This is a genomic window from Streptococcus minor DSM 17118 (assembly GCF_000377005.1).
GTDB lineage: Bacteria > Bacillota > Bacilli > Lactobacillales > Streptococcaceae > Streptococcus > Streptococcus minor.
In genome coordinates this window covers 346029-461371 of sequence record NZ_AQYB01000033.1, presented here as the reverse complement: position 1 = coordinate 461371, position 115343 = coordinate 346029, and the positions used below count along the sequence as shown (strand labels likewise).

Genomic DNA, 115343 nt, shown 5'->3' with positions numbered 1-115343 from the left:
ATGTTATCGGTGTTCTCTTGACAGTGCCTCTCTTTATCCTCACTCTCTACTATCTGTATAATCTATCTTTCCAGAATGCCTTTTATCGTGGGATGGTTCTTTTGACAGTAGCTAGCCCGTGTGCCTTGGTAGCTTCTGTTACGCCAGCTACTCTTAGTGCCATTAGCAAGGGTGCTCGTATGGGTGTACTAATTAAGGGCGGGACTGCTCTTGAGAACTTGTCTGCTACCAATCTGATTTACTCTGATAAGACTGGCACTCTGACCTACGGTCATTTTGATGTCTTGGATTTTAGCATCCCTGAGGATATTTTGCCACAGGTGATTGCGATGGAACAAAGTTCACATCATCCGATTGCTCAGGCGCTTGTCAAACACTTTTCTCATATGGATTTGTCTCGCATTCCAGCGAATCGAAAGGTTCAGGAAGAGTCTGGTGTGGGCTTGATTTGTGGGGATATAAGAGTTGGAAAACCAGCTGCCTTTTCGACCTATAAGGATCCAAATAATTATAGTCGCAAGTTATCCGCGAATCAAACGACTGTCTTTGTGGCTAAAGGTGATACGGTTATTGGTTACTTTGTTCTGGCTGATAAAGTTCGCACAGAATCAGCTCAAGCTGTTCATGATTTTCAAAAAGAGGGTATAGAAGTCATCATGTTAACAGGGGATGGGGAAGTAGTAGCAGAGCAGATTGCCAAAGAAGTGAATGTTACTGCCTTCCGAGCTAACTGCCTACCTCAGGATAAAATCAAGGATGTTTTGGATAGCCAGGCTGATGGTAAGGTAGTGGCCATGATTGGTGACGGCATCAATGATGCACCAGCCCTAGCCAATGCCAATATTGGTATCGCCATGGGCTCTGGTTCAGCCATTGCCATGGAGTCAGCAGAGTTAGTGATGGTACAAAATAATTTTGCCAAACTCTTTCAGGTCTATAAGCTCAGCCGGAAACTCAATAAAATCATTTGGCAAAATCTCTTCTTCTCAGTTGGTGTCATTATGGTATTGATTGCTCTTAACTTATTTGGAGTACTAGATCTAACGCGTGGCGTTATCTTTCATGAACTATCGACGATCTTGGTTATTCTCAATGGTTTACGCTTACTCACATAATTTTTTAAAATTATTAAAAAATTCAAAAAATAGGCTTGCATTTTTCAAAAAATAGGGTATAATAAAACAAACCAAAACAGAGAGGAAGATGAAGATGGCATACACTCAACCACTTACAAACTGGCAAAACTGGCATAGGTAAAGTTGTGTTTATGTTTGTGCATAGATACGACTTTTAGAGTACTTCTAAAAAGTATCTATGCGCTAGTCTTCATGGACCATATAGATAGGAGCGCGTAGCAGGATACCTTGCTATGTGCTTTTTCTTTTTAGTTGACTCTTGAACCACTATAGAATATGTAATAGAAAATGGCCTTGAGCCTCTGTATTGTATAAAAAGGAGAATCACATGAAAAATAAACCTCTTATTGGAACCCTTATCGCTCTAGTTGTATTAGTCCTTGCTGCACTTTTTTTCAGCAGCCGCAAAGAATCCATTGCTCAAAATGAAAAAGAAGTGGTAAAAATTGGTATCCTCCAATTTGTAACCCATGACGCTCTTGATGAAATTGAGCGCGGTATTGAGGATGGATTGGCTGATGCTGGTTATGAGGGGAGTAATGTCAAACTAACGCTTCTGAATGCAGAAGCTGATCAGAGTAAGATTCAAACGATGAGTAAGAAATTGGTCAATGATGGCAATGATATCGTGATTGGAATTGCCACACCAGCGGCTCAAGGTTTGGCTTCGGCCACTGCTGATATCCCTGTTGTCATGGGGGCTATCTCAGACCCTGTTGGTGCAAAGTTGGTGAAAAATCTAGATCAGCCTGAAGGCAATGTGACAGGACTCTCCAATCATGTACCACTTGCCCAAACGGTTGAACTAATCGAGATGGTCACACCTGATGCCAAAATCATTGGTGTACTTTATGCAAGTAGCGAGGATAACTCCGTTTCCCAAGTTAAAGAATTTACTCAATATGCTGAAAAATCAGGCTTGAAAGTGGTAGAATACGCTGTTCCATCTACTAATGAAATTACCACAACCATGTCTGTCATGACTGGTAAAGTGGACGCTATCTTTGTACCACAGGACAACACTATTGCTTCTGCCTTTCCTACGGTGGTTACGGCAGCAAATGCAGCTAAGATTCCAATTTATTCTAGTGTGGATACCATGGTCAAACAAGGGTCTATTGCTTCTGTGGCACAAAGTCAATATGATTTGGGCCTTGAAACAGCTAAAATTGCTGTGAAAATACTAGCTGGTAAAAAAGTTTCCGAAGTACCTGTAAAGGTAGTGGATACGGGAACACCAACTCTTAACTTGAAAGCAGCTAAAGAACTAGGTATCACCATTCCAGACAGCCTGCTTGAAGAAGCGGATATCGCTGTCAAAGTAGACGAATAGAAAGTATAGACAATATGATTATCTCATCTGTATCACAAGGTCTTTTGTGGGGAATCCTCGGTTTGGGGATTTACCTGACCTTCCGGATTCTCAACTTTCCTGATATGACAACAGAAGGCTCGTTTCCACTAGGTGGAGCAGTTGCTGTCACCTTGATGAATATGGGAATTCATCCCTTAGTGTCAACTCTAGCTGGAGCCCTGTCGGGCTGCCTAGCTGGTTTGGTCACGGGTCTTCTTTATACCAAGGGCAAAATTCCGACCCTTTTAGCAGGTATCTTGGTCATGACATCCTGCAACTCTCTGATGCTTATGATTATGGGACGTGCAAATTTAGGTTTGCTAGATATTCAAACCTTGCAGGACCTATTACCCTTTAGCAAGGCTACCAATTTGTTGCTAGTTGGATTGTTGGCTGTGCTTTTGGTGATAGTTTGTCTCATCTATTTCCTCTATACCAAGCTAGGTCAGGCCTATATCGCTACAGGTGACAATCGTGATATGGCAAAGAGTTTTGGTATCCATACTGATCGAATGGAGGTCATGGGGTTGGTCGTTTCAAATGGTCTGATTGCCTTGGCTGGAGCCTTAGTCAGTCAACAGGATGGTTACGCGGATGTATCCAAGGGGATAGGTGTCATCGTGATTGGTTTAGCTTCTATCATCATCGGTGAAGTTCTCTTTTCGACAGGATTGACCTTGTTGGAACGCTTGATTGCCATTGTTGTCGGCTCCATTCTGTATCAGTTTCTAATTGCAGGTGTCATCACTCTTGGTTTTAATACCAACTATCTCAAGCTTTTCAGTGCGATTGTACTGGCTCTATGTCTTATGGTACCTGTTTTGAAAAAGAAAGTCTTCAAGGGGGTGTCTTTATCACGATGAAAAAAATAGTTGAATTAAAAAATGCCACGGTGCAAGTCAACAACGGCTTTGATGAGGTCAAGACGATCTTGGACAATGTCAGTTTGGATATCTACGAGCATGATTTTTTGACAATCTTAGGCGGAAATGGGGCTGGGAAATCTACCCTCTTCAATGTCATCGCAGGTACCCTGATGCTGACTAGCGGCAGTATTTCGATTTTGGGAGAGGATGTGACCTTGCTCCCAGCTGAAAAAAGAGCTAAGTACTTGGCGCGCGTCTTTCAGGATCCAAAAATGGGAACAGCCCCGCGAATGACAGTGGGTGAAAATCTCTTGATCGCCAAAGACCGAGGAGAAAAACGCCCCTTTTCTCCTAGAAAAATCCATACCTATAAAGAGGAGTTTTCCCAACTTTTGACCAGAACTGGTAATGGTTTGGATAAACATTTGGAAACACCGACAGGACTCTTGTCTGGTGGTCAACGTCAGGCACTGAGTCTCCTCATGGCGACCCTGAAACGACCAGAACTGTTACTTCTTGATGAACATACGGCAGCCCTAGATCCTAAGACCAGTGTCTCTCTCATGCAGTTGACTGACGAATTTGTTAGGGATGGTCGCTTGACTGCTCTTATGATTACTCATCATATGGAAGATGCCCTAACGTATGGCAATCGTCTTATCGTTATGAAAGATGGGAAAATCGTCAAGGATGTCAGTCATGATGAAAAAGTACAAATGCAGATTGCAGATTATTATCAGTTTTTTGAGTAGAAATGAAGCCCATTTAAATGGGCTTTTCATTTGTCGCATTTGGGAAGAAAAAATGGTATAATACTTGTGATATGCAGGAAACTGCAGAACTGTAATTCGACTTGTCAACCTATTAAGAAGCAGGAAACAAGGACCGTTTGTATGAAAATTAACGAATAAAGAGGACTTATATCATGAGTGATATTAAAATCATGGCCTTGGGTGGTGTCCGAGAGAATGGAAAAAATCTCTACATCGCTGAGGTTAAGGACAGCATTTTTGTGCTGGATGCTGGGCTCAAATACCCAGAAAATGAGCAACTCGGAGTGGATGTGATTGTTCCCAACTTTGACTACCTAGTAGAAAATAAGGAGCGCGTTGCTGGTATCTTCTTGAGTCATGGTCATGCGGATGCTATTGGTGCCCTTCCTTATCTTTTGGAAAAAGTAAAAGTGCCTGTTTTTGGTTCCCATTTGACCATTGAATTGGCAAAACTAGTGGTTAAAAAATACTCCGCTACAAAGAAATTCAATGACTTCCATGTTATCAATGCCAAATCAGAGATTGACTTTGGTGATTCTGTGATTTCTTTCTTTAAAACGACTCACTCTATTCCTGAGAGTTTGGGAATTGTGGTCAAGACAGATGAAGGAAATATTGTCTATACGGGTGATTTCAAATTTGACCAAGCTGCCGCGCCTTACTATCGAACAGACTTTGCCCGTTTAGCGGAAATTGGCCGGGAAGGTGTCTTGGCTCTCTTGTCTGATTCTGCCAATGCTGATAGTCATGTTCAGGTTGCTAGCATGCATGAGGAGAGAGAAGAGATACTCAATACCATTGCAGACTGGGATGGACGAGTGATTGTGGCTGCTGTTGCCAGCAACATCATCCGTATTCAGCAGATTTTTGATGCAGCAGAGGCGACTGGTCGCCGCGTTGTCCTGACAGGACACGATGTAGAAAACATCGTTCGGACAGCCATTCACTTGAAAAAATTGCGTCTAGCTAGTGAGCGTCTCCTCATCAAGCCCAAGGACATGGGCAAGTTTGAAGACCATGAGCTGATTGTCTTGGAGACAGGTCGTATGGGTGAACCACTCAACGGCTTACGAAAAATGTCCATCGGTCGCCATCGTTATGTAGAGATAAAAGAGGGAGATTTGGTGTACATTGTCACCACTCCAACAGTTTCTAAAGAAGCAGTTGTGGCTAGAGTTGAGAACATGATTTACCAAGCAGGTGGTGTGGTGAAGTCGATCACTAAAAACTTGCGTGTATCTGGTCATGGAAATGCGCGTGACTTGCAACTCATGCTCAATATCTTACGTCCCAAGTTCCTCTTCCCAATCCAAGGAGAATATCGCCAACTAGATGCTCATGCCAAGGCGGCATTGGAAATTGGATTTTATCCAGAAAACATCTTTATTGTTAAACGTGGGGATATCATGAGTTATGAGCAGGGCGAATTTGTTCATGATGGAGCGGTGTCTGCTGGTGATGTCATGATAGATGGGAATGCTATCGGAGATGTGGGTAATATTGTGCTTCGTGACCGGAAACTCTTATCCGAGGATGGAATTTTCATTGTGGCCATTACTGTTAACCGCAAGGAAAAGAAAATCATCTCCAAGGCCAAGGTGAATACTCGAGGATTTATTTATGTTAAGAAAAGCAGGGATATCCTGCGCGAATCAGCCGAGTTGGTCAATACCTGTGTGGAGAAATACTTCACCAAGGATAGCTTTGACTGGAGCGAGCTCAAGAGTGCAGTTCGAGATGATTTGTCCAAATATCTTTTTGAACAAACCAAGCGCCGCCCATCTATTCTTCCAGTCATTATGGAAGTGAAATAAGGATTTGATGAGAGCTAGGTAACTAGCTCTTTTCTCAAAAAGAAAAAGAGGAAGTAATATGGCAACCTTTGAGATTGAATATTTTTCTGAAACATTGGATATGGCACGCCATGTCAGTGTCATTTATCCTGATGCAGCAGACCTTTCGGAAGAACAGATAGACAGTCAGGATATTCCGGTACTGTACTTGCTCCACGGTATGAGTGGCAATGAGAACTCTTGGCGTAAGCGGACAGCTATTGAGCGTCTGATTCGCCATACCAATCTGATTGTCATCATGCCCAATGTAGACTTGGGCTGGTATACCAATACAACTTACGGTCTCAACTATTTTGATGCTATCGCCACTGAATTACCCAAAATCATGCGACGATTTTTTCCAAATATGACTCGAAAAAGAGAGAAGACATTTATTGCTGGCTTATCTATGGGGGGATATGGTGCATTTAAAATTGGACTTTCTACTAACGATTATGCTTACGTCGGTGCCTTTTCTGGTGCTTTGGGTGTCGGACTTGATTTAGATGAATTGACAGCCAATGTCAATGCTAAGCCAGCTTACTGGCAGGGAATATTTGGAGAGTTAACCAAGGAAAATCTGGAACAGCATCTTCTGACAACCTTTGTCAAAAAACATGATATGAAATCAAAGTTTTACACCTGGTGTGGTCGGGAGGATTTTCTTTTTACAAGCAATCAAAAGGCTGTCAAGCTCTTGCAAGAAATGGGTTTGGACATAGAGAGTCAAACTGGTCATGGGACTCACGACTGGTACTACTGGGAGCAGCAACTCCAAGTTTTCTTAAAAAAACTGCCCATTGATTACAAAGAAGAAGAACGATTGAGTTAGGTATTTTTTAATCACAGAAGTAGGGAAATTTCCCTGCTTTTTTGTTACAATAGAAGTATGATTATACTTAGTGGACACAAGATTGAGCGATCCTTTTCAGGGGATGTGCTCTTTGATAACATCAATATTCAGGTGGATGAACGAGACCGAATTGCCTTAGTGGGTCGCAACGGAGCTGGTAAGTCTACTCTTTTAAAAATCTTAGTTGGAGAAGAAGCACCCACATCTGGCGAGGTTAATACTAAGAGGGATTTGACCCTCTCATACTTGGCCCAAGATTCGCGTTTCGAATCCGACCGAACGATTTTTGAGGAGATGCTCCATGTCTTTGAGGACTTGAGGACAGTAGAAAAAACACTTCGTACTATGGAGATGCAGATGGCTGACTGGACGGGTGCTACTGCTGACAAACTCATGGCAGATTATGACCGCCTATCAGAGGATTTTCGGGTTCGCGGAGGTTTCACCTACGAATCGGACATCAAAGCCATTCTCAATGGTTTCAAATTTGATCAGTCCATGTGGAACATGAAGATAGAGGAGTTATCCGGTGGGCAAAATACTCGTCTGGCGCTGGCCAAGATGTTGTTGGAAAAACCAGAACTCTTGGTCTTGGATGAGCCAACTAACCACCTGGACATTGACAGCATCGCTTGGTTGGAGAATTATCTGGCTAACTACCAGGGGGCCCTCATGATTGTTAGTCACGACCGTTATTTCTTGGACAAGGTAGCAACTGTGACCTTGGATTTGACTCCCCATTCTCTCGACCGCTATGTGGGGAATTACTCCAAATTTATGGACCTCAAGGCTGAAAAACTAGCCACTGAAGAAAAGAATTTTGAAAAACAGCAAAAGGAAATTGCCAAGCTAGAAGACTTTGTCCAGCGTAATATCGTCCGAGCCTCAACCACCAAACGAGCTCAAGCTAGACGTAAGCAATTAGAAAAAATGGAGCGCTTGGATAAACCTCAGACAGCAAGCAAGTTAGCCAACATGACCTTCCAAGCTGAAAAAGTATCGGGAAATATCGTTTTAACAGTCATAGATGCTGCTGTCGGGTATGATGGTCAGATTTTGTCACGCCCTATTTCATTGGATGTCAAAAAATTCGATGCCATAGCCATCGTTGGACCAAATGGAATCGGCAAGACTACTTTTCTTAAGTCACTTATCGGTCAGATTCCGTTTATACAAGGAACTTCGACCTATGGTGCGAATGTGGAAACAGGTTATTATGATCAAACCCAGGCGAATCTGACTAGGACCAATACTGTCTTGGATGAGTTGTGGAATGAATTTCCTGCGACTCCCGAGGTGGAAATTCGCAATCGCCTAGGAGCTTTCCTTTTTTCAGGTGATGATGTGAAAAAGTCTGTATCCATGTTGTCTGGCGGGGAGCGAGCTCGCCTGCTTCTAGCAAAATTATCGATGCAAAGAAATAACTTCTTGATCTTGGATGAGCCAACTAACCACCTGGATATTGACAGTAAGGAAGTGTTAGAAAATGCTCTTATTGACTTTGATGGAACTCTGCTCTTTGTGAGCCACGATCGCTATTTTATCAACCGTGTGGCAACCAAGGTTCTGGAAATTTCTGAGAAAGGTTCTACCCTTTATCTAGGTGACTATGATTATTACTTGGAGAAAAAAGCAGAGCTAGAAGAGTTAGAGCGACAAAGGCAGGCGAAAGTGGACCTGACCAGCTCGAAGGCAGCTGAGCCAGTGACCACCGATTACCAGCAGCAGAAGGAAAGTCAAAAGGAAATCCGCAAAGTCACACGCCGTATTCAGCAGATTGAAGAGGAATTGGAAAACATCGAAGAAAGAGAATCAGAAATCACTCAGGCTATGACTGCAACGAATGATGCCATTCAGCTAATGGACTTGCAAGAAGCATTGGACAAACTCAATAAGGAGCAAGACATGCTGATGCAAGAGTGGGAAAGCTTAAACGAAGCACTAGAATAGGTCATTCCTCCATATTTTTGCTATAATAACAAGAGGAGGAAGTTGCTATGCCAACTAGTTCAAATAAACAAATGATGAAGAAAAAGGCTGGAAAAATCGGCAAGCTTTTCGGAGCAGCAAATATGGTGTTTCGCGTAATTCCAGATACGGTTGAAATAGTCGGTCAGATTACGGATAAGGCAGCACCTATTGTCGATAAGCATTTGGAACGTCAGCACCAGTATAAGCAAAGTTTGGTGACCATTCCCAATCTTTTGGATGTGGATGTTCAGCAGGCTAGCGAATATTTGGAAGGTCTAGGTTTAGAAGTTATGACCATTTTGGCCAAACCGCAGAAGAAGTACGCCAAGGCACATATAGGTGAGGTAGTTGCGATGATGCCTCGATCTGGCAGAGTTCAGCCTGGATCTTTGGTAAAACTCTACTATGTGGATGATGTTGTCATCGAAGCTAGTAAGAAAGAAATCCCCTTACCAGATGTTACAGGAAGCCTCATATCAGAAGCTCAGGAGCTTCTGGAACATTTAGGTTATCAAGTGGAGATTTTTCCAATCAAGCCTCGGCCTCAATATGCCAATGTCACGGTCAATCAAGTGATTTCCATGTCCCCTAATCCCCATCTCAGCTGGGCTCCGATTAAAAAAGGACAGATCATAAAACTTTTTTATCTGGATATGGCTAGCAAAGAGGCCAGTTGCCATTTACAAAAGGCTAAGCAGGCTAAAAAAGCAACTAATGCTCAAGTTATCAAACAGAATGTGGATAAAATTCGACAGATGTTACCCATAAGAAAGAGATAGTTGAGAAAGCAGAAGAGATATAGCCCCAGTAAGGGAAAATAAATAGAATGAGGAGAATAAGATGTCTATATTAAAACAAATTGCTCAAGAAAACGGATATATGTTTGATAGCCAAGGCCCTATCATGTATGGTCAGAAAAATAACTATATTTTTCTTGCTTCTGAGGTGGGAAATGGCGTGATAACGCTTCTGTTTTCTGTTAAAAATGATTCAGCTGTACAAAGTTTAGATGCCAAAGTAGTTAAGAAGGAAAATCCGACTATTACACATGCTTCTTTTAAAAACCATAAACTAACTGTAACTGTTAAAGGCGGACTAACTAAATCTAAGCGCAAGGCTAAGGTTTTGGAAGCACTGGAGTCAGTGACAGCTTATTTGTCGACACATAGTTATGTACAAGTATGTGAAATGACGGGAGAAACGAAGGATGTTCATCTCTATCAGGTTGGGAATCAGTATTCTTTCTTGACAACAGAAGCCTTTGGAAAGGTGAGTCGAGAAATGGATCGATCTGAGCAAGAAAGTTTTCAGGCAAGTGAAAATGTTTTTTTAGGTTTCATCGGTGCTGTTCTAGGATCTTTGATTGGGGTTGCGGCCATTGTATTTGTAGGGCAGCTAGGCTATATTTCTTACATATCAGGTCTAGTGATGGGGGTATGTGTTGTCAAGGGTTATGAACTTCTGGCGAAACGTTTTTCCACAAAGGGAGCAATCATCTCTATCATAGTCAGTCTGGTCATGACCTTTTTTGCCAACCAACTGGACTGGGCTGTATCTTTCCAAAGATATTACGGACTGAGCATTTTTGATACTCTTCCCTACATCCATGAATTTTTAGCTGAAGGCTATATCGATAGTTACACCTATTACTTTAATCTAGCTTTTGTCTTTATTTTTAATGCGATTGGAGCAGCGGTTACCATTAATTCTCTTTTGAAACTGAACAGAACAAAATTTGAAGTTCGAAAGCTCTTCTAGGAAAATCAGTCTAAAGACGGATGCGAATTTGTTCATCTAGGACTATACTAATATTACTCCTAAATATTTTTCATAATCTCCTAAATACCAGTCCTAGTGACTGGTATTTTTGCTTTGAGAATAGAAAAACTCCAACAGATGAAGAACTGTTGGAGAGATGATGAGGTACGTCTGATTATGATGGTTTGTCAGCCTTGTTTTTGATGTCTGCGTATTCTTCTGGTTTTTCTTTGCTGAGGATGTCTTCATAGGCTGGGAGTTGGATATCAGAACCATACTTTTTACGTAGGGCAGTTGTAACGAGACGATAGGCTAGGTTAGCATTGCGAGAGAGGATAGGGCCATGGAAGTAACTAGCAAAGACATTCTTGTAATGTAGTCCCTCACCACCATCCTCTTTGTTGTTTCCTTTGCCATAGACCACTTTTCCAAGTGGTTTTTGATTTTCTGCTAAGAAAGTCCGACCCTGATGATTTTCAAAACCATAGTAGGTTTCGTCAAATTCCTCGTTGTAAATCTTGATGTCGCCGATGTAGCGATTGTCCGACTGATTGAGGGTGTAGTGTCCTAGAATGCCTAAACCATCAATTTTCCGACCACCTGCTTCGATATAGTACTGTCCTAATAGCTGAAAACCACCGCAGATAGCTAGTACAATCCCATCATTTTCGATGAAATCTGCCAAGGCTTCTTTTTTGGTTGGTAAATCTTGTGCCAAAATAGCTTGTTCAAAATCTTGTCCACCACCAAAGAAGGCGATGTCGTAGAAATCCTTGTCAAAATGATCGGTTAGAGAGACGATATCTACCTGCACACGAGCATTCAACTTTTCGGCTACATATTTGAGCATGAGGATATTACCATTATCACCATAGGTATTCATCAAGTCACCATAAAGATGAGCAATATTGAGATCGTAGGAGTAGTCTTTTTCAGGGCTTTTTAATGAAGTGTAGACCATTATTTCATCTCCTTTCCGACTGCGTGGCGTTGGGCCAGTAACTCACGTAATTCCAACATGGCTGTGTAGGTAGAGAGGATATAGGCGTGCTGAGCATCTTGGTTTTCGATAGCAGATAGTAATTTTTCTAGGCTATCAAATTCTGAAATCTTATCTTCATCATAACCTGTAACCCGAAGACGACGAGCAATTTCAGAAGAGCGAACGCCACCAGCAAAAATCTCGGTGATATTCATTTCTTGGATTTGCTCAAAATCTGCATCCCAAATCCAGCTAGTGTCGATCCCATCTGCATAGTTGGCATTGAGGAGGACAGATAGACTAAAATCAAATGGAGCTAGCTTTATCATTTCGATAGCCTGAGTGGCCCCAACTGGATTTTTAATGAGAATGAGGGTACAGTCCTTATCACCGAGCTTAAAAGTTTCTTGGCGACCAAAGACAGCCTTACTCTTGTCAAAACCAGCCTTGATCATTTCAGGAGCAATACCGAAAAATTCTGCAACGCTGACTGCGGCTAAGGCGTTGTAGATATTATAGAGACCACCGATGTTGATTTTGTAGGTTTGACCATCAATGACAAAAGTAGAAGATGTATGAGTAATCTCTTTGAGCTCTGTCACTTGATAGTCCAACTCAGGTCTACTAAAGCCACAATGAAGGCAAATGTAACTACCAAGGTTGGCATAGGTGTTCATCTTATAGCGTAAAATCTGATGGCAATGTGGGCACAGAATCCCTTCAGTATTGTAATGAGCCAGTTCAGGTTGGCCTTCTTCAGTTGCAAAACCATAGTATTTCACGGGATTGATGATGGTAGAAGAATTGAAAAGCGGGCTATCTCCATTGGCTAAGATAGTCGCTTCAGGTACCTTGGCAGCTCCCTCTAAAATCATCTGGTAGGTGGTATAAATCTCACCGTAACGATCCATCTGGTCGCGGAAAATATTGGTAAAGACAATAAGACTAGGTTTGATAAAATCGGTTACCCTGCTCAGGCTAGCTTCATCAATTTCCAAGACTGCCACCTTTTTGCCATCTTTATTTTTCTTAGCGGAAAGAAAGGTAGCTGTAATACCAGTTATCATATTGGCGCCGCTCGTGTTGGTCGTGACTTTTCCATAGGCCTCTTGGAGAATTCCTACTGTCAGCGCTGTTGTCAGAGTTTTTCCATTGGTTCCAGTGATGACAACAATCTCGTAATCCTTAGCCAAACTATCCAAAATCTGTTTATCAAATTGAAGGGCTATTTTTCCAGGCAGGGTCGTTCCTCGTCCTACTTTGTTGAGAACAAATTGACTAACTTTTCCTGCCATCATTCCTAATAGTGTATTTAGTTTCATGGAAATATTTTAACACAAAGAAGTCCGATTTTCTAGGATTGAAACTAGCTCTATTGTGAAAAAATCGGTTTAAGTATGGTATAATGATAGAATACTAAGTAAGAACAGGAAATGAAGAGTTTATATGCTAAGTCTGAATCAGTTACTTGATCCGCAATACTGGGAAAGTTTGCTGGCTAGTCCTTGGACTGCCCTTGTTCACTTGATTGATATTGCGCTAGTCATTTATATTATCTACCATCTCAGCAAATCCTTAGCCGGTACAAAGATTATGACCTTAATCAAGGGAGTATTTCTATTTGTCCTAGCCCAGATTGTGGCGGGCTTACTAGGTTTGCAAACTATTTTTTGGCTTATGAATCTCGTCATGTCCTATGCAGTTATTGCTGCTGTGGTGATTTTCGCTCCAGAATTTCGGGCGATGTTGGAAAAATTAGGCCGAACAACCCATATTTTTTCTGGTCCTGCTATGACCTCTGAAGAAATGGTTGTCCAATCCATCGTGAAATCTGTCAAGTACATGAGCCCTCGTAAAATTGGTGCCTTGGTGGCTATTGAAGGGGCGCGAACGCTGCAGGAATATCGTTCAACAGGAATTGAATTAGATGCCGTTGTTTCAGGTGAATTACTCATCAATATCTTTATCCCCAATACACCTCTCCATGATGGTGCGGTGGTGATTAAGGACAATAAAGTAGCGGTGGCCAGTGCCTATTTCCCACTGTCAGAGAGTCCGGGAATTTCCAAAGAGTTTGGTACCCGCCATCGGGCTGCTATAGGTCTTTCAGAAGTTTCAGATGCCTTTGTTTTTGTGGTTTCAGAGGAGACAGGTGGTCTTTCAATTGCAGTGAACGGCAACTTCCGCCACGATTTGACGATGAAAGAATTTGAGGCTAGTCTTCGCTCGCATTTAATTTCTGAAAATGCAACTCCAATATCATGGTGGAAACGGTTGGGAGGTCAAGATTAATGAATGATAAATTTAGAATGATTGGTCAACTTGGCGCTTCCATCTTGATTGCTTTCTTGTTATTCTTTTATGCGACAACGACCAACTATAAAAATTCAACAAACATCAATCAGTCACAGCCTAAAGAAACGTATACTAACACAGTCAACAATGTTCCGATTAATATCGAATATGACAGTGAAAAATATTTTATTTCTGGCTTTTCATCGACAGTTACAGTTGACTTGATTGGGTCCAATCGTTTAATTTTACAAAGAGAGACAGATGAAGCTACGCGTAGCTTTCAAGTCAAAGCCAATTTGAGAGATTTGGATACAGGTACTCACTTAGTAAAACTTCAGGTTTTGGATTTACCGACTGGCGTTAATGCCAACCTAACACCGGTCAACCTATCCGTTAAAATTGGCAAACGTGCTAGTAAAAACTTTACTGTAGTCGGCAACATATATGACACACAATTGGCTGTAGGATACTCAGTATCTAAAATCACAGTAGAGACTGAAACTGTCAAGGTCACCAGCGATGAAGAAACTCTAGCCCGTGTAGACCGAGTGGAAGCAGTTATTACAGATGTGAGTGACTTGTCTCAAAATTACACAGGTACGGCAACCTTACAGGCAGTTGATGCCCAAGGTCAGATTTTACCAGTTGTCTTCTCACAGGAAGTGACAAGTATGCAGGCAACGATTATAAAAAATAAGAATTAAAAAGGATTAGAAAAAATGGGTAAATATTTTGGTACGGACGGTGTCCGAGGAGAAGCTAATGTTGAACTGACTCCTGAGTTAGCCTTTAAACTGGGCCGCTATGGTGGCTATGTCCTGAGTCAGCACGAGACAGAAGTACCACGTGTTTTTGTGGCTCGCGATACCAGGATTTCGGGACAAATGTTGGAATCTGCCTTAGTTGCCGGTTTATTGTCTGTCGGTATCCATGTCTACAAATTGGGAGTTTTGGCAACGCCAGGTGTGGCTCATTTGGTTAAAACTGAAAAAGCCAGCGCTGGGGTAATGATTTCTGCCAGCCACAATCCTGCTCAAGACAATGGTATCAAGTTCTTTGCAGGTGATGGCTTTAAGCTAGATGATAATTTAGAAGCTGAAATTGAGGCTCTCTTAGATGCAGCTGAAGACAGTCTGCCACGTCCCTCTGCTTACGGTTTAGGAGATGTGGTTGATTATCCAGAAGGTTTGCGAAAATATCAGCAATTCTTGGTTTCAACTGGTCTCGAGTTGGATGGGCTTAAAGTAGCACTCGATACAGCAAATGGTGCTGCTGCGACATCTGCTCGCCAAGTCTTCGTGGATTTGGGGGCTGAACTGACCGTGATGGCGGAGCAGCCAGATGGCCTCAATATCAATGAAGGAGTTGGATCCACCCATCCTGAAAAACTTCAGGAATTGGTGAGAGAAACCAATAGTCAAATTGGACTAGCTTTTGATGGCGATAGTGATCGTCTGATTGCAGTAGATGAAAATGGTGACTTAGTTGACGGTGACCGCATCATGTATATCATCGGCAAATACTTATCTGATAAAGGACTTTTGGCTCAAAATACCATCGTGACAACTGTCATGTCTAATCTTGGCTTCCATAAGGCTTTAGATCGTGAAGGCATTGATAAAGTCGTCACTGCAGTGGGTGACCGTTATGTAGTTGAAGAAATGCGTCAGTCAGGCTTTAATCTTGGAGGTGAGCAATCAGGCCATGTCATCCTGATGGATTACAACACTACAGGAGATGGCCAACTGACTGCAGTGCAGTTAACTAAAATTATGAAAGAAACAGGCAAAACTTTGTCTGAGCTAGCTGCTGAAGTGACCATTTATCCGCAAAAATTGGTCAATATCCGAGTAGAAAACGCTATGAAAGATAAGGCCATAGAAGTGCCAGCTATCGCTGCCATTATTGAGAAAATGGAGTCTGAAATGGCTGGAAACGGCCGTATCTTGGTTCGAGCTTCTGGAACAGAGCCACTTCTGCGCGTGATGGCAGAAGCACCTACCGATGAAGAAGTAGACTACTATGTTGATACGATTGCAGATGTGGTCCGTTCAGAAATTGGTCTAGCTTAAATAAATAATAAATAGAGACTGGAAAGCATTCCAGCCTCTTTTGTGAGGAAAATATATGAGTATTTTAGAGGTTAAAAATCTTAGTCACGGATTTGGTGATCGTGCCATTTTTGACAATGTATCCTTCCGACTACTTAAAGGAGAACATATCGGATTGATTGGAGCCAATGGTGAGGGAAAATCAACCTTTATGTCCATCGTGACAGGACAGCTGCAACCGGATGAGGGTAAGGTTGAATGGTCTCGCTATGTGACCGCAGGTTACTTAGACCAGCACGCTAAGCTGGAAAAAGGTCAGTCAGTACGTGACGTGTTGCGAACAGCCTTTGATGAGCTTTTCAAGACAGAAGCTCGTATTAATGAAATTTATATGTCCATGGCAGAAGAAGGGGTCGATATGGATGCCCTTATGGAAGAAGTGGGAGAGCTTCAGGATCGCTTAGAGAGTCGAGATTTCTATACCCTTGATGCTAAGATTGATGAGGTCGCACGTGCTCTTGGTGTTATGGACTATGGTATGGACAAGGATGTGACGGAGTTATCCGGGGGTCAGCGCACCAAGATTCTCTTGGCCAAGCTCTTGCTGGAAAAACCGGATATCCTACTTTTAGATGAACCAACCAACTATCTTGATGCAGAGCACATTGACTGGCTCAAACGGTATTTGCAAAATTATGAAAATGCCTTTGTTCTTATTTCTCATGATATTCCGTTTCTTAATGATGTCATTAACATTGTCTACCATGTTGAAAATCAAGAACTGACTCGCTATACAGGTGATTATTATCAATTCCAAGAAGTCCATGCTATGAAACGGGCTCAACTGGAGGCAGCTTATGAGCGCCAACAGAAGGAAATTGCGGATTTGCAGGACTTTGTCAACCGAAATAAGGCCCGTGTCGCAACGAGAAATATGGCCATGTCCCGCCAGAAGAAGTTGGATAAGATGGAGATTATCGAGCTCCAAGCTGAAAAACCAAAACCATCTTTTGATTTCAAGATGGCCCGCACCCCTAGTCGTTTTATTTTCCAAACCAATGATTTGGAAATTGGCTACGACCGTGTACTGACTCGCACACCGCTCAATCTGACTTTTGAGCGCAACCAAAAGATTGCCATTGTCGGTGCAAACGGTATCGGGAAATCCACCTTGCTCAAGAGCCTCTTAGGTGTGATTGAGCCATTGAGTGGTTCTGTAGAACGGGGTGAGTACCTGGAAGTAGGTTATTTTGAACAGGAAGTAGCGGGTGGTAATCGTCAGACTCCACTGGAAGCAGTGTGGGATGCTTTTCCAGCTCTCAATCAGGCAGAAGTGCGTGCAGCCCTAGCAAGATGTGGTCTAACTGCCAAGCATATCGAAAGTCAGATTCAGGTCCTATCAGGTGGCGAGCAAGCCAAGGTGCGCTTTTGTCTTCTTATGAACCGTGAGAATAATGTTTTAGTGTTAGATGAGCCTACTAACCATCTAGATGTTGATGCTAAAGATGAGCTCAAACGTGCTCTCCAAGCTTACAAAGGATCTATTCTCATGGTCTGTCATGAGCCTGACTTCTATGAGGGATGGGTAGATCATGTTTGGGATTTTAATGAATTAACTTAAGCAGAAAGCCACCGCAAGGTGGCTTTTTTGGCCCATCCATGTTATGATACATTCAGCATAGTAAAGGAGGTAAAATAAATGAATAATATCAAGACACGAGGTTACATTTGCACCTGACCTCGATGGGGTAACTATGAACGATTATTTACATTACAATAAGAATAGATGGAATCAGGTGTCTAGCAAGCAAGGAAATGCCTATACAATTCTCATTAGCCATGAAGAGTTCGTCCAAGCTAAAAATAACTCTCTTCAGGTAGCTTTGACCGTGGGGAAAAGTGTGCCACTAGACTGGTTTGAAAAGGCCAAGGGAACGAAACTTCTTGGTCTCGCCTGTGGTGGTGGCCAGCAAGGGCCAATCTTTGCGGCCCATGGTTATGAGACCACCATCATGGATTTTTCAAAAGAGCAGTTAGCCAAGGACACCCTGGTTGCAGATCGGGAAGGACTAAATATCCGGACAGTTGAGGCAGATATGACCAAGCGCTTTCCTTTTGAAGATGAGAGTTTTGACATCATTTTTTGTCCAGTGTCTAATGCCTATGTTGAAAATTTGACCACTATGTGGCAAGAGTCCTATCGTGTGTTGAAAAAGGGTGGCTTACTGATGGTGGGCTATATGAATCCCTGGGTTTACAGCTATGATAGCGATGATGTTTGGGATTATCCTGATAAAATTCTGGAGTTGAAGTATCCTCTTCCCTTCAATTCTCGGAAACTGGAGGAGGCTGGGAAAATTACCATCAATCCCGAGTTTGGTTACGAATTTAGCCATACACTGGAAGACCAAATTGGTGGTCAGCTCAAAGCTGGCTTTGTCATGATTGACTTTTATGAGTCAAAAGATGAGAGAAATTGCCTGAGTCGATTTGGCAGTGACTATCTAGCAAATCTTTCCATTAAATTGTAGGGCTTAAACCACCGTGAGGTGGTTTTTTTCTCCAAAATATCTGAAAAGTAGTTGTCTTTGTGGTAAAATAGGGGAAGAAAAAAGAGAATCGAGGAATGATATGTCAATTGATTTTAAAGCAGAAGTAGACAAACGAAGAGAAGCGATGATGGCTGATTTATTTAGCCTTTTGGAAATCAACTCGGAGCGTGATGATAGTTTGGCAGATGCCCAACATCCTTTTGGACCTGGTCCTGTTCAAGCCTTGGAAAAATTCTTGGAAATGGCAGAGCGTGATGGTTACGAAACAAAGAACGTGGATAACTATGCAGGTCATTTTACTTTCGGTCAGGGAGAAGAAGAACTAGGTATCTTTGCTCACTTGGATGTAGTGCCTGCTGGCTCTGGATGGCATACGGATCCCTATAAACCAGAGATTATTGATGGAAAACTTTACGCCCGTGGCTCTTCAGATGATAAAGGACCGACAGTGGCTTGTTATTATGGTTTGAAGATTATCAAGGATTTGGGACTGCCTGTCTCCAAACGTGTCCGCTTTGTTGTTGGTACCGATGAGGAGTCTGGCTGGGCGGATATGGACTATTATTTCGCACATGTGGGCTTGCCAAAACCTGATTTTGGATTTTCTCCAGATGCCGAGTTTCCAATCATCAATGGCGAAAAAGGAAATATTACTGAGTACCTGCATTTTGAGGGTGCCAACGATGGCGATTTTATCCTTCATAGCCTATCTGGCGGTCTCCGTGAAAACATGGTTCCTGAGTCAGGAACAGCGGTCTTTTCTAGTGGTCTGAGCCTGGTAGATTTGCAGGAAAAATTGCTGAGCTTTACAGCTGAAAATCCTGTCACAGCGAGCTTGACAGAAGCAGATGGTCTTTTCCACTTGCAAGTCATTGGTAAATCAGCTCACGGTGCTAGTCCAGCATCTGGTATCAATGGTGTGACTTACCTAGCTCACTTCCTCAGCCAGTTTGATTTTGCTGGCCCTGCCAAGGATTATCTAAATATTGCAGGTAACATCCTTCACAAAGACCACTTTGGGGAGGCGACAGGTGTAGCTTATGAAGATGAAAAAATGGGCAAGTTGACCATGAATGCTGGTGTTTTCAAGTTTGATAGAGAGTCATCTGACAATACAATCGCCCTTAATTTCCGCTTCCCTCAAGGAACAGACGAGCATCAGATTCAGTCTATTTTACAGGGGTTAGAAGGAGTTAGTGCGGTTACCCTCAGCCAACACATGCACACGCCACACTACACACCAATGGAAGATGAGTTAGTGTCCACTCTTTTAGCAGTTTATGAAAAGCAAACTGGCCTTAAAGGGTATGAACAAATCATTGGAGGTGGTACTTTTGGACGTCTCCTCAAGCGTGGCGTAGCCTTCGGAGCTATGTTCCCAGGCTACACTGATACCATGCACCAGGCCAATGAATTTGCAGATGTGGAAGATCTTTTCCGAGCAGCAGCCATCTATGCAGAAAGTATTTATGAATTGATTAAATAAGTTTGGATGCAACCGTTGGTTTGGGTGATATAAGAGCAAGACATGTGCTCTCTGCTCTTTTGGTTCTACCCTATCGTATTCGATTTCTGACAAGAGAATCAAGATATGAAACCATTAATATATGTTTAATAAAGGAGTTCATTTGATTTGGAAAAATTTGATTTAGTTGTGATTGGTTTTGGGAAGGCTGGGAAAACCTTGGCTGCTAAGTTTGCCATGATGGGTAAGCATGTGGCTTTAGTCGAAAAAGACACCAGCATGTATGGTGGTACATGTATTAATATCGGCTGTATTCCCACTAAGACTCTCTTAGTGGCTGCAGAAAATGGACTGGATTTTTCTACTGCCCTTTCTCAAAAGGATACCGTAGTGACTCGCCTACGGAACAAGAACCAGTTAGTCTTGGAAAACGCAGGTGTGACATTAGTAACTGGAGTTGCTCGTTTTGTAGCTGATAAGGAAGTGGAAGTGACTGCAGGAAAAGACAAATTATTCTTGACTTCTGATGTGATTGTCATCAATACAGGTGCTATACCAGCTATGCTTCCGATTCCAGGATTGAGTGAGAGCCAATATGTCTATGATAGTACAGGTATTCAAGCTTTAGAGGACCAGCCACAGCATTTAGGTATTATCGGTGGTGGAAATATTGGTCTGGAGTTTGCTAGCTTTTATGCGAAAATGGGCACCAAGGTGACAGTTTTTGAATCTTCTACCCACATTTTAAGTCGATACGAGCCAGAAGTAGCACAATTAGCACAAACCTACTTGGAAGAAGATGGTATTAGCTTTAGCTTCTCTGCCAAGATTGACCAAGTATTTAACAAAGAAAATAAAGTTGTTGTTTCCGTGGCTGGTGAAGAGCATTCATTTGATGCTTTGCTGTATGCAACGGGTCGCAAGCCAAATACTGCTGATTTGGGATTGGAACATACAGGCATCGAGCTGACTGATCGTGGAGCCATAAAAGTAGATGATTATTGTGAAACAACAGTTTCAGGTGTCTATGCTGTGGGAGATGTGAATGGTGGACCGCAGTTTACCTATACTTCCTTAGATGATTTTAGAATTGTCTTTGGCAAACTGACAGGAAGTGGTGACTATAATTTGCAAAAACGGACTAGTCTTGCAACAACCAGTTTCATAGAACCACCTCTATCACAAGTAGGTCTGACCGAAGCTCAAGCTAAAGAAATGGGCTACAATTATCAAGCCAACAGTCTACCTGTGGCTAACATGCCTCGTGCCCATGTCAACAATGATCTAAGAGGTATCTACAAAGTTATAGTTGATCAGGATAGTCAGCTTATCCTAGGAGCCACTCTTTTTGCTGCTGACTCTCAGGAAACGATTAATCTTATCAAGATGGCTATGGATAATCATATTCCATATACCTACATCAAAAATCAAATCTTCACCCACCCAACGATGGCTGAAAATTTGAACGATGTCTTTAACTTTTAAAACATTGAGTAAACTTCTTGGCGAGTTTTATAGGAGTATAACAGTATTGAAATTCAATCAAATAGATACAATTTACATCTATTTGATTGAATTTTTGTCTATATGAGCAACGATACACTGATGTTTCAATTCGACAACTGGATAAGTCAATATTTTTCTCTGAGAAGTAGTTAAATAGAAAGGTGGAGATATGAGAGAAAGATATGAATCATGGACCTACTATGTAGTAGGATTTGCTCTTGCTATTTTGGGGATTTTCTTTCTGTACCTACAAGAAAAATTTTCCAATTTTCTATTTGCTCTAGGTGGGGTCTTTTTACTGATACAAACAGTCTTATCTACTATTCATCTTTTGAAAAGTAAAGAAAAAATTATTTTATTCAGATTACTTTTTAGACTAGTTATTGGTCTTTTGTTAGTGACTTCCCCTTGGCTATCAACGGCACTCTTTGCTAATTTGATTGCCATTTATCAGATGATGGTTGGTATTTTCTTGCTGATTCATAGCTGGATAGCCTTTAGTAATCGTCTATCTGGTCGTTGGGTATCTCTGGTAGATGGTTCTTTGCATATTTTATTTGGTATTTCAGTTCTAGGGAATGAAGAGACCTTTCTGCCAAGTCTTTACAGTCTTGTAGGTCTCTATCTGATTTTTTTAGGATTGTCTAGCTTTCGGGATGGTTTGGAATTTGACTGGGGCAAGCAAATGACCAAATTTCGAAGAAAACGAATCAATCTACCAATCATTGTCACAGCTCTAGTACCTATGTTTGCTTTGGATAAGGTTAATCAGTATCTCAATCCCGATACGAGTCAGTCCTTCTTTTTAGGGGACAAGGAAAGACCTGTTGATTTGGAAATCTGGGTTCATACAGCTCGTAAGGGGTTTGAGAGAATGGGCCATGTGGACTTTGCACTAGATGGAAAAATCTATTCTTATGGAAACCACGATGTGGAAAGCCATCGTTTGTTTGAAGCCATTGGTGATGGTATCCTGATGACGATGCCGGTTGAAAATTACAAACAGAGCTTGATGGCGGACTCTTGGCGAGCTGTTTTTGGTTATGGACTCGTCTTATCTGCAGAAGAAAAAGGAGCAGTTCAGGCCAGACTGGACAAGATTTTAAGTGATGCAAGAGACTTTCCTTTAAAGACAGAAAAGCAAAAAAATTCTTATCTAGGTGGAATGATTAAAAAATATGGAGCTCAGGCCTATAAGTTTCAAACTGGACGCTATAAGACTTACTTTGTCATGACCACTAACTGCGTACAGTTGGTAGATGATGTAGTAGCAGGCACTGGTATGGATATTTTGGATAATCATGGTATTCTAACACCGGGTGCTTACCAGACTTATCTGGAGAAAGAGTTTCGAAATCCCAATAGTCGTGTGGTGAGCCAGATGGTCATTGGAAAACAAGAAAATTAAAGTAGAATGAAAAAAATCACCTTGACAGGTGATTTTTCTAGTCTTGTAAATACCCTTGCTTTGTATGTCTAATCTTCTTATAACTAGAAAGGAGTAGATATCCTTGAAAGGATTTAGGGTTTTGCTGGTTCCTTATTTCCCCAAGCAAAACTGACTAAAGAGCTGGGTAATGAGTTCATCTGGGGCAGCATCACCTGTGATTTCGCCTAGGATTTGCCATGTGCGGGTCATATCCACCTGAAGGAGATCTACTGGCATACCCATCTCAAGGCCATCATTAACCGCTTGTAGGGATTGGACAGCTTGTTCTATCAAGGAGATATGGCGGGCATTGGAGAGATAGGTAGCATCTTGCTCAGCGATACCAGCATTATCAAAAAAGAGTTGGTTAATGCGCTCTTCTATCAAATCAATGTTTTGGTTTTCAAGAACGGAGATGCGGATAACATCTTCTGGTAATTCTTGAGCTTCAATTTGCTCTGGTAAGTCAGTCTTGTTCAGAAGGATGATGCGGCGTGTCATCTCAGATAACGCTAGTAATGCGCGGTCTTGCTCTGTTAGTTTTTCAGAGGCATTGAGAACTAGAAGAATGAGGTCAGCCTCAGACAAGGCCTGCTTGGAACGCTCAACTCCAATTTTTTCCACAATATCATCTGTTTCTCGAATCCCAGCTGTGTCTACCAACTTGAGAGGAACTCCCTTAATATTGACATATTCCTCAATGACATCACGGGTGGTACCAGCAATATCAGTGACAATAGCTTTTTCCTCACGAAGTAGGTTATTGAGCAGGCTGGATTTTCCTACATTTGGACGTCCAATAATAGCTGTTGATAGTCCTTCTCGTAGGATTTTTCCCCGACGGGCAGTCCGAAGCAAATTTTCCAAAAGAGCCTGGAATTCAATCGTTTTTTCTCGTATGAGATGAGTGGTCATCTCCTCCACATCATCATACTCAGGATAGTCAATATTGACTTCAACTTGGGCTAGAGTGTTGAGGATTTCCTGACGCGTCTTTTCAATCAATGTTTTAAGAGAGCCATCCAATTGTTTAACTGCGATATTCATAGCCTTATCAGTCTTGGCACGGATAATGTCCATAACAGCCTCTGCCTGAGTCAAATCTACTCTTCCGTTGAGAAAGGCTCGCTTGGTAAACTCGCCAGGCTCTGCCATCCGTGCCCCCTGCCTTAGAATCAGTTGCAGGATTTCGTTGGTGACAGCAATCCCACCGTGGGTATTGATTTCAATCACATCTTCTCTTGTAAATGTTCTTGGAGCCCGCATGACACCAACCATAACTTCATCTAAAATTTCATCCTTGTCCGGATCTATGACATGGCCGTAAGTGAGGGTATGAGATGAGACTGTTGCTAGATTTTTTCCTTTAAAAATATTTTGTGCAATAAGAATGGCATTTGTCCCTGAAATACGGACAATACCGATAGCTCCTTCACCTAATGGTGTTGCAATGGCAGTAATGGTATCAAATTCTTTTGTAATCATTTTAGTCCTCTTTTTTGCCTATATATCAAACAAATTTCTTCTAAAAAATATTATACCATGTTTGAGCTAGATAAGCTGAGGATTCGCATGGGGAAAGTCAGATTAGCATGGGGGCTAAAATCATCAGAAATAGGAAAATATGGTATAATGGGAGAGTCGGTTTAGGACGATAAAAGAATAATAAAAAAGGAATGGTAGTCTATTATGAAATTATTGCACCAGCGTTTGCTAACGGATTATGGTATCGATTTTGCTGACTTAGATCTCTTACGAACTGCCTTTACTCATACTTCTTATGCCAATGAGCACCGCCTTCTAAAAATTTCACACAATGAGCGCTTGGAATTTTTAGGAGACGCTGTTCTTCAGCTCATTATCTCCAAATATCTTTACCAGAAATACCCTCATTTTCCAGAAGGAGAGATGTCCAAACTTCGTTCTAGTTTTGTCCGCGAGGAGAGTTTAGCTGGTTTTGCACGGAGTTGTGGTTTTGACCAACACTTGCTCCTAGGTAAAGGTGAGGAAAAATCTGGAGGGCGCAACCGCGATACTATTTTAGGTGATGCTTTTGAAGCTTTTTTAGGGGCATTACTCTTGGATAAGGGTGAGGAAACTGTCGAGCAGTTTCTTCATCAGGTCATGATTCCCCAGCTGGAAATTGGTAATTATGAGCGCGTGACAGACTACAAGACAAGCCTTCAGGAAACATTACAGGTGAATGGTGATATTGACATTGCTTACCTTGTGATAGATGAAGTGGGCCCCGCTCACGATAAGACTTTTACGGTTCAGGTGATGGCCAATCAACAAGTCATTGGTCAAGGAAAAGGGCGTTCCAAAAAATTAGCAGAACAAGCTGCTGCGAGAAATGCTTTGGAGGCCGAAGGATAAGCATGTATTTAAAATCAATTGAAATGCAAGGATTCAAGTCCTTTGCTGACAAAACAAAAGTAGTTTTTGATCAGGGGGTGACTGCTGTCGTTGGGCCCAATGGCTCTGGCAAGTCCAATATTACGGAGAGTCTCCGCTGGGCCTTGGGTGAATCATCAGCCAAGAGTTTGCGTGGTGGCAAGATGCCTGACGTTATTTTTGCTGGTACGGAAAAGCGCAAGCCTCTCAATTTTGCTTCTGTAGTGGTTACGCTTGATAATAGCAATGGTTTTATTGCGGATCGGGCCAAGGAGATTACGGTAGCGCGGCATATTTACCGCTCAGGAGATAGTGAGTATCTGATTGATGGTAAGAAAGTTCGTTTACGAGATGTCCATGAACTCTTTATGGATACTGGATTGGGGAGAGATTCTTTCTCTATTATTTCTCAGGGGCGAGTCGAAGAAATTTTCAACTCAAAACCAGAAGAACGTCGTAGCATTTTCGAGGAAGCAGCGGGTGTTCTCAAGTATAAGAATCGTAAAAAGGAAACGGAAAGTAAACTCTCGCAAACCCAAGATAATCTGGACCGCTTGGAGGATATTATCTACGAGCTGGATAATCAGATAAAACCACTTGAAAAACAATCTCAAGTGGCCAAGCAATTTCTAGAATTGGATGAGAAGCGTCAACAACTTTATCTGGAAGTGTTGGTGGCTCAAATTGAAAAGGGGCGTAGCCTGCTGACAGAAAAAGAGGAGGCGCTGACTCAGGTCAAAGCTGATTTGACTAGCTACTACGAACAACGTGACAACTTAGAGCTAGAAAATCAAACCCTCAAGCAAGAACGGCATAAATTATCTGAGTCACTGGAGAAAGAGCAGGCACTTCTTCTGGACTTAACTCGTCTTATTAGTGATTTGGAGCGCAAGCAGGCCCTATATGAGCTAGAATCCAGCCAAAATGAATCTAGCAAGCAGGAAGCTCAAGAACGTTTGCTTGGTCAAGAAAGAAGTTTAGCAGAAACTCAGAAAAACTTGACAAGCAGCCAGAAAACATTGGCAAATCTACAATCACGCCTATCTGAGTTGACACCAAGCATTGCAGAAGTTCAAAAGGAAATTGCTCATTTTTCTGAAAATCCGGATCAAATCATTGAACATTTACGGGAAAACTATGTCCGTCTCATGCAGGCAGAAGCAGATACCTCCAACCAATTGGCTAAGCTAGAGCAAGAGCTGGATAATCATATCCGACTTTCTGAGAATAAGGCTCAGGAATTAGCGAAGTTACAAGTAGATAAGGCAGAGGCGGAAAAAGATTTGGCGAGCAGTCAGAAGATGCTGACTCAGGCCGAGCTAGAACTTCGTCACCTTCTTGATACTTACAAGTCCAGCGAAGCTAAATTTTCTCAAGCACAGGCTAGGTACCAGGAACAACAAAGTAAGATGTTTGACCTTTTGGATCTCCTTAAGGAAAAAAAGGCCCGACAAACTAGCTTAGAAGCTATTCTAAAAAATCATTCCAATTTCTATGCTGGCGTGAAGGCTGTTTTGCAAAATGCCAGAGAAATTGGGGGGATTATAGGTGCTGTCAGTGAACATATCACCTTTGAGCCTCAGTATCAAACAGCTATGGAAATTGCCCTTGGAGCAGCGAGTCAGAACATTATTGTGGAGAAGGAAAGTCATGCCAAAGCGGCCATCGCCTTCCTCAAGAAAAGTCGACAAGGACGAGCGACTTTCCTGCCTTTAACGACTATCAAGCCCCGCCAATTATCCAGTCATCATTTAGCTCAATTAGAAGCCAGTGCTGGATTCCTAGGAACTGCTGATCAGCTGGTAACTTATGATAGTTCTCTGGCAGGCATTTTCCAAAATCTGCTAGGAGCAACAGCTATTTTTGATGACCTTGATCATGCCAATCAAGCTGCTCGAACAACACGCTTTCAAGTCCGAATCGTGACCTTGGACGGATCTGAAATTCGACCAGGCGGCTCCTTTGCCGGTGGTGCTCTCCGCAATAATAACAGTCTTTTTATCAAGCCGGAGTTGGATGCATTGGTAGCAGAAATCAAGGTATTGTCAGCAAAATTGCAAGCAGAAGAAGCTGAGATTGCAAGAAGGAAAGAGTCTCTGGAAACAGATCGTGCAGAACTAGAGGCTATTAAGCTTGAAGGAGAGACTGCCCGACTTGAGGAACAAAAGATTCGCCTACAAACGCAACAGCTAGAGGAACGCTTAGTCGATTTGCAACAACTCTATGATTTGCAAGTGAGTCAGGTTTCACCTGATACATTGACAGACTTACAGGTAACTATTTCCAGTCTCCAATTAGAGTTGGCTGGCTTCGAAGACAAGAAGTCTGAAATCAATCAGCAGATTGAAGAAGTAAAAACGAACCGCAATGCCATTCAAGAGAAGCTGCAGGTTCTACAAGACAACTTATCTGCCCTGACATTGGAGCAAACTCAGGTAATGAGTGAAATCCGCTTTGAAGAGACAACGATAAAACGTTTGGAAGAAGATATCGCTCGTTTGACCAAGGAAATAGAGCTTCTCCAAGAAATTATCGATGAGAAGAATGTTGCCTTGGATGATACTACACTGGATGTCTTAGTGGAACAACTCCAAGCAGCTCAGAGTAAAAAAGCAAAAACCGATCAGGCTATCGTTCGATTTAAGTTTGAGCTAGAAGATATCGAAGGTCAATTTGAAGACTTGGAGGGAAGATTAGAGAAAGCTCGTTTGAAAAATGATGACCTCATCCGTCGTCAGGCCAAGTTAGAGGCTGATTGTGAGCAGGCTGCTCATAAACTACGTAATCTGTTACTTAGTCTGACAGAGAATTTTAAAGTCAGCTTTGAAGAAGCTCAGAAACAAGCTCGGAAATTGGAAGATTTGGCTCAAGCTGAGAAGAATTTAAAAGATTTGGAACGATCCATTCGTGACCTTGGTCCTGTTAACCTAGATGCCATTGAACAGTATCAAGAAGTTCATGAACGCTTGATTTTTCTAAACAGCCAGCGAGATGATGTGCTTTCAGCCCGTGATTTGCTTCTAGCCACTATCCACGAAATGGATGATGAGGTGAAAGAACGCTTTAAAGCAACTTTTGATGCTATAAGATCCTCTTTTCAGATGACCTTTAAGCAGATGTTTGGTGGTGGGGCTGCAGACTTGATATTGACCGGTCCAGACTTATTGACAGCTGGTGTCGAGATTTCTGTTCAGCCACCGGGCAAGAAGATCCAGTCCCTCAACCTTATGTCAGGTGGAGAAAAAGCCCTGTCTGCCTTAGCTTTACTGTTCTCTATTATCCGCGTTAAAACCATTCCTTTTGTCATTCTGGATGAGGTTGAAGCAGCCTTGGATGAGGCCAATGTCAAGCGTTTTGGAGACTACCTCAATCGCTTTGACAAATCCAGCCAGTTTATCGTAGTGACTCACCGTAAGGGGACTATGTCGGCTGCTGACGCTATCTATGGTGTAACTATGCAGGAATCTGGTGTTTCAAAAATCGTTTCTGTCAAGCTCAAAGATATAGAAAGGATGTAGTAATGAAAATAACTAAGCTCTTTGTAACAGATCTTGATGGAACCTTTCTACGATCAGATCATAGCTATGATCGGCAAGGATTACGAAATATTCTAAACCAATTCAAGGAAAAAGGCTACCTGTTTGTGGCTGCTAGCGGTCGTCCCTTACTCAGCTTAAAGGAAGTTTTTCAAGGATTTGAGAATGATATGGTGTTTTTGGCAGAAAATGGTAGTCTCCTTTCCTATCAAGGGCAGATGCTATTTCAGGATAAGCTCCTCACAGCAGAGGAATATCAGCCTATTGTGGCTGCTATCAAGAACAGTCCCTATGGACCAACTGACCGGATTCTGTTATCTGGCATAGAGCAAGCCTATATCTCTGAAGCAGTGGATGATGCTTATTACAAGAATTGTGCCAGATATTATCCTAAGTTACAAAAGGTAGCAAACTTATCAGAGGTTACTGACGAAATAGTCAAGATAGCAGCATATTTTTCAGAGGAAACATTTTCTGAGGTCTACAAATGGCTCAATAATAGTTTTCATGGTATTTCTGCTGTCACTACAGGTTTTAACTCAGTTGATATCATTTTATCAGATATCAATAAAGCAGTGTCTCTTGCTCGACTTTGTGATTACTTTGACTTAACTAATCAAGATGTGATCGCCTTTGGTGACAACCAAAATGACCTTGAGATGTTGGAGTTTGCTGGTACAGCGATTGCTACTAAAAATGCCCGAGATTCCATCAAGGCAGTAGCTAATCAGGTCATCGGCTTTTGTGATGATGATGCGGTACTTGGCTACATACAGCATCACTTATCACTTACCTAGTACAATAGTAGTAGGAACAGTGGACGAGATTCGTCCACTGTTTTATTTTTTAGAAGATAAATAGTCACCAATCGAAAGAACTCTTGTCCATATGTGTGTGATTTCTAGACAAGTTGTCGAACTGACTGTTCTCCCTCAACTCCACTAGATTTTGAATGGTCCTGATTTTTTGAGCAAGCTTTTTAGAACATTATAAAACACTCTTGTTTCTAGCTTACTAGCTAGGTTGAACAAGAGCGTTTTTCTGGTGTCTTGTTTGGGATGCTTCTTCCGACTATCAGCATGTTTTGTGATTCTAAAAAGAATAAGTTTACCAATAGATATTATTAGACAACGGTGATAGGATTTGTATTATTCTTATCTAGAAAATCATGGTAGATACAGAGGCTGACAGCAGCCCGGGCAACATTGATGGGCGAAAATGGGATGATGCAGATTTCGGTTTGCTTTTGTTCGGGAAATAACTGGATTTCTTCCTGTAAATGGTTGAGTATATTGTCTGTGATAATAGACGATGAAAAAAGTTCACCATCTAAGTATATTCTTTCGGTATCAATCAGTTGACATAGGTTAGAAATCGAAATGGCAAGATAATGACAAGCAGTATCAATCAATTGAATAGCTCCTAAATCTCCTAATTGATAGGCAGTAAGGAGTGTATTGATTGTAATCTGACTTTCATCTTTTACAAGAGTTTTTAAGAGTGATAGAGGGCTATGGTAGAGAATGGTAGCCTTGTGGATTAGATCGGCTTCGCTAGCATACACTTGTAAACAACCGTGTTTACCACAAGAGCACCGTTCGCCTTGAGGATTGATGACGGTATGCCCGATTTCTCCAATTAAAAAATTTTTATGACTATAAATTTCCCCATTATACATATATGAATAATGGATTCCTCTTGCCACATGGTAAACGATGAAATTACTATCATCTGAATGGTAGGAAAATAAACGTTCAGCAAGTGTGAGGCAGTGAGATTTATTATCTAAATACACAGGAACAGAGAACGATTGGATAATATGATGAAGATTAACGTCTGTCCAGTAAGAACTCTTGGAGATGATAGTGGGTGATTCTTGCACCTTGGCATATCCAGGAAGACCGATTCCTATGCCAGTTATAGGATAATCAGGATACTGGTCTAGAAAACTTTTCATTAGTTTGATAATAAACTTATCTGTAGGTTTTTCTTTTTCAAGAGATAACTCTATCTGCCTACTGGCTTGTATCTCTCCAACATTATCTGCAATGACTAGAGCCAAATACTTCTCAGATAGTTCTAATCCTAGATAGTAATATTGTCCAGGAACAATATCCAGTAAGAGCTTTTTTCGACCAGCTCGATCGTTGCTGACCTCTCCTAACTCTTTGACAAAGTTTAATCGGATGAACTCATTGATAAAACTTCCAGTAGTAGCAGGAGTAATATGGGTTTCTTTAGAAATATCAATACGGGAGATTGGTCTTTTGGCATAAAGTTGGTCGAGAATGGTGGCGCGTATTTCAGCTTGTTTGCGTGTTAGTTCCATTTCTTATCCTCCTGTCATAATAATACCAAAAAATAATCAATTTTTCAAATGTAAGCGTTGACATAAGGTGTTTTTTAGGTTATAATGTTTATAGAATGTTAATAATAAATGATTTTATAGAAAAAAACAGCTTTTTTATTTACATATTACAAATAATTTAAAACAATTTATTAAAAACATTCTAGTGTTGAACGAAACAATAAGGAGAGAGCAAATGGACAAAAAGGAAATTATGCTAGTTTGCGCAGCTGGAATGAGTACCAGTTTACTGGTGAACAAAATGAATAAAGCAGCAGAAGAAAAAGGACTTTATGCAAAAATTTTTGCAGTACCTGTTCATGAAGCCACTGAATACCTCAAAGATCATACAGTTGATGTTGTCTTGTTAGGTCCGCAAGTGCGTTATTTATTGGATGAGTTTCAAGAAACACTCGCTTCGCACTCCATTCCTGTAGAGGTCATTCCAATGACAGATTACGGCATGATGCGAGGGGACAAAGTGCTGGCGTTAGCAGAGTCTCTGATGGGGTAGATTGTATATGGCTGAAGAACAAACAGTAGAAGTTGTATGCAACTGATTATGTATGGTGGTGAGGCTAAATCAAATGCTATGGAAGCGATTCAGGCTGCAAAAAAGCAATTATTTGAAGTAGCCGATGTAAAACTCCAAGCTGCTCATGAAGCACTATTAGTTGTACACCATTCCCAAACTGAGCTACTTTCAAAAGAGGCACAGGGAGAAAAAAATAAACTAAACTTGTTTCTGATACACGGACAAGATCACCTGATGACCAGTATCGCCTTTGTGGATTTGGCAAAGGAAATCGTTGACCTATATAAACAACTAAACTGATTTAAAGGAGGCTTTTATGGAAAGTTTTGTATATAAATGGCAAGATCGTTTGATGCCTATCGCTAATAAAATTGGTAACCAAAAATTCTTGGTAGCCTTAAGAGATTCTTTTATTGGAACAATGCCGGTTATTATGACAGGCTCTTTTGCTTTAATGATCAATGCCTTTTTGTCTGATTTGCCTAGTCAATTTGGTTGGGAAAGTTTTACCTCAACTTTTCAATGGCTTGTTGATTTAAATTGGATTATTTTTAAAGGAAGCATACCGATTGTTGCCCTGCTTTTCCTATTTACCTTTGGTGTGAATATCGCAAAAATTTATAAAACGGATACAACTTCAGCCGGTTTAGTGGCTATCGCTTCTTACGTCATCACGATTGGAAATTCTATTTCCAAAACTTTTATGCTAGAGGATACAATCAGCTCGAGTCTAGGAAAGATGCTGGAGAGTGTTGATGGACTTACAGTAAACGGTAATGAGCTAGGAGTGACAATCAGTGGCGCCATACCAATTGAACAAATTGGTGCTAAAGGTTACTTTACTGCCATTATTATCGGTGTTTTAGCAGTGATGATTTTCTGTAAAGCAATGAGTCAAAACTGGACGATCAAACTTCCAGATTCTGTACCACCAGCTATTATGAAACCTTTTCTTTCCATCATCCCAACTGCAATTGCTATGTATGTAGTCGGTATTATCACATTCCTGTTTCAATCTTTAACTGGTGAATTGATGATTAATTGGGTTTATAAGGTATTGCAAAGTCCCTTGCTCAATATGTCGCAAAGTTTCTGGGCGATTCTGTTACTTGTATTCCTGAATAAATTCTTCTGGTTCTTTGGGCTACACGGAGGAAACGTACTAGCTCCTGTTATGGCTAGTTTGTTCGGTGTTACAATGTTAGCAAATCTGGAAGCCTATCAGGCAGGTGCTGCCATTCCATATATGTGGACAGATAATTCTTTTGGAGCCTTTGTTTGGTTTGATGCGATTGGGTTAGTGATTGCTACATTCTGGCAATCCAAAAACCAACATTATAAAGAAGTGGCAAAATTAGGTATCTTGCCAATGACCTTTAATATCGGAGAACCTGTTATGTACGGTATTCCAATTGTACTGAATCCACTCATCATGATTCCGTATATTCTTACTCCACTTGTTATGGTAACAGTTGCATACTTTGCAACCTACTTTGGATTGGTAGCTCCTGTTACTCAAAACGTGACATGGGTAATGCCTCCTGTCCTATATGGCTTCTTTGCTACCGCATTTGACTGGCGAGCAATCGTTCTATCTTTGGTAAACATTGGTATTTCGACACTTATCTACCTACCTTTCGTCAAAATGGCAGACAAACAGCAGGAGGTATAACAGAACAATGGCACAATTCGAAATAAAAGAAGAATTCTATTTAGACGGAAAGCCTTTTAAAATACTATCAGGTTCTATCCAATATTTTCGCCTTCATCCAAATCAATGGGCGGAAACTCTTCATAATTTAAAAGCTCTTGGCTACAATACCGTTGAAACATACATTCCATGGAGCTTACATGAACCACATGAAGGTCAATTTGTAACAGATGGACTGCTGGATTTTGAAGCATATTTTAAGCTGGTTCAGGAGATGGGACTTCATTTGATAGTCCGTCCGACACCTTATATTTGTGCAGAATTTGATTTTGGTGGCATGCCAGCATGGTTGTTAAACTATCCTAATATGCGTTTTAGAGTAAACAACCCTGATTTCTTAGAAAAAGTTGGAAACTTTTACGATTGGTTATTTCCTAAACTCCTTCCTTATCAATCAACAGAAGGCGGACCAATTCTCATGATGCAGGTTGAAAATGAATATGGTTCTTACGCAGAGGATAAGGAGTATCTTCGAAGTATTGCCAAGATGATGAAAGATAGAGGAGTGACAGTACCTTTATTTACATCTGATGGCACTTGGATTGAGGCTTTGGAGTCAGGGACACTGATTGAAGATGACATATTTGTAACAGGAAATTTTGGTTCTCAGCCTAAAGAAAATACCGAGGCTTTGGCGAACTTCATGGAAAAATATGGCAAAAAATGGCCACTCATGTGTACGGAATTTTGGGATGGCTGGTTTAACCGTTGGGGAGAACCAATTGTCCGCCGAGAAGCTGAAGATTTAGCAAAAGATGTAAAAGACCTGATGGCCATAGGAAATTTGAATCTCTTCTTGCTGAGAGGTGGAACCAATTTTGGATTTATCAGTGGTTGCTCAGCAAGAAAACATACAGATCTTCCGCAAGTAACTTCCTATGATTTTGATGCTCCCATCACAGAATGGGGAGTTCCAACTGAAAAGTATTACGCAGTTCAACGTGTAACGCGTGAACTTTTCCCAGATATCCAACAAGCAGAACCAATCATTCGTCAAGCTAAAGGATATGGGAAGTTTCCAGTTGTAGGAACTGCAAACCTTTTGGAGGTTGCACCAGTTATTACCGAAGAAATTCTATTGGATTATCCTCAAGCAATGGAAAAAATCCATCAAAACCATGGCTATATCCTCTATCGTTCGATGATCAAAAATCAATTCCACGAAGAGCGACTCAAGGCCATTGATGCCCATGATCGCTGCCAGTTCTATATCAATCAAAAGCATTTGGCGACTCAGTATCGCGATGAAATAGGCGATGAGATGCTCTTTAGTGCAGATACAGAGCAAATCCAAGTGGATGTATTGGTTGAAAATCTTGGTCGTGTCAATTACGGCTATAAATTAGGTGCACCAAGTCAGTCCAAAGGCGTCAAAGGCGGTATTATGATTAACCATCAATTTAGAAAAGGTTGGCAGCACTATGCCTTGCCATTTGATTCTAAAATGTTGGAAAAGTTAGAGTGCAACCGTCCAAGTCCTGATAAGGTCGAAGCACCAACATTCTATCGATTTGAAGTTGAAATGGATGATATTCAAGATACCTTTATTGATTGTTCAGCTTATGGAAAAGGATGCATCAGTGTGAACGGATTTAACCTAGGTCGTTACTGGAATATTGGCCCGATTCAATACCTCTATGTTCCATCAGGTTTTCTAAAAGAAAAAAATGAGTTTATTGTTTTTGAAACAGAGAATGTTCGGGTTGATTGCTTACAGTTAGTTGACCAACCTGTTTTTAAGGATGAGGTTTGAAATGAAATATATAGAAATAGGAAAAAAGCTAACAGGGGTTAGTCAGCTAGCCTTGGGTTGTATGCGAATGAGGAGGTATTCGCTAGAAGAAGTTACGAGGGTCCTATCTAGTGCTCAGGATATTGGTATCAATTTCTTTGATCACGCAGATGTTTACGGCCATGGTGAGTCCGAGGTCCGGTTTGCTCAAGGAATTAGGGCAGCAAACATCTCTCGCGATAAGATCCTTATCCAAAGTAAGTGTGGTATCCAGAGAGGAAATGGAGATTACTACTTTGATTTTTCGAAAGATCATATTCTACAAGCAGTTGAAGGGAGCTTGAAACGCTTAGAGACCGATTATTTAGATGTTCTTTTACTACATCGTCCAGATGCCTTGGTTGAACCAGAAGAAGTAGCGGAGGCATTTGAACAACTGTACAGAGAAGGTAAAGTTCTCAATTTTGGCGTCAGCAACCATAATACTAATCAGATTGAATTGTTACAAAAATTCTGTCAGCAACCTCTGGTCATCAATCAACTTGAATTTGGGCCAGCTCATACTCCGATGTTAGATGCTGGTTTGAATGTCAATGCACAAAATGAGAGAGGAATTGTTCGTGATGGTGGCGTACTAGATTATTGTCGACTTCATGAGATAACAGTGCAGCCGTGGTCTCCTTTTCAAGTTGATCTTGTGGAAGGTCTATTTATGACTCATCCCAAGTATCAGGAGTTAACAGCTACTATTACACGTTTAGCAGAAGAGTATCATGTCCCATTTGAGGCTCTGGTGATTGCCTGGATTATCCGCCATCCTGCCAATATGCAGCCTATTATTGGGAGTATGAATCCAAAGAGAATAGAAGCTATGGCAGCTGCTTTTGATATTGAACTATCCCGTCAGGAATGGTATCAAGTTTATAAGAGTGCCGGAAATCCTTTACCATGATGAATAAATCAGGGGTTAAAAAGTTGATTCTTGGGATTCAACATACTTCTTCCATAGCAGAATAGAGCTTCCAATCATAGAAAAGGAATTAGTTTTATGGACTAATTCCTTTTTGATAGCTATCGTTCTTTTTAGCATCCAGATATTTTTAACATTTTTAGTAAATAGAATTCTTATTTGTATACATAGGTATGGATGCAACTTTTTATCTCATTTGATAAAAAATTAAAAAAGTTTTGACAGTTCAAGAGGAATATGATAAACTTAATTAGTAATAAAAAGTAAATAAAAAATCTGTTTTTAATCATTTTCAATAAATTATTTTAATATTTTATAAAAGAAAAGAGATAATTTTATGGTTAAAAGATTTATTAGTGCCAATGCATCTGACATTTTAAACATGACACCGGCAGAGCTCAAGCAGAGTATAAAAGCGAGTGAAGGTAGGGTTATTCTTTCTGAAAATGTCGCTTTTAAAGAATCCTATATTGGGGATGTAACAAATTCAGAAATTGCATGTGCTTTTGGAGCAGATTTAATTTTGTTGAATGGAATTGATATGCTTGATCCAGTGGTATTAGGTTTAAACAATCCAAAGGAATTTGTCAAGGAATTGCATCACTTGGTTGGAAGACCCATTGGTGTTAACTTAGAGCCTGTAGATCCAAATGCACCAATGACAGAAGAACGTCTCTTTATTGATAGGGGACGCCAAACCAATATTGAAACAATAAAAGAAGCCCAACGTCAAGGAGTTGATTTTATTTGCTTGACGGGTAATCCTGGAACTGGTGTGACCAACCAAGCTATTATCGAAGCGATTCACCTTGTAAAACAGCATTTCTCTGGTTTGTTGTTTGCTGGAAAAATGCATGGCTCAGGAGTTGCTGAATCAGTTGTCGATTTAGAAGCGATTAATCAATTTATCGAAGCTGGAGTTGATGTGATTTTAGCTCCTGCAGTTGGAAGTGTACCAGGTTTTGACGAGAATGACTTAAAGGAAGTTGTCCGCTTGGCTCATAAAAAAGGAGCATTAGTCATGAGTACCATTGGGACTAGTCAAGAAAGTGCAGATACAGATACCATTAAACAGATGGCTATTCGTAGCAAAATCTGTGGAGTAGATATTCAACATATTGGTGATGCGGGATATGGTTGCCTAGCTCCAGTTGAAAACATTTTTGCAATGAGCAAGGCTATCAGAGGACAACGGCATACTGTTTCGATGATTGCTCGTTCCATCAATCGATAGGATCTATACGAAAACAGTAGTTACCATCATTCGTAGAGCAGTAGAATAAGGGTTAAGTACTTGCTTAGATTATCTTGAAAAGGTTGGAGAATGCTTTTATATTCTCTAACCTTTTTGATATTTTTTATCAGAAATCTGCTTGTGTACTTTTAATACTTGTGAAACCTTTCAAAGACTAGAGTGAAATGTTCTTTCTATGGTATAATAAACATTAGTATGGATTCTGAGAATGAAATCCTAAAAGGAGCAAGTTGAATGACTATCAAACTAATTGCAACAGACATGGACGGTACGTTTTTGGACAAAAATAGCCAATTTGATGCTGAACGTTTAAGAAAATTACTGGTTCAGACTCGGGAAAAGGGTATTTATTTTGCAGTGGCTAGTGGCCGATCAGTCCAGTCCCTCAAGGAAGTTTTTAAGGACTTTCAAAATGAAGTCATCTTTCTTGGTGAAAATGGCACGGTGGTAGAATACCAGGGAAAGACCCTTTATGAAGAGATGATGCCTCGTGATGTATATCTGGATATTGTTGATAAGATACAGTCCAGTCACTTTCAAAATCGGGATATGATTCATTTATCGGGTAAAAAGGGGGCTTACACCCTATCCAGCATTGGTGATGATTACCGTACTTTTTTGAAGCATTATTATCCTACCCTTTTTACTGTGGATGATTTTGAGTCCGTTCAAGATGAAATTTTTAAAATTGGAGCTAACTTCGCAGCGAACGAGGTCTACGATGCGAGTCAATGGTTGACTCAGGAAGTTGATGGTGTTGTCTCACTGACTAGCGGCTACGAATGTTTAGATGTAATATTGGAGCATGTTGATAAGGGAAATGGTCTGGAACATCTTTGCCAAATCCTTGGTATTGCTGCATCAGAAGTCGTGGCATTTGGAGATAATTACAATGATGAACAGATGCTTCGTTTTGCAGGGACAGCTATTGCTCCTGAAAATGCTGTTTCTGAAATCAAGAAAATTGCTGATAAGGTCATTGACAACCACGATACGGGCTCTGTTATGGCTTATATGGAGGAACTTGTATGCAGATCAAACTAATTGCTCTTGACCTTGATGGTACTCTTTTAAATGCAAAAAAAGAAATTTCAGTTGCGAATCGGGAAGCACTGATAGCGGCTCGCCAGCAAGGTGTGAAGGTCGTCATCACAACGGGTCGTCCTCTTGCAGCAGTTGAGAATTTCCTCAAAGAATTGGACCTCATGCATCCAGATGACTATTCCATTACCTTTAATGGCGGTCTAGTCCAAACCAATGATGGTGGTATTTTGGATGAGACAGGATTTGGTATCGAAGCAGTCGAAACGATTTATCAGACAACTCAGAAACTAGGCCTGCCCTTAGACGTCATCCATGGTGGGGATGTTTATATCCTACCTGCACCAGTGGAAACGCTTTATCCCACTTGTAATAGCCTACTCAACTTCGTACCGACTAGGCTAGAAGACCTACCAAGAGATATAGAGTTCAACAAGGCCATCACAGCTTATGAAGCAGAGGTTATAGATGGTCTAATTCCCGAGATTCCAGTTGAATTGAATGACCAGTTTGAAATCTTCAAATCGCGTGAAATTCTTCTGGAATGGAGTCCTAAAGGGGTTCACAAGGCTGAAGGATTAGCAAAGCTGATTGGCCACTTGGGGATTGGGCAAGCACAGGTCATGGCCTGTGGCGATGAAGAAAACGACTTGTCCATGATTGCTTGGGCAGGTCTAGGGATCTGTATGGCCAATGGTGCTAATGCAGTGAAGAAAGTGGCTGATGTTGTAACCCCCATGACTAATGAAGAAGATGCGGTTGCATGGGCAATCCGTAAATATATACTAGGTGAGGAATAAGATGGCATTATTTGAACGATTATTTGGAAAAAATCCTGAGGAGAAACTCGAAGAACCAGTCTTGGCTACTGATGTGGTGCAAGAAGATGATGAAGTAGTAGAACCCCTTGCTACACCGGAAGCGACACAGGTTGATGAGCTTTCCGCAGAAGTAGAATCCGTCATGACATCTGATCAAGAAGATCCAAAACAGCAAACTTTAAATGTCATGGAGCGTTATTATGCACAAAAAGCAGCCTTAGCAGCTCGAGTAAAAGAAGCTCAGGAAACAGGCGAGAATGTAGCTATTCAGACCAAGGAAGAGAGAGTAGTTCTAGCGGATCCGATACCACTAACTGAAACAGATCAGGAAAAGTATGAGCGCAGCCTGGAGAAGACACGAAAAGGATTTGGTACTCGGCTGAATGAGTTTTTTGCTAATTTCCGAACCGTTGACGAGGAATTCTTTGAAGAGTTAGAAGAACTCCTGATTTTATCGGATGTTGGAGTTCAAGTGGCATCGACTCTTGCAGAAGATTTGCGCTACGAAGCCAAGCTTCAAAAAGCTAAAAAATCTGCTGACTTGCAGCGTGTCATTTTGGAAAAATTGGTCACTATCTATGAAAAAGATGGACGATTCGACGAAGTCATCAACATGCAATCAGGCTTAACTGTCATGCTCTTTGTTGGTGTCAATGGGGTTGGTAAGACAACCTCTATCGGGAAATTGGCCTATAAGTACAAACAGCTTGGAAAAAAGGTGATGCTGGTTGCAGCGGATACTTTCCGCGCAGGAGCAGTAGCCCAGCTAGTTGAATGGGGCCGTCGTGTTGATGTGCCTGTCGTAACAGGACCTGAAAAGTCTGATCCAGCTAGCGTTGTCTTTGATGGCATGGAAAGAGCTCTGGCCGAAGAAGTTGACATCCTCATGATTGATACAGCCGGTCGTTTGCAAAACAAGGACAATCTCATGGCTGAGTTAGAAAAAATTGGTCGAATTGTCAAGCGTGTCCTTCCAGATGCACCTCATGAAACACTATTGGCTGTTGATGCTTCAACAGGCCAAAATGCCCTAGTCCAAGCCAAGGAATTTTCAAAAATTACTCCGCTGACAGGTCTTGTCCTAACAAAAATTGACGGAACAGCTAGAGGTGGTGTTGTTTTAGCTATCCGCCAGGAGCTGGATATTCCTGTTAAGTTCATTGGTTTTGGCGAAAAAATCGATGATATTGGAGAGTTTTCATCCGAGGACTTTATGCGTGGTCTACTAGAAGGTCTCGTATAAAAGTTATTGGAATCAATAAAAAACAGAAGTTTTCCTAGTTGGATAACTTCTGTTTTTATTACTTGAGGATGGTGAATTTTACTTATTCCAACAGTCCTCGTTCGCGGTACCAGTTATCTGGTTTCCAGTGCCAGTCTGTACCATAGCTTTTCAGGAGATCAAAGATGGCTTGTGGCCCCATGCTACCTGCTGGATAGGTGTAAAGTGGTGATTCGTTATTAGCCCAGACGCGTACAATCTGGTCAATCAACGTCCAACTAGCTTTTACCTCTTCCCAATGGCTAAAGTTGGTAGAATCACCATTGAGGACATCAAAGAAGAGTTTCTCATAAGCTTCAGGTGAATTACCGAGGGCTGCAGCACTGTGGCGCCAGCTCAACTTAGCAGGTGTCAACGAGAAGGTTGAACCAACTTCCTTGCCATTGATAGAAAGAGAAAATCCTTCTGTTGGCTGGATGTATATGGTGAGAATATTTTGCTCTGAATGCTGACCAAAGATATCTTCTGCCTTCTTAAAAGTGATGGTGATTCGAGTCCCTTTTTCGGTCAGGCGCTTACCAGTGCGGAAGAAGAAAGGGACGTCACGGAATCGATCTGTATCAACAAAGAAAACACCCCCCGCAAAGGTCTCCGTTTGCGAATGACTCGCAATATTAGGCTCATCCAAGTAGCCTACATAGTGGTGGCCGTCAATGCGCCCAGATGTATATTGGCCACGGACAAAATGACGCTTGATTTCCTCATCTGTTTGCTGTTTGAGGTTTTGGAAAACCTTGATTTTTTCTGCCCGAACATCTGACTCCCGAAAGCTTGCTGGTTTATCCATAGCCAAAATGGATAGAACTTGAAGAGCATGGTTTTGAATCATATCTTTGAGGGCACCGGAGTGGTCATAATAGCCACCGCGGTCCTCAACTCCAATAGATTCGGCAAAACTAATTTGAATATTGTCAATAAAATCACGATTCCAGATATGTTCAAAGATGATATTTGCAAAGCGAACAGCGAAGATATTTTGGACCATTTCCTTACCGAGGTAGTGGTCGATACGATAGATTTGATCCTCTTCAAAGGTTTGAGACAATTCTTCATTGAGCTTCTCAGCTGTCTCTAAGCTGGTGCCGAATGGTTTTTCAATAATCAAGCGTTCAAAGCCAGTTCCATCAACAATTCCTTCAGATTTGAGGTGCTTGGCAATTGTTCCGAAAAATTCCGGTGCCATAGATAAAAAGAACACCTTATTATTCTCAGTTTGATATTGCTGACTAAGCTTTTTCTGGAGATTACGAAGAGAAATGTAGTGTTCTGTGTCATTGACATCATGACTCTGGTAATAGAAATGGCTAGCAAACTCATGAGCCTGACGCGCGTTATCTGGTAGACTGCCCAGAGATTCAATGACAGTTGACTCAAAGAATTCTTTAGTCCAAGGACGGCGAGCAGTACCGATAACAGCGAAGTTTTCGGCTAAATGACCAGCTTTGTAGAGTCTAAAAAGAGAAGGATACAATTTGCGTTTTGCAAGGTCGCCACTGGCACCAAAAATAGTAAATAAGACAGGTGATGACATCGTTTCGTTTCCAATCTGTTCTAATGTTTCTTGTATTATAGCATAAATTTTCAGAAAATTCACCTTTCAGATGTTGGCTAAAATACTCTGTAAACATAGGGATTTTTAGGCTGTTGAATCTGAACTAAATCAGTCAATTCTACGATTGGCAAAGACTGTTTTAGGGAATTGTGGTATGTAATATTGATTGTTCCCCGGGCCTTAACCCAAGTATCGTTTGGGAAGTGCTGGGTTTGTCCAGTAGACAATAAACCGTAAACACCCGAGTCAGCAATACAGTGAATAATACCGAATCGAAAGAGAAATTGCTGGTTGGGATTATCAGGGTCATTATAGATAAAGCCAGTCATTTCAATGGTTTTTCCGATAAATTCATTCGGATAATCATAGATGACTTCCATGACTGCCATGTAATTATCGCTGTTAATCTGAATGATGTCCTGATTGAGGTATTGGTCCGCTACTTTTCGCATCTCTTCCTTGTAAGCAGATTTTGTAAAGTAGGTTGAAGTATCTGGTTTGAGGTACTGAACGCTAGTACCTTCTTGTTGTTGTGTTTTTCCATCCACACCGGCTGCCAGTGGGAAGTGATAGCCCTTGGCAGCCACTGTTGTTGCGTCCAGGCTGACAGTGGGGAAAAACCAGGCCACACCGAGTGGAATCAAAAGTAACATCAGGCTAGAGAATTGAGCTACTCTTGTACGCAAATGACTATGTATTTTTAGTTCTTTCATCCAGACTATGAGTTGTACAACAGCTAGTACAAATGTCAAAAACATAGAGAGGAAAGCTAGATAGGAATAGTGAAGATTGATATATTGGTCTAATTTTCCAGTCACATAAAGGTACATGGTCATTTCAAAATAGCCAACTAAAATCAAAAATCGAATCATCTAAAAGCCTCCAATCATCAAGCTGTAGCCTAGAATCATTAGTGTAATCAGTGCAATAAATTGCAGAATGAATTTGTTGGTAAAGTGATTTTTCATCATCAGTAGATTTTTAATATCAATCATTGGACCAATAATGAGAAAAGCCATGACAGGAGCAAAACCAAAACTAGACAACAATGAAGCTCCAATAAAGGCATCGGCTTCTGAGCAAAGTGAAAGAAGGAAAGCCAAGACCATCATGAGCAGAATAGCCGTCAAGGAGTTGTGTCCGATACGGGTCAGGATATAGGTTGGGATATAGACCTGTACAAAACTGGCAAAAAGACAGCCAAAGACCAAATAGCGTCCCATATCAAAAAATTCGTCAATGGCCTGAATGAGGGCATATCCAACCTTAGACCAACCTTGTTTATCTGAGAAGTCGTGAGTGTGACTATTTTTCCCACCCTCTTTTAGAATAGGTTCGCTACTCATGAACCCCCAGAAAAGGCCCAGAACGAAAGCTACCAGAATTGAACCCAGCGCCCGGAAAAGGGCAAAACGCAAGGAATTACCAAAGGCGGTATAGGTTGCAAAAAGTACGATAGGGTTGATGACAGGAGCTGTTGCCAAGAAGGGAATAGCCGTGTAAGTAGGAACTTTTTTTTCCAAAAATCGGTTGACAATGGGGACAATCCCGCACTCACACGATGGAAAGATAAAACCGATAAAAGTTCCAAATAGAATCCGTAAGACCTTGTTTTTAGGTAGAAAGGCATGGACACGGTCCGGGGTAATATAGACATCAATAAAACCGGAAATAATCGACCCAATGAGAACAAAGGGGAGGGCTTCAATGATGATGGATAGGAAAATGGCTCCCATCTGAAGAACAGAAGTAGGCAAGTTTTGAAACAGAGCTGTCATTTTACTTCACATCTTTTTCAGAAGTCTTTTCTGCTGATTTAGGATCCGGAAACTCAATCTCCTCGAGTTTGTCAAACGCAGCAAATTCTTCCAGCATCTTCTCCAAATCATCTTGTTTTTTAAAAGTGATTGCCATATAGACCTCCAAAATACTTATTTTATCTATTATACCCTTTCTAGACAAAAAATTCTCCTATTTGCTTGGTATTTTTTCGTCAAAATCTAGTTCCTTCTTTTCATAAAAGTTTAAGAAATCATGATATAATGAGACTATGAAGACAAGAATGAATGAACTCGTAGAAATGCTTAATCGCTATGCTGATGAATATTATCGTCTGGATAATCCAAGTGTGTCTGACTCAGACTATGACAAACTCTATCGGGAGCTAGTTGAGTTAGAAACGGCTCATCCGGAGCTCATCCTACCCAATAGCCCGACTCACCGTATTGGTGGAAAGATTTTGGACGGTTTTGAGAAATATACTCATACCTACCCTCTTTATAGTTTACAGGATGCCTTTTCTTTTGAAGAGTTGCAAGCATTTGATGAGCGCATTCGTAAGGAATTTCCTCAAGTAACCTATATTTGTGAACTCAAAATAGACGGTCTTTCGATTTCCTTGACCTATGAAGCAGGGCATTTGACCATTGGGGCAACTCGAGGAGACGGCAGTGTCGGTGAAAATATCACGGAAAATCTCAAGCGGGTTAAAGACATACCTCTTAGCTTAACTGAGCCTTTAAATGTGACTGTCCGTGGAGAGTGTTATATGCCCAAAGCTTCTTTTGAACGTGTCAATCTAGAGCGTCAGGAGAAGGGTGAGGCTGAGTTTGCCAATCCGCGTAATGCAGCAGCAGGGACACTCCGTCAGCTTGATACAGCTATTGTTGCTTCTCGCGGTTTAGCTAGTTTTCTATATCAAGAAGCTAGCCCGACAGATGCAGCTAGTCAAGCACAAATTTTGGTTGAACTCAATAGACTGGGTTTTTGCACCAATCATGATTATGTTCTAGCTTCGTCTATTGTAGAAGTTTGGGAATTTATCGAGCAAATTGCTGCTAAGCGCAATGACCTACCCTATGAGATTGACGGCATCGTTATCAAAGTCAATGACCTTGCCATCCAAGAGGAACTAGGTTTTACCGTCAAGGCTCCTCGTTGGGCCATTGCCTACAAATTTCCCGCTGAGGAAAAAGAAGCTGAAATCTTGTCTGTTGATTGGACTGTAGGACGAACAGGAGTGGTTACCCCAACAGCCAATCTGACCCCTGTCCAACTAGCCGGAACGACTGTTAGTCGGGCGACCCTTCACAATGTGGATTATATAGCAGAAAAAGACATTCGTATAGGTGATACGGTCATCGTCTACAAAGCAGGGGATATCATTCCAGCTGTCTTGCGCGTGGTGGAAGAGAAACGAGAACACCAAGAGAAAATGCCTATCCCAACCCAGTGCCCATCTTGCGATAGCTCCTTGATACATTATGAGGATGAAGTAGCCCTACGCTGTATCAACCCACACTGTCCATCCCAAATGATGAACCGCCTAGAACATTTTGCCAGCCGTGATGCCATGAATATCGCTGGTTTAGGAACCTCCATCGTGGAGAAGTTGTTTCAGGCTAACCTGGTCAAGGATGTGGCTGATATCTACCGTCTTTCTGTTGAGGATATTTTACAGCTAGAAGGTTTCAAGGAAAAATCGGCTGATAAGCTTTACCAAGCCATCCAAGCTTCCAAGGAAAATTCTGCTGAAAAGCTACTTTTTGGCCTAGGTATTCGTCATGTAGGGAGCAAGGCCAGCAAAATTTTGTTAGAAAAATTTGGCAATGTGGAAAAAGTAGCCAAAGCCAATGCAGAAGAAATAGCACAAATAGAAGGTCTGGGACAGGTAATTGCTAAGTCCTTGGCGACCTACTTTGGCAGTCAGGACACACAAGAACTTTTGCTAGAATTGAAAGCTGCAGGTGTCAATTTAGCTTATACAGGCCAAGTGGCGGTTGAAAACGGTAAGCTCTCCGGCATGACGGTTGTTTTAACAGGGAAACTAGAAAGATTAAAGCGTAGCGAAGCCAAAGAAAAACTAGAAAGTCTTGGAGCTAAAGTTGTGGGTTCAGTCTCTAAGAAAACCAATTTAGTGATAGCTGGAAGTGATGCTGGCAGTAAATTGGCTAAAGCTCAAGAGCTTGGTATTGAAGTCAAAGATGAGGTTTGGTTAGAAAGTCTGTAAAGAATGATGATGGAAAAAAGAAAACGTGCGCGATTGATTTACAATCCTACTTCTGGTCAGGAAATCATGAAAAAAAATGTGGCAGAAGTTCTTAACATCCTGGAAGGATATGGTTATGAAACCTCTGCCTTCCAAACTACTCCTGCCAAGGATTCTGCAAAAAATGAAGCGACCCGAGCTGCGAAAGCTGGTTTTGATTTGGTGATTGCAGCAGGTGGTGATGGTACCATCAATGAGGTTGTTAACGGTATCGCTCCATTGGAACACCGGCCCAAAATGGCTATCATACCAACAGGAACCACCAATGATTATGCTAGGGCTCTTAAGGTTCCGCGTGGTAATCCAGTAGAAGCGGCAAAATTAATTGGTAAGAATCAGACGATTCTTATGGATATTGGCTTAGCTAAAACCGAGCAAGATGGAAAAGAAGATTATAATTACTTTATCAATATCGCAGCAGCAGGGACTTTAACAGAGCTGACATATAGTGTGCCGAGCCAACTTAAAACCACCTTTGGCTATCTGGCTTATGTCGTTAAGGGAGCTGAGCTATTGCCTCAAGTCAAATTTCGACCCGTCCGAGTCGAGCATGATAAGGGAGTATTTGAAGGTAAGGTCTCTATGATTTTTGTCGCCTTGACAAACTCTATCGGAGGTTTTGAGCAAATTGTGCCAGATGCTAAGCTTGATGATGGTCGCTTTACCCTTATTATGGTAAAAACAGGCAATCTCTTTGAAATTCTCCACTTACTCCGCCTAGTTCTAGATGGAGGTAAGCATATCGAACACAGGCATGTAGAGTACATCAAAACCCAAAAAATCAAGATAGAGCCTATGGAAGATAACTCGGATCGACTCTTGCTTAACCTAGATGGTGAATACGGTGGCGATGCACCAGTCGAGCTAGTTAATTTAGCGAATCATATCGAATTTTTTGCAGATACCGATAAAATTGCTAGTCATGCCATCACTATCGATACGGAAGCTTTACGTCTCGAAAAGATGGCAAAATTATTTGCAGAAGAAGTGACTCATTTGGAAGATAATATTTAAAATATTAAATAGGAAGAAAGGGCAGAATAGTCTCTTTTTTCTTTGTTCGGGTTCATCATCTGAAAATGTTTACATCCTTTTATTTCCTTGACAAAAGCCTTTTTTAGGAGTATGCTTACAAAGTATAAAATTTTTAAAGGAGAATCATTATGGATTTGTCAGCATTGGGACTAGGACTCGCAACTATGGGTGTCAGTATCGGTGAAGGAATCTTAGTAGCTGCCTACCTGAAAGGGACAGCCCGTCAGCCTGAATTGCAGAGCAAATTGATGTCTGGTGTATTTTTGGGTGTTGCGTTTATTGAAGGTACCTTCTTTGTAACCTTGGCCATGACCTTCTTGTTCCGTGGTTAACCACCATAGGTAAAATATAGAAAAGGGGGAAACTTCTTTGGAAGAAAGTGTAAATCCAACCCTAAACCTTGGTCCGGTTAATTTTGATTTGACCATGGTATTGGTCTCTGCTATAACGGTTTTCATTATTTTTTCTCTGGTTTTTTGGGCCAGTCGCAGGATGGAGATCAAACCTACTGGAAAACAAAATGTATTGGAATATGTCTATGAGATGACGATGAGTTTCACCAAAGGAAACTTGGGTGATGAGGAGTCTAAGCGCTATAGTCTATTCTTTTTTGTAGCTTTTACATTTTTGGTAGTAGCAAATAATTTGGGGCTTATGACTAAGATTGAAACAACAGAAGGTTACAATCTCTGGACATCTCCGACAGCAAATATGGCTTATGACCTCGGTTTGGCAACTATTGCAACGATTTTTGTCCATATTGAGGGGATTCGTCGTCGAGGATTTGGAGCTTATCTGAAGGCTTTTGTAACGCCGCTTGCCATGACTCCTATGAACATCCTTGAGGAAATAACCAACTTGGCATCACTGGGTTTGCGTCTGTATGGTAATATCTATGCAGGTGAAGTACTGGTTGGCCTTTTGTTAAAATTGGCTCATGCGAGTGCTTTTGCTTATCCAATAGCCTTCTTGCTAAATGTTGTATGGACTGCCTTCTCAGTCTTTATTTCGTGCTTGCAAGGTTATGTATTTGTCATGCTGGTTTCCATGTATTTGAATAAGAAAATCAGTGGCGGACACTAAAAGAGGAAAGGAAAAGATTATTCATGATTACAGTATTGAGTACAAATGCTATCATACTTGGAAATTTCATTCTGGTTACAGCATCTTTTTTGACCTTAATTATCCTCATCCGCGTTTTTGCTTGGAAGAATCTGACAGGAATTTTTGAAAAACGTGCAGAAAAAATTGCTGGAGATATTGATGCTGCAGAAGAGAAAAATGAAGCAGCAGCAGCCTTGGTCAAACAACGTCAAGTTGAATTAGAACAAGGTCGTATTGAAGCTAAGAAGATTGTCCAAGATGCTGTTGCGAGAGCTAAGGTTGAGAAAAAACATCTTGTTGATCAAGCAGCAGTGGAAGCTCGAGCACTAAAGGATAAGGCCAAGTTAGAAATTGCCGCCGAGAGACTCGAAGCACATGAACAGTTGAAGGTTCAGGTTGCCAATCTCGCTGTTGATTTGGCTGGGAAAATTATTTTAGAGGATTTGGATCAAGCGGCTCATAGTGCCTTAATCGATCGGTATATTGATAGATTAGGAGAGAAATAATGGGTGTAAATGAAGCAACCATTGTGCACCAATATGCTTACCAATTCGTAGAAAACATTGCTTACCGTGATGATATCTGGGCTATTTACGATGAAATTCAGCGTATGATTTCGATTATTCATGAAACCAAGCTGAATCGAATCCTCAGTTCACCAACCATTTCGAGTGAGGATAAAGCGGGTTTTGTTTGCAACCTACGTCAATCAACTTACCGCTTTATCAATGATTTGGTTGAAACACTGATTCAGGATGAGAACTACGACGTACTTTTGCCAACTTTGGAAGATATTTTACTAAAAATTAGCAAGAGTAAAAACGAGTATGACATGGTGGTGACCTCTTTTCAGGCTTTGACAGAAGAGCAAAAACAGCGCTTGACTGCCATTGTTGAGGAAAAATTCTCGGTCAAGGTGCACAATGTTATTGAAGAAATTGATAAAGAATTGCTAGGTGGTTTTATTGTGAATGTGAATCATCGAGTGATTGATACTAGTGTCCGTGCGCAATTAGGAGACATTAGAAAAAAGCTATAAAATAGAAAGTGGTGTTCTTTTGGTCATCAATACACAAGAAATTAGCGCTTTACTAAAACAACAGATTGACGACTTTCAACCAGATTTTGACTATACAGAAACTGGGGTTGTGACGTATATCGGAGATGGAATTGCGCGTGCGCAAGGTTTGGAGAATGCTATGAGTGGTGAACTCCTTATCTTCGAAAATGGAACAATTGGTATGGCTCAAAACTTGGAAACCACTGATGTCGGCATTATCATTCTGGGACCATTCTCAGATATTCGCGAAGGTTCAGTGGTTCGTCGGACAGGAAAGATTATGGAAGTGCCAGTTGGTTCTGCCTTGATTGGTCGTGTCATCAATCCGCTTGGACAACCAGTCGATGGACTGGGAGAGATTCATACCAACAAAACGCGTCCTATCGAATACCCAGCTCCTGGAGTAATGGAACGTAAGTCTGTTAATCAGCCATTACAAACCGGTCTAAAGGCTATTGATGCCTTGGTACCTATCGGTCGTGGTCAGCGTGAGTTGATTATCGGGGACCGTCAGACGGGAAAGACCTCTGTAGCCATTGATGCAATTCTCAACCAAAAAGGTCAAGATATGATTTGTATCTATGTAGCCATCGGTCAAAAAGAATCAACAGTTCGAACTCAAGTTGAGGTCCTTCGTCAATATGGTGCCCTAGACTATACCATTGTGGTAACGGCATCAGCATCGCAACCGTCACCTTTGCTTTTCTTAGCACCCTATGCTGGTGTAGCGATGGCTGAGGAGTTTATGTATGAAGGCAAGCATGTTTTGATTGTCTATGATGATTTATCTAAGCAAGCAGTTGCTTACCGTGAACTTTCCCTCTTGCTTCGCCGTCCGCCAGGTCGTGAAGCCTATCCGGGAGATGTTTTCTATCTTCATTCACGCTTGCTTGAGCGATCTGCTAAAGTTTCTGATGAGCTAGGTGGCGGTTCTATCACAGCATTGCCTTTTATCGAAACTCAAGCAGGAGATATTTCAGCTTATATCGCAACCAATGTCATTTCCATTACAGATGGACAGATTTTCTTGAAGGATGACTTGTTCAATTCAGGGATTAGACCAGCCATTGATGCAGGTTCCTCCGTTTCGCGTGTAGGTGGCTCTGCCCAAATCAAGGCTATGAAAAAAGTAGCTGGTACTCTACGAATTGACTTGGCATCTTATCGTGAGTTAGAAGCCTTCACTCAATTTGGTTCTGATTTGGATGCTGCAACCCAGGCTAAGCTGAATCGAGGACGTAGAACGATTGAAGTCCTCAAACAACCACTGCATAAGCCATTAGCCGTAGAAAAACAAGTTTTGATTCTCTATGCTTTAACGAATGGTTTCTTGGATTCTGTTCCGATTGATGACATCGTGGCATTTGAAGAAGAACTCTATGCTTATTTTGATCTCAATCACGAGTCCTTGCTCGATACGATTCGCACCACAAAAGACTTACCAGATACAGAACTCTTGGATGCAGCTATCCAGGAATTTAAAGATCAATCTGTTTACAAGTAGAGGAGTAGGATATGGCAGGTTCTCTAAATGAAATCAAAAACAAAATTGCATCAACCAAGAAAACCAGTCAAATCACCGGTGCTATGCACATGGTTTCTGCGGCTAAATTAGCCAAATCAGAACAGGCTGCAAAATCATTTGAGATTTACGCCAGAAAGGTCCGTCAGGTTACGACCGACTTATTGCGTTCAGAGCTCATGAATGATGGAGCGACCAATCCGATGTTGCTTCGTCGTGAGATTAAAAAGACCGGCTATATTGTCATTACGTCAGATAGTGGTCTCAAAGGGGCCTACAATTCCACTATTTTAAGAGCTGTTATGGGGATGATTGAACAAGACCACGATAGCAAAGATGAGTATGAAATCATAGCCATCGGTGGTATGGGAGCAGATTTTTTCCGTAACCGAGATATGACCCCCATTTTTGAATTACGTGGCCTTGCGGATCATCCAAGCTTTGATGAAGTTCAAAAGATTATTTCAAAATCTGTTGAAATGTACAAGAATGCGATTTTTGATGCCCTTTATGTCTGCTATAATCACCATGTTAATAGTTTAACAAGTCAAGTGCGTGTTCAACAGATGTTACCGATTGAGGATTTGGACCACAATGAGGTGGATGGCTATACAGCTAGCTTTGAGATGGAGCCCAGTCGTGATGCGATATTGGATCAATTGCTTCCCCAGTATGCAGAATCAATGATCTATGGGGCTATTCTAGATGCAAAAACGGCTGAAAGTGCGGCTGGTATGACAGCCATGCAGACAGCAACTGACAATGCTAAAAATGTCATTGCAGATTTAACAATCCAATATAATAGAGCCCGCCAGGCTGCCATTACTCAGGAAATCACTGAGATTGTAGCTGGTGCCTCTGCTCTGGATTAAGAAAAAGGGGTGGCAAATGGAGCAACCACTTGATGGTGGTGGGATTCAAGTTTGCCATTTTGAGAGAGGAGAAGAGATGAGTTCAGGCAAAATTACTCAGGTAGTTGGTCCCGTTGTGGATGTAGCATTTGCAGCGGATGACAAACTTCCTGAAATTAACAATGCACTCGTTGTCTATAAAAACGACCAATCGAAACAAAAAGTTGTGCTTGAGGTTGCTTTGGAACTAGGGAATGGTATTGTACGTACTATTGCCATGGAATCAACGGATGGCTTGACTCGAGGAATGGAAGTGCTAGACACTGGTCGGCCAATTTCTGTTCCAGTTGGAAAAGAGACACTAGGCCGCGTCTTTAATGTCTTGGGTGAAACCATTGACTTGGAGCAGCCTTTTGCTGAAGATGCGCAACGTGAGCCAATCCACAAAAAAGCCCCAAGTTTTGATGAATTATCAACATCTACAGAGATTCTTGAAACAGGAATTAAGGTTATTGATTTGCTTGCTCCCTATTTGAAGGGTGGTAAGGTTGGACTCTTTGGTGGCGCCGGTGTTGGTAAAACCGTTCTGATTCAGGAATTGATACATAATATTGCTCAAGAACATGGCGGAATTTCAGTTTTTACCGGTGTTGGAGAGCGGACTCGTGAAGGAAATGACCTTTATTGGGAAATGAAGGATTCTGGCGTTATTGAAAAAACTGCCATGGTCTTTGGTCAGATGAATGAGCCGCCAGGCGCTCGGATGCGAGTTGCCCTGACTGGCTTGACTCTTGCCGAGTACTTCCGTGATGTAGAGGGTCAGGATGTCTTGCTCTTTATTGACAATATCTTCCGCTTCACTCAGGCAGGTTCTGAAGTGTCTGCCTTGCTCGGACGAATGCCATCAGCTGTTGGTTATCAACCAACCCTAGCAACCGAAATGGGACAATTGCAAGAGCGGATTACTTCTACTAAAAAAGGTTCTGTTACCTCTATTCAGGCCATTTATGTACCTGCAGACGACTACACAGATCCTGCACCAGCTACAGCTTTCGCCCACTTGGATTCGACAACTAACTTGGAGAGAAAGCTTACTCAATTGGGTATCTATCCAGCAGTAGACCCATTAGCATCTAGTTCAAGAGCTCTAGCTCCAGAAATCGTTGGTGAAGAGCACTATGGAGTCGCCATGGAAGTGAAACGAGTTCTTCAGCGTTACCAGGAGTTGCAAGATATCATCGCTATCCTAGGGATGGATGAACTTTCTGATGAAGAAAAGACTCTGGTTGGTCGTGCGCGCCGGATTCAGTTCTTCTTGTCTCAAAACTTTAACGTTGCAGAGCAGTTTACTGGTCTTCCAGGGTCTTATGTACCAGTTGCAGAAACCGTCAAAGGCTTTAAGGAAATTCTGGCAGGAAAATACGATAAATTGCCAGAAGATGCTTTCCGAAATGTGGGCTCTATTGAAGATGTAGTGGCAAAAGCTGCGAAAATGGGATTCTAGAGGTGCAGTATGGAGCAAATGACTTTACAAATTGTAACACCAGATGGCATTCGTTACGACCACCATGCAGCCTTTATTCTGGTCAAAACCACAGAAGGAGAATTGGGAATCTATCCAGGGCACATTGATTTGATTGCTGTTCTTGAAATTGGTGAGATCAAGGTCCGGCGTGTTGACGATGAAAACCATGTGGATTGGATTGCAGTCAATGGTGGGGTCATTGAAATCTGCAAGGATCGAATCACTATTATTTCCAATTCAGCTGAGCGAGATCGGGATATTGATGTTAGTCGAGCTGAACGTGCTAAACTCCGTGCGGAACGAGAAGTAGAAGAGGCATGCAATACTCATAATGCTGATATGGAACGCAGAGCACGTATTGCCTTGCAGCGTGCTATCAACCGTATACATGTTGGAAAACATTAATATGAATGATAAAAGCTATCCAAATATATCTTTGGATGGCTTTTTATTAGGGAGAAATGAAATCGAATACAAAAAGCGAACATTCGGATTCAAAATTGTGGTATAATGGTTCTAGATTAAACTCAATCTAAAAAGGAGACTACTATGTCAACATTTGAACGTATCCATTTGGTCGTGCTGGATTCTGTGGGAATTGGCGCAGCACCAGATGCCAATGATTTTGTTAATGCTGCAGTGCCAGACGGAGCTTCTGACACTCTGGGCCATATCTCAAAAACTGTGGGACTTGAGGTTCCGAACATGGCCAAATTGGGACTGGGAAATATTCCACGTGAGTTACCGTTGAAGACAGTACCAACTGAGGCTGAACCAGTCGGCTATGCTACTAAGTTGGAGGAAGTTTCCCTTGGTAAGGATACCATGACTGGTCACTGGGAAATTATGGGTCTCAATATTACAGAACCTTTTGACACATTCTGGGATGGTTTCCCTGAAGAAATTTTAACTAAGATTGAAGAGTTTTCAGGTCGAAAAATCATCCGAGAAGCAAATAAGCCATACTCTGGTACGGCTGTTATTGATGACTTTGGTCCTCGTCAGATGGAAACGGGTGAGCTTATTGTCTATACCTCTGCAGATCCTGTATTACAGATTGCAGCTCATGAAGACATCATTCCACTAGAAGAATTGTATCGTATCTGCGAGTACGCACGTTCCATTACTTTGGAACGTCCAGCACTCCTAGGACGTATTATCGCTCGCCCTTATGTGGGTGAGCCGGGGAATTTTACTCGAACTGCTAATCGTCATGACTATGCTGTCTCACCGTTTGAAGAGACAGTACTGAATAAGCTAGCAGATGCGGGAGTTCCAACTTACTCTGTTGGTAAAATCAGTGACATCTTTAATGGTTCTGGTATTACCAATGATATGGGCCATACCAAGTCAAATGCACATGGGGTAGACGTCCTTCTAGAAACACTCCAATTACCAGCATTTACAAGAGGACTCTCTTTCACCAATCTGGTGGATTTTGATGCAGTTTATGGTCATCGTCGCAATCCAGCGGGTTATCGGGATTGTTTACATGAGTTTGACGCTCGCTTACCAGAAATCATGGCAGCCATGAAAGAAAAAGATTTGCTCCTCATTACTGCAGATCACGGCAACGATCCAACCTATGCAGGCACAGACCATACTCGTGAATATGTACCACTCTTAGCTTATAGCCCATCCTTTAAGGGCAGTGGCACTATGCCAGTCGGCCATTTCGCTGATATTTCAGCTACTATTGCAGAAAACTTTGGCGTAGAAAAGGCTATGATTGGCGAGTCCTTCTTACATAGCTTGGTATAAAATGGAAAAAATAACAGTTTATATCAATCCAGCTTGTAGCAAATGTCAGAAATTAAGAGTGCTGTTACAAAGACAAGGTATCGAAGTCGATTGGGTGGATTATTTGAAAACTCCTCTGTCTGCAAAAGACTTGCAGCAACTTCTGAATAAAATGGGTGTTCAGCCCTCTTCGGTCATCCGACTGCCGTTAGAAGAACAAGCTGAACAATCCGAAGACCAACTGCTCCAAATGATGGTTGAAAAACCTATTTTACTCAATAGACCAATTGTCGAACAGCAACACACAGCCTTTCTCTGTCGCCCTTTGGAAATCATCAAGGAAAAAATGCCTGGTTACGATTGGCCAGAGTATTTGTAAGAAATCTCCGACAAAACTTCCTTGAGGTATTCAAATGGAATTTATTATTTCTTGTAAAGATGAATCCCGTCTGATATCTATTTCGTACGAAGGTGGCTATAGTAGTCTCTATGAATGTGAACGATTGTTTATCACATTGAAAGAATACTCAGACTACTTTGAAAGTGAATTAATTCGTTTATATGATATGGGTAAAGATGTTCGAGATCAAATGATTACCGATATTAAACAAACAAGACATCTTGCATTAGAAAAATATTATGATAATAATTGTAAAGACTTTTATTAAATCGAAGGAGACAACATGTCACTATTAGAAAAAATTACTGAAACAAAAAACTTTTTGGAAGAAAAAGGCCTTGTTAAGCCCGAATTTGGTCTGATTTTGGGATCAGGTCTGGGTGAATTAGCCGAAGAAGTGGAAAATGCCATTGTTATCGATTATGCAGATATTCCAAACTGGGGTAAATCAACTGTTGTTGGTCATGCAGGAAAGCTAGTGTATGGTGATTTGGCAGGTCGCAAGGTTTTAGCCTTGCAAGGTCGTTTCCATTTTTATGAAGGAAATCCAATGGAGGTAGTGACCTTCCCAGTTCGCGTCATGAAGGCCCTAGGGTGTGAGGGCGTGATTGTGACTAACGCTGCAGGTGGTATCGGTTATGGTCCAGGTACCCTGATGGCTATCACAGACCACATCAACCTGACTGGACAAAATCCACTGATTGGAGAAAATCTGGAGGAATTTGGCCCGCGCTTCCCAGATATGTCCGATGCTTACACAAAAGCTTATCGTGAAAAAGCACATGCCTTGGCAGATAAAATGAACATCAAGTTAGAAGATGGTGTCTACCTAGGTGTGACTGGACCAACCTATGAAACGCCAGCAGAAATTCGTGCCTTCCAGACCATGGGAGCACATGCGGTCGGCATGTCAACAGTGCCTGAAGTTATTGTAGCAGCTCATTCTGGCCTAAAAGTCTTAGGTATTTCAGCCATTACCAACTTTGCAGCTGGCTTCCAATCCGAACTCAATCATGAAGAAGTAGTGGAAGTTACCCAACAAATCAAGGGCAACTTTAAAGCCTTTATCAAGGCGATTTTGGCAGACTTATAATAGTAATAGCCAGTCATGACAAAAACAAAGTGGGATTTATTTACAGGGAGTTGCAGCTATATTTTGACTATAGTGTATCTTTTCAGCAATAAGCCTATTGTTGCAGGAACTTGGTTTGTAGTAGGAACCATTCATATTGTCAAATATTTTCTTTTAAAAGGAAAGACTAGGCCTGAAATGATGCAAAATACACTGCCAATACGAAACCTGAAAGAATAAATGTTGAGTTCAAACAAATCAAGTCGGAACTCATCTTTACACCAAACATTATATTTAAGAAAGGAATGAAATCCTAACAAAATCCTTTTAAAAAGATGAATAATCAAGCAAGTTAGGTTTGCTATTGATATCCAATTTTATGTAGGATTTTGGACGGTCTTGGTATTTAAATTTATGTCAATCCATATTTCTGCCAAACCTGGCGATATTGCCGATAAAATCTTGCTTCCAGGAGATCCTCTCCGTGCCAAATTTATCGCGGAAAATTTCCTAGAAGATGCTGTTTGCTTCAATGAAGTTCGCAACATGTTCGGCTATACCGGAACCTACAAAGGTCACCGTGTCTCTGTTATGGGGACAGGTATGGGCATGCCCTCTATCTCTATTTATGCGCATGAGCTCATCAACGAATACGGAGTGAAAAAACTGATTCGTGTTGGAACAGCAGGTTCCCTTAACAAGGATGTCCATGTTCGTGAATTGGTCATTGCCCAGGCTGCAGCTACCAACTCAAAGATGATAAACATTGACTGGCCAGAATACGATTTGCCACAGATTGCCGATTTCGATCTGCTAGACAAGGCTTATCATATCGCTAAAGATTTGAACATGACAACTCATGTGGGCAATGTCTTGTCATCAGATAGTTTCTACTCACCAAAACTGTTTGCCCGCAATCTTGAGCTGGGGCAACTCGGTGTCAAAGCGGTCGAAATGGAAGCCGCAGCTCTCTATTATCTAGGAGCTAAGTTTGGTGTTCAAACATTGGCTATTATGACCATTTCAGATAGCTTGGTGAATCCAGAAGAAGATACCACTGCTGAAGAGCGTCAAAATACTTTCACGGATATGATGAAAGTGGGTCTTGAAACTCTGATTTCAGATTGATTTTCTGTAAAATTTCAGAAAAACGAACATAAAACTGTGTAAGAACGTTTTCATTATAGAAATAGTTTATTAAATCTATTGAATAAGGTATAATAGTGGGGTTAATGTTCGCAACACACCAAATTGATTTAAAAAGCATCAGGAGATTTTACTATGATTAATTTGCAAAATTTTGTGCAAGCGATGTATGCCAAGCGCATCGAAGACTGTTCTGACCAAGAGCTGTATTATGCCTTACTTGCTCTATCCAAGCACCGCAGCGAAGCGCAGTATACCAATGAGCAAAAGAAGAAAGTATATTATATCTCTGCTGAATTTTTGATTGGTAAACTCTTGTCAAACAATCTAATCAATCTCGGGATTTACGATGAGGTCAAAACACAGCTAGTTGCTGCAGGTAAAGATTTATTGGCGATTGAGGATGTCGAGTTAGAGCCTTCACTAGGAAATGGCGGTCTTGGTCGTCTAGCGGCTTGTTTCTTGGATTCTATTGCAAGTTTGGGATTGAATGGTGATGGAGTTGGTCTCAACTATCATTTTGGTCTGTTCCGTCAGCTTTTCCGCTTCCATCAACAGGCAGCTGTTCCTAATGAATGGATCACTCCACGGTCTTGGTTGACGGAGTCACCTATTTCATATAAAGTTCCTTTTGCTAACTTTACTCTGACTTCAAAGTTATACGATATTGATGTGCCGGGTTATAAGATGGAGCGTAAAAATCGTCTGCGTCTGTTTGATTTGGGCTCTGTTGATGACAATATCATTGATGATGGAATTGACTTTGATAAGGAGGATATCTTCCGTAATCTAACCCTCTTCCTGTATCCAGATGATTCCAATGACCAAGGGAAAATCTTGCGTATCTTCCAGCAATACTTCATGGTTTCCAATGCAGCACAGCTATTGATTGATGAAGCGATTGCCAAAGGTTCTAATCTCCATGATTTGGCAGAGTATGCTGTGGTCCAAATCAATGATACTCACCCTTCGTTGATTATTCCAGAGTTGATTCGTCTTTTAGAGTTGCGTGGTATTTCTTTTGATGAAGCGGTTGATATTGTGAAGAGCATGACAGCCTATACGAACCATACTATTTTGGCGGAAGCCCTAGAAAAATGGCCTCTTGATTTCTTGAATCGTGTTGTACCACATTTGGTGCCTTTCATCGAGGAATTGGACCGTCGGGCAAAAGCAGTGAAAGACGATGAGTCTGTCAATATCATTGATAGTCATGGGCGTGTTCACATGGCCCATATGGATATTCACTATGGATACTCTATTAATGGTGTGGCAGCCTTGCATACAGAAATCTTGAAATCGTCCGAACTCAAGCCTTTCTACGATCTCTATCCTGAGAAGTTTAACAATAAGACCAATGGGATTACTTTCCGCCGCTGGCTGATGCATGCTAATCCAAGATTATCGGCTTATCTAGACAAGTTGATTGGTCATGACTACCACCATGATGCTTCCAAGTTGGAACAACTCCTAGAATTTAAGAACGACAAGGATTTCAAAAATCATTTGGAAGAAATCAAGCAGCATAACAAACGGAAATTGCAACGCCATATCTTGAAAAATCAAGGTGTGGAGGTGAACCCAGAATCCATCTTTGATGTTCAAATCAAGCGTCTGCATGAGTACAAACGCCAACAGATGAATGTTCTGTATGTCATTCACAAGTATCTGGATATTAAGGCTGGCAACATTCCTGCTCGCCCCCTGACTGTTTTCTTTGGAGGTAAGGCAGCACCAGCTTATACTATTGCACAAGATATCATTCACTTGATTTTGGTCTTGTCACAGGTTATTAAAAATGATCCTGAAGTATCACCGCACTTGCAAGTTGTCATGATTGAAAACTACAATGTAACTGAAGCTAGTTTCATCATCCCAGCTGCAGATATTTCTGAGCAGATTTCTTTGGCTTCCAAAGAAGCTTCTGGAACAGGTAATATGAAATTCATGCTCAATGGGGCATTGACTATCGGTACGGATGATGGGGCTAATGTGGAAATTCATGAGCTAGTTGGCGATGAAAATATCTATATCTTTGGTGAAGATAGTCAGACAGTTATTGATCACTATGCTAATTGTAGCTATCATCCATATAGCTTCTATGAGCGTGAGGGCATTCGTCCATTGATTGACTTTATCACGAGCGATGTCATTCGTAATGCTGGCGGAATTGATGAGCGACTTTGGCGTTTGCAAGATAACCTCAAGCACAATGACCACTTTATGACTCTTCTGGATTTAGAGGATTATATTGTTACCAAGGAGCGTATGTTGGCTGACTATGAAGACCGTGATAGCTGGTTGGAAAAAGTTGTTGTCAATATCGCCAAGGCTGGTTTCTTCTCGTCTGACCGTACTATTGAGCAGTACAATGAAGATATCTGGCATCTTGAAAAGTAATGAGCAGAACAAGGCTAGGAGCAATCCAGCCTTTTCTTATACTTTTTTGAAAATAGAAAGAAGTATCGTAAAATTTTAGTTGAGATAAGTGTTCTCCTTGTCTTGCTAGCTAGTCGGATAATTGGCTATTCTTTGTACTTATAATCTTCGGAAATCACTGGAGTATGCTATAATAGGTCTATGCAAAAACGTCCAACTTCAGCCTATATTCATATTCCTTTTTGTACCCAGATTTGTTATTATTGTGACTTTTCCAAAGTCTTTATCAAAAATCAGCCTGTGGATACTTATCTGGAGAGGTTGATAGCAGAAGTATGCCATTATGATCTGCCTGCCCTCAAGACTCTCTATATCGGTGGAGGGACGCCTTCTGCCCTCTCTGCCCAGCAGTTGGACTATTTATTGACCAACTTAGAGAAAACATTAGATTTGACGCAGCTAGAAGAGTTCACGATTGAAGCAAATCCTGGCGATTTGACAGCAGATAAGATTGCAGTTTTAAAGAATTCAGCCTGTAATCGGATTTCTTTGGGTGTGCAAACTTTTGACAACAAGATGCTCAAGCGTATCGGTCGTAGCCACAATGAAGCCCAAATATATGAAACCGTTGATAGCCTCAAGCAAGCTGGATTTTACAATATCTCCATTGATTTGATTTATGCTTTACCTGGTCAGACCATGGAGCAGGTTGTTGATAACGTCGCCAAAGCTCTAGCTTTGGATATTCCCCATCTTAGCCTATATAGCTTGATTTTGGAAAACCATACAGTCTTTATGAATCGACAGAAGCGGGGAAAACTTCATCTTCCGGGAGAAGATGTCGAATCTGAGATGTTTGAATATATCCTGTCCGAATTGGAGAAACATGGCTTTGAGCATTATGAAATTTCCAATTTTACTAAGCCTGGCTTTGAAAGTCGCCATAATCTCATGTATTGGGATAATGCCGAATATTATGGACTGGGTGCAGGTGCCTCTGGTTATTTAAACGGTATGCGCTACCGCAATCGCGGTCCCATTCAGCACTATCTCAAGTCTATCCAGGAAAAGGGACATGCCCGTCTCCATGAAGAATATTTGACTTCTAGTGAGCAAATGGAAGAAGAAATGTTTCTGGGATTACGAAAAAAATCAGGCGTTTCTATCGCACGCTTCGAAGAAAAGTTTGGACATTCCTTTGAGGAAAGATATGGTAAGATTGTCCAAGAATTAGTCCAAGAAGGTCTCCTACAAAAGAAGGGAGATCGCATTCGCATGACGAAAAAAGGACTCTTTTTAGGAGATACTGTTGCTGAGCGCTTTATCATAGAATAGGAGTTACCATGGGTTTACAGTACGAAGAACACTTTACTATACCTTTTGACATGACAGATGTTAAACAAGAAATTATCATTTCGCAGTTTATCTCCCACTGTCTAGGCATTTCTGGTCGCCAATCCGCAAGCATTGGTCGTAGTGACCTAGATGTTTTTGAGCAATATGGTCTGGTCTGGGTAGTCACAGACTACGAATTATCGATTTTTAGATTGCCAAGCTACAATGAGACGGTTCGCATTGTGACAGAACCTATCTCTTACAATAAATTCTTTTGTTATCGGAAATTTTATGTTTATGATGAAGCGGGAAATTTACTCATTGATATTTTGAGCTATTTTGTTCTCATCCACTTTCAGGACCGAAAAGTAGTACCAGTACCAGATGATTTGATTGCCCCCTATCAGTCTGAGAAAGTTAAAAAAATTCAGCGTTCTCCTCGATACCAAGTCTTGGAAAATCCGGAAAGTAAGGATTATCGTATCCGTTACTTTGATATTGATATGAATGGTCATGTCAACAACAGCAAGTACTTAGAATGGATGTATGACGCTTTAGAATATGATTTCCTGTTGACTCATAGGCCAAGTCATATCCAGCTCAAGTATGTCAAAGAAGTGTCGCCAGGTGGTATCATTTCTTCCAAGGTTGAGTTAGAGAACTTGACCAGCCAACATGAAATCTGGTCTGAAGGACATATTCATGCCCAAGCCATTATCCAATGGGAGAAACGCGATGACAGATAAGGACAAGTGGCTGGATTGGGCTATCCGCCTTCAAAGTCTAGCTCAAAATGGTCTGGCTTATTCCAAAGATGTCTTTGATTTGGAGCGTTTTGAGGAAATTCGCCAGATTGCTGCTGAAATGCTAGTTACTCCTTCTGGTCTTCCTATTGAAACAGTAAAGGAGCTTTTCTGCAACGAATCTGGCTACCAGACACCAAAAATTGATACCAGAGCCGCTATTTTTAAGGATATGAAAATTCTTCTAGTTCAGGAGAGAGATGGTCGCTGGGCTTTACCGGGCGGTTGGTGTGATGTAGACCAGTCTGTCATGGATAACACCATCAAGGAGGTTAAGGAAGAAGCCGGCTTGGAAGTACAGGCTGAAAAGGTCATTGCTATCTTGGATAAGAAAAAGAACAATCCAGCTCAGTCTGCTCACCATGTGACCAAAGTTTTTATCCTGTGTACTAGCATGGGCGGAGAGTTTGTAGCCAATTCAGAAACTCTTGCCTGCGAATATTTTGAGTTAGATAAGTTGCCAGTTTTGTCCGAAGGCAAAACCACTGCCAAACAGATTGCTCTCTGCTTTGAAGCTGCAGCGGACGAGCATTGGCAAACCAGATTTGATTAAGGAGATAGTAGTGACTTATAAAGGATATTTGATTGATTTGGATGGGACTATTTACAAGGGGAAAGAGCGAATTCCTGCTGGTGAGCGTTTTGTGAAGGAGTTACAGAAACGCCAGATTCCCCATCTTTTTGTGACCAACAACACGACTAGGACACCAGAACAGGTTCAGACCATGTTGGCGGAAAACTTTGAGATACAAACACCACTCGATACAATCTATACCGCCTCTCTAGCTACAGTGGACTATATGAATGACATTGGTCGAAAGAAAACGGTCTATGTCATCGGAGAACACGGTCTCAAATCTGCTATTGCCCAAGCTGGGTACATAGAGGATAAAGAAAATCCAGCCTATGTTGTGGTGGGACTAGATTGGCAGGTTGACTATGAGAAGTTTGCCACTGCAACGCTAGCTATCGAAAAGGGTGCAGTGTTTATCGGAACCAATCCAGACCTTAATATCCCAACGGAACGTGGTCTCTTGCCTGGGGCAGGGTCTCTTTTGGCTCTTCTTGAAGCAGCGACTCGAATCAAACCACATATTGTTGGAAAGCCTCAGGCTTATATTATGAATAAGGCTTTGTCTCACCTAGGTACCAAGCTAGAAGAAACCATCATGGTGGGAGATAATTATCTGACGGATATTCGAGCAGGTATTGACAATGGCTTTCCCACTCTTCTAGTTCTGACTGGTTTTACCAAGGAAGAAGAAGTGGCTGATTTGCCCATTGCGCCTAGCCATATCCTCAAGAGCCTTGATGAATGGAGTTTTGATGAAAACTAAAATACAAGTTATGTCGACTGTTCTGACGAACCTATCGGCCGCCATACTGTTAACCATTTACCTAGCTTGGCTTTTCTATCCGCTGGAAATACAGTGGTTGAATCTGGAAAAGGTCGTCTATATGAAAGCAGAGGATATCCTCTATAATTTTCATATTCTGATGCAGTATTTGACAAATCCCTTTCAACATGTCCTAGCTATGCCTAATTTTTCTTCCTCAGCCGATGGACTTCATCATTTCCAACAGGTCAAGTGGCTTTTTCATTTGACCCAAGGTATTTTTTTGTTGAGTTTACCAGGAAGTATCATGTTCTTTAAAGAGGTTGTGAGAAAAGGTTATGGAAATCTCTTTCAGAAAGTCTATCTCTGGATGGCTATTATTCCCTTGTTACTTGCTCTTTTGGGAACCTTGATTGGTTTCAATTCTTTCTTTATTCTCTTCCACCAAATCCTCTTTGTGGGCGACTCAACATGGCTCTTTAATCCCAATACAGATCCTGTTATCTATATTTTGCCAGAAGCGTTTTTTCTACATTGTTTTATTGTTTTTTTCATTATTTACCAATGTTTTACCTGGGTCAGTTGGATTCTGTGTGTTAAGATTAAGAAATGAGTCTTCTTTCACCCTGTGAAAGGAGACTTATTTTATGGAATTGTGTCACTGTGATACCTTCCTTTAAGGAGTTATCCATTTGTTTTGTGAGATGGGCATAACCTAAGCTGGTTTCTTTTCAAATATTATTCAAAAACACTTGAATTTAATATATGTTTTCGCTATACTGAATGCTGGATAAATCAAAAATTAAGAATATTTGTGCTCACGTACATTTTTTGAGTATTTTAAAAACGTCTGAATAGGAGCTAATAATGTGTTTAAAAAAATAAAATATGGTATTCGTAAGTTGAGCGTCGGATTAGCATCGATTGCAATTGCTAGTATGTTTATCGGAGTCTCTCCTTCAGTACAAGCGAGACAGCAGACAGAGCCATCGCTTACTACCCATCCATCTTCCAATCGAAAAGAAGCAAACCTGCTATCTATCTCCTATGCTGATTTAACAGCAATTGAACAAACCTTGATTCGTTCGGAGAGGTTGATAGAAGTAACGGAACAAACTTACATATTGGTTTATAAACCAAGTTCTGTATCATCGAAAGAGTCTCATCTTCCTAAGACTTCCTCCATAGAAGACTATAACCTATTGTTATTGGGAATCGGCTCATTAGCTACTCTATTGTTTGTAGTGAAAAAAAGAAAAACGACAGCTCTGATATTACTATTAGGTGCAAGCTTGGTGAGCACTTCGTCACATATGATGAGCGCGGATGAAGCCTTGCAGTTTTTGTCGCTTTCATCAGTAACGGTACCGACATCTAATCAGTTAACTGTGGGTGATATAAAGAACTATGACTACGTTGGCTACATCCCTTTATCAGCTCTTCCTATGGATAGTGCTGTACGGTTATATGCCAATAAAATCTTGAAGGAGGAGGGTGAACCTCGTGATGTTCAGCCAACACCCAATCCTCCTTCAGAACCTCCAGTAGTTACAGAAGCCCCACCAACACCCCCAGTAGTTTCGGAACCCAAGGATGAGCAGCCTCCAACCCCTCCAGTGGTTACAGAAGCCCCACCAGCGCCCCCAGCGGTTTCAGAACCCAAGGACGAAAAGCCATCTGTTCCACCAGTGGTTACAGAGGCCCCACCAGCGCCCCCAGCGGTTTCAGAACCCAAGGACGAAAAGCCATCTGTTCCACCAGTGGTTACAGAGGCCCCACCGGCTCCCCCATCAGATTCAAAACCTAAGGATGAAGCGCCATCTATTCCACCAGTGGTTACAGAAGCCCCACCAGTAGATTCAGAACCCAAGGATGAGCAGCCTCCAACCCCTCCAGTGGTTACAGAAGAACCCCCAAAACCACCAGTAGATTCAGAAACGACAGAAGATGAGTCCGTTTCCCCAGACGATCCCAAACTTCGTCTGGAAACTATTGAAAGAGTAATGGATAGTTATAAAAATCTGGACTACCATTCAGAAGAAATCTACCGAGCAGCTGGGTATAGAAATAAACGTCCCGATTACAGCCATCTAGACAGTTTGCAGCTACAAGACTCTTTTGAGCGTGTCAAACAAACATTAGATCTTGTCATTCCGATGCTAATAGATTCTACACCCTCAGACATGGCACTCCAAGAAAAAGAAGAATATCTCCTGACTCATAAGGCATCTATTCTTTTGGGATTGGCCTATCTAGACAGATGGTACAGCATCCCCTTATCAGAGCAACGTCTTTTAAAAGATACTGTGTTAGAATACGTAAAACATTCTTCCGAGTCCCTTCCAATCTGGTTAGTGACACTAGGAAATCAGTCCATAGATGATCCATATTTACCAGAGAATACTGCTCACCTATTTGAAAGTCGATTTGCAAAAGTCACTAATGCTCCAACCATTTATGAATTTTTGAAACAAGAAGTAGCAATCTATCAACCTCAAACATCCTTGAATGACTGGTTTAAGCAAACAAGTAAAGCCTATATTGCTGAAAAACAGCCACAATCGGTTCCTATGAATATTGAAATTGTTGAGCGATTAAATCAGTTGAACTTACAAAATTTCTATTTGCCACTCCTTACCATGACAGAACCTTCCATTTACATCATCCCTACAGCCACAACCCTCACTTTTGGAGATATGGCAACTTATGTAGAGGAGAGTTTGGAACAAGTTGATTCAACAGCTTATGCTAACAAAATGGAAGAGCTAAAACAATTGATAGACAAGCATGCTCAATATCAGACAGACCACATCGATGTTTGGTATCGGCTTGCTAAAGAGGGTGTGAAGAAGAGATTGATGAATGGGTCAGTGGTAGTCTTTGATAGCTTATTGCAACAAACCACTAAGCAATGGGCAGCAAAAACGGGTCCTACTTCAACAAGAGCTGTTCGAGAGGTTTTGGCTCCATCAGGTCGTTACCATCATCGCACGCCAAATGCTGATGCATTTTCAAACGGCGACCTCATTCAATTTAGTGAAACCCCCATTTTACGAGATGACCTATCTCAAGGTGGCTCTATTTGGACGCATGAGTTGGTACATGCTTTAGAAGATACAGTCTATCTTGGAGGTCATGGACTAAGACCAGGTGTCGGTCAAGAAAGTTATGCTGAAGGTCTATTTCAAACAGTCCGCGATAGGAACGCTGGTTCAATTGGTTTAAATTTATATAGCACATTGACAACTGATGAGAAAAAACGTCTCTCAACAGTTAACACCAGTCCAAGCCGTTTCCAGAATAGCCAGGATTTAAAAGAGTACATGCATCGATTGTTTGATGTATTATATGTGTTAGATTTAGCAGAAGGGAATGCTCTACTTCAAACTTCGGAACTAGGTCGCAATCATTTGATTGGGCGGATGATTGGGGTAAAAGACCCAGATACGAATCATCATACGGATCAGGTTGTCGAAGCTAGTGATGTCAATAAGCAACTCCGAACGATTGATGATTTGATTGACAATCAGATTGTTATCAAACGCCATGATTTTAGAGGTAAAGTTAGCATTATTCGCGGTCCATCAGCAGATAGAAATACCTATGTTAGCGTCCCTTTGTTTTCTCCTATGTTTGGCCTGTTAGAAAATCCAAATGGAGCTTCTGGGGGCTATACCTTTAGACGTACAGCTTTTGAATTGTTGGCTCATAAAGGCTATGAAGAAGGCATGATTCCTTACATATCCGATCAGTATGCTGCTCAAGCCAAGTCCGAGGGCATAGAACTGAGCGATCAATATATTGTCTCACAGATCTTTAAAGATGATCCGACGATTAACAGCTTATCAGACTTCAAAAAAGCGATGTTCAGGGAGAGAGAAGCGAAAGTTTCAAGCCTAAAACCCATCACTATTACATATGAAAACCAGCCAGTGACTTTACAGAATTTTAGTGACATTGAACATCATATGAAAGAAGCTCTAAGAAAAGATTCCATTAGAATGTGGCGAACGCAAGGTGAAGCTGCAGGGCATGTTTATCAACTAAAATTAGCTATTTTCAAAGCCTATTTCGAAGATACAAAGGAATTCCAGGAGAGTATCTTTTTATCAGACAATTAAGTAGAAACTCATTTACTGATTAAACAAGTTTTATAGGAAATTTTAATTCTATTTAGCTGAAAAATATCTTGACACAGATGACAAATTACAGTATAATGAGGAAGACTTTGAAATTGAGGGGAGTGAAAAAAATGTCAAAAACTGTAGTACGCAAGAATGAGTCACTTGATGATGCTCTTCGCCGTTTCAAACGTGCGGTTACCAAAGCTGGTACACTTCAAGAAACACGTAAACGTGAATTCTACGAAAAACCATCTGTAAAACGTAAACGCAAATCAGAAGCAGCTCGTAAGCGTAAAAAATTCTAATAGAATATGAAAAACAGCTGCAAGGCTGTTTTTTATTGTACAAATCTATCTTTTAATTAAGGAGGATACCATGAGTATCTTAGTAACAGGTGGCTGTGGCTATATTGGAAGCCATACCGTTGTTGAATTGCTGAATCTGGGTCAAGATGTGGTCATTGTTGATGATTTATCCAATGCCAGTTCCTTAGTCGTAGACCGTATTGAAGAGATTACGGGTAAGAGGCCAGCTTTTTATCAGCTAGATGTATCAGATAAGGAGGGTCTTCGTGCTGTCTTTACCAAGGAAAAGATAGAAGCAGCCATCCATTTTGCAGCTTTTAAGGCCGTGGGTGAGTCAGTTCAAAAACCAGGTGCTTACTACCAAAATAATATCATGTCCATCCTATCTTTGGTAGAAGTAATGCCTGAATTTGGTGTCAAAAAGATTGTCTTCTCCTCTAGTGCGACAGTTTATGGCAGTTTCAATCCTTCTCCTTATAAGGAAGATATGCCAGTCGGTATTCCGACAAGTCCTTATGGCCAAACCAAGGTGATGTGTGAGCAGATTTTACGAGATATTTTCATATCAGATCCAAGCTGGTCTATTTCCTTGCTCCGTTACTTTAATCCTATCGGGGCTCATGAGTCCGGTTTGATTGGAGAAGATCCATCTGGTATTCCTAATAACCTCATGCCTTTTATCGCTCAGGTAGCAGTTGGAAAACGTGAGTTTCTCAACATCTTCGGGGATGATTATGATACACCAGATGGAACCTGTGTGCGAGACTATATTCATGTAGTTGATTTAGCCAAAGGACATGTTAAAGCGTTGGATAAGCTCAATGAAGCGCCTCTAGTTTATACTTATAATTTAGGTTCAGGGCGAGGAACCAGCGTCCTAGAATTGGTCAATACTTTCGTTCAAGTGACAGGAGTAGAAGTCCCTTATCAAATGGCTCCACGCCGAGCAGGTGACCTACCTTCTTTCTATGCCAATGCAGATAAAGCACTAGCTGAACTAGCTTGGAAGACAGAAAAAAGTATTGAAGATATGTGTCGAGATACTTGGAACTGGCAATCTAAGAATCCAAATGGCTATGGAAAACAATAAAAAATAAGAAGTTGAGTTAAATCAACTTCTTATTTTGACTTGCAATTCAAGGTTTTCAGGAGAATCTGGGGATTTCATAAAAAGAAAAAGAGTCTGGGGATATTGCATTTCCCAGACTTCTTTCTATTATTTATTTTTCAATAAGTCACGGATTTCCACAAGAAGTTCTTCTTGTGTTGGTCCAGCAGGAGCTTCTTCCTCAACTTTTTTAGGCATCGCTTTTTCAGCAGCTTTCACTACGAAGAAAAGAGAAGTACCAACAATCAAGAAGTTGATGATTGCGCTTAAGAAGCTACCGTATTTAACACCGTTCCAAGCAAGTTGAGAGATGTTTTCAACGTTTGCAGCTTTCAAAGCTGGGTTCAAGATGAGTGGTGTGATGATGTCAGTAACCAATGAAGTGATGATGGCTCCAAAAGCTCCACCAATAATAACAGCAACTGCCAAATCAAGCACATTTCCTTTAAATAAAAAGGCCTTTAAATCTTTTAACATATCCTAAACATGTCCTTTCATAAATATTATATTTGAATATTATATAGTATTTTGAAAAAAAATCAAGCATTCTATCCTGAAAAATTTACATTTGACCTATTTTGTTATAAAATAGAAAATGGTATGGTATGCTTAAACTCAGCATGAATCCTTGAAAGGAGGTAGTGGATGATTTCAAAAGATAAAATCAATGACATTAAACACTCTGTCAATATCGTTGATATTATTGGTGAGTCAGTTGCCCTCACAAAGGCTGGCCGAAATTATCTGGGACTTTGTCCCTTTCATGGTGAAAAAACGCCTTCCTTTAACGTTGTAGAAGATAAGCAATTTTATCATTGTTTTGGTTGTGGGCGTTCAGGAGATGTGTTTAAGTTCATCGAGGAAGCACGTGGAGTTTCTTTTTCAGAAAGTGTGCAGATTGTAGCTGAGAAGGCTGGATTTCAGCTTGATATCCCTGTTACAGACAGACAGACTAAAAATGGAAATCATCCCAACCAAGTCCTTTACGAGATCCATTCAGAAGCTAACAAGTTTTATCATGCTCTTCTGATGACGACAAAGATGGGAGAAGCAGCACGCCACTATCTATACCAGCGTGGCTTGACAGATGAGGTCATCAAGTATTTCCAAATTGGTCTAGCTCCTCAGGAAGCTAATTACCTCTATCAGCATTTATCTAAAAAATTTGTAGAAGCTGATTTGCTTCATTCAGGACTTTTCAACACTGGCAATGCCAACATGATTTATGATGCTTTTCAAGGCAGAATTATGTTTCCGCTGACGGATGAGTATGGTCGTGTGGTTGCATTTTCTGGTCGGATTTGGACAGAAAAAGATTTGGCTGATAAGCAGTTGGCTAAGTACAAAAATAGCCGAGCAACAGCTATATTTAATAAGAGCTATGAGCTCTATCATTTGGATAAGGCTAAGGCTTCTATCAAAAAGCATCGGGAAGTCTATCTGATGGAAGGTTTCATGGACGTGATTGCAGCCTATCGGGCTGGTCTTGAAAATGCTGTCGCTTCTATGGGAACAGCTCTGACAGCAGACCATGTCCGCCACTTAGCTAAGTATTGCCAAAACATTGTTTTGACGTATGATGGAGATAAGGCTGGACAAGCAGCAACTGCTAGGGCTTTGGAAGAATTGACAGATTTCAAGGTTGAAATTGTTTTTTTACCAGACCAGATGGACCCAGATGAGTATATTTCCAAGCATTCAGCAGAAGCTTTGGCGAATGTCCTAACCAAGTTCAGATTGACAGGTGTAGAGTTTTTGATTCAATATCTGAAGCCTGAAAATCCTGATAACCTACAAATGCAGATTGATTTTTTGGATAAGATTGCTCCTATCATTGCTCAGACCTCTTCCATTACTGCGCAAAATACCTATATTTACAAGGTATCAGATATGCTGGTTGATTTTGATTACCAGCAGGTGGAGGATGTGGTGAATCGGGCAAGAATTCACAACCGAAAGCAGCGACAAGAAGCTGCTCGTGTTCCGCAGGATTCCTATGTCAAACCACTGAGCCAGCCGATTATTTCTCAGCAGGAAAGGATTACCAATCTGATTCGGACAGAAAATCACTTGCTATATCGGATGACTGAGCACCCTTATCTTCTAAATGAATATCGATTGAGAGAGGATTTTCATTTTGTCACTCCTGAGTTGCAGACCTTGTTTGAGGTTTTAAAAGCTAATGGAGAAATTACGGCTTATGATTTGGCTGAACTAGATGAAGCAGTTCAACGAGCTTGGTATCGGGTTTTAGAAGAAAAACTGCCAGATGAAATCGGCGCCAATGAGATAGAAGACTTAGAATTCAATCGTCACCGAGAACAGATGAGGAGAGAAAATCGAAAAAGGTTAAAAAACGTTCGGGAACATTCTCATGTCGGAAACGATCAGCAGGCTCTTGATGAGATCGCAAGACTCATTGCACAAAAAAGAAAAATGGAGTAACTATGTCAGTAAAAAAAGCAGAAAAGAAAACAGAAGTCACTACTTTTGATGTTCAAGTAGCAGATTTTATTCGCAACCATAAGAAGGCAGGCACAGCCATTGATGATGAAATCAATGATAAATTAGCTATTCCTTTTACCTTGGATGCGGATGGCATTGATGATTTGTTACAACGGATTCAAGATGCAGGTATTTCAATTGTAGATAAGGATGGCAATCCAAGCTCACGTGTTATGCAGGTTGAAGAAGAGAAGGAGTTGACAGATGAAGAGTTGCTGGGAAGTAACTCGGCCAAGGTCAATGACCCAGTGCGTATGTACCTGAAGGAAATCGGTGTTGTCCCACTTTTGACGAACGAAGAGGAGCAAGAGTTGGCTCTGGCTGTTGAGGCGGGCGATGTGGAAGCCAAGCAACGCTTAGCAGAAGCTAACTTGCGATTGGTTGTATCCATTGCCAAGCGTTATGTTGGACGAGGCATGCAGTTCCTGGATTTGATTCAGGAAGGCAATATGGGCTTGATGAAGGCTGTTGATAAGTTTGATTATTCCAAAGGTTTCAAATTTTCAACTTATGCTACCTGGTGGATTCGTCAAGCTATCACACGGGCTATTGCAGACCAAGCTCGGACAATTCGTATTCCAGTTCATATGGTTGAGACAATCAATAAGCTAGTTCGCGAGCAGCGCAATCTCCTGCAAGAATTGGGTCAAGATCCAACACCAGAGCAGATTGCAGAGCGGATGGACATGACGCCGGATAAGGTTCGCGAAATCCTCAAGATTGCCCAAGAGCCGGTTTCCTTAGAAACACCTATTGGTGAAGAAGATGATAGTCACTTGGGTGATTTTATTGAGGATGAGGTAATTGAAAATCCAGTGGATTATACAACCCGCGTCGTTTTACGTGAACAGTTGGATGAAGTTTTAGATACCCTGACTGACCGTGAAGAAAATGTATTGCGTCTACGTTTTGGACTAGATGATGGAAAAATGCGTACATTGGAGGATGTTGGAAAAGTTTTCAACGTTACCCGTGAACGGATTAGACAAATTGAAGCCAAGGCTCTTCGGAAACTCCGCCATCCTTCTCGTAGTAAACCGCTAAGAGATTTCATGGAGGACTAACAATAGCCTAGAGCCTTATTTGGTTATTCGCCTAGGGCTCAAGAGAGTACTGCTAATAACAGTGCTTCTTAGAATGCAAAGAAGGCTTGTTCCACTCATAGTGCTATTGCCGTCTTTCCAAAAGTTTAGAAATTTACATTTTAAGATATAGTTGGTCGTTTATCGGGTTTCAACTTGCTATTGGATGTTTGCTGATTTGTAGAAAAAGAATGATGAGAATACCGAGCTCGAAAATGAGGGAGAAGAAATGTATACAGAAGATGAAGTGAAAGATATTCAAGAACGCATTTTTAGTGCTCTTGAAGAGGTCATTGACCCCGAATTGGGGATTGATATTATCAATCTAGGTCTCATCTATGAAATCCGTTTTACAGATGGTGAAGCAGAGATTGATATGACACTGACGACCATGGGTTGTCCATTGGCAGACCTGATTACAGACCAAATTCATGATGTCTTGAAAGATATACCAGAGGTCAAGAATGTAAATGTCCGTCTCGTTTGGTCGCCACCTTGGACTATTCAAAAAATGAGTCGATATGCCCGTATTGCACTAGGGATAAAATAGGCAAGTTTTAACTACAATAAGATACAGTTCTCATCTTGAGACTGTATTTTTTAAAGTCAAGAAAAGAGTTTATGAAGCATTAATTGTCCGTTCGATGCTTGATAACTATCAGCTAATTTATGTTTTGAATGCAGAATTGCCTATCCAATACGAGATGCTGCCTCGTTTGGTTGCGTGATAGTGCTGCCTCTACAAACCGTCAATAGATTTCATTTTAGTCTCTTATAAAGAGATAAGCCCTGATCACTGTATGTTGTTCTCAATCGTTGGAATTTATATCCAATTTTTGAGGCCAATACAGCTGATAAGGGCTTTTTACTGTTGCTAATTTAAAGAGTAATTAGTTTGTTGCCACTTCTGACGCGACTGATAGCCATAGCGACTATAAAGTAGAATAAGGCAAAAAGAAGGAGAACACCAATGGTCGGTAGGTAGCTACTAAGCTCACTGGACATGTCTTGGTTGCTCTTGACAACATAGTAGACAGGAAAGAGTTTAGCAAAGTTGAGAACTGGTTCGGACAAGACTTGGAGTGGAACAAAGACCCCTGATATGAAAGAAAGGCCTAAACCGAGAACTGTTGACAGACCAGAGTAGAGGAAGCGGTTATTGCCAATGATAACAGATGCCAGAAAGGCCATTGATAGAGCAGCACATGCAAAGGCAAAGGATACCAAGGCATATTTTAGAAAGATAGGTTGAGATAGAAGATTAGGTCTAAAAATTAAGGAACCTGTGATAAAGAGAAAAGTGATAAAGAATGCAATGACGCTACAGGCTATCAACTTGGCTTGGTTGATTGAAACTAGGCTAGTTGATGAGATCAACTGCCGTTGGAGAACTTTTATTTCCTGGAAGTTGGAAAGTAGTAGGCCAAATAGAGTGATAAAAATGGATATCAAAATATAGGTCATAAAGTTGAAGTAAAACTTGGCCCAAATACTGGCTTCGTTTTGATCGCTACTGTTCTTATTTTGTAGGACAACCACCTTGGCTTCCTTTGAGAAAGCCTGATTGAGTGTCTCGAAATCCATGCTCTTTTCTTTCATTATCGCTTTGGCAAAAGTAAAGTATCCATTGACCAAGGAGTACACTAAACTCGAACTGTTACTATTATTGGTGATGACCTGGATGGGGGATGTTTTTTTCATCATCTCGTTTTCCAAATCCACTGGTAGAACAATGATGCCATCCATTTCTCCTACAAAAATACGTTCCCTTAATGTCTCAAGAGGTTGGTCAGAAACTTCAACTTCATGATGGTTTTCCAAATACTCTTGAAAGGCATCGCCTAGGCTACTTTTTTCCTGCCGAACGAGAATCAAATCGAGAGAAGTATTGGAAAAATCTCCCCTTTCCTGAGGACTGAGGCTTTGATTAAGAGCTGACAGGATAAAGAATACAAGAGAATAGATGAGGATAATCCACTTCATCCGCCAAATGCTGGTCATCAAATATTTAAAGACTGTCATACTGGTTCCTCCTCAGTAGTAGTGTGGCCAATCCTAGGGCTAGTATGGAATAGGCTCCTAGCGTGGAGATAGCAAAGACGAGATTGCTACTGTTTGTCAGATTGTTTATCTGATACAAGGTGTCTGTTAGGATAGACATCGGATTGAACTTAGCAAAGAGTGGGGCATGTTTGTAAATCAGAAAACGCACTTGTATGGACATCAAGCCAGCTGCAAAGCTTAGAACATTGGTCAATAGAACTGCAAATATGACTTTGGTCGGCTCTTTGATTTTTTTGATGGCTCCTAGTGCATAACCAAGAGCTGTTCCACATAGATTGCCCATAAAGATTAAAAGCAAACTCTCTAAAGGATTTGAAAAAAGTTGAACCTTTAAAAAGTACACCACGTAGATATACAATAACAAAATTGCTATCATGGTTAAGGACATGTTGACAAAAAAGGAGGAGAGTATAAAGGTTGATTTTTTAAAGGGAGAGGAAGTTAGACGGGCTCCTAAAGTGGATAAATTAGGCTGAATGACCATACAGCTGGAGATAGCTCCAAACATAGAATAGAAACAGACCATTGCAAAGAGTGAATAGAAATAGACTGCAATCGGTTCTGTTTTTTGCTCTTCCTGCTGGACGGGAGATACTGAAAAATCAAGATAATTAGCAGCATCTCCCAAGGCTGTAGCCTGCTCCATTTGACTGAGGATGGAGCGTACGATAGATGGTTTGACACCACTCAAACTGGTAACGACCAATTCAGAGTCTTTGTTTACATAGGCCTCCACTTTTTTGTTTTTAAGCAAATCTTGGCCTTCTTGATCATTTTCAACTAGCCTTGTATCAAAGAGACCAGTTTCTGGGAAGACATAGGCTGCAAAAGATTCTTTTTGAACTGCAACGGGTATGGTTTCAACCTGAAAGGAAAAAGCACTGGTGAGAGCGACATGGAAGAAAGTCGCTAGTAGAGCAGGGAAAAGGAGTACCCAAAAGGTAAAACTTTTATCCCTCAAGATGGATTTTGCTAAATAATAGATTGATCTCAATAAATCCTTCATTTTAATCACGCAACTCCTTTCCTGTAAATGAGAGGAAGACATCGCTAAGACTAGGCTGCTCACTGTAGAGCTTCAAGTAGGCCAAGTTATGTTGCTCTAGCAGCTGAGCTATAGCTACAATGTTGCTTCCTTTTTGAGAAAATTGGAGAATGTAAACAGCTTTATTTTTATCCATCAGTTGCAAGTGAGGAAGATTTTCCATTTCTTTGATGATATCAGGTGCAGCTTGCTCCACCAATTCTAAATGGATGATTTCCTTTGTTGCAATCATGGATTTGAGCTCTTCCGGAGTACCATCGATAACATTGTGTCCTTTATCCATGATGATGATGCGGTCGCATAAGCTATCTGCTTCATCCAGATAGTGGGTGGTATAAACAATGGTAGCCCCTTCTTTATTGAGGCGTTTGATTCCTTGTAAGATAAAGTTGCGACTTTGGGCATCAACAGCCACAGTCGGTTCATCCAGAAAAATCAATTTTGGCTTATGGGCAATCCCACAGGCGATATTTAGTCGGCGCTTGAGACCACCACTTAATTTATTCGGATAAAATTTTCGATAATCTTCTAAGCCAACAAAGGCAATAGCTTCATTTACCAATACTTTGCGTTTTTGTTTATCCTTGATATAGAGGCCGCAGAAGAAGTCGATATTTTCGAAGACAGTCAACTGTTCAAAATAGGCCAATTCCTGAGGGACAACTCCAATGTTCTCCTTGATATGATAGGCATTTGGAGTCATAGCTTCACCAAAGATGCGAATATCTCCCTTGTCATAGGTCAACAGGCCCAACATGCAGTTGATAGCAGTCGTTTTACCACAACCATTTGGCCCTAAGAAACCTAGGATTTCACCTTCGTTGACTTCTAGGTTAAAATGATCAAGAGCTACCAATTCTTTGTATCGTTTGACTAACTGTTTGATTTTAATTGTTTTCATGAAAAACTCCTTTTCTATACCTGATAGTGATGATGCTTTCCTTCTATATCTACTATACCTTTCTATATTTTAAATAACTAGTGTCTCTGATCACAAGTTTATGTGAAAATAATCATATTTTCTTTGGAAAGACTAGCCATTCTGTATGAAATACCTTATACTAATAATAGAATGGAATTTGGGCAGTGTATCTTATGAACATAAATATCGTCTAAGAGTTGCACAAGAAAGTTATTTTTCCCAGAATCTTAGGATCTATGAATGTATACATTCCAGTGTCTACTTTGATCTAAACCATTTACTGTTTAGTTTGTTGAGGGGAGGGGTTATGCGTAAGATTATTGAAAAAATTGTTTTAGCAATTGTGTGTTATAGTTTTTTAGTCCTGATGTATGATAGGCAGGAACAGATTGGTTTTTTACTAGCATCTCTGATTCTATCTTTGTTAGTGGATATTATTGGTCAAACCAATTTCAAACTGGCTGTTTTAGCTTGCCACACTTTGCTTTTTCTCCTCTTTCCAGAAGCCTTTTTTTTCTATCCATTGTTTGTATATTCCTGTCTTCAAGTTGTGCATTACTGGGGATTAATGAGTCTGTTACTACTTCTGGCTATGCCGTCGCCACTATCGTTTATCCTTAGTGTGTTGGCAGCCTACTTAGCCTACCAAACACAGGCAGCACAAGACTATAAAGTTCAAAGTACACAAATACAGAATCAACTATCTCAAGATAAGATGGCTCTACGTCGGAAGCAACAACAGTTGGAGCAGGACCAAGTCAAAAACTTAGAAATTGCTACCTTGTCTGAGCGTAATCGTATTGCTCACAGCCTGCATGATTCGATTGGTCACCTTATTAGCAGTAGTATTTTGCAACTGGAAGCTCTCCAAATTACGACTCAAGATGAGGCCACTCGTGGTCAACTAGAGGTTCTATCAGAACATCTGCAAACAGGCATGACAGATATCCGACAGACCCTTCACCAACTTTATAACGAGTCCTTTGACCTTCGTCAGCGCTTGGAAGAAAACTTGCAGCCACTGAGAAATCGGGAATTAACCTTTCATTATAGTATTGAGTCAGTTTTACCCCTCTCGGTTAAACTTGACTTTGTGACGATTGTAAAGGAGCTGGTCACCAACTGTTGCAAGCACTCTAATAGCGATCAGGTGAGATTGGTGATAGTTGAGCAACCTACCTTTTACAGCTTAACTTATCAGGATAATGGAAAGAACCATCCCAATAGTGCCAAAGGAATAGGACTTTACTCTATAGAAGAAATAGTTGGAAAGTATAGTGGCAATCTCAACATTGACCAAACCGAGGGCTATCACTTGCATCTGATTTTTAGGAAGGAGGCTATAGCATAATGAAAAAGCTCGTTGTTATTGATGATGATTACCTAGTGGTTCAAGCTTTGGAGACTATCGTCAACTCAAAGGAAAACTTATCAGTCGTGGCAACAGGCCATAGTGGACAAGAGGCTATCGACCTGTACCAAGAGCACCAGCCAGATCTCCTGTTGATGGATATTCGTATGGAGCCAATGTCGGGGATAGAAGCAGCAGCCGAGATTTTGAAAAGGGATTCATCTGCTAAGATTCTCTTTATTACTACTTTTCAAGATGATGACTATATTACCAAGGCTATGTCTTTGGGCTGTCGAGGATATATTTTAAAACAGAATATTAAGGGGATTGTTCCTGCCGTTGAAGCAGTTGAAAATGGACATTTGGTTTTTGATTCTCAGATTATCCAGTCTATTCATCCAAGTAAGGCAGAGGTGAACTTGAAAGAGTTGACTGAACGTGAAAACCAGTTGTTGCGATTAGTGGCTGATGGCCTAAACAACAAGGAAATTGCAGATATTCTTTTCCTGAGTGAGGGAACTGTGCGTAACTATGTTTCTGCCTTGATGGAAAAATTGCAATTACGCGATCGAACTCAACTTGCAGTTTATTATTATAAGCATCGTTCGTAACAAAAGAAAAACCGCTGAACTCGTAAAGAGTCTAGCGGTTTTTGATTATGTGACTTTTAGTCCGTCTCGCTCCGTAAGGTGCGAGACAAATAAACCACCCGCTATGCGGGTGCGCATCGCAGGTTATACCAAAAAACTCCAAACGCGATACAATAAAGGTGTTCAAGCCTATTGCAAAGCGAAAGGAGAAAAATATGGCACAGAAGGCACATAGTTTATCACATACAAAGTGGATGTGTAAATACCACATTGTGTTTACACCTAAGTATAGACGAAAAGTTATTTATAATCAATATAGAAGCAGTTTAGGAGAAATATTTCGCCGTTTATATAGTTACAAAGGGGTTGAAATAATCGAGGGGCATCTAATGCCAGACCATGTTCATATGCTTGTCAGTATTCCACCAAGAGTAAGTGTTTCAAGTTTCATGGGTTATTTAAAAGGTAAAAGTGCTCTTATGATGTTTGATAAACACGCGAATCTCAAATACAAATTTGGCAATCGCCATTTTTGGGCAGAGGGTTATTATGTAAGCACGGTAGGACTTAACGAAGCCACGATAAAAAAATATATCCAAGAACAGGAAAAACATGACATTGCACTTGATAAATTGAGTGTGAAAGAGTACGAAGATCCCTTTAGGGATGATGGTAAGAAATACTAAGGCCTCTTTAAGAGGCAAGTGACGAGTCAAAAGCGATTAGGCTTGAACAAAGTGAAAGCCAGCGTCTTTAGGCGCTGGCTGGTGATGTGGGCTTATAGCCCTTGTTCAAACCACCCGTTTGACGGGTGGTTATGATTTAGTTTATTTTTGGAAAAATTGTTGGATCAACTGTCCACCATAAATCCAAAAATAACTGTAGGATATGATGGACAAGGGCTTACAAATAAGGATGATGGCAATAAATTTTTTGTAGGACATGCTGGTCAGACCAGTAATCATGACCATAACATCAGCTGGGGAAATAGGAGAAAGCATGCAGAGAATAAAGAAGATTTCATAGCCACGCTTATCATCAATCTTGCTTTCATACTTATCAAATGTTTCTTCCTTCATAAATAACAGGCAGAACTTCTTGCCATAGGTTCGTGATAACCAGAAGAGGATGATACTACCAATGATAATTCCGATATAGTTCACCACAAATCCCCACAAAGGACCAAAAACCAGAATGCCAACAACCGTGGTCACACCACCTGGAATAATAGGAAAAACGACCTGAATAATTTGAATGAGGACATAAGAGAGACTGCCTAGAGAACCTTGTTGTTGCAAAAATTCCTTAAGAAGGTTTTGGTCATTTAAAATCCCAATTTTATACAACCAGATAATCAGGAAGAAGGTTGCAATCAGAATGAGAATGCTTAATAGATGAATTGTTTTTTGCCAAAATTTATACATAACTTCATTGTACCATATAAGAGGAATTTTTCCGATTTCTTTCTAAAATATAAATTTATTTGCTTTTTAAAAAAAATTTGTTATAATATGTAGCGTAACGAATTTGGGGTCGTTACGGATTCGACAGGCATTATGAGGCTTGTTTTGCAACCCGAATGGCGGCGTAACCGCTCAGTTTAAATATAACTGCAAAAAATACAAACTCTTACGCTTTAGCTGCCTAAAAAACAGCAGGTGTGATCAATCCCAAATTGCTTGCGTTTGGGAATTGGTCTTAAAATAGCAGGCTACGGCAACAGTTTGTCAGAGACTATTGCAAGAGAACGACTGACTCGCAAGACTTGGGCTTGAGTTATGTGTCAAGGTCTTGTTAAAATAACACATAACCTATGGTTGTAGACAAATAAGTTAGCAGGTGTTTGGACGTGGGTTCGACTCCCACCGGCTCCATGTTTTAAAATGGAAGATTACTCAAGAGGCTTAAGAGGCCGTGTTGGAAACGCGGTAGGCGTGTAACAGCGTGCGTGGGTTCGAATCCCATGTCTTCCGTCAGAGAATGAGCATTGGCAACAATGCTTTTTTTGTGTTTAAAAGGTGGCAAAAGCCACCTCCTATTGTAGATTTAGTTTTTTGGTCATGATATAGTGAGTACCAAAGTAATAGATAAGGATGAGGACAAGATTCATCACAATATGCAGTGGTTGGAAGAATGGGAGAAAATTGAGATTGCTCATATAGCCAGTACTTAAAAGGGCAGTGGTAGTAAAGCTTCCAATCACAAAGTTGATACCAAAGTAGGTAATAATTGCCATCAATAGGCGATGGTCTTTAAAGAGTTGGCCAATTGAAATGGAGAAATAGGCCAAGAATACCCCACCAATACTATCGAGTAATCCACTGATGAAAACACTCAGGATACTAATAGTATCAATTTCTTGAAGTGCTATAATCAATTGGTTGAATTCTTTACCAATGAAAGGATAAGCTTCGGTTGGTATGGCAAGAAAAGCAATGATTGAAATACTGAGCAAGATTGTAAGACCTGCAAAAGTATACCACATGATAGCAGCAGCAAACTTGCTTAGTATGATTTGATGACTCGTAACGGGTAAGGTCATGGTCAGATAGCCTTGACGGCCGTAAATGTTTTTATAAAAGCGACTCACAACCAATATAAATGTTGAAATGACCAGTCCTGCGATAAGGAGCATAAAGGCGAACCACATGATACCAAAAAGTAATCCTTCAGTATTACCAAGTCCGTTTGTATTGACATTGGCATTGTGGTCAATTCGGTAAACAACCGACTTCATCCAAATACCTAGGATAACAGATAAGGAAAGGACAATCCCATAAAGGGTGAAGTACCATTTTCCCAGTGATTTAAATTCGTGTTTTAATAATTTGCCAAACATATTTCTTCCTTTCTGCAACCTAGGCCCTAAAGTCATTGCGGAAAAGCTCGTCAATGGACAAGCCACTTTCGATGCGCAGATCGTCTACATTGCCATGACGTACAACACTTCCATTTTGAAGGAAAATAACTTCATCCAGGATGTGCTCTACATCGGAAATGAGGTGAGTAGAGATGATGACAGATGCGGTTGGAGAGTAGTTGTTGATAATCGTTTTGAGGATATAATCTCTCGCAGCAGGATCGACCCCGCCAATAGGTTCATCTAAGATATAGAGTTGGGCCTGACGACACATGACTAGAATCAGTTGAACTTTTTCTTTGTTTCCTTTTGATAGATGACGCATGCGACTGTTAGGGTCAATGTGCAGATCTTCTAAAAGGTGGAGGGCACGTCCATGATCAAAATCAGCATAGAAGTCACTAAAAAACTCGATAGCTTGACTGACCTTCATGTTTTCATCCAAATAGGTAGTATCTGGTAGATAGGAGATAATGTTTTTGGTTTCAGGTGAAGGAGTGTGTCCTTTGATAAGGATTTGGCCATAGTCAGGTTGAAGAAGGCCATTTAAGAGTTTGATCAGAGTGGTCTTGCCAGAACCGTTGGGGCCAAGCAAGCCGATGATTTTACCAGCACCTAGTCGCAAGTTTATATTGTTCAGAGCTACCAGACTGCTGTATGACTTGGATACTTGCTGGATTTCTACAAGGTTAGATGGCATGTCCATAAGAATCTCCTTTTAAAAAATGTTCTAGTTGACTGACCAAATCAGTCTCTTCAAATCCAAGATTGAGCATATTGGACACAAAAGTGTCTAGCTCTTTCTTGGCTAATTCAACCCGTGTTTCCTGAATGAGGTCTTCATTTTCTGTTACAAATCGTCCGGTAGTCCGAACAGAATAGACGAATCCTTCTGTTTCTAGATCTGAGAGGGCACGTTGTACAGTGTTAGGATTGACACCAGCTATTTCTGCTAGATCTCGAACAGTGGGTAACTTATCGCCTGATTTCAACTGTTTGGTGACAATCTGTAGCTTGATGATATTGCTGATTTGGATGTAGATTGGGATATTATTGTCAAATTTCCAAGCCATTTTGCTTCCTTTCTATACAATTTCTGGAGTGTGATAAAGCCAGTTTTCATATTTTTGTATTTTTGTACTAACAACATAATACATCTTTTTATCAAATAAGGCAAGTATTTTAATTGTTTTTTTTGTATAATATATAATAATAGATATAAACCATTTCAAGGAAAAGAAAGGAACTGTCATGCTAGCACAAGTGGATACAAAGACTGTATATACCTTTATGGACAGTACTCTCACAATTGATAAATATGTGGCGCGTGGCAAAGAGTTAGGCTATGCTTATTTAGGTATTATGGACTATAACAATCTTTATGCAGCCTATACGTTTATGGAAACTTGTTATAAGGCAGAAGTTCGTCCCTTGATTGGTTGTGAGCTAGATCTTGAAATCCAGCAAATTCCTATTACTATTCAGTTTTTAGCTCTCAACAGTAAAGGTTATCAGCATCTTCTGAAAATCTCAACAGCTCGGATGATGGGGCAAAAAGATTTTGAGGCTATTCGCCAGTATCTGACAGACATAGCTATCATCGTGCCGGTTGAGTCCAATCAGGGGAATCTTGATTTAGGACTGGATTATTATATCGGAGTTCGTCCAGATACCCCGGTTCAACATTTTGACAGGCCAATCTTGCCCCTTTACACAGTACGCTATCTGAAACCATCAGACCTTGAAACTCTACAGCTTCTTCATGCTATCCGGGATAACCAGACCCTTAGTCAAATTGGTTGGATACCAGCTCATCAAGAGTTGTTGTCACCTAGTCAACAAGAAGCTCTTTTTAAAGATAACTTTCCGCAGGCTATAGAGAATCTGGAGAACCTAGTTTCGGATATTCACTATGAATTGGACAAGGATTTGAAGTTGCCGCGTTTTAATCGAGAACGCCCAGCAGTGGAGGAGTTGCAAGAAAAGGCTCGCGAAGGTTTACATAGTAAAGGATTGCTAAGTCCGCAGTATCAGGAAAGATTAGATAAAGAATTATCCATTATACACAAGATGGGCTTTGATGACTATTTTCTTATTGTTTGGGATTTACTGCGTTTTGGTCGTAGCCAGGGTTATTATATGGGGATGGGCCGTGGATCTGCAGTCGGGAGCTTAGTAGCCTACGTTCTAGAAATAACAGGCATTGACCCTGTCAAGCACGATCTGCTATTTGAGCGTTTTTTAAATGAAGAACGCTTTAGTATGCCCGACATTGATATCGATATTCCGGATATTTACCGGGGTGATTTTTTGAGATATGTCCAAAAACGCTATGGTAGTATGCACACTGCTCAGATTGTGACCTATTCGACATTTGGTGCTAGACAGGCGATTAGGGATGTTTTTAAACGTTTTGGAACACCTGAGTACGAGTTAACGAATATAACCAAGAAGATTTCCTTCCGAGATAGCTTAGCCTCGGCCTATGAACGAAATGCTTCTTTCCGCCAAATCATCAATAGCAAGCCTGAGTATCAGAAAGCTTACGCTCTAGCTAAAGCGATTGAAGGACAACCCAGACAGACTTCCATTCATGCAGCCGGTGTCGTGATGAGTGACAATGATTTGACGGATGTGATTCCACTGAAGCATGGCGAAGACATGCTCATTACCCAATACGATGCCCATGCCGTTGAAGCTAATGGTCTGTTAAAGATGGATTTTTTGGGCTTACGTAATCTCACCTTTGTCCAAAAAATGAAGGAAGCAGTGGCAGACAAGTATGGCACCCAGCTGGTTATTGAAGATATTGATTTGGAAGATAGAAAAACACTAGAACTCTTTGCGGATGGAAAGACTAAGGGAATTTTTCAGTTTGAGCAACCTGGAGCTATTAATCTCCTCAAGAGAGTGAAACCCAGTCGCTTTGAAGATCTAGTGGCTACAACCAGTCTGAATAGGCCAGGTGCAAGTGACTATTCGAATAACTTTGTCAAGCGTAAGCATGGACAAGAAAGAATAGATCTTCTAGATGACTCAATTGCTGATATTTTGCAACCAACCTATGGCATCATGCTGTATCAGGAACAAGTGATGCAGATAGCACAGCGCTATGCCGGATTTACACTGGGAAAAGCTGACTTGTTGAGGCGAGCTATGTCTAAGAAAGATGCTAGACAAATGCAACATATGGAGGAGGAGTTTCTTAAGGGTGCTGAAAAGTTGGGGCACGCTAGTGAGAATGCCAAAGCTATCTTTGCCATGATGGCTAAATTTGCAGGTTATGGTTTCAATCGCAGTCATGCTTATGCATACTCAGCTTTAGCCTTTCAACTGGCCTATTTTAAAACCCATTATCCAGATGTCTTTTTTGATATCATGCTCAACTATTCGAGTAGTGATTACATCACAGATGCCCTTCAGTTTGATTTTCAAGCTGCTAGACTCACTATCAATAACATCCCTTATCATGACCGCTTTGACAACAAAGAAATTTTTATGGGACTCAAAAATATCAAGGGATTTCCAAGAGAATTTGCCTTTTGGATTGTGGAAGAACGCCCCTTTAAGAGTGTGGAAGATTTTATACTAAGATTACCACGCCAATACAAAAAAAAGGAGCTCTTAACTCCTCTTATTCAACTAGGACTCTTTGATATTTTTGACAAAAATCGCCATAAAATTATCAGTAATTTAGAGAATCTCTTCGTCTTTGCAGATGCTTTTGGTTCGTTCTTTGCAGAGGAAGAGTATAGCTGGATAGAAGCTGAGGATTACAGTGATAGTGAAAAATATAATTTGGAGCAATCCATTATTGGTGTTGGTATCAGTCCTCATCCTTTACTAAAAATAAGAAGGGATGCAAGACGGCCTTATCAGGAACTGACTGATTTGGTAGAAGGGCAAAAAGTTACTATTTTAGTTCAAATCCAATCCATTCGAACCATCCGAACGAAGAAAACAGGAGAACAGATGGCGTTTCTCCAAGTAACAGACACGAAAAAGAAGTTGGATGTCACCCTCTTTCCAGAAATCTATCGTCGTTACGCTTCTGATTTGAAAGAAGGTTTGATTGCTTATCTATCTGGTCGCATCCAAGAGCGAGATGGGCATTTACAGTTACTCTTGGAAAATATGGAGAAACCAAATGTAGAAAAATTCTGGATCTTACTGGAAAACAATCAACATGATGGAGAAATTGCATTGATTTTACAAGATTATCCGGGAGACATACCAGTAGTCCTTCATTATCAAAATAGCAATCAGACGATCCAGGCTCAACGAATGTTTGTCAAAAAATCAGAGGAAATGCAGAAGAGGTTGCTAGGGATTTCTTTGAAAACGATTTTTCGGTAAAAAATGACAGTAAAGGCAAGCAAGTTACTGTTTAATATGGTATAATGGTACAGTTAAAATGAAATAAAGGAGTAAAATACGAATGAAACGTATTGCTGTCTTGACCAGTGGTGGAGATGCCCCTGGTATGAATGCTGCCGTTCGTGCAGTTGTTCGTAAAGCCATTTATGAAGGCATGGAAGTCTATGGTATTAACCGTGGTTATGCCGGCATGGTAGAAGGGGATATTTTTAAGTTTGAAACGAGAGATGTTACCAACATCATGTCACAAGGTGGAACTTTCTTACGTTCAGCTCGTTACCCAGAATTTGCCAAATTAGAAGGCCAATTAAAGGGAATTGAGCAATTGAAAAAGCATGGTATTGAAGGTGTAGTTGTTATTGGTGGAGACGGTTCTTACCATGGGGCGATGCGCTTGACAGAGCATGGATTTCCAGCAGTTGGGGTACCGGGTACTATTGACAATGATATTGTCGGCACAGACTATACCATTGGCTTTGATACAGCAGTCAATACAGCTATCGAAGCAATTGATAAAATCAGCGATACTTCCTACAGTCACAAACGTACATTTGTTGTGGAAGTGATGGGACGTCATGCTGGAGACATTGCTGTTTGGGCTGGTCTTGCAACTGGTGCAGATCAGGTCATTATTCCAGAAGAAGAATTTGACATCAAAGCAGTTGTTGCACGCAACATGGATGGTTATGAAAATCGTGGTAAGAGTCATGCAATCATCGTCCTAGCAGAAGGTGTGACAAATGCTGAAAATTTTGTTGCTATGATGAAAGAAGCAGGTGATACAAGTGATCTTCGCGCTACCAACCTTGGACATATTCTCCGTGGAGGACGTCCAACAGCTCGAGATCGCGTTCTTGCATCTTGGTTAGGAGCTCATGCAGTAGACCTTCTTAAAGAAGGGAAGGGTGGACTGGCAGTTGGTATCCAAAACGAGGAGTTGGTATCTTATCCGATTCTTGGTACTGCAGAAGAGAACGCTTTGTTTAGTTTGGCAGAAGATGGAAAAATTGTTGTCAATACCCCTCACAAAGCTCAAACCAAACTGGCTCAACTTAGTCGCGAACTGCGTCGTTAATCACTAGTATTGAAATCGTAAAATTTAGGAGTAATATTATAATGTTTAAACGTGTTAAAATCGTTGCAACCCTTGGTCCTGCGGTAGAATTCCGTGGTGGTAAAAAATTTGGAGATGATGGTTATTGGGGAGAAGCGCTAGATGTTGAAGCTTCAGCTGAAAAAATCGCTCAATTAATCACAGAAGGTGCGAATGTCTTCCGCTTTAACTTTTCACATGGTGACCATGCAGAACAAGGTGCTCGTATGGCGATTGTGCGTCGCGCAGAAGAAATTGCTGGCCAAAAAGTTGGTTTCCTTTTGGATACTAAAGGGCCAGAAATCCGTACAGAATTGTTTGCAGATGATGCAAAAGAATACTCTTACAAAACAGGTGAAGTCATTCGTGTTGCTACGAAGCAAGGCTTGAAATCAACACGTGAGTTGATCGCTTTGAATGTTGCTGGTGCTCTTGATGTTTTTGATGATGTTGAAGTTGGCAAGCAAGTTTTGATTGATGATGGTAAACTTGGCCTCCGTATCATCGAAAAAGATGCAGACAAACGTGAATTTGTTGTTGTTGTTGAAAACGACGGTATTATTGCCAAACAAAAGGGTGTAAACATCCCTTACACTAAGATTCCTTTCCCATCCTTGGCTGAACGTGACAATGCAGATATTCGTTTCGGTTTGGAACAAGGTTTGAACTTCATTGCTATCTCATTCGTTCGTACGGCTAAAGATGTTGAAGAAGTACGCAATATCTTGAAAGAAACTGGTAATGAGCACGTACAACTATTCTCGAAAATCGAAAACCAACAAGGTATCGATAATATTGATGAAATCATCGCTGCTTCAGATGGTATCATGATTGCTCGTGGTGATATGGGTATTGAAGTTCCATTCGAAATGGTTCCTGTTTACCAAAAAATGATTATTACCAAAGTCAACGCAGCTGGTAAAGCAGTTATCACAGCTACTAACATGTTGGAAACGATGACTGAAAAGCCACGTGCAACTCGTTCTGAAGTTTCTGATGTTTTCAATGCGGTTATTGATGGTACAGATGCAACAATGCTTTCTGGAGAATCAGCAAATGGTAAGTATCCAGTCGAATCTGTTCGTGCTATGGCAACCATTGATAAGAATGCTCAAACACTTTTGAGAGAGTATGGTCGTTTGGATTCATCGCATTTTGATCGTACTTCTAAGACAGAAGTTATTGCCTCTGCCGTTAAGGATGCAACCAACTCAATGGACATTAAATTGGTTGTAACAGTGACTGAAACTGGTTTCTCAGCTCGTCAAATTTCTAAGTATCGTCCAGATGCAGATATCTTGGCAATCACTTTCACTGAGAAAGTTCAAAAATCACTCATGATTGCTTGGGGAGTTAACCCAGTTGTAACTGCTAGACCAAAATCAACGGATGATATGTTTGAATTGGCTGAAAGAGTGGCACTTGAGCAAGGTCTTGTTAAGCCAGGTGACAACATCGTTATCGTAGCCGGTGTACCAGTGGGTGTAGCTGGTTCAACGAACACCATGCGTGTCCGCACCGTAATGTAATGCCTTAAAATAGTAAAATGAAAAGGAAGGGTTTTGAAAACTCTTCCTTTTTAATCACAATCAATAGGTCAATAGATAGAAGCAGACATTCTATGGTTAGTTTCAGCTGCATATCCAAATAAGAGTCTAGGGCGTCCATCCCAGACTCTTATTTTGTTATATACTTATCTGGTGAAAAAGGGCTCATATCAAAGGGATTTTCTAATCCAAGGATTTCTCTAGCGATTTGCCAACCGATGAAGGGTCCAGAGGTCAATCCAGATGAGCCAAGACCACTAGCTACCCAAATGGAAGGTTGAACGCTTAGTGCACCATAGAATGGTAAAAAGTCAGATGTGTATGCACGTATTCCGACTCGAGTGTTTGAAATGGGATAGTTTTCTAGTGATGGGATAAACTGACTGGCTGTGGTTTTCATATCCGTTATCAGTTGCTCATCCACTTCCAGATCATAGCCCATATTGTTTTCATGACTAGCGCCAATAACCAGCCTTCCCTGTTCGAACGGTAAGATGTCAATTTCGCCATGTAACATACAGCCCGGCCATTGAGTAGTCGAGAAATCAGTTGTGATTTCTAAGAGTTGCCCCTTTTGAGGCTTGATATCCACCTTGTATCCCAGTGGTTCCAAGATTTGAGGGAGCCATGCCCCAGCACTCAAAATGACTTGGTCGTAGGATAGTTCCTGATGGTTGACTAGGACGGTTTTCTTTGAGCTCAACTGTGCCTGACCCTTGATGATAGTGCCACCATTTTGAATAAAGAGTTCTTGTAAACTATCGAGTAAGGCAGAACCATCTAGTCGACCGCCACCACTTGTCAGTACAGCACCCTGTTGAGTCTCTAGGACTGGAATGAATTGTTTCAAGTTTTCTACCTCAACAATCTCTAAGTAGCCAATCATTTCTGCTTTCTGTCTTCTCTCCATAGCTAGTCGATAGAGTTTTTCTAATAAATGTGGCTGATTCTTAAAGACAAGAGTACCTGTCTGGTGATAGGGAAGTTGCTCCATTCCCGCCTGGCTCAAATCCTTCATTAACTGCAAATAGAAGTTGGCACCTTGGGCTGTCAAGTGATACCAGTCTTGGTTGCGTCTTTGAGAAAGCCAGGGGCAGATGATCCCAGCAGCAGCCCGTGTAGCTGTTCCTTGTCCATTGTCAATCAGCGTAATTTGGTAATCAGCATGATAGGAAAGATAAAAAGCAGCAGTGGAACCAACAATACCTCCACCAATAATAACGATTTCTTTTTTCATAGTGTTAGTATATCACAAATTCCCTAGTTTCCATATTGGCCTCAAGATGGTAAAATAAGACTATTGAATGAAGAGGAAGTGAAAAAATGGAAGATGTGATGAATCCTTCAGTCATGACTTTGGGGCAGGGTGCCATTAAAATTGCAGCAGTCGGAGACAGTCTGACTTATGGTTATGGCTTGGAAAATCGTAAGCAAGATGCCTATCCTAGTATTTTATTAGAATTATTGGGCTCTCACTATCAGGTGTCTAATTTTGGGATGAGTGGCCGCTCTCTCCTGTCCACCTCCGATTATCCGTATTTGAAGGAAAAAAATGCTCAGCTATCTCTGGAAAGTGATGCGGATATTGTCATTATTATGATTGGGAGTAATGATAGTCGAGCAGCCTACTGGGACAAGGAACAGTTTATCAGGGAATATCGTGATTTTGTCAAAGCCTATATGAACCTTTCTAGCCAGCCAGATATTTTCATTGTTGCACCGCCTTATGTACCTACCAGTCGGTTTGGTTTGAATAACGCAGTAGTACGCGACGAGATTCAACATATTGTAGAGAATATAGCTCGGGAACTGGATGTTCATTTTGTCAATCTTTATCCCATTACTGAAGGTCAGTTAGAATTTTACAGTGATGGTCTGCACCTGACTCCACTTGGGAATCGTGTCATCGCTCAAGCCATCTTTTCAGCTCTGAGAGAATAAGAGCTATCCATTTTCTCATGAAATATGATATACTAATACAAAGGAATTGGAGAAATTATGGTAAAAAGAGATTTATATGGATTTATTGGCTTGATAGTTGCCACTATTTTAGCCTTGGTTGCCCTTCGGATCTGGGTGTATGAACCAGTCACTATTAATGAACAAATGGCTAACCAGTATTTGGTAGAAAAAGATGTTATCATCGCAGATCGTAGCAAGAAAATCAAGTATGGTGACTTTGTCCTTTACAAAGTGGATAAGAAAAAGTATGTTGGGCGTGTCATTGCAATGGAAGGAGATGATGTGACCTATCTCTACGACGTTCTCTATCGCAATAATGAAATTATCCCGGAAGATTATTTGAAAATTCATGGTTATGCTGAATACTATACTGAGGATATGACGATTGAAACTCTGACAGAAGGTCAGCATACGGTGATACCAAAGAGGTCGTATCTTATTTTAAATGACAAACGGACAGACTTGCGTGATAGTCGTCAATTTGGGCTGATTTCTCAAAAACAAATTATTGGTCCTTTGACTTTCCGCTTGAAACCCATTAGCCAGTTTGGTTTTATTGATAATGGACTAGCTCAATAGAGCTAGTTTTTTTAGGTACTAAAAAACCAAATCAGACTATACCAATTTTTTTGTTGACATAAAAAAATAGTTGATATATACTATGTTTGTTAGTTTTTTTAATATAAAATCAGACTATACCAATTTTAATATAAAGGAACTCTACCAAGATGTAGAGGGTGTAAATAACATGTGTGGAATCGTTGGTGTTGTAGGTAGTCGTAATGCAACAGATATCTTAATGCAGGGACTTGAAAAGTTGGAATACCGTGGCTATGACTCAGCTGGGATTTTTGTAACAACAGGACAAAAAGGAAACTTGATCAAGTCAGTTGGTCGTATTGCTGACCTCCGTGCTAAAATCGGCATTGACATTGCTGGATCTACAGGTATCGGTCATACTCGCTGGGCTACCCATGGAAAACCGACCGTTGATAATGCTCATCCTCACACATCCCAAACTGGGCGCTTTGTCTTGGTTCACAATGGAGTGATTGAAAACTACTTGCAGATGAAGGAAGATTATCTGTCCGGCCATGATTTCAAGGGTCAGACTGATACTGAAATTGCTGTTCATTTGATTGGTAAATTTGTTGAGGAAGAGGGACTAGAAGTCTTAGAAGCTTTTAAAAAGGCCCTTCATATCATTGAAGGTTCCTATGCCTTTGCCCTGTTAGATGCTGAAAATCCAGATATAATCTATGTTGCTAAAAACAAGTCTCCTCTATTGATTGGTTTGGGTGAAGGATACAATATGGTTTGTTCGGATGCCATGGCCATGATTCGCGAAACCAATCAATTTATGGAAATCCATGATAAAGAGTTGGTGATTGTGACGAAAGAGTCTATTCAAGTTCAGGACTATGAAGGTAATCCAGTAGAACGCGAACCCTATACAGCTGAGTTAGACTTATCTGACATTGGTAAGGGGACTTATCCTTTTTACATGTTAAAGGAAATCGATGAGCAACCAACTGTTATGCGTAAACTGATTTCCACTTATGCTAATGAAGACGGCAGTATGAAAGTAGATCCAAATATTGTCAAGGCAGTTCAGGAGGCAGACCGTATCTATATCCTAGCTGCTGGTACCTCTTACAATGCTGGATTTGCCTCTAAAAATATGCTAGAAGCTCTTACCGATACACCAGTTGAGCTAGGAGTAGCGTCTGAGTGGGGCTATCACATGCCACTTCTTAGTGAAAAACCACTCTTTATCCTCTTAACCCAATCTGGTGAAACAGCCGATAGCCGTCAGGTTTTGGTTAAAGCGAATGAAATGGGTATTCCAAGCTTGACTATCACCAATGTTCCAGGTTCGACCCTTTCGCGTGAGGCAACTTATACGATGCTGCTCCATGCTGGACCTGAGATTGCAGTTGCATCTACCAAAGCTTATACAGCCCAAGTGGCAGCTCTGTCTTTTCTTGCAAAAGCAGTTGGTGAAGCGAATGGCAAGAAAGAAGCTCTGGAATTTGATTTGGTCCATGAGCTGTCTATCGTAGCACAGTCCATTGAAGCAACACTCTCTGAAAAAGACATGATTGCTGATAAAGTTCAACAACTCTTGTCTACCACCCGCAATGCTTTCTATATTGGGCGTGGCAATGATTACTATGTCACCATCGAAGCAGCCTTAAAATTGAAAGAAATTTCTTATATCCAGTGTGAAGGATTTGCAGCAGGCGAGTTGAAGCACGGAACCATTTCTTTGATTGAAGATGGTACACCAGTTATTGCCTTGATTTCTGCAAATGAGGTGACAGCTGCTCATACACGTGGCAATATTGCCGAAGTAGTTTCGCGTGGTGCTAATATTCTGACCATCGTTGAGGAAGGCCTAGCCCGTGAGGATGATGATATTGTTGTGAATCAGGTTCATCCGTATCTCTCAAGCATTGCTATGGTTATCCCAACACAACTAATTGCCTACTATGCCTCTTTGCAACGTGGCTTAGATGTGGATAAACCACGTAATTTAGCTAAGGCTGTAACAGTTGAATAAAGATTTAAAAGCTCTAGGTAACTAGGGCTTTTATCCGTAAATACTAATCTATAGGTAACAGTGGATAGGGCATATCAAGTTTCTTTTATTAGAGGAAGTGAAATAGTAAGCATACAATCTGGAGTGATACTGCATACTATCCGTCATGCTCGTCTTTACAAGGAAAAAATAGTTTGGAGCTGTGGTGAACCAAGTGTGAATATCTTGCCTATGAAAGGTAGAAAAAGTGCTCTTTTCTATTTTAGATGAAAATGGTTCGGGATTTTGAGAAAAATAGCACAAAGTTTTGGTTTTTTCTTTATGAAAGCGCTTTTTTAATTTATAATAAATGTACTCATAGTTCAAGAAAGGAGCCCACTATGGTGACACGTCGGAAGTTTTCCAAAGATGAGATTGGGCATCAATCTCCCTATTTTTCAGCTTTGAAAACGACTATTGAGACAGCTTTTTATGCAAATCATGTTTCAGCTATCAAGAGTATGGAAGAAGCTTATCAGTTGGCTGCTTCGGATCCAGGGAGTATTGTCTTGGATATACCAGTTATTCATACAGGGGAGTTGGGATTGCCTTCCTATGCCCGGGTCTTGTTATCCAATTCTGGTGCGATAGTGGGGCGGACGGCCAAAGCACGTAGAATTTTTGGTCAAAATCCTGACGAAGACAAGGTTTTGCTTCCAATCATTCGATCAGCTATTTTCCAGTCACAACAGCAGCAGTTTTATAAAGCGGATGCTATTGTGGGTTTGGATGAGGACTTTATGGTGTGTGCCCACCTGATGGTACCTGAAACGGAAGTAGCCAATCTCTACTCCTGGTTACTCAATTTTCAGATTATCAACGAGGAATACAAGGATCGTCTCAAGCAATCTAAGGTTTATAATGAGAATGATATCTATATCTTTTTTAATCCAAAGTGGAAACACCCAGATTATCCCGATGGTCTGGCTTATTTTGACACTGTCCATAATTGCGTCATTGTTCTAGGTCTGAATTATTTTGGAGAATTAAAAAAGGCGACTCTAACTTTGGCTTGGGGGATTGCGGCGCGAAATGGTTTTGTTTCCTGTCATGGGGGACTCAAGATTTTCAAGAAAACAGATGGCTTAGACTATGTAGCCTCCTTTTTTGGCTTATCAGGTTCTGGTAAGTCCACTCTGACCCACGCCAAGCATAAAGGCAAATATGATATCAAGGTATTGCATGACGATGCTTTCGTCGTCTCTCAATCAAACGGTTCTTCGATTGCCCTAGAACCGGCTTATTTTGATAAAACAAATGATTACCCGGCTGGTCATCCCGAGCAAGATTTTTTTGTATCTGTTCAAAACTGTGGTGTGACTTTGGATGAGAATGGCCGTAAAAAATTAGTGACAGAAGATATTCGTAATGGCAATGGTAGAACAGTTAAATCTCGTTTTTCTACACCCAATCGGGTCGACAAGATTGCTGAACCCATCCAAGCTATCTATTGGATTATGAAGGATGACTCCTTGCCACCTTTAATCAAGGTTGATGATCCTGTATTGGCTGCTACCATGGGTTGTACATTGATGACCAAGCGCTCAGCTGCTGAAAATACAAAGGAAAACTATCAGTCCTTGGTTATTGAGCCCTATGCCAATCCATTTCGTGTTTATCCTTTAGTGGAAGACTATCAGAAATTTCAGACCCTATTTGAATCGGGTGTAGACTGCTATATTCTGAATACTGGTTTTTATATGGGCAAAAGTATTCCCAAGGAAGTGACCCTAAATATTATCGAGCAGGTGGTAGATGGAACTGCTAATTTCAAAGCCTTTGGTGAGATTACTTATCTTTCCTATTTGGAACTGCCAGATTATCCCTTAGCAGCTTTTGATGATAGATACAAGCAACTTTTGCGGGAGAGGATGCAGTTGCGACTCAATTTTCTACTTTCCTTTAATCAAAATAATCTTTTGACCCCATTACCAGTAGAAGCTATTTCAAGACTGGAGGATCTTATCATTCGACTGAAGAATAAGACATAAGAAATAGTCTAGTGGTCCATTTTTGTCACAAAAACTGTGACAAGGTTTGAGTGTTCTTGACAGAGAAGACATAGTACAATAGACTTATCACAAAAGAAGGAGAAGAAGAAATGGATACACAATCTTCTTTGAAGGTTCGGGTTCAAAAACTCGGTACTTCATTATCAAACATGGTTATGCCTAACATCGGGGCATTCATCGCTTGGGGTGTTTTGACCTCTCTCTTTATTCCGACTGGTTGGTTACCTAATGAACAGTTAGGAGCTATTGTTGGTCCAGCTATTACCTATCTTTTGCCACTCTTGATTGGCTATACTGGTGGTCACATGGTCCACGGTCAGCGTGGTGCAGTAGTTGGTGCGATTGCTACTTTTGGTGCGATTGCTGGTGCTAGCGTACCAATGTTTATCGGTGCCATGATTATGGGGCCATTTGGTGGTTGGTGCATCAAGAAATTTGACCAAGCTTTCCAAGAGAAAATCCGTCCAGGTTTTGAAATGTTGGTCAACAACTTCTCTGCTGGTTTGATTGGTTTTGCCCTTATTATATTTGCTTATCTGGCTGTCGGACCAATCGTTTCGACTTTGACAGATGCTATTGGTAATGGTGTGCAAGCCATCGTCGATATGCAACTCTTGCCACTGGCTAATATTTTGGTAGAACCTGCCAAGATTCTCTTCTTGAACAATGCTATCAACCATGGTATCTTTACTCCACTTGGTGCAGATCAAGTAGCGGAAACCGGTAAATCTATTCTCTTCCTGATCGAAGCCAATCCTGGTCCAGGTCTAGGTATCTTGGTTGCTTACATGGCATTTGGTAAAGGTTCTGCAAAATCTTCTGCTTGGGGAGCTTCTATTATCCATTTCTTGGGTGGTATCCACGAAATCTACTTCCCATACGTGATGATGAAACCATTGCTTTTCCTAGCTGTTATCGCTGGTGGTATCTCAGGTACTTTTGTCAATCAATTGCTTGGTTCTGGTCTATCAGGCGCGGCTTCACCAGGTTCTATCTTTGCTATCTTGACAATGGCTGCTAAAGGAACTCATCTTTCAGTTATTCTAGGAGTTTTGGCAGGTGCTGTAGTATCCTTCCTTGTGGCTTCAGTTATCCTGAAAGCAGATAAGTCAGAAGGTGAATCACTGGAAGACGCACAAGCTGCAACTCAAGCTGCTAAAGCACAAGCCAAAGGACAAGCTATATCAGTTTCTGCTGATTCTATCCAGCAAATTATTTTTGCTTGCGATGCGGGAATGGGTAGCTCAGCCATGGGTGCGTCACTCTTGCGTGATAAGGTGAAAAAGGCTGGATTGAGCATTCCAGTCACCAACAAGGCTATTGCAAACTTGACTGATGAACCAAATACGCTCATTGTAACTCAAGAAGAACTGGTAGCTCGTGCAGCTCAACGCACACCAAGTGCAACTCACGTAGCAGTGGACAACTTCTTGACCTCCCCTAAATATGATGAAATTATTGCTCAACTGGCGGGTGATGTTTCCCCAAAGCCTGAGACAACTTCAGTTCAAGCTGTAGCTGAAGTTGACCTCAATTACATTGATGAAGTCGTCTTTGCTTATGGACAAGAGCAAGGTTCTGCTACGATGGGCCAAGAAACTTTGCGTGCAATCTTTAGGAACAAGGGGATTGCAACTCCAGTAGCAACAGTGCCATATGCTGATTTGAAAGATCATAATGCTAAAAATATCTTGATTGTCACTACCATTGCCCGTCAGGCTCAAGTTCAAGCAGCTGCTCCAGATGCGCAACTTTTAGTAGTGGATAGTCTGGTAACAACTCCAGAGTACGACAAGATGGTAGCAAGAATGCACAAATAAGTCATTAAAGTAGTATAATCAAATTATATGCTATTAACAAAACGTGAAAAACAATTAGTGAAAGCTTTCCTCCAAGTAGGAAAGCTTTCGTTGAAAGAGATGGCGGATATCTTGCAGGTTTCTTCTCGCACAGTTTATCGAACTCTATCAGATTTGATGCTAACTCTAGAAAAACAGAATATCGAGCTTATCAAGGATGGACGCAAATACTTTTTATCAGGAGATTTGTCTGTTTTGGAAGAATCTCAATCAACAGAGGAAGTATCAGCCAGCCAACGTTTGGTATTGATATCCTATCTTCTACTGACGAGTGCAGAACCGATCATCAATGAGGAGTTGCAGGAGCGCTTCTGGGTATCAAATGTAACGGTCATTCAGGATGTAGCAGAAATAGAAAAGCGCCTCAAGGAATTTGAGTTGTCTATTCAGCGTAAAAGAGGTTATCAGGTGGTGGGGGCAACTGCTCAGAAGCGTCGTTTTCTAGCTATCTTGCTGAGTAATGCAATCTCTATACAGAATTTTTGGCAGGACGACTATCCAGAGTTTCCTATTTTGGAAGCTGAGCAAGTTCAGGCTGCTCGTCAGATTTTTGAAGAACATCAGTATCTATTGGGAGAAGTAGATTCAAAGCTTAGGCAATTTCTCATGATATTATTGGCTTTAGCTGATAATCAAGATGAGCTAGTCCCAGCGGTTAATGTATCAAAGGAGGCACTGGATTTTTCTAAGCGCATCTTTTCCGACTTGGCTAAGAGAAGTAAGAAGTTTTTCAATCTGCAGGAGATTGTTTATTTTGCCAACATTTTAGATGAAATCATCATTAAACGCCAGGAGATTCCTCTTTTTCGTGAAAAATTTGATAGTGAATTTTACTACAGTATCTCGCAGATGGTAGACGCTGTATCCCGATTTACGAAGATTGATTTTTTCAAGGACAAGCTTCTTTTTCAGTTGCTCTTTAACCATATGCGGTTGAGTTTAGCGGTTCCGTTTCTTTTTCCGGAGCGGGCAACAACTAATGTGGCTTACTTAGCAGCTCAAAAGAATCAGTTTCTGCACAGTATAGTTAGTTTAGTTATGCGGGATATTTTTCCAGCTTTTATCCAAAATGAATACGAATATGAGCTCGTTACTCTGCATTTTGCCTCGAGTCTCAGAAGGAGTCCAGATATTTATCCTATCCGTCTGCTCTTGGTGACAGATGAGCGACCGTTGACGACCAGTGTTTTGGTTTCAAAAATCAAAAATATTGCCCCCTTTGTCGAATGGATTGATATCAAGAGTACGAGCAATCTATCTATGGTGGATACGGGGCAATATGACTATTGTTTGACGACTAGGCCGATTCCTAATCGGGAGATTGATTTGATTTCAACTTTTCCTAGTACACAGGAAATATTGGATTTGCAGGACAAACTACAGCAAATTCAGGAGAATCGAACTGTGGCAGAACGTCAGGAATTGGTCAGCAAAAAAAGTCATGATTTGCAGAAATACCTTGTAGCTAGCAGTCAGATTTTGCGTAATTTTAGTCTCTCAATCTTGAACAATCAGCCAAGTTTTGAAGACAGTGTTGAACAGATTGTAGAAAGATTAGATTTTGTAACGGATGTTGGCTACTTGGTACACAAACTCTTGTCTCGCTTTGAACTTAGCCCACTGGCTATTCCAAATACGAATCTGGCACTTCTGCATACCCAGTCTCATACGGTTACAGAAAGTCATTTCTTAGTGGTTGAGTTATCCCAGCCGGTATCAGCCCTTTCTATGAATCACCAGTATGAACAAGTTCAGCGGATTTTGGTTATGTTGACTAAGGTTGATGATGAAGAGGAAATCCGAGAGATGATGACCGCTATTAGTCAGTCTATTATTGAAAATAATCTCTATACAGAAATATACCGAACAGGTAATCAAGAGATTATCTATCAACTACTCAATGCTATATTTACCGAAAAAATAAAGAAATTGGAGAATTAAGATGGAAATTCAAAAAGAACTAATCAAACTCAATCAGTCCTTTGCAAATCAGGAAGAGGCCATCCGCTATTGTGGCCAACAACTTTTTGAAGCAGGCCATGTCAATGAAGCTTATGTTGAGGCCATGATTCAACGTAATGAAGAGTTATCTGTCTATATGGGCAACTTTATTGCAATTCCCCATGGTACAGATGCAGCAAAGAAAGAAGTTCTTTCATCAGCTATAACCATCGTGCAGGTTCCTTCTGGAGTAAACTTTGGTACAGAAGAAGACCCAAAAGTGGCTACTATCCTCTTTGGTATTGCAGGTCTAGGTGATGAGCATCTAGAAATTATCCAAAAGATTTCCATCTTTTGTGCAGATGTGGACAATGTTGTCAAGTTGGCAGATGCCCAATCAGTAGATGAAGTGGTAGCATTGCTGAATACTGTGGACTAAGTTTCCTGAGAAGGAGTGAAAAATGAAAAAAGCAGTACATTTTGGTGCAGGAAATATCGGTCGCGGTTTTATTGGCGAAATTCTTTTTGAAAATGGCTTTGAGATTGCCTTTGTCGATGTCAATGACACTATTATCGATGCCTTAAATGCGCGTGGTAGTTATGAGATTGAAATTGCAGAAGAAGGACAACGTCATATTTCGGTTTCAGGTGTGAGGGGGATCAACAACGCTAAGAATCCAGAAGCAGTTGTTGCAGCTATCGCAGAAGCGGACCTTGTTACGACGGCCATCGGACCCAATATTTTGCCTTTTATTGCTGGTTTGGTAGCGCAAGGGATTGAAGCTCGTCAGGCGGCTGGTAATCAGGAACCGTTAGATATTTTGGCTTGTGAGAACATGATTGGTGGCTCCCAGTTTCTTTATGAAGAAGTCAAGAAGCACTTGTCTGAAGCTGGTTTGGCTTTTTCTACAGAGTATGTCGGTTTCCCGAATGCAGCTGTCGACCGTATCGTACCAGCTCAAAGTCATGAAGATCCTTTGTTTGTAGTCGTTGAACCTTTTAATGAGTGGGTTGTAGAAACCCGTGGTATGAAAAACACAAGCCTAGTTTTGGAAAAGGTGCACTATGAGGCAGAATTGGAACCTTTTATTGAGCGTAAACTTTTCTCGGTCAACTCTGGTCATGCGACTTCTGCTTATACAGGTGCTTACTATGGAGCTAAAACGATTCTAGAAGCTCTACAAAATATAACGGTTAAGGACAAGGTGGAAGGAGTCCTTGCTGAGATTCGTAGCCTCCTCATCGCTAAATGGGGCTTTGATGAGCAAGCCTTGGTAGACTACCATAAGGTTATCATCAGTCGTTTTGAAAATCCATTTATCGTGGATGATGTGGCTAGGGTTGCCCGCACACCGATTCGAAAACTAGGCTTTGATGAGCGTTTTATTCGTCCAATTCGTGAATTAAAGGAGCTAGGCCTTTCTTATCATCATCTTCTTCAAACAGTAGCCTATGTCTTTGCTTATAGGGACGAGGCAGATGAGCAGTCTTGTCAGTTACAGTCACTTTTAGCGTCCCAACCCTTAGCAGAAGTGGTGAAAGAGGTGACTTGCCTTGTAGATCAAGAATTAATTGCTGAGATTGTGTCTGTTGTAGATGCGCATTAAGACTCTGCCAGAATCAAGTCTATACTTAAAAAAATCCGTTTTAAACGGATTTTTTTGTAATCTGGTGAAAGACAACCTTCCAGTTCTCATGGCGACGCCATAGAGAGCTGTGAACATCATCATCTATTTCGAAGGTGATGAGTTTGGATTTTTGACTAATGGAGATCATTTGGAAGTTTTTTAGATAGCTCTTACCTATTGACGGACTTTCTAGCATTTGTGCTTTGTTGAGATGGTGTCCTTTGGTGTCAATCAAGAGATAGTTATCTTCTAAAAGCTCCTCATAACCAATACCTCGAGCCTGTATCTGTGTTTCTAAACGGTATAGTTTGTCATAGACATGCTCAAAGATTTCATCGTGAGGAATCTCTGAGGGTTCCACATGGATATCAACATCAAAGACCCCGTGTTTAAGTTTTAGCAGATTTTCCACATGCTCGGTGATTTCGTGACTTTCATAGACAGACAAATCAGGATTCATCTCAAGGACGATATCTAGATAGATATTGGAGCCGTATGTTCGACCGCGTTGGGATTTGACAGAGACAATCTTTGGTAGTTTGAGGATATCTTCTTCGTACTGATGAAGCAGTTCTTCATCAAAGCCATCTGAAAGAGTGAAAAAACTCTCTGTAAAAATGCTATACGCAGTTTTAAGGATGAGAAAAGTAATCACTATGGCTGCAATCTGGTCGATAATAGGAAATCGAATGGCTGCAGCAAAGATGGCGATAGAGGTGCCGATGGATGTTAAGGCGTCTGATAGATTGTCCTTAGCTGCAGCGTTCAGTGCCTTGGAACGGACCCTTTTTGCCAGAGCTCTATTGTATTGATAGACAGCTAACATGATGAGAGCAGCCACCAATCCTACCCAGGCCCCTGCAAGATCTACTTGAACCACTTCCTTGGACATGAGTTTCTGGATGGTGGTGTTTAGTACTTGTAAACCCACGGCAAACATGATAAATGAAGTGATGAGGCTAGCCAAGTCTTCAAACTTCCAATGACCAAATTTGTGGTCGGTGTCAGCTGGTTTTTGGGCCAGACGCAATCCAATGAGAACGGTGACATTACCGACAATATCCGATAGGTTGTTGAAAGCATCTGCCACTAGGGCATCGGAGTGAAAGATATTTCCAGCTGCCAATTTGAAGCCTGATAAAAGAATATAAGCTGATATAGAAAGAATGGCCCCTCGCTCAGCTATTTTCAAATTCTGTGTTTGATTTTCCATAGCATCTCCTTATCAGTCTTTTCATTTTAGCAAAAATACTATTAAAATACAAATGGAGACACAGGCTTCAAATAGCTACTAACTTTGAAAGCATTTCTGTAAAGGTAGAAAATATGATACAATAAAGAGACTGTAGGAGGTTGTGGATGGGAGAGATTTTAATTCGTGCACTAGGTTTTATTGCCATTATCGCACTGGGTTATTTTTTGAAATTAAAAAGAATTGTGAAGAGAGAAGATGCCAAGGTTCTATCAGCCATTGTCATGAATGTTACCTTGCCTGCTGCATTATTGACATCTGCTTCAGAGGTACAGTTGGACTCTGGGATTGTAATTCCCTTGGTACTTGGCTTTGCTATGAATTTAGTCATGGATTGGGTTGGCTACTGGGAGGCACGAAATTGAGGGATAATAGCCAAGAGTGCTGGTATGGTACAGATTTCAGGTTACAATATCGGTACCTTTACTCTCCCCTTTGTTCAGGCTTTTTTTCCTGTAGCCTATCTGGTCCCTGTTATCCTTTTTGATACTAGCAATGCCCTCATGGTTTTGGGGGGAAATTTCACCATAGCAGCTAATCTCAATCGCCAGAAAGAAGCCATGAGCCTAGGAGATATTTTCCGTAACCTCTTTGGTTCTGTGCCCTTTGCTGTCTATCTGGTAACCTTTGTTTTTGCTGCCTTAGGTCTTCGCATTCCTCAATCTGTCTTGTCTATTACCAATATTGCAGCCAATGCTAATCCTTTTATGGCGATGCTTATGTTGGGTATGATGATTGAATTGAAGTTGCACAAGCAGGAGATTCTAGATTTGTTTCGTCTGTTAGGACTTAGACTCTTAGTCAGCTTCCTAGCGGCTCTTGCATTTTACTTTTTATTGCCTGTCCCTATGGTGATGAGACAGATGTTGATTATCTGTGTCTTTTCACCAATTTCAGTCGTAGCACCTGTCTATGCTATGAGGCTAGGAAGTACGACATCGCAAGCTGCCAATCTCAACTCTCTTTCTATCCTGTCTAACCTCTTTATCATGACCATTTTGGTTCTTCTATTTGGTTCTTAAGTAAAAAACGAACTTTTTACTTTCTTTAAAAATGGAATGATTCAAATTTGTTTTAAAAAATGATAAGATAATAAGAACTATCCTATCTTAAAAAGGAGATAAAATGAAACTGAGAAAATCTATCCTTGTTGCTAGCTTATCGGCTATTTTATTGGCTGAGATGAGTGGGGCAGCTCTTGTTTTTGCAGAAAACATCCCTGATCAGCAAGTCATTACCGCCCAAGATCATCGAGAAGTATCTGGTCGTTATACAACAAACTTTGAAGATGATGACTTAGTGGTGACCTTCACACTAGCTCCACACATGCTAAGAGAGGAGACGATTCAAGAAGTAACCCTTCAGCTGGAACTGGATAGTGAAACACATAGCCTGCCATTTTCTCAAGTGCAGGCTGGCTTGTACGAAGCACGAGTTTCCAAGAAATTTCTTCAATCAGAGCCAAAACTGGCTGTGCAATTGAAAACTGCCAATGAAGAGTATGTGTTTGAGGATTTGGACTACCAACGTCCCAGTGAGGAAGTTACAAGTTCTGAATCACTATCGACAGTATCTACTCTAACTACCACACAGGAACAAGAACCAACAACGACTCTTGTAACCGAAGACGCTTCAACCATCGGCACGAGTGAATCGGTAACTTCAGAAAAACCAGTCCTAGGGCACCATCAGGAAGTAGCGCAAGCTGCAGGTCAACAAGTGACGCTAAAGGCTCAAGAAGACAATGGGAAATTTGATGTTTCTGTGACAAATATCAACCGTCCTTCGGATGTATCTAGTGTTCAAGTAGCAGTTTGGTCTGAGAAAAATGGTCAAGATGACCTCAAATGGTATCCGATGCCCTTGTCCGCCTCTTCTGGTAAGTTGACAGTTGATATCAAACAGCATAGTAACCAGTCTGATCATTATATTGTTCATGTTTATATCAATTACAAATCGTCTCCGACAGTGGGCATTGATGCTGGTAAAATTGCCATTAGAAAGCCAGCTGCCAAACATCAACTGGAAGCAAAATTTACCAATCATGGACTTCAAGTGAGTCTTGTTTCTAATCAGGTTTCAGATTATAAAAAGGTTAAGTTGGCTATTTGGGGCGAAAAAAATGGACAAGATGATTTAAAATGGTATACCACCTCTTCGACAGGCACCTTGTCAGTACCTTATAATCAAATTGCAGGCTATGATCAATATCAGGTACACGCCTACTTGGAAGAAAGTGGCAAAATGATTGGTTTGACAACTGCAACTGCCAAATTGGATAAACCAGCTATCACAACCAATGTCATAAAGATTTCTAATGCTCAGTATAAGATTGAAGTCAAGAATGTTCCGGATTATGTGAGCTCTTTACAGATTCCAGTCTGGTCTGAAAAAAATGGACAAGACGATTTGCGCTGGTATACAGCCAATAAACGGTCAGCTGGCGTGTTTGACCTACTGATACCATTGAGCAACCATCAATTTGCTATCGGGCGCTACCAAGCGCATATCTATGCTAAGACACCATTTGGCAAAGATGCGATTGGGCTTGGAGTGGTTTCTGATTTTCAAGTGGCTGAGCTAGGAGCACCTTCCGCTCAAGTGTATATTGCCAATGTTAATTCTCAGACCCTACATTTTGATGTCATCGTATCCAACCTTGTTGCGCCGGGTGGTTTAAAATCTGTTCAGGTTCCAGTCTGGTCTGATGCCAACGGTCAAGATGATTTGCGTTGGTATACAGCACATAGGCAGGCTGATGGTAACTACAAGGTGACAGTGTCTATTGCTAGTCATCATTATAGCTTTGGTCGCTATCAGGCCCATGTTTATCTGGTTCTTAGTAATGGCCAAATGGTCGGAGTTGGAACATCTAGTGTTCAGTTTAACAAACCGGCCAATGTCACACGCATTGAAGCCACCTATCAGGGGATGGGAAATTACCATTTAACCATGAAACCAGTCTTGACGAATGGTCGCGTGAAATTTGCAGTTTGGTCAGAAGTTGGAGGTCAGGATGATTTGAGATGGTATGAAGGCTATCGCCAGCAAGGTGTAGTTTTTGGTGGTGGTTTTAATGCTCAATCTCATTCTGGAACTGGTCTTTATCAGATACATGCCTATGAGGAAGTAAATGGCCAAATGAGAGGACTAGGTACAACGACTGTACATGTGGCTAAATCACATTATCAGGCACCGTATTATTCCCAATTAGATCCTAGGTGGAGTGGTCTACGCTATGGAGCTTGGACTTTTGGGCCATCAGGCTGTGTTCCAACTTCTATGGCCATGATTATTTCTGCTATCACTGATCAAGGCATATCACCAGTTCAAGTTGCCAACTATCTGCACCATCATACTCTAGAATTCAACCGTTCTTTCTTTGGAACAAGTTCTCGGGGTGTTGTAATGGCAGCTAGGAACTGGGGTCTTAAAGCATCTGCTCTCAATTCATACAGTGCTTTAGAAACAGCATTGAAGCAAGGTTATTATGTCGCAGCTGGTGTGGGGCCGAGTAAATATATTGTGTCTGGTGGTCACGAGATTGTTTTGAAAGGCTATCAAAATGGTATGACTTATGTCTTGGATCCATATAATCCAGGCAACAATGGCTGGACTAGTTTAGCTTATATTTGGAGCATTCCAAGTACCGACCCTATTGATCGTACAGAAGGTATGCCTTATATTCGTATTTCAGATTAAAAAAAGCAGTAAAAAACGTTACTGCTCTAGAGAGGACTCAGTAGTCTTCTCTTTTTTCTTTTTTAAATTTAAAAGTATACAGCCGATGGTGTAGTTGGCTAGTTGAATAGGATTTCCTAAGTCTAGTTGTAATAGTTGGGTAATCTTACTGATACGGTAGCGGATGGTTTTGGGATGTAGGTATAATTCCTTAGCGGTTGAACCGTAGTTTAAGTGATTGATAATAAAAATATACAAGGTTTCAAATAAATCGGGCTTGTCATTGAATAGTTGAAGCAATTCATCTGGCACCATATTGTTGTAGTTTTCAGGGGGTATGCTGATGAGAAAATTAAAGATCCCTAAGTCTTCTTGATCAATAAAATCTGAAATATAAAAAGAGTCATTAAACTGTTTCATCTTTAAACAGGTCGAAAAGAGTTGGCTAATCTCTAAATAATGACCGGCCTTACTTAGGAAATAATGGACCTTGTCAATTCGTGGAAGCAAAGTCTTGAGAGTCTTCTTCTGAATGCGGTCTGTCTCTTTTTTAATATTGAGGATATAGACTAGGGTATTCTTACTTTCGTAATAGACATTCGATAAACCTATAGTGTCAAATGCTTTTCTGATGGGTCTTAGCTGATGTTTCTCAAATTGATTTGGTAAGGTAATGAGGACGACTTGATAGTAAGGGTGGTCGAATAAAGAAATCTCCTCCAATAGAAGTTTTAAATCGTAGGCATCCTTATTGATGTCAAATAAGATAGCAGAAATTGTCTTGTTGCGATGTAGAAATATTTCATTTTTTCGGTAATATTCAGCGTCTAATTTTTGACTGAGTACTTCTAAAAATTTTTCGATAGCTAGAATCAAAGAATGGTCAATGGATTTGGTTTCGACATGAATTAGAAAACTATATCTGCGTACATCTGTGATGTTTTTGATATCTAGATAATAGAATTCTATTTCTTCCATTTCTTCTGGAGTAGTATAACTTCTGAGGTAGTAGTGATGTTGGGCGTATAAGTTTTGTACTTCAAATTCGACATATTGATAATTTGGTAGGGACGGGAAAGACTCCGATTGGAAGAAAAAGCTAGATTCAGGAATTTTTAGAGAGACGGATAAGCCTGTAAAATCAGTAAAGCGTCTCACCAAGTCCTCATAAGAATAACGGGGATTGACCAGATTGGAAAAAATTTTACTAGCTTCATAATATCTTCTTAATAGAAAAGATTCGTAGTTCAATAACGGTTCGTGAATAGACAAAATGATGGATTCGTAGGTAATAGTAGGAGGAATTTCAATCAATGGAATTTCATGACTATTGCAAAGTTCGATAAAATGACTAGGAACTTCTTGGATAAATCTACGAATTTTTATGATAATACCGCTAATCCCGATAGAGGAAATTTTTTCAAAATATTCTTTAATCTCATCCAAATTTTTATCCTGAAAGGCAACATAAGAAGTCAGTAGAATCTGGTTTCGAACAGCCCATTTCTCTATATCTAAGGCTTCGATGATCATGACAGACTCGATTGGGTTTTCCAAACCGATAGTGCCTGTTAACGTTCGAGAATCTTTAAAAATTTTCTGTTGTAATAAATCTTTAACCAGCATACAAGCTCCTTTTTAGAAAAATGGATAAAAATATCTAAAAAATATAGAAAAATATAGAATGGAAGCGCAAACATAATTGCGGTATAATGATTATAACAAAAAATAAAAAAGGAGTAAAGTTATGCTGATAACTGAAATTTTGGAAAACAACTACCAGGATTCCATTAATTTGATGTTATTAACCCAGAAGGTCAATAGCCTTCCAGAGGTTGTCAAAAGTCAAATCATGATGGGATCAGATGCTAACAAGGATATCTTGGGAAATAGTGGCTTGCTTTCTGAAGAAGCAAAAGCTGCTTCGCCCAATGACTTGGTGATTGTAGTAGAGTCGGAAACGCAGGATGTAAAAGCAGAAGTTTTACAACTCGTAGATGAGTTTTTATCTGATTTATCAGTTAAGACCAACTCCGATAAGCAGGCTAAAACAGTTTCTAGCTTGGCAGAAGCTTTGGAGGTTCTCCCTGATGCTAATTTAGCTTTATTCAGTATTCCTGGTGAATATGGTGCAGTTGAGATGGAAAAAGCTCTTAGAAAGGGGCTCAATGTCTTTTCCTTTACAGACAACATCCCTGTTGAAGATGAAAAGCGTCTCAAAGATTTAGCACATGAGAAGGGGCTCTTGATGATGGGGCCGGATTGTGGTACAGGTATTATTTCAAGCGTACCTCTAGCTTTTACCAATGTTATCAGACCGGGCAATATCGGTATAGTGGGTGCTTCAGGTACTGGTATTCAGGAAGTGACCACCATCATTGATAGACTAGGAGCGGGAGTTGTTCATGCTATTGGAACTGGTGGAAGGGACTTATCTGATAAGGTTGGCGCCATTACTGTCAAAGATGCTATTCTTGCTTTGGATAAACACGAGCCAACAGATGTTATCTGTGTTATCTCAAAACCGGCAGCTAAAGAGGTTCGGGATGAGGTGGTTACTCTGTTACAAAGCGTCTCTAAACCAGTAGTCGCTATTTTCTTAGGAGAGAAGCCTGACTCACATGAAGGAAATGTTTATCTAGCACATACCCTAGAAGAAACAGCGCGCCTAGCTGTCGATCTGGCAAAAGGCGAGCCTATCAAAGGCAATTATCAAATGCCGATTAAACATAGCGTTTCTGAGCAACTACCAGCAGACAAGGTTGTGATTGGGCTATATTCTGGTGGAACCCTTGCTTCTGAGGCGGGTATGCTGATAACAGAGGCTCTGGATTTGGGTGGTTTAACCAAAAAAGAAGGTTATATTTTGCAACATAATGGCTATGATATTATCGATTTAGGAGATGATATCTATACCCAGGGTCGCCCACATCCGATGATTGACCCAGAAGTTCGTATCACTAAACTGAAAGAATACGCTGCAAAAGAAAATACAGGTGTAATCCTCTTTGATGTGGTACTAGGCTATGGAGCACATGAAGATATGACAGGTGCTTTGCTTCCAACTATTCAGGAAATCAAGCAGACTTACCCAGATATCAAGTTAGTAGCGACCGTCGTGGGCACAGCTAGCGATCCGCAAAATTATCAGGATGCGGTAAATCGCCTTGCTCAGAGTGGTGTCTTGGTTGAAGAAAGTAATGAAAGAGCTGTCCGTTTGGCTTTGAAGTTTAAAGGGGTTGATGTGCAAGAAGTCAACAAGAAAGTTATCCCTTACACCGGTCGGAAAATGGACCTACCTGCCCCATCTGAAAATGTGATGTCTTTATTGACAGAGAAACCTCGTGTTATCAACATTGGCTTACAAAGCTTTAATGATTCCATCACAGCTTATGGCGGTCAATCTGTTCAATATAGCTGGCGTCCGATTGCAGGTGGCAATAAGAAAATGATTAAAATTCTTAATTTCCTTGAAGGTTTTTCTGACGAAATTGATGCAGAAAATGCTGCAGTTGCCCAACGCATGAAACAAGTGCAGCCATTCTTGATAGATGTTGTTAAGGCTAGGGATGTTATTCCAGAATTAAATGATCCAAGTCAAAAAACCTTATTGCATGCAGGGCCACCTATTACCTGGGAAACAATGACAGGACCAATGCAGGGGTCATGCCTAGGTGCGGCACTGTTTGAAAAATGGGCGCAGACCGAAGAAGAAGCGCGTGCCTTATTTGAAGAGGGTCACGTTCGCTTTATCCCATGCCACGATGTCCATGCGGTTGGTCCGATGGGAGGAATCACTTCTGGTGATATGGCTGTACTGGTTGTTGAGAACAAGATAGACGGCGTTCGTGCTTACTGTACGATGAACGAGGGAATCGGTAAGGTTCTTCGCTTCGGTGCCTACTCAGAAGAAGTCGTGCAACGTCTAGAATGGATGCGGGATGTATTGGGACCAACTATTGCCAAAGCTCTAAAACTTTCAGAAGATGGCATCAATCTCAATGTTTTGATTGCCAAGGCTATTACGATGGGGGATGAATTCCATCAACGCAATATCGCTGCGTCTCTAAACTTTGTAAAAGAGATCGTTCCGTTGATTACCAAGTTAGACCTAGATAAGGATGTGAAATACGATGTCATCAAGTTCTTGTCTGATACAGATCAATTCTTCCTCAATATCATGATGGCAACTGGAAAGGTAATTGTTGACTCTGCTCGCAAGGATGCAAAAGGTACAATCGTAACAACCATGACTCGTAATGGTGTAGATTTTGGTATCCGTATTGCTGAAACAAATGATGATTGGTATACAGCTCCGGTCAATACACCAAAAGGTCTGTACTTTACAGGATTTAGTGAAGAAGATGGAAATCCAGATATTGGAGATAGTGCGATTACAGAAACAGTGGGAGTTGGCGCTATGGCTATGATTGCCGCTCCTGGTGTAACACGTTTTGTTGGTGCAGGTGGCTTCCAGGATGCCATCGAGACATCAGAGGAGATGGCTCGAATTTGTATTACTCGCAATTCAAACTGGTCTATTCCAAACTGGAATTTTGAAGGAAGTGTTCTAGGGATTGATATTCGTAAGATTGTTGAAACTGGTATCACGCCGATTATCAATACGGGTATCGCTCATAAGAAAGCAGGGCTAGGACAGGTCGGAGCAGGAACAGTGCGTGCGCCTCTCGGTTGTTTTGAAAAAGCCCTCGAAGCCTATGCAGTAAGCAAGGGATTTACAAATGATTAAGCTATCTATCTGTGGAATCAGTGATCTGGTATACCCTTATTGTAAATATGGGTATACTGGTCGCGTCCACAGTATCTTCCATCATTCTTTCAATATAATAGTTGGACAACATCTCATCCATGTTTCTGGAGAAAGGGAATTTTTATCCAGCTTTGGGATTCAGTTGGAGTCTCAAGATTTTCAAAAGTTGCAAGGGCTTCAAATAGATGATTTAGTTACACTGAAGAAGGATAAGATCATCATCTATAGCCAAACAGATACGTATATCTTATCAGGACCAGAAAATGTTGTTCAAAATATGATGGTATTTAGGGTGGAGTTTAGTCAAGATGAAATAGAAGAAGTCTTGGGATTAGTAGAAACTCAACTCTCTTTCAATAAAATAGGTATAGAGGCATCATCAGATTTTCAGCAGATTCAAGAGATGATGCAATCAGGTCATTTGTCTCTTAGCGCTATCGAAACAATTATCCAATTTTTGATTGGACGTGGTTTAGGATTGACGCCAAGTGGCGATGACCTCCTACTAGGATATTTTTGGGGAATGCGGGTTCTATCAGACTACCTTATACAAAAAGAAGTCGAGATCTACTTATCTCAGAATCTGACCAAAACAACCGTCATTAGCCGAGAATATTTAGATGCCTTTTTAAAAGGAGTTGTATCATCACCCATTTATCGTCTCAATAAAAGTTTAGAAAGGAGAGATAGTTATTCTGCAAACAAGGCCATCCAAAGAATAGCAACCATTGGACATACTTCTGGTTATGATTTCTTATTTGGCTTATTCCTATCGTTGAAATGTATTCAAAAAATGAAGATGCGAGGAACGCTCTATGAAACAGAAAAAAGTTGAAATAGTTAATAAGAATTATTGGATTCGTCTAGTTTTTCTTTTCTTCCTAGGTTGGATTTTGATGTATGCGACACGTACCATTTTTAATCCAATTATGGGAAATGTGGGGAAAGAATTTGATTTGACAAATACCGATTTAGGTCTTGCAAATAGTATATTCTTTCTCACCTATGCCGTAGCTCAAATTCCCTTTGGTATCTTAGGGGATAAGTACGGTCGTAAACTGGTGATTACAGTTGGATTTCTAGGTTTAGCTCTTGCTACTTTCCTAAGTGGCTTGGCTCAAACATTTGCTATCTTCTTGTGGATTCGTGCTTTTGCAGGGATTGCACAAGGTGCTTATTATGGTCCTCAATATGCCATGTCCAGTGAAGCTATTCCAAAAGAAAAAGTAACCTTCGGTAATGCTTTAATCAACAGTGGAATGGCTTTTGGGACATCTGGTGGCTTCCTGCTTTCTAGCTCCATTGTATTGGCTGGTGGTGCACATTGGAGTCAACCCTTCTTTCTCATGGCGTTACCGACTGCCATAGTGGGTGTCTTATTCTACACTTTGCTGAAAGAACGAGTGGCTTACGCAAGTAGCAAGGAAGAAAATACTGAAACCAATGTTGAACCAGAAGAAAAAGTCTCGTTAAAAGATATCTTTACAAATAAAAATCTAGTAGCTGTCTTCTTAGTTTGTTTTGTTAGTATCTATGCTAACTTCGTTATTATTACTTGGTTACCGTCTTTCTTGATACAAGAGCGTGGCTTTGTTGGAGGTAGTGTTGGGTTTATCGCTTCTCTGGTTCCATGGGCTTCTATTCCAGGTGCCTTGTTCTTTGCTCGCATGAAAGATAAGATTGGCAGCACTAAGAAAATGATGATGTTGTTGATACCGCTGGCATTGTTATCTGTTTTCTTAATGGCTTATGTAACAGATAAGACTTTGTTGATTGCAGTTTTAATCCTTTATGGACTAACTGGTAAATTGGCGCTGGATCCAATCTTGATTTCCTATGTTAATGCTTTTGCACCAAAGGGTAGTTTATCAACAACATTGAGTGCTTATAATTTCATCGGCATGTCAGGATCGATATTGGCTCCTTATGTAACTGGTTATCTAGCTGATACGGTAGGATCCATGCAGATTGGTTTTTACGTGGCAGCTGTCTTACTGGGTATGGGATTATTGCTCTTCTTGTTTGTTGCGAAGGATACTCAAAAGGCGAAAACACTCTAGAGAAAGGCTAGGACTTGGAGATGGATGATAAACATTTTATTAGGAAAATCTTGATTGCTATTGCGTTGGGTGTCTTAGCTGGATTTCTTTTTAAAGATTATGTAGCCGTACTAGATGTGGTGGGAAAAGTGTTTTTGAGTACTATGCAGATGGTTATCCCGCTCCTAGTATTGGGACAGGTTATCCAGGCTCTGGGCTCACTTGAAAAGAAGGACTTGTCTGCTTTAGGTATTCGTACCATAGTGATTTTTGGTGTTTCCTCTCTTCTAGCAGCTTACTGGGGTATTTTGTTTACACTGATGATGCAACCAGGAAAAAGTGTTACGATTCCGCAAGCTGGTTTAGAGACCGTTGAGGAGCAGAGTATCAATTTATCAGAAACGATTATTTCTTTCTTTCCTCAAAATATCATGGATTCTCTCTCTAGAGGCTCTATCATTCAGATAATCATTTTTGCCATTTTTATGGGAGTGGCAGTTAATATATATGCCTCTCAAAAAAAAGATAATCTCTTTTTACCGCTTTTACTTGAATTTAATGCCATTATCATGCAGATTATTCGTTTGGTGATGAAGTTTGCACCTCTTGGAATTTTTTCCATGATAGCTGTCTCAGTTGGCAACTTGGGCTTGGATATCTTACTTCCCATGGTTCAATACTTGTTGGTATTTGGTCTAGCCACCCTCACCTTCTTACTGCTTTGGGTTTTGGTAATCGCCTTGTATAGCAAAAAATCATTTAGAAGTATTGTTGTTGGGATGAAATCAACCTCTCTCATGGCTCTCGCAACGACTTCTTCAGCAGTTACCTTGCCCTTGGCTATGGAGGATGCTCATTCTAAGTTAGGCATCAGCAAGCGAGTGGTTGATCTCGTATTGCCAATGGGGGTTTCGCTCAATAGTAATGGTTCTGCAATGCATATGGCTATCACAGTAGTCACCATTGCGCAACTCTATGACATTCACTTAGATGGCATCACGCTTTTGTATATCGGTGTATTAGCAACGTTTATTTCACTAGCTAATGCTGTTGTTCCAGGTGCAGGATTGGTGTCCTTGGCGATTATTGTTCCACAACTTGGGCTTCCGATTGAAAGTATAGCCTTGTTTGCGGGCGTCGAATGGTTTGTAGGAATGCTCAGAACTATTACAAATGTCAATTCAGATGTTTTCTCTGCTGTGATAGTAGACAAGATGTCAAATATCCGTCCTCAGTAAGATGAGAACGGATTTTAAAGGGAGGGTATATGAAAAAAATATTAAACAACATAGTTGGTCTGGTCTTTCTCTCTGCCAGTTTATTCCCTATAGGAGTTAGCGCTCAGGATATCTCAGAGGTTCCTACTCCAGAAGGGTATATGAAGTTTGTAGTGATTATCCCCATTCTCCTCATCCTATTCTTACTTTTTAAGAAAGTAGATATGTTGGTTGCGGGCTTTATTGGTGGTGCTTTGGCCATGGTTATCGGTGGTATCTCGATTGGGAAAGCCAATGAGTTGCTGATGACATCTATACCGGCAATGCTTGGGATTACAGGTCCTATCATCAATTCAGCCATCGCGACTGCAGTTTTCAAATCAGGTGGTTATTCGTCAGCTTTGGCCTTGGTTCGTAGGGGAATAAAGGGTAAGGTAGAATACTTTGCTGCCTTTATTGTGCTGCTGATGGCTGGAGCGACGTATATGTCAGGTATCGGTGGAGGTACCGCCATGGTTTTGGCTCCGCTAGCGTTTGCAGCAGTAGGAGCTGTTCCTGAAATCATTGCAGCGATGTGCTTAGCAGCTGCAGTATCTTTTACTACCTCACCAGCTTCCCTCGAATCCAGTATCGTTTCCCAACTCACCTCACAACCAGTAGGGGACTATGTCGAAACCATGCGACTCTATTGGTTGCTATTTACCATTATTGCGATTATCATTGCCTTTGTTGGTGCAAGACGCAATAAAACTATTTTTCAAGGGGAAGAATCCGAAGAAATTGCGGCTCTTTCAACAAAGGAATTATGGATTCGGACGATTCCAGCTATTTTCCTACTCTTTGCAGTGATTGCAGGCCCCACTATTAATTCATGGTTAGGATTCCCTATTTTAGGGACATTCATGTATTTAATTATTACCATTTTACTGATCTTCCTCTGTACAAAATTTACGCTAAAAGAATCTTCAACTGCCTTGGTAGACGGCTCACAATATATATTGACACGTCTATTTCAGGTTGGGATTTTTATCACCTTTATCAATATTATTACCCAAACAGGTGCTTTTGGAGTTATCGTGGAAGCTGCTAAAATTGCACCAAATAGCCTGATTGTCCCTGCTTTAATATTGGCTGGATTTGCAATAGGGGTCCCAGCTGGTGCATACGTGGCCACTATATTAGCCTTGGTTATCCCGATTGGGGTCAGTTTGAACTTACCTCTCCTTGCGATAGGTTTCATCACCATGGCCGTAGGCTTGGGCAGTCAAATGAGTTTTGTTAATATTACAATGCAAGCTCAGGCATCAGGATTTCATATTGATATTCTCGATGTTGTAAAAGGCAATACAAAATGGATTTTAGGAGCATTGACTCTCTTAATCATCCTGTCGCTGATTGTCCTGTAGAAAAATAAAAGGAGATGTTGCTAGTATGGTTCGTCAATTAATACGCAATGTTATCTTAGATGAGACAAATGAGCGCTATCATCTTATCATCAAAGATGGAATCTTTGAAGCGATTGAAAAAGCAGATGATATGGAAGTTGATGCGGAGAATTTTGATTTCGTGTTCGATGGAAAGGGTAGGGTTGCTGTACCTGGTTTTGTAGAAAGTCATATTCACCTTGATAAGGCTTTAATAGCCGATCGCCTACCAAATCGTTCAGGGACTTTGCAAGAAGCCTTGTCTGTTACTGCCCAGTTGAAGTCTACTTTTACCAAAGAAGATATTGAGGAGCGAGCAGAGAAGGCCCTGCAACTATTAATCAAACATGGCACAACTCACGTTCGAACACATGCAGAATTCGATCCAGTCGGCGGTTTTCATGGTTTTGAAGTCATCATGGACTTAAAGGAAAAATACAAAGACCACATTGAAATGCAAGTCGTTGCATTTCCACAAGAAGGAATTTTGAAATCTCCTGGCACAGAGGACTTAATGCGTCGTGCTATGGAGATGGGTGCAGATGTAGTTGGTGGCATTCCCTACAATGATAGTGATATTGAGAAGCACTTGGAGATTGTCTTTGGTCTAGCAAAAGAATTTGGTAAGCCGATTGATTTGCACCAAG

99 protein-coding genes, 1 tRNA gene and 1 other RNA gene (2 of these 101 cut by a window edge) are annotated in these 115343 nt (G+C 40.9%); 82 read left to right on the top strand and 19 right to left on the bottom strand.

Going from position 1 to position 115343, the window contains the following annotated elements:
• The 9 genes from F602_RS0108510 to F602_RS0108470 form a co-directional block, all read left to right on the top strand.
• Positions 1-1115: the 3' portion of a heavy metal translocating P-type ATPase gene (locus F602_RS0108510; RefSeq protein WP_018167552.1), read on the top strand. 709 nt of this gene lie to the left of the window's left edge; only the last 1115 of its 1824 coding nucleotides appear in the window; the start codon falls outside the window, past its left edge; the stop codon is at positions 1113-1115.
• Between the two features lie 349 nt (positions 1116-1464).
• The gene (gene trpX / locus F602_RS0108505; RefSeq protein WP_018167551.1) at positions 1465-2469 is read left to right on the top strand and encodes a tryptophan ABC transporter substrate-binding protein; all 1005 of its coding nucleotides are present in this window, start codon (positions 1465-1467) and stop codon (positions 2467-2469) included.
• Between the two features lie 14 nt (positions 2470-2483).
• Entirely contained in the window at positions 2484-3353 is an 870-nt protein-coding gene (locus F602_RS0108500; protein ID WP_018167550.1) for an ABC transporter permease, read from the top strand.
• Positions 3350-4108 (top strand): ABC transporter ATP-binding protein, encoded by a 759-nt coding sequence (locus F602_RS0108495; protein ID WP_018167549.1) that lies wholly within the window; start codon positions 3350-3352, stop codon positions 4106-4108. Before F602_RS0108500 ends, F602_RS0108495 begins: the two co-directional genes overlap by 4 nt.
• Before the next feature lie 173 nt (positions 4109-4281).
• Positions 4282-5943, top strand: a complete 1662-nt coding sequence (locus F602_RS0108490; protein ID WP_018167548.1) for a ribonuclease J — start codon at positions 4282-4284, stop codon at positions 5941-5943.
• A gap of 58 nt (positions 5944-6001) precedes the next feature.
• On the top strand, positions 6002-6793 hold the full coding sequence (locus F602_RS0108485) for an alpha/beta hydrolase (protein ID WP_018167547.1): 792 nt from the start codon (positions 6002-6004) through the stop codon (positions 6791-6793).
• Between the two features lie 57 nt (positions 6794-6850).
• On the top strand, positions 6851-8764 hold the full coding sequence (gene abc-f, locus F602_RS0108480) for a ribosomal protection-like ABC-F family protein (protein ID WP_018167546.1): 1914 nt from the start codon (positions 6851-6853) through the stop codon (positions 8762-8764).
• Positions 8765-8811: 47 nt separating this feature from the next.
• The gene (locus F602_RS10640; protein ID WP_018167545.1) at positions 8812-9564 is read left to right on the top strand and encodes a PASTA domain-containing protein; all 753 of its coding nucleotides are present in this window, start codon (positions 8812-8814) and stop codon (positions 9562-9564) included.
• 61 nt (positions 9565-9625) lie between these two features.
• Positions 9626-10543, top strand: a complete 918-nt coding sequence (locus F602_RS0108470; protein ID WP_018167544.1) for an FUSC family protein — start codon at positions 9626-9628, stop codon at positions 10541-10543.
• Between the two features lie 175 nt (positions 10544-10718).
• On the opposite strand, the gene gatD is transcribed toward F602_RS0108470, so the two are convergent.
• Entirely contained in the window at positions 10719-11504 is a 786-nt protein-coding gene (gene gatD, locus F602_RS0108465) for a lipid II isoglutaminyl synthase subunit GatD (protein WP_018167543.1), read from the bottom strand.
• The gene (murT, locus tag F602_RS0108460; RefSeq protein ID WP_026183386.1) at positions 11504-12847 is read right to left on the bottom strand and encodes a lipid II isoglutaminyl synthase subunit MurT; all 1344 of its coding nucleotides are present in this window, start codon (positions 12845-12847) and stop codon (positions 11504-11506) included. The genes gatD and murT overlap by 1 nt, the downstream gene beginning before the upstream one ends.
• Positions 12848-12971: 124 nt before the next feature.
• Here murT and cdaA point away from each other — a divergent pair, with 124 nt between their 5' ends.
• The 8 genes from cdaA (at position 12972) to F602_RS0108420 (ending at position 22802) form a co-directional block, all read left to right on the top strand.
• Positions 12972-13817 (top strand): diadenylate cyclase CdaA, encoded by an 846-nt coding sequence (gene cdaA / locus F602_RS0108455; protein ID WP_018167541.1) that lies wholly within the window; start codon positions 12972-12974, stop codon positions 13815-13817.
• A complete protein-coding gene (locus F602_RS0108450) occupies positions 13817-14524 on the top strand; it encodes a CdaR family protein (RefSeq protein ID WP_018167540.1) in 708 nt (235 codons plus the stop codon). The genes cdaA and F602_RS0108450 overlap by 1 nt, the downstream gene beginning before the upstream one ends.
• 15 nt (positions 14525-14539) lie before the next feature.
• On the top strand, positions 14540-15892 hold the full coding sequence (gene glmM, locus F602_RS0108445) for a phosphoglucosamine mutase (RefSeq protein ID WP_018167539.1): 1353 nt from the start codon (positions 14540-14542) through the stop codon (positions 15890-15892).
• Between the two features lie 55 nt (positions 15893-15947).
• Positions 15948-17492: an ABC-F family ATP-binding cassette domain-containing protein gene (locus tag F602_RS0108440; protein WP_018167538.1), complete on the top strand. Its 1545-nt coding sequence runs from the start codon at positions 15948-15950 to the stop codon at positions 17490-17492.
• A gap of 133 nt (positions 17493-17625) precedes the next feature.
• Entirely contained in the window at positions 17626-18402 is a 777-nt protein-coding gene (locus tag F602_RS0108435; RefSeq protein ID WP_018167537.1) for a class I SAM-dependent methyltransferase, read from the top strand.
• A 100-nt stretch (positions 18403-18502) separates the two neighbouring features.
• A complete protein-coding gene (pepV, locus tag F602_RS0108430; protein WP_018167536.1) occupies positions 18503-19909 on the top strand; it encodes a dipeptidase PepV in 1407 nt (468 codons plus the stop codon).
• Positions 19910-20056: 147 nt separating this feature from the next.
• A complete protein-coding gene (locus F602_RS0108425; protein ID WP_018167535.1) occupies positions 20057-21373 on the top strand; it encodes an FAD-containing oxidoreductase in 1317 nt (438 codons plus the stop codon).
• Between the two features lie 190 nt (positions 21374-21563).
• Entirely contained in the window at positions 21564-22802 is a 1239-nt protein-coding gene (locus F602_RS0108420) for an HdeD family acid-resistance protein (protein WP_018167534.1), read from the top strand.
• Between the two features lie 132 nt (positions 22803-22934).
• Here F602_RS0108420 and mnmE read toward each other — a convergent pair whose 3' ends face one another.
• Positions 22935-24308, bottom strand: a complete 1374-nt coding sequence (gene mnmE / locus F602_RS0108415) for a tRNA uridine-5-carboxymethylaminomethyl(34) synthesis GTPase MnmE (RefSeq protein WP_018167533.1) — start codon at positions 24306-24308, stop codon at positions 22935-22937.
• A gap of 204 nt (positions 24309-24512) precedes the next feature.
• On the opposite strand from mnmE, the gene rnc reads away from it, so the two are divergent.
• Genes rnc through F602_RS0108400 form a run of 3 tightly spaced genes read left to right on the top strand, consistent with a single transcriptional unit; the run spans position 24513 to position 29550 of the window.
• Complete coding sequence (gene rnc, locus F602_RS0108410; RefSeq protein WP_018167532.1) at positions 24513-25199, top strand: ribonuclease III; 687 nt, start codon at positions 24513-24515, stop codon at positions 25197-25199.
• Positions 25200-25201: 2 nt separating this feature from the next.
• Positions 25202-28735 (top strand): chromosome segregation protein SMC, encoded by a 3534-nt coding sequence (smc, locus tag F602_RS0108405; RefSeq protein ID WP_018167531.1) that lies wholly within the window; start codon positions 25202-25204, stop codon positions 28733-28735.
• 2 nt (positions 28736-28737) lie between these two features.
• The gene (locus tag F602_RS0108400; RefSeq protein WP_018167530.1) at positions 28738-29550 is read left to right on the top strand and encodes a Cof-type HAD-IIB family hydrolase; all 813 of its coding nucleotides are present in this window, start codon (positions 28738-28740) and stop codon (positions 29548-29550) included.
• Positions 29551-29876: 326 nt separating this feature from the next.
• Here F602_RS0108400 and F602_RS0108395 read toward each other — a convergent pair whose 3' ends face one another.
• Complete coding sequence (locus F602_RS0108395) at positions 29877-31082, bottom strand: ROK family protein (protein ID WP_018167529.1); 1206 nt, start codon at positions 31080-31082, stop codon at positions 29877-29879.
• Between the two features lie 214 nt (positions 31083-31296).
• Here F602_RS0108395 and F602_RS0108390 point away from each other — a divergent pair, with 214 nt between their 5' ends.
• The 9 genes from F602_RS0108390 (at position 31297) to ftsY (ending at position 40408) form a co-directional block, all read left to right on the top strand.
• Complete coding sequence (locus tag F602_RS0108390; protein ID WP_018167528.1) at positions 31297-31614, top strand: PTS sugar transporter subunit IIB; 318 nt, start codon at positions 31297-31299, stop codon at positions 31612-31614.
• 36 nt (positions 31615-31650) lie between these two features.
• A complete protein-coding gene (locus F602_RS0108385) occupies positions 31651-31935 on the top strand; it encodes a PTS sugar transporter subunit IIA (protein WP_018167527.1) in 285 nt (94 codons plus the stop codon).
• Positions 31936-31951: 16 nt separating this feature from the next.
• Positions 31952-33307, top strand: coding sequence for a PTS sugar transporter subunit IIC (locus tag F602_RS0108380; RefSeq protein ID WP_018167526.1), 1356 nt, complete (start codon positions 31952-31954; stop codon positions 33305-33307).
• A 7-nt stretch (positions 33308-33314) separates the two neighbouring features.
• On the top strand, positions 33315-35099 hold the full coding sequence (locus F602_RS0108375) for a glycoside hydrolase family 35 protein (RefSeq protein ID WP_018167525.1): 1785 nt from the start codon (positions 33315-33317) through the stop codon (positions 35097-35099).
• Between the two features lies 1 nt (position 35100).
• On the top strand, positions 35101-36030 hold the full coding sequence (locus tag F602_RS0108370; RefSeq protein WP_018167524.1) for an aldo/keto reductase: 930 nt from the start codon (positions 35101-35103) through the stop codon (positions 36028-36030).
• A gap of 355 nt (positions 36031-36385) precedes the next feature.
• Positions 36386-37282, top strand: a complete 897-nt coding sequence (locus tag F602_RS0108365) for a DUF7916 family protein (RefSeq protein ID WP_018167523.1) — start codon at positions 36386-36388, stop codon at positions 37280-37282.
• Positions 37283-37537: 255 nt separating this feature from the next.
• The gene (locus F602_RS0108360) at positions 37538-38347 is read left to right on the top strand and encodes an HAD family hydrolase (RefSeq protein ID WP_018167522.1); all 810 of its coding nucleotides are present in this window, start codon (positions 37538-37540) and stop codon (positions 38345-38347) included.
• Positions 38332-39144 carry a Cof-type HAD-IIB family hydrolase gene (locus F602_RS0108355; protein ID WP_018167521.1) on the top strand — a complete coding sequence of 271 codons (813 nt, stop codon included), beginning with the start codon at positions 38332-38334 and terminating at the stop codon, positions 39142-39144. The genes F602_RS0108360 and F602_RS0108355 overlap by 16 nt, the downstream gene beginning before the upstream one ends.
• A 1-nt stretch (position 39145) precedes the next feature.
• Entirely contained in the window at positions 39146-40408 is a 1263-nt protein-coding gene (gene ftsY, locus F602_RS0108350; protein ID WP_018167520.1) for a signal recognition particle-docking protein FtsY, read from the top strand.
• A gap of 82 nt (positions 40409-40490) precedes the next feature.
• Here the strand turns inward: ftsY and zwf are convergent, their stop codons facing one another.
• The 4 genes from zwf to F602_RS11165 form a co-directional block, all read right to left on the bottom strand.
• Positions 40491-41978, bottom strand: a complete 1488-nt coding sequence (gene zwf / locus F602_RS0108345) for a glucose-6-phosphate dehydrogenase (RefSeq protein WP_018167519.1) — start codon at positions 41976-41978, stop codon at positions 40491-40493.
• A 77-nt stretch (positions 41979-42055) separates the two neighbouring features.
• Complete coding sequence (locus tag F602_RS0108340) at positions 42056-42871, bottom strand: TIGR03943 family putative permease subunit (protein WP_018167518.1); 816 nt, start codon at positions 42869-42871, stop codon at positions 42056-42058.
• Positions 42872-43777, bottom strand: coding sequence for a permease (locus F602_RS0108335; protein WP_018167517.1), 906 nt, complete (start codon positions 43775-43777; stop codon positions 42872-42874).
• 1 nt (position 43778) lies between these two features.
• Positions 43779-43913, bottom strand: a complete 135-nt coding sequence (locus F602_RS11165; RefSeq protein WP_018167516.1) for an SPJ_0845 family protein — start codon at positions 43911-43913, stop codon at positions 43779-43781.
• A 136-nt stretch (positions 43914-44049) separates the two neighbouring features.
• Between F602_RS11165 and ligA the strand changes: the two genes are divergently transcribed.
• The 25 genes from ligA to galE all read left to right on the top strand — a co-directional run bounded on the left by ligA (position 44050) and on the right by galE (position 68875).
• Positions 44050-46008: an NAD-dependent DNA ligase LigA gene (gene ligA, locus F602_RS0108325; protein ID WP_040840104.1), complete on the top strand. Its 1959-nt coding sequence runs from the start codon at positions 44050-44052 to the stop codon at positions 46006-46008.
• Positions 46009-46017: 9 nt separating this feature from the next.
• Positions 46018-47061 carry a diacylglycerol kinase family lipid kinase gene (locus F602_RS0108320; RefSeq protein ID WP_026183385.1) on the top strand — a complete coding sequence of 348 codons (1044 nt, stop codon included), beginning with the start codon at positions 46018-46020 and terminating at the stop codon, positions 47059-47061.
• 149 nt (positions 47062-47210) lie between these two features.
• Positions 47211-47414, top strand: a complete 204-nt coding sequence (locus tag F602_RS0108315) for a F0F1 ATP synthase subunit C (RefSeq protein ID WP_018167513.1) — start codon at positions 47211-47213, stop codon at positions 47412-47414.
• Positions 47415-47451: 37 nt separating this feature from the next.
• A complete protein-coding gene (atpB, locus tag F602_RS0108310; RefSeq protein WP_018167512.1) occupies positions 47452-48165 on the top strand; it encodes a F0F1 ATP synthase subunit A in 714 nt (237 codons plus the stop codon).
• Positions 48166-48188: 23 nt separating this feature from the next.
• On the top strand, positions 48189-48692 hold the full coding sequence (gene atpF, locus F602_RS0108305) for a F0F1 ATP synthase subunit B (protein ID WP_018167511.1): 504 nt from the start codon (positions 48189-48191) through the stop codon (positions 48690-48692).
• Positions 48692-49225, top strand: coding sequence for a F0F1 ATP synthase subunit delta (locus F602_RS0108300; RefSeq protein ID WP_018167510.1), 534 nt, complete (start codon positions 48692-48694; stop codon positions 49223-49225). Before atpF ends, F602_RS0108300 begins: the two co-directional genes overlap by 1 nt.
• A gap of 19 nt (positions 49226-49244) precedes the next feature.
• The gene (gene atpA / locus F602_RS0108295) at positions 49245-50750 is read left to right on the top strand and encodes a F0F1 ATP synthase subunit alpha (protein WP_018167509.1); all 1506 of its coding nucleotides are present in this window, start codon (positions 49245-49247) and stop codon (positions 50748-50750) included.
• Between the two features lie 11 nt (positions 50751-50761).
• A complete protein-coding gene (locus F602_RS0108290) occupies positions 50762-51640 on the top strand; it encodes a F0F1 ATP synthase subunit gamma (protein ID WP_018167508.1) in 879 nt (292 codons plus the stop codon).
• Between the two features lie 76 nt (positions 51641-51716).
• On the top strand, positions 51717-53123 hold the full coding sequence (gene atpD, locus F602_RS0108285) for a F0F1 ATP synthase subunit beta (protein ID WP_026183384.1): 1407 nt from the start codon (positions 51717-51719) through the stop codon (positions 53121-53123).
• A gap of 9 nt (positions 53124-53132) precedes the next feature.
• On the top strand, positions 53133-53549 hold the full coding sequence (locus tag F602_RS0108280) for a F0F1 ATP synthase subunit epsilon (RefSeq protein WP_018167506.1): 417 nt from the start codon (positions 53133-53135) through the stop codon (positions 53547-53549).
• Between the two features lie 144 nt (positions 53550-53693).
• A complete protein-coding gene (locus tag F602_RS0108275) occupies positions 53694-54905 on the top strand; it encodes a phosphopentomutase (protein WP_018167505.1) in 1212 nt (403 codons plus the stop codon).
• Between the two features lies 1 nt (position 54906).
• Positions 54907-55263 carry an ArsC/Spx/MgsR family protein gene (locus F602_RS0108270; RefSeq protein WP_026183383.1) on the top strand — a complete coding sequence of 119 codons (357 nt, stop codon included), beginning with the start codon at positions 54907-54909 and terminating at the stop codon, positions 55261-55263.
• 34 nt (positions 55264-55297) lie between these two features.
• Positions 55298-55552, top strand: a complete 255-nt coding sequence (locus tag F602_RS0108265; RefSeq protein ID WP_018167503.1) for a hypothetical protein — start codon at positions 55298-55300, stop codon at positions 55550-55552.
• A gap of 15 nt (positions 55553-55567) precedes the next feature.
• On the top strand, positions 55568-56377 hold the full coding sequence (locus F602_RS0108260) for a purine-nucleoside phosphorylase (protein WP_018167502.1): 810 nt from the start codon (positions 55568-55570) through the stop codon (positions 56375-56377).
• A 15-nt stretch (positions 56378-56392) separates the two neighbouring features.
• A complete protein-coding gene (locus F602_RS10935; RefSeq protein WP_156801879.1) occupies positions 56393-56596 on the top strand; it encodes a hypothetical protein in 204 nt (67 codons plus the stop codon).
• A gap of 174 nt (positions 56597-56770) precedes the next feature.
• Positions 56771-57484: a purine-nucleoside phosphorylase gene (gene deoD / locus F602_RS0108255; RefSeq protein ID WP_018167501.1), complete on the top strand. Its 714-nt coding sequence runs from the start codon at positions 56771-56773 to the stop codon at positions 57482-57484.
• 153 nt (positions 57485-57637) lie between these two features.
• Positions 57638-59902 (top strand): glycogen/starch/alpha-glucan family phosphorylase, encoded by a 2265-nt coding sequence (gene glgP, locus F602_RS0108250; protein WP_018167500.1) that lies wholly within the window; start codon positions 57638-57640, stop codon positions 59900-59902.
• A 180-nt stretch (positions 59903-60082) separates the two neighbouring features.
• Positions 60083-61216 (top strand): radical SAM family heme chaperone HemW, encoded by a 1134-nt coding sequence (gene hemW / locus F602_RS0108245; protein ID WP_018167499.1) that lies wholly within the window; start codon positions 60083-60085, stop codon positions 61214-61216.
• Between the two features lie 8 nt (positions 61217-61224).
• Entirely contained in the window at positions 61225-61962 is a 738-nt protein-coding gene (locus F602_RS0108240; protein ID WP_018167498.1) for an acyl-ACP thioesterase domain-containing protein, read from the top strand.
• Positions 61952-62572, top strand: coding sequence for an NUDIX hydrolase N-terminal domain-containing protein (locus F602_RS0108235; protein WP_018167497.1), 621 nt, complete (start codon positions 61952-61954; stop codon positions 62570-62572). Before F602_RS0108240 ends, F602_RS0108235 begins: the two co-directional genes overlap by 11 nt.
• Before the next feature lie 10 nt (positions 62573-62582).
• Positions 62583-63356, top strand: coding sequence for a TIGR01457 family HAD-type hydrolase (locus F602_RS0108230; protein WP_018167496.1), 774 nt, complete (start codon positions 62583-62585; stop codon positions 63354-63356).
• Entirely contained in the window at positions 63346-63969 is a 624-nt protein-coding gene (locus F602_RS0108225) for a TIGR01906 family membrane protein (RefSeq protein WP_026183382.1), read from the top strand. The genes F602_RS0108230 and F602_RS0108225 overlap by 11 nt, the downstream gene beginning before the upstream one ends.
• Before the next feature lie 256 nt (positions 63970-64225).
• Complete coding sequence (locus F602_RS0108220; RefSeq protein WP_018167494.1) at positions 64226-67477, top strand: ZmpA/ZmpB/ZmpC family metallo-endopeptidase; 3252 nt, start codon at positions 64226-64228, stop codon at positions 67475-67477.
• A gap of 131 nt (positions 67478-67608) precedes the next feature.
• Positions 67609-67785, top strand: coding sequence for a 30S ribosomal protein S21 (gene rpsU, locus F602_RS0108215; RefSeq protein WP_000048054.1), 177 nt, complete (start codon positions 67609-67611; stop codon positions 67783-67785).
• A gap of 70 nt (positions 67786-67855) precedes the next feature.
• Positions 67856-68875 (top strand): UDP-glucose 4-epimerase GalE, encoded by a 1020-nt coding sequence (galE, locus tag F602_RS0108210; RefSeq protein WP_018167493.1) that lies wholly within the window; start codon positions 67856-67858, stop codon positions 68873-68875.
• A gap of 126 nt (positions 68876-69001) precedes the next feature.
• Here the strand turns inward: galE and mscL are convergent, their stop codons facing one another.
• On the bottom strand, positions 69002-69370 hold the full coding sequence (gene mscL, locus F602_RS0108205; protein WP_018167492.1) for a large conductance mechanosensitive channel protein MscL: 369 nt from the start codon (positions 69368-69370) through the stop codon (positions 69002-69004).
• Positions 69371-69538: 168 nt separating this feature from the next.
• Between mscL and dnaG the strand changes: the two genes are divergently transcribed.
• The 3 genes from dnaG to F602_RS0108190 all read left to right on the top strand — a co-directional run bounded on the left by dnaG (position 69539) and on the right by F602_RS0108190 (position 73030).
• On the top strand, positions 69539-71338 hold the full coding sequence (gene dnaG, locus F602_RS0108200; protein WP_018167491.1) for a DNA primase: 1800 nt from the start codon (positions 69539-69541) through the stop codon (positions 71336-71338).
• A gap of 2 nt (positions 71339-71340) precedes the next feature.
• Positions 71341-72462 (top strand): RNA polymerase sigma factor RpoD, encoded by a 1122-nt coding sequence (rpoD, locus tag F602_RS0108195; RefSeq protein ID WP_018167490.1) that lies wholly within the window; start codon positions 71341-71343, stop codon positions 72460-72462.
• Positions 72463-72709: 247 nt separating this feature from the next.
• Entirely contained in the window at positions 72710-73030 is a 321-nt protein-coding gene (locus F602_RS0108190) for a metal-sulfur cluster assembly factor (protein ID WP_018167489.1), read from the top strand.
• A gap of 329 nt (positions 73031-73359) precedes the next feature.
• Here F602_RS0108190 and F602_RS0108185 read toward each other — a convergent pair whose 3' ends face one another.
• The 3 genes from F602_RS0108185 to F602_RS0108175 are packed head-to-tail and all read right to left on the bottom strand — an operon-like array spanning position 73360 to position 76490.
• Positions 73360-74502, bottom strand: a complete 1143-nt coding sequence (locus tag F602_RS0108185; protein ID WP_018167488.1) for an ABC transporter permease — start codon at positions 74500-74502, stop codon at positions 73360-73362.
• Positions 74489-75550, bottom strand: coding sequence for an ABC transporter permease (locus F602_RS0108180; RefSeq protein ID WP_040840096.1), 1062 nt, complete (start codon positions 75548-75550; stop codon positions 74489-74491). The genes F602_RS0108185 and F602_RS0108180 overlap by 14 nt, the downstream gene beginning before the upstream one ends.
• Before the next feature lies 1 nt (position 75551).
• On the bottom strand, positions 75552-76490 hold the full coding sequence (locus F602_RS0108175; RefSeq protein ID WP_018167486.1) for an ABC transporter ATP-binding protein: 939 nt from the start codon (positions 76488-76490) through the stop codon (positions 75552-75554).
• A 328-nt stretch (positions 76491-76818) separates the two neighbouring features.
• Here F602_RS0108175 and F602_RS0108170 point away from each other — a divergent pair, with 328 nt between their 5' ends.
• The 3 genes from F602_RS0108170 to tnpA all read left to right on the top strand — a co-directional run bounded on the left by F602_RS0108170 (position 76819) and on the right by tnpA (position 79138).
• The gene (locus F602_RS0108170) at positions 76819-77862 is read left to right on the top strand and encodes a sensor histidine kinase (protein ID WP_018167485.1); all 1044 of its coding nucleotides are present in this window, start codon (positions 76819-76821) and stop codon (positions 77860-77862) included.
• Positions 77862-78473 carry a response regulator transcription factor gene (locus F602_RS0108165; RefSeq protein ID WP_018167484.1) on the top strand — a complete coding sequence of 204 codons (612 nt, stop codon included), beginning with the start codon at positions 77862-77864 and terminating at the stop codon, positions 78471-78473. Before F602_RS0108170 ends, F602_RS0108165 begins: the two co-directional genes overlap by 1 nt.
• A 194-nt stretch (positions 78474-78667) precedes the next feature.
• A complete protein-coding gene (gene tnpA, locus F602_RS0108160; protein WP_018167483.1) occupies positions 78668-79138 on the top strand; it encodes an IS200/IS605 family transposase in 471 nt (156 codons plus the stop codon).
• A 141-nt stretch (positions 79139-79279) separates the two neighbouring features.
• On the opposite strand, the gene F602_RS0108155 is transcribed toward tnpA, so the two are convergent.
• The gene (locus F602_RS0108155; protein ID WP_018167482.1) at positions 79280-79876 is read right to left on the bottom strand and encodes a TVP38/TMEM64 family protein; all 597 of its coding nucleotides are present in this window, start codon (positions 79874-79876) and stop codon (positions 79280-79282) included.
• Between the two features lie 105 nt (positions 79877-79981).
• On the opposite strand from F602_RS0108155, the gene ssrA reads away from it, so the two are divergent.
• Together ssrA and F602_RS0108150 are read left to right on the top strand one after the other, a co-directional pair.
• Positions 79982-80329: a transfer-messenger RNA gene (gene ssrA, locus F602_RS10790) on the top strand.
• 8 nt (positions 80330-80337) lie between these two features.
• Positions 80338-80425, top strand: a tRNA-Ser gene (locus tag F602_RS0108150).
• A gap of 62 nt (positions 80426-80487) precedes the next feature.
• Here F602_RS0108150 and F602_RS0108145 read toward each other — a convergent pair.
• From F602_RS0108145 to F602_RS0108135, 3 genes are read right to left on the bottom strand one after another with little or no spacing between them, the layout of a single operon-like run.
• Positions 80488-81291, bottom strand: a complete 804-nt coding sequence (locus tag F602_RS0108145; protein ID WP_018167481.1) for a hypothetical protein — start codon at positions 81289-81291, stop codon at positions 80488-80490.
• A gap of 19 nt (positions 81292-81310) precedes the next feature.
• Positions 81311-82018 (bottom strand): ABC transporter ATP-binding protein, encoded by a 708-nt coding sequence (locus F602_RS0108140; RefSeq protein ID WP_018167480.1) that lies wholly within the window; start codon positions 82016-82018, stop codon positions 81311-81313.
• Positions 82002-82385 carry a GntR family transcriptional regulator gene (locus F602_RS0108135; protein WP_018167479.1) on the bottom strand — a complete coding sequence of 128 codons (384 nt, stop codon included), beginning with the start codon at positions 82383-82385 and terminating at the stop codon, positions 82002-82004. Before F602_RS0108135 ends, F602_RS0108140 begins: the two co-directional genes overlap by 17 nt.
• A 178-nt stretch (positions 82386-82563) precedes the next feature.
• Between F602_RS0108135 and F602_RS0108130 the strand changes: the two genes are divergently transcribed.
• From F602_RS0108130 to pyk, 3 genes are all read left to right on the top strand, one after another.
• Positions 82564-85668, top strand: coding sequence for a DNA polymerase III subunit alpha (locus F602_RS0108130; protein ID WP_018167478.1), 3105 nt, complete (start codon positions 82564-82566; stop codon positions 85666-85668).
• 82 nt (positions 85669-85750) lie between these two features.
• Entirely contained in the window at positions 85751-86764 is a 1014-nt protein-coding gene (pfkA, locus tag F602_RS0108125; protein ID WP_018167477.1) for a 6-phosphofructokinase, read from the top strand.
• 41 nt (positions 86765-86805) lie between these two features.
• Positions 86806-88311 carry a pyruvate kinase gene (pyk, locus tag F602_RS0108120; protein WP_018167476.1) on the top strand — a complete coding sequence of 502 codons (1506 nt, stop codon included), beginning with the start codon at positions 86806-86808 and terminating at the stop codon, positions 88309-88311.
• A gap of 148 nt (positions 88312-88459) precedes the next feature.
• Here the strand turns inward: pyk and F602_RS0108110 are convergent, their stop codons facing one another.
• On the bottom strand, positions 88460-89566 hold the full coding sequence (locus tag F602_RS0108110; protein WP_018167474.1) for an NAD(P)/FAD-dependent oxidoreductase: 1107 nt from the start codon (positions 89564-89566) through the stop codon (positions 88460-88462).
• An 86-nt stretch (positions 89567-89652) separates the two neighbouring features.
• On the opposite strand from F602_RS0108110, the gene F602_RS0108105 reads away from it, so the two are divergent.
• The 8 genes from F602_RS0108105 (at position 89653) to F602_RS0108070 (ending at position 100291) form a co-directional block, all read left to right on the top strand.
• Positions 89653-90270, top strand: a complete 618-nt coding sequence (locus F602_RS0108105) for a GDSL-type esterase/lipase family protein (protein ID WP_018167473.1) — start codon at positions 89653-89655, stop codon at positions 90268-90270.
• Positions 90271-90327: 57 nt separating this feature from the next.
• Positions 90328-90870, top strand: a complete 543-nt coding sequence (lepB, locus tag F602_RS0108100) for a signal peptidase I (RefSeq protein ID WP_018167472.1) — start codon at positions 90328-90330, stop codon at positions 90868-90870.
• 169 nt (positions 90871-91039) lie between these two features.
• Positions 91040-92854, top strand: coding sequence for a glutamine--fructose-6-phosphate transaminase (isomerizing) (gene glmS, locus F602_RS0108095; protein ID WP_026183381.1), 1815 nt, complete (start codon positions 91040-91042; stop codon positions 92852-92854).
• A 359-nt stretch (positions 92855-93213) separates the two neighbouring features.
• Positions 93214-94863, top strand: coding sequence for a phosphoenolpyruvate carboxykinase (ATP) (locus tag F602_RS0108090; protein WP_018167470.1), 1650 nt, complete (start codon positions 93214-93216; stop codon positions 94861-94863).
• A 110-nt stretch (positions 94864-94973) separates the two neighbouring features.
• Complete coding sequence (locus F602_RS0108085; protein ID WP_018167469.1) at positions 94974-96704, top strand: PTS mannitol transporter subunit IIBC; 1731 nt, start codon at positions 94974-94976, stop codon at positions 96702-96704.
• 27 nt (positions 96705-96731) lie between these two features.
• Positions 96732-98684 carry a BglG family transcription antiterminator gene (locus F602_RS0108080; RefSeq protein ID WP_026183380.1) on the top strand — a complete coding sequence of 651 codons (1953 nt, stop codon included), beginning with the start codon at positions 96732-96734 and terminating at the stop codon, positions 98682-98684.
• 1 nt (position 98685) lies between these two features.
• Positions 98686-99123, top strand: a complete 438-nt coding sequence (locus tag F602_RS0108075) for a PTS mannitol transporter subunit IIA (protein WP_018167467.1) — start codon at positions 98686-98688, stop codon at positions 99121-99123.
• A 22-nt stretch (positions 99124-99145) separates the two neighbouring features.
• The gene (locus tag F602_RS0108070) at positions 99146-100291 is read left to right on the top strand and encodes a mannitol-1-phosphate 5-dehydrogenase (protein WP_018167466.1); all 1146 of its coding nucleotides are present in this window, start codon (positions 99146-99148) and stop codon (positions 100289-100291) included.
• 40 nt (positions 100292-100331) lie between these two features.
• On the opposite strand, the gene F602_RS0108065 is transcribed toward F602_RS0108070, so the two are convergent.
• Positions 100332-101525 (bottom strand): cation diffusion facilitator family transporter, encoded by a 1194-nt coding sequence (locus F602_RS0108065; RefSeq protein ID WP_018167465.1) that lies wholly within the window; start codon positions 101523-101525, stop codon positions 100332-100334.
• A gap of 146 nt (positions 101526-101671) precedes the next feature.
• On the opposite strand from F602_RS0108065, the gene F602_RS11125 reads away from it, so the two are divergent.
• From F602_RS11125 to F602_RS0108050, 3 genes are all read left to right on the top strand, one after another.
• Positions 101672-101929 (top strand): AEC family transporter, encoded by a 258-nt coding sequence (locus F602_RS11125; protein ID WP_018167464.1) that lies wholly within the window; start codon positions 101672-101674, stop codon positions 101927-101929.
• 24 nt (positions 101930-101953) lie between these two features.
• Positions 101954-102586 carry an AEC family transporter gene (locus F602_RS0108055; protein ID WP_018167463.1) on the top strand — a complete coding sequence of 211 codons (633 nt, stop codon included), beginning with the start codon at positions 101954-101956 and terminating at the stop codon, positions 102584-102586.
• 103 nt (positions 102587-102689) lie between these two features.
• Complete coding sequence (locus F602_RS0108050; protein ID WP_018167462.1) at positions 102690-105266, top strand: GBS Bsp-like repeat-containing protein; 2577 nt, start codon at positions 102690-102692, stop codon at positions 105264-105266.
• 18 nt (positions 105267-105284) lie between these two features.
• Here the strand turns inward: F602_RS0108050 and F602_RS0108045 are convergent, their stop codons facing one another.
• Positions 105285-106871 carry a PucR family transcriptional regulator gene (locus F602_RS0108045; protein WP_018167461.1) on the bottom strand — a complete coding sequence of 529 codons (1587 nt, stop codon included), beginning with the start codon at positions 106869-106871 and terminating at the stop codon, positions 105285-105287.
• 121 nt (positions 106872-106992) lie between these two features.
• Between F602_RS0108045 and F602_RS10780 the strand changes: the two genes are divergently transcribed.
• The 6 genes in view from F602_RS10780 to F602_RS0108010 are tightly spaced (at most 29 nt apart) and all read left to right on the top strand, a layout consistent with a single transcriptional unit that may run on beyond the window.
• Entirely contained in the window at positions 106993-109995 is a 3003-nt protein-coding gene (locus F602_RS10780; protein ID WP_018167460.1) for a bifunctional FdrA/YlbE family protein, read from the top strand.
• Positions 109988-110851, top strand: a complete 864-nt coding sequence (locus F602_RS0108030; RefSeq protein ID WP_018167459.1) for an oxamate carbamoyltransferase subunit AllH family protein — start codon at positions 109988-109990, stop codon at positions 110849-110851. The genes F602_RS10780 and F602_RS0108030 overlap by 8 nt, the downstream gene beginning before the upstream one ends.
• A complete protein-coding gene (locus F602_RS0108025; RefSeq protein WP_018167458.1) occupies positions 110832-112076 on the top strand; it encodes an MFS transporter in 1245 nt (414 codons plus the stop codon). Before F602_RS0108030 ends, F602_RS0108025 begins: the two co-directional genes overlap by 20 nt.
• Before the next feature lie 20 nt (positions 112077-112096).
• Positions 112097-113293 carry a dicarboxylate/amino acid:cation symporter gene (locus F602_RS0108020; RefSeq protein WP_018167457.1) on the top strand — a complete coding sequence of 399 codons (1197 nt, stop codon included), beginning with the start codon at positions 112097-112099 and terminating at the stop codon, positions 113291-113293.
• 29 nt (positions 113294-113322) lie between these two features.
• Entirely contained in the window at positions 113323-114678 is a 1356-nt protein-coding gene (locus tag F602_RS0108015; RefSeq protein WP_018167456.1) for a hypothetical protein, read from the top strand.
• A 25-nt stretch (positions 114679-114703) separates the two neighbouring features.
• Positions 114704-115343, top strand: partial view of an amidohydrolase family protein gene (locus tag F602_RS0108010; protein WP_018167455.1) — the 5' portion only. Its footprint extends 605 nt past the window's final position; only the first 640 of its 1245 coding nucleotides appear in the window; it begins with the start codon at positions 114704-114706; the stop codon falls past the right edge of the window.

Excerpts from the sequence above, each read along its gene's own strand:
- tnpA (WP_018167483.1), top strand. The coding sequence starts at position 78,668 with ATGGCACAGAAGGCACATAGTTTATCACATACAAAGTGGATGTGTAAA.
- glmS (WP_026183381.1), top strand. The coding sequence starts at position 91,040 with ATGTGTGGAATCGTTGGTGTTGTAGGTAGTCGTAATGCAACAGATATC.
- abc-f (WP_018167546.1), top strand. The coding sequence starts at position 6,851 with ATGATTATACTTAGTGGACACAAGATTGAGCGATCCTTTTCAGGGGAT.
- F602_RS0108190 (WP_018167489.1), top strand. The coding sequence starts at position 72,710 with ATGTATACAGAAGATGAAGTGAAAGATATTCAAGAACGCATTTTTAGT.
- F602_RS0108450 (WP_018167540.1), top strand. The coding sequence starts at position 13,817 with ATGAATGATAAATTTAGAATGATTGGTCAACTTGGCGCTTCCATCTTG.
- F602_RS0108175 (WP_018167486.1), bottom strand. The coding sequence starts at position 76,490 with ATGAAAACAATTAAAATCAAACAGTTAGTCAAACGATACAAAGAATTG.
- F602_RS0108185 (WP_018167488.1), bottom strand. The coding sequence starts at position 74,502 with ATGACAGTCTTTAAATATTTGATGACCAGCATTTGGCGGATGAAGTGG.
- F602_RS0108065 (WP_018167465.1), bottom strand. The coding sequence starts at position 101,525 with ATGGAAAATCAAACACAGAATTTGAAAATAGCTGAGCGAGGGGCCATT.
- F602_RS0108360 (WP_018167522.1), top strand. The coding sequence starts at position 37,538 with ATGACTATCAAACTAATTGCAACAGACATGGACGGTACGTTTTTGGAC.
- F602_RS0108375 (WP_018167525.1), top strand. The coding sequence starts at position 33,315 with ATGGCACAATTCGAAATAAAAGAAGAATTCTATTTAGACGGAAAGCCT.
- F602_RS0108030 (WP_018167459.1), top strand. The coding sequence starts at position 109,988 with ATGATTAAGCTATCTATCTGTGGAATCAGTGATCTGGTATACCCTTAT.
- F602_RS0108370 (WP_018167524.1), top strand. The coding sequence starts at position 35,101 with ATGAAATATATAGAAATAGGAAAAAAGCTAACAGGGGTTAGTCAGCTA.
- F602_RS0108280 (WP_018167506.1), top strand. The coding sequence starts at position 53,133 with ATGGAGCAAATGACTTTACAAATTGTAACACCAGATGGCATTCGTTAC.
- smc (WP_018167531.1), top strand. The coding sequence starts at position 25,202 with ATGTATTTAAAATCAATTGAAATGCAAGGATTCAAGTCCTTTGCTGAC.
- F602_RS0108380 (WP_018167526.1), top strand. The coding sequence starts at position 31,952 with ATGGAAAGTTTTGTATATAAATGGCAAGATCGTTTGATGCCTATCGCT.
- F602_RS0108235 (WP_018167497.1), top strand. The coding sequence starts at position 61,952 with ATGACAGATAAGGACAAGTGGCTGGATTGGGCTATCCGCCTTCAAAGT.
- F602_RS0108440 (WP_018167538.1), top strand. The coding sequence starts at position 15,948 with ATGAGTATTTTAGAGGTTAAAAATCTTAGTCACGGATTTGGTGATCGT.
- F602_RS0108500 (WP_018167550.1), top strand. The coding sequence starts at position 2,484 with ATGATTATCTCATCTGTATCACAAGGTCTTTTGTGGGGAATCCTCGGT.
- F602_RS0108290 (WP_018167508.1), top strand. The coding sequence starts at position 50,762 with ATGGCAGGTTCTCTAAATGAAATCAAAAACAAAATTGCATCAACCAAG.
- rnc (WP_018167532.1), top strand. The coding sequence starts at position 24,513 with ATGAAATTATTGCACCAGCGTTTGCTAACGGATTATGGTATCGATTTT.
- pepV (WP_018167536.1), top strand. The coding sequence starts at position 18,503 with ATGTCAATTGATTTTAAAGCAGAAGTAGACAAACGAAGAGAAGCGATG.
- F602_RS0108170 (WP_018167485.1), top strand. The coding sequence starts at position 76,819 with ATGCGTAAGATTATTGAAAAAATTGTTTTAGCAATTGTGTGTTATAGT.
- F602_RS0108260 (WP_018167502.1), top strand. The coding sequence starts at position 55,568 with ATGTCACTATTAGAAAAAATTACTGAAACAAAAAACTTTTTGGAAGAA.
- F602_RS10935 (WP_156801879.1), top strand. The coding sequence starts at position 56,393 with ATGACAAAAACAAAGTGGGATTTATTTACAGGGAGTTGCAGCTATATT.
- deoD (WP_018167501.1), top strand. The coding sequence starts at position 56,771 with ATGTCAATCCATATTTCTGCCAAACCTGGCGATATTGCCGATAAAATC.
- F602_RS0108075 (WP_018167467.1), top strand. The coding sequence starts at position 98,686 with ATGGAAATTCAAAAAGAACTAATCAAACTCAATCAGTCCTTTGCAAAT.
- F602_RS0108400 (WP_018167530.1), top strand. The coding sequence starts at position 28,738 with ATGAAAATAACTAAGCTCTTTGTAACAGATCTTGATGGAACCTTTCTA.
- F602_RS0108275 (WP_018167505.1), top strand. The coding sequence starts at position 53,694 with ATGTCAACATTTGAACGTATCCATTTGGTCGTGCTGGATTCTGTGGGA.
- ligA (WP_040840104.1), top strand. The coding sequence starts at position 44,050 with ATGAAGACAAGAATGAATGAACTCGTAGAAATGCTTAATCGCTATGCT.
- F602_RS0108085 (WP_018167469.1), top strand. The coding sequence starts at position 94,974 with ATGGATACACAATCTTCTTTGAAGGTTCGGGTTCAAAAACTCGGTACT.
- F602_RS0108130 (WP_018167478.1), top strand. The coding sequence starts at position 82,564 with ATGCTAGCACAAGTGGATACAAAGACTGTATATACCTTTATGGACAGT.
- F602_RS0108025 (WP_018167458.1), top strand. The coding sequence starts at position 110,832 with ATGAAACAGAAAAAAGTTGAAATAGTTAATAAGAATTATTGGATTCGT.
- F602_RS0108090 (WP_018167470.1), top strand. The coding sequence starts at position 93,214 with ATGGTGACACGTCGGAAGTTTTCCAAAGATGAGATTGGGCATCAATCT.
- F602_RS0108055 (WP_018167463.1), top strand. The coding sequence starts at position 101,954 with ATGGTACAGATTTCAGGTTACAATATCGGTACCTTTACTCTCCCCTTT.
- glgP (WP_018167500.1), top strand. The coding sequence starts at position 57,638 with ATGATTAATTTGCAAAATTTTGTGCAAGCGATGTATGCCAAGCGCATC.
- atpF (WP_018167511.1), top strand. The coding sequence starts at position 48,189 with ATGATTACAGTATTGAGTACAAATGCTATCATACTTGGAAATTTCATT.
- glmM (WP_018167539.1), top strand. The coding sequence starts at position 14,540 with ATGGGTAAATATTTTGGTACGGACGGTGTCCGAGGAGAAGCTAATGTT.
- F602_RS10780 (WP_018167460.1), top strand. The coding sequence starts at position 106,993 with ATGCTGATAACTGAAATTTTGGAAAACAACTACCAGGATTCCATTAAT.
- F602_RS0108390 (WP_018167528.1), top strand. The coding sequence starts at position 31,297 with ATGGACAAAAAGGAAATTATGCTAGTTTGCGCAGCTGGAATGAGTACC.
- F602_RS0108420 (WP_018167534.1), top strand. The coding sequence starts at position 21,564 with ATGAGAGAAAGATATGAATCATGGACCTACTATGTAGTAGGATTTGCT.
- galE (WP_018167493.1), top strand. The coding sequence starts at position 67,856 with ATGAGTATCTTAGTAACAGGTGGCTGTGGCTATATTGGAAGCCATACC.
- mnmE (WP_018167533.1), bottom strand. The coding sequence starts at position 24,308 with ATGATTACAAAAGAATTTGATACCATTACTGCCATTGCAACACCATTA.
- F602_RS0108080 (WP_026183380.1), top strand. The coding sequence starts at position 96,732 with ATGCTATTAACAAAACGTGAAAAACAATTAGTGAAAGCTTTCCTCCAA.
- mscL (WP_018167492.1), bottom strand. The coding sequence starts at position 69,370 with ATGTTAAAAGATTTAAAGGCCTTTTTATTTAAAGGAAATGTGCTTGAT.
- hemW (WP_018167499.1), top strand. The coding sequence starts at position 60,083 with ATGCAAAAACGTCCAACTTCAGCCTATATTCATATTCCTTTTTGTACC.
- F602_RS0108435 (WP_018167537.1), top strand. The coding sequence starts at position 17,626 with ATGAACGATTATTTACATTACAATAAGAATAGATGGAATCAGGTGTCT.
- F602_RS0108300 (WP_018167510.1), top strand. The coding sequence starts at position 48,692 with ATGGGTGTAAATGAAGCAACCATTGTGCACCAATATGCTTACCAATTC.
- cdaA (WP_018167541.1), top strand. The coding sequence starts at position 12,972 with ATGCTAAGTCTGAATCAGTTACTTGATCCGCAATACTGGGAAAGTTTG.
- F602_RS0108020 (WP_018167457.1), top strand. The coding sequence starts at position 112,097 with ATGGATGATAAACATTTTATTAGGAAAATCTTGATTGCTATTGCGTTG.
- atpD (WP_026183384.1), top strand. The coding sequence starts at position 51,717 with ATGAGTTCAGGCAAAATTACTCAGGTAGTTGGTCCCGTTGTGGATGTA.
- F602_RS0108145 (WP_018167481.1), bottom strand. The coding sequence starts at position 81,291 with ATGTTTGGCAAATTATTAAAACACGAATTTAAATCACTGGGAAAATGG.
- F602_RS0108385 (WP_018167527.1), top strand. The coding sequence starts at position 31,651 with ATGCAACTGATTATGTATGGTGGTGAGGCTAAATCAAATGCTATGGAA.
- F602_RS0108270 (WP_026183383.1), top strand. The coding sequence starts at position 54,907 with ATGGAAAAAATAACAGTTTATATCAATCCAGCTTGTAGCAAATGTCAG.
- F602_RS0108495 (WP_018167549.1), top strand. The coding sequence starts at position 3,350 with ATGAAAAAAATAGTTGAATTAAAAAATGCCACGGTGCAAGTCAACAAC.
- F602_RS0108155 (WP_018167482.1), bottom strand. The coding sequence starts at position 79,876 with ATGTATAAATTTTGGCAAAAAACAATTCATCTATTAAGCATTCTCATT.
- F602_RS0108180 (WP_040840096.1), bottom strand. The coding sequence starts at position 75,550 with ATGAAGGATTTATTGAGATCAATCTATTATTTAGCAAAATCCATCTTG.
- F602_RS0108315 (WP_018167513.1), top strand. The coding sequence starts at position 47,211 with ATGGATTTGTCAGCATTGGGACTAGGACTCGCAACTATGGGTGTCAGT.
- rpoD (WP_018167490.1), top strand. The coding sequence starts at position 71,341 with ATGTCAGTAAAAAAAGCAGAAAAGAAAACAGAAGTCACTACTTTTGAT.
- F602_RS0108070 (WP_018167466.1), top strand. The coding sequence starts at position 99,146 with ATGAAAAAAGCAGTACATTTTGGTGCAGGAAATATCGGTCGCGGTTTT.
- F602_RS0108365 (WP_018167523.1), top strand. The coding sequence starts at position 36,386 with ATGGTTAAAAGATTTATTAGTGCCAATGCATCTGACATTTTAAACATG.
- dnaG (WP_018167491.1), top strand. The coding sequence starts at position 69,539 with ATGATTTCAAAAGATAAAATCAATGACATTAAACACTCTGTCAATATC.
- F602_RS10640 (WP_018167545.1), top strand. The coding sequence starts at position 8,812 with ATGCCAACTAGTTCAAATAAACAAATGATGAAGAAAAAGGCTGGAAAA.
- F602_RS0108050 (WP_018167462.1), top strand. The coding sequence starts at position 102,690 with ATGAAACTGAGAAAATCTATCCTTGTTGCTAGCTTATCGGCTATTTTA.
- zwf (WP_018167519.1), bottom strand. The coding sequence starts at position 41,978 with ATGTCATCACCTGTCTTATTTACTATTTTTGGTGCCAGTGGCGACCTT.
- F602_RS0108135 (WP_018167479.1), bottom strand. The coding sequence starts at position 82,385 with ATGGCTTGGAAATTTGACAATAATATCCCAATCTACATCCAAATCAGC.
- F602_RS0108140 (WP_018167480.1), bottom strand. The coding sequence starts at position 82,018 with ATGGACATGCCATCTAACCTTGTAGAAATCCAGCAAGTATCCAAGTCA.
- F602_RS0108045 (WP_018167461.1), bottom strand. The coding sequence starts at position 106,871 with ATGCTGGTTAAAGATTTATTACAACAGAAAATTTTTAAAGATTCTCGA.
- F602_RS0108355 (WP_018167521.1), top strand. The coding sequence starts at position 38,332 with ATGCAGATCAAACTAATTGCTCTTGACCTTGATGGTACTCTTTTAAAT.
- lepB (WP_018167472.1), top strand. The coding sequence starts at position 90,328 with ATGGTAAAAAGAGATTTATATGGATTTATTGGCTTGATAGTTGCCACT.
- F602_RS0108265 (WP_018167503.1), top strand. The coding sequence starts at position 55,298 with ATGGAATTTATTATTTCTTGTAAAGATGAATCCCGTCTGATATCTATT.
- F602_RS0108110 (WP_018167474.1), bottom strand. The coding sequence starts at position 89,566 with ATGAAAAAAGAAATCGTTATTATTGGTGGAGGTATTGTTGGTTCCACT.
- F602_RS0108335 (WP_018167517.1), bottom strand. The coding sequence starts at position 43,777 with ATGACAGCTCTGTTTCAAAACTTGCCTACTTCTGTTCTTCAGATGGGA.
- F602_RS0108105 (WP_018167473.1), top strand. The coding sequence starts at position 89,653 with ATGGAAGATGTGATGAATCCTTCAGTCATGACTTTGGGGCAGGGTGCC.
- F602_RS0108395 (WP_018167529.1), bottom strand. The coding sequence starts at position 31,082 with ATGGAACTAACACGCAAACAAGCTGAAATACGCGCCACCATTCTCGAC.
- F602_RS0108485 (WP_018167547.1), top strand. The coding sequence starts at position 6,002 with ATGGCAACCTTTGAGATTGAATATTTTTCTGAAACATTGGATATGGCA.
- murT (WP_026183386.1), bottom strand. The coding sequence starts at position 12,847 with ATGAAACTAAATACACTATTAGGAATGATGGCAGGAAAAGTTAGTCAA.
- F602_RS0108240 (WP_018167498.1), top strand. The coding sequence starts at position 61,225 with ATGGGTTTACAGTACGAAGAACACTTTACTATACCTTTTGACATGACA.
- F602_RS0108340 (WP_018167518.1), bottom strand. The coding sequence starts at position 42,871 with ATGATTCGATTTTTGATTTTAGTTGGCTATTTTGAAATGACCATGTAC.
- trpX (WP_018167551.1), top strand. The coding sequence starts at position 1,465 with ATGAAAAATAAACCTCTTATTGGAACCCTTATCGCTCTAGTTGTATTA.
- F602_RS0108320 (WP_026183385.1), top strand. The coding sequence starts at position 46,018 with ATGGAAAAAAGAAAACGTGCGCGATTGATTTACAATCCTACTTCTGGT.
- F602_RS0108015 (WP_018167456.1), top strand. The coding sequence starts at position 113,323 with ATGAAAAAAATATTAAACAACATAGTTGGTCTGGTCTTTCTCTCTGCC.
- rpsU (WP_000048054.1), top strand. The coding sequence starts at position 67,609 with ATGTCAAAAACTGTAGTACGCAAGAATGAGTCACTTGATGATGCTCTT.
- F602_RS0108490 (WP_018167548.1), top strand. The coding sequence starts at position 4,282 with ATGAGTGATATTAAAATCATGGCCTTGGGTGGTGTCCGAGAGAATGGA.
- F602_RS0108225 (WP_026183382.1), top strand. The coding sequence starts at position 63,346 with ATGAAAACTAAAATACAAGTTATGTCGACTGTTCTGACGAACCTATCG.
- F602_RS11125 (WP_018167464.1), top strand. The coding sequence starts at position 101,672 with ATGGGAGAGATTTTAATTCGTGCACTAGGTTTTATTGCCATTATCGCA.
- ftsY (WP_018167520.1), top strand. The coding sequence starts at position 39,146 with ATGGCATTATTTGAACGATTATTTGGAAAAAATCCTGAGGAGAAACTC.
- F602_RS0108470 (WP_018167544.1), top strand. The coding sequence starts at position 9,626 with ATGTCTATATTAAAACAAATTGCTCAAGAAAACGGATATATGTTTGAT.
- pfkA (WP_018167477.1), top strand. The coding sequence starts at position 85,751 with ATGAAACGTATTGCTGTCTTGACCAGTGGTGGAGATGCCCCTGGTATG.
- F602_RS11165 (WP_018167516.1), bottom strand. The coding sequence starts at position 43,913 with ATGGCAATCACTTTTAAAAAACAAGATGATTTGGAGAAGATGCTGGAA.
- pyk (WP_018167476.1), top strand. The coding sequence starts at position 86,806 with ATGTTTAAACGTGTTAAAATCGTTGCAACCCTTGGTCCTGCGGTAGAA.
- gatD (WP_018167543.1), bottom strand. The coding sequence starts at position 11,504 with ATGGTCTACACTTCATTAAAAAGCCCTGAAAAAGACTACTCCTACGAT.
- F602_RS0108165 (WP_018167484.1), top strand. The coding sequence starts at position 77,862 with ATGAAAAAGCTCGTTGTTATTGATGATGATTACCTAGTGGTTCAAGCT.